Origin of the sequence: Nocardioides sp. GCM10028917, assembly GCF_042666175.1 — a bacterium.
Classification (GTDB): domain Bacteria; phylum Actinomycetota; class Actinomycetes; order Propionibacteriales; family Nocardioidaceae; genus Nocardioides.
In genome coordinates this window covers 1-115,343 of sequence record NZ_JBHTFL010000003.1, presented here as the reverse complement: position 1 = coordinate 115,343, position 115,343 = coordinate 1, and the positions used below count along the sequence as shown (strand labels likewise).

91 protein-coding genes, 2 pseudogenes and 1 other annotated feature (1 of these 94 running past the window's edge) are annotated in these 115,343 nt (G+C 67.8%); of the genes and pseudogenes, 62 read left to right on the top strand and 31 right to left on the bottom strand.

The genetic code is table 11. The features are described from left to right. The 3 genes from ACFQW6_RS03925 to ACFQW6_RS03915 all read right to left on the bottom strand — a co-directional run. On the bottom strand, positions 1–738 hold the 5' portion of the coding sequence (locus tag ACFQW6_RS03925) for an IS30 family transposase (protein ID WP_378541499.1). The gene continues 381 nt to the left of window position 1, outside the view; 738 of the gene's 1,119 nt are visible here — the first part of the coding sequence; its start codon is at positions 736–738; its stop codon lies off the left edge, out of view. A 267-nt stretch (positions 739–1,005) separates the two neighbouring features. Continuing rightward, entirely contained in the window at positions 1,006–2,238 is a 1,233-nt protein-coding gene (locus tag ACFQW6_RS03920) for a hypothetical protein (protein WP_378541497.1), read from the bottom strand. Further along, a complete protein-coding gene (locus tag ACFQW6_RS03915) occupies positions 2,235–2,834 on the bottom strand; it encodes a SigE family RNA polymerase sigma factor (RefSeq protein ID WP_378541495.1) in 600 nt (199 codons plus the stop codon). The genes ACFQW6_RS03920 and ACFQW6_RS03915 overlap by 4 nt, the downstream gene beginning before the upstream one ends. 257 nt (positions 2,835–3,091) lie before the next feature. Between ACFQW6_RS03915 and ACFQW6_RS03910 the strand changes: the two genes are divergently transcribed. Continuing rightward, positions 3,092–3,850, top strand: a complete 759-nt coding sequence (locus ACFQW6_RS03910; RefSeq protein ID WP_378541493.1) for an MBL fold metallo-hydrolase — start codon at positions 3,092–3,094, stop codon at positions 3,848–3,850. Between the two features lie 723 nt (positions 3,851–4,573). Here ACFQW6_RS03910 and ACFQW6_RS03905 read toward each other — a convergent pair. The 3 genes from ACFQW6_RS03905 to ACFQW6_RS03895 form a co-directional block, all read right to left on the bottom strand. Further along, the gene (locus ACFQW6_RS03905) at positions 4,574–5,290 is read right to left on the bottom strand and encodes a M15 family metallopeptidase (RefSeq protein WP_378541491.1); all 717 of its coding nucleotides are present in this window, start codon (positions 5,288–5,290) and stop codon (positions 4,574–4,576) included. Positions 5,291–5,517: 227 nt separating this feature from the next. Next, the gene (locus ACFQW6_RS03900; RefSeq protein WP_378541489.1) at positions 5,518–6,030 is read right to left on the bottom strand and encodes an HD domain-containing protein; all 513 of its coding nucleotides are present in this window, start codon (positions 6,028–6,030) and stop codon (positions 5,518–5,520) included. Positions 6,031–6,461: 431 nt separating this feature from the next. Further along, entirely contained in the window at positions 6,462–7,694 is a 1,233-nt protein-coding gene (locus tag ACFQW6_RS03895) for an alpha/beta hydrolase (RefSeq protein ID WP_378541487.1), read from the bottom strand. A 631-nt stretch (positions 7,695–8,325) separates the two neighbouring features. On the opposite strand from ACFQW6_RS03895, the gene ACFQW6_RS03890 reads away from it, so the two are divergent. The 22 genes from ACFQW6_RS03890 (at position 8,326) to ACFQW6_RS03785 (ending at position 33,429) form a co-directional block, all read left to right on the top strand. Further along, on the top strand, positions 8,326–8,607 hold the full coding sequence (locus ACFQW6_RS03890; RefSeq protein WP_378541486.1) for a cation transporter: 282 nt from the start codon (positions 8,326–8,328) through the stop codon (positions 8,605–8,607). Positions 8,608–8,660: 53 nt separating this feature from the next. After that, complete coding sequence (locus ACFQW6_RS03885; protein WP_378541483.1) at positions 8,661–10,124, top strand: MFS transporter; 1,464 nt, start codon at positions 8,661–8,663, stop codon at positions 10,122–10,124. Between the two features lie 105 nt (positions 10,125–10,229). Continuing rightward, a complete protein-coding gene (locus ACFQW6_RS03880; protein ID WP_378541481.1) occupies positions 10,230–10,436 on the top strand; it encodes a heavy-metal-associated domain-containing protein in 207 nt (68 codons plus the stop codon). Positions 10,437–11,061: 625 nt separating this feature from the next. Then, positions 11,062–14,391 carry a heavy metal translocating P-type ATPase gene (locus ACFQW6_RS03875; RefSeq protein WP_378541479.1) on the top strand — a complete coding sequence of 1,110 codons (3,330 nt, stop codon included), beginning with the start codon at positions 11,062–11,064 and terminating at the stop codon, positions 14,389–14,391. 174 nt (positions 14,392–14,565) lie between these two features. Continuing rightward, entirely contained in the window at positions 14,566–17,874 is a 3,309-nt protein-coding gene (locus ACFQW6_RS03870; protein ID WP_378541477.1) for a BTAD domain-containing putative transcriptional regulator, read from the top strand. 337 nt (positions 17,875–18,211) lie between these two features. After that, positions 18,212–18,376 carry a hypothetical protein gene (locus tag ACFQW6_RS03865; RefSeq protein ID WP_378541475.1) on the top strand — a complete coding sequence of 55 codons (165 nt, stop codon included), beginning with the start codon at positions 18,212–18,214 and terminating at the stop codon, positions 18,374–18,376. Continuing rightward, complete coding sequence (locus tag ACFQW6_RS03860) at positions 18,373–18,807, top strand: VOC family protein (protein WP_378541473.1); 435 nt, start codon at positions 18,373–18,375, stop codon at positions 18,805–18,807. Before ACFQW6_RS03865 ends, ACFQW6_RS03860 begins: the two co-directional genes overlap by 4 nt. Positions 18,808–18,878: 71 nt before the next feature. Further along, entirely contained in the window at positions 18,879–19,151 is a 273-nt protein-coding gene (locus ACFQW6_RS03855) for a heavy-metal-associated domain-containing protein (RefSeq protein WP_378541470.1), read from the top strand. 226 nt (positions 19,152–19,377) lie between these two features. Next, complete coding sequence (locus ACFQW6_RS03850) at positions 19,378–20,391, top strand: zinc-binding dehydrogenase (protein ID WP_378541468.1); 1,014 nt, start codon at positions 19,378–19,380, stop codon at positions 20,389–20,391. A gap of 102 nt (positions 20,392–20,493) precedes the next feature. Further along, on the top strand, positions 20,494–21,414 hold the full coding sequence (locus ACFQW6_RS03845) for an NAD-dependent epimerase/dehydratase family protein (protein ID WP_378541466.1): 921 nt from the start codon (positions 20,494–20,496) through the stop codon (positions 21,412–21,414). A gap of 90 nt (positions 21,415–21,504) precedes the next feature. Further along, positions 21,505–22,158 (top strand): hypothetical protein, encoded by a 654-nt coding sequence (locus ACFQW6_RS03840; protein WP_378541464.1) that lies wholly within the window; start codon positions 21,505–21,507, stop codon positions 22,156–22,158. A gap of 25 nt (positions 22,159–22,183) precedes the next feature. After that, positions 22,184–23,155 carry an EamA family transporter gene (locus ACFQW6_RS03835; protein ID WP_378541462.1) on the top strand — a complete coding sequence of 324 codons (972 nt, stop codon included), beginning with the start codon at positions 22,184–22,186 and terminating at the stop codon, positions 23,153–23,155. A 23-nt stretch (positions 23,156–23,178) separates the two neighbouring features. Then, entirely contained in the window at positions 23,179–24,105 is a 927-nt protein-coding gene (locus ACFQW6_RS03830) for an ABC transporter ATP-binding protein (protein ID WP_378541460.1), read from the top strand. Next, on the top strand, positions 24,102–24,902 hold the full coding sequence (locus ACFQW6_RS03825; protein ID WP_378541458.1) for a hypothetical protein: 801 nt from the start codon (positions 24,102–24,104) through the stop codon (positions 24,900–24,902). Before ACFQW6_RS03830 ends, ACFQW6_RS03825 begins: the two co-directional genes overlap by 4 nt. A 13-nt stretch (positions 24,903–24,915) precedes the next feature. Next, positions 24,916–28,053: an ATP-binding protein gene (locus ACFQW6_RS03820; protein ID WP_378541456.1), complete on the top strand. Its 3,138-nt coding sequence runs from the start codon at positions 24,916–24,918 to the stop codon at positions 28,051–28,053. Between the two features lie 67 nt (positions 28,054–28,120). After that, positions 28,121–28,921, top strand: a complete 801-nt coding sequence (locus ACFQW6_RS03815) for a CPBP family intramembrane glutamic endopeptidase (RefSeq protein WP_378541454.1) — start codon at positions 28,121–28,123, stop codon at positions 28,919–28,921. After that, positions 28,918–29,793 carry a PhzF family phenazine biosynthesis protein gene (locus ACFQW6_RS03810; RefSeq protein ID WP_378541452.1) on the top strand — a complete coding sequence of 292 codons (876 nt, stop codon included), beginning with the start codon at positions 28,918–28,920 and terminating at the stop codon, positions 29,791–29,793. Before ACFQW6_RS03815 ends, ACFQW6_RS03810 begins: the two co-directional genes overlap by 4 nt. Beyond that, positions 29,790–30,239 carry an ester cyclase gene (locus tag ACFQW6_RS03805; protein WP_378541450.1) on the top strand — a complete coding sequence of 150 codons (450 nt, stop codon included), beginning with the start codon at positions 29,790–29,792 and terminating at the stop codon, positions 30,237–30,239. The genes ACFQW6_RS03810 and ACFQW6_RS03805 overlap by 4 nt, the downstream gene beginning before the upstream one ends. Positions 30,240–30,276: 37 nt before the next feature. Further along, the gene (locus ACFQW6_RS03800; protein ID WP_378541448.1) at positions 30,277–30,864 is read left to right on the top strand and encodes a YceI family protein; all 588 of its coding nucleotides are present in this window, start codon (positions 30,277–30,279) and stop codon (positions 30,862–30,864) included. A gap of 73 nt (positions 30,865–30,937) precedes the next feature. Next, on the top strand, positions 30,938–31,867 hold the full coding sequence (locus ACFQW6_RS03795; protein ID WP_378541446.1) for a serine aminopeptidase domain-containing protein: 930 nt from the start codon (positions 30,938–30,940) through the stop codon (positions 31,865–31,867). Between the two features lie 51 nt (positions 31,868–31,918). Continuing rightward, on the top strand, positions 31,919–32,515 hold the full coding sequence (locus ACFQW6_RS03790; protein ID WP_378541444.1) for a GNAT family N-acetyltransferase: 597 nt from the start codon (positions 31,919–31,921) through the stop codon (positions 32,513–32,515). Continuing rightward, positions 32,515–33,429: a CPBP family intramembrane glutamic endopeptidase gene (locus ACFQW6_RS03785; RefSeq protein WP_378541442.1), complete on the top strand. Its 915-nt coding sequence runs from the start codon at positions 32,515–32,517 to the stop codon at positions 33,427–33,429. The genes ACFQW6_RS03790 and ACFQW6_RS03785 overlap by 1 nt, the downstream gene beginning before the upstream one ends. Positions 33,430–34,115: 686 nt before the next feature. Here the strand turns inward: ACFQW6_RS03785 and ACFQW6_RS03780 are convergent. Next, positions 34,116–35,609, bottom strand: coding sequence for a caspase domain-containing protein (locus ACFQW6_RS03780; protein ID WP_378541440.1), 1,494 nt, complete (start codon positions 35,607–35,609; stop codon positions 34,116–34,118). Between the two features lie 139 nt (positions 35,610–35,748). Between ACFQW6_RS03780 and ACFQW6_RS03775 the strand changes: the two genes are divergently transcribed. Next, complete coding sequence (locus ACFQW6_RS03775) at positions 35,749–36,129, top strand: hypothetical protein (protein WP_378541438.1); 381 nt, start codon at positions 35,749–35,751, stop codon at positions 36,127–36,129. A gap of 67 nt (positions 36,130–36,196) precedes the next feature. Here the strand turns inward: ACFQW6_RS03775 and ACFQW6_RS03770 are convergent, their stop codons facing one another. From ACFQW6_RS03770 to ACFQW6_RS03735, 8 genes are all read right to left on the bottom strand, one after another. Continuing rightward, positions 36,197–36,583: a VOC family protein gene (locus ACFQW6_RS03770; RefSeq protein WP_378541436.1), complete on the bottom strand. Its 387-nt coding sequence runs from the start codon at positions 36,581–36,583 to the stop codon at positions 36,197–36,199. A 287-nt stretch (positions 36,584–36,870) separates the two neighbouring features. Then, positions 36,871–38,184: a ComEC/Rec2 family competence protein gene (locus ACFQW6_RS03765; protein ID WP_378541434.1), complete on the bottom strand. Its 1,314-nt coding sequence runs from the start codon at positions 38,182–38,184 to the stop codon at positions 36,871–36,873. After that, complete coding sequence (locus tag ACFQW6_RS03760) at positions 38,181–38,687, bottom strand: hypothetical protein (protein ID WP_378541432.1); 507 nt, start codon at positions 38,685–38,687, stop codon at positions 38,181–38,183. Before ACFQW6_RS03760 ends, ACFQW6_RS03765 begins: the two co-directional genes overlap by 4 nt. A gap of 89 nt (positions 38,688–38,776) precedes the next feature. Then, entirely contained in the window at positions 38,777–39,949 is a 1,173-nt protein-coding gene (locus ACFQW6_RS03755; RefSeq protein WP_378541431.1) for a patatin-like phospholipase family protein, read from the bottom strand. A gap of 87 nt (positions 39,950–40,036) precedes the next feature. Continuing rightward, on the bottom strand, positions 40,037–41,215 hold the full coding sequence (locus tag ACFQW6_RS03750; protein WP_378541429.1) for a hypothetical protein: 1,179 nt from the start codon (positions 41,213–41,215) through the stop codon (positions 40,037–40,039). After that, positions 41,212–42,906, bottom strand: coding sequence for a hypothetical protein (locus tag ACFQW6_RS03745; RefSeq protein ID WP_378541427.1), 1,695 nt, complete (start codon positions 42,904–42,906; stop codon positions 41,212–41,214). The genes ACFQW6_RS03750 and ACFQW6_RS03745 overlap by 4 nt, the downstream gene beginning before the upstream one ends. Continuing rightward, a complete protein-coding gene (locus ACFQW6_RS03740) occupies positions 42,899–43,678 on the bottom strand; it encodes a DUF2182 domain-containing protein (RefSeq protein WP_378541425.1) in 780 nt (259 codons plus the stop codon). The genes ACFQW6_RS03745 and ACFQW6_RS03740 overlap by 8 nt, the downstream gene beginning before the upstream one ends. After that, positions 43,675–45,051, bottom strand: coding sequence for a tyrosinase family protein (locus tag ACFQW6_RS03735; protein ID WP_378541423.1), 1,377 nt, complete (start codon positions 45,049–45,051; stop codon positions 43,675–43,677). The genes ACFQW6_RS03740 and ACFQW6_RS03735 overlap by 4 nt, the downstream gene beginning before the upstream one ends. 298 nt (positions 45,052–45,349) lie before the next feature. Here ACFQW6_RS03735 and ACFQW6_RS03730 point away from each other — a divergent pair, with 298 nt between their 5' ends. From ACFQW6_RS03730 to ACFQW6_RS03715, 4 genes and pseudogenes are all read left to right on the top strand, one after another. After that, positions 45,350–45,754 carry a hypothetical protein gene (locus ACFQW6_RS03730; protein WP_378541421.1) on the top strand — a complete coding sequence of 135 codons (405 nt, stop codon included), beginning with the start codon at positions 45,350–45,352 and terminating at the stop codon, positions 45,752–45,754. Positions 45,755–45,806: 52 nt separating this feature from the next. After that, positions 45,807–47,100, top strand: a pseudogene (locus tag ACFQW6_RS03725) (IS3 family transposase). Further along, positions 46,081–46,230 (top strand) — a sequence feature (AL1L pseudoknot). Its footprint overlaps the pseudogene before it by 150 nt. A 103-nt stretch (positions 47,101–47,203) precedes the next feature. Next, the gene (locus tag ACFQW6_RS03720) at positions 47,204–47,659 is read left to right on the top strand and encodes a hypothetical protein (RefSeq protein WP_378541419.1); all 456 of its coding nucleotides are present in this window, start codon (positions 47,204–47,206) and stop codon (positions 47,657–47,659) included. A 26-nt stretch (positions 47,660–47,685) separates the two neighbouring features. Continuing rightward, positions 47,686–48,240: a hypothetical protein gene (locus ACFQW6_RS03715; RefSeq protein WP_378541417.1), complete on the top strand. Its 555-nt coding sequence runs from the start codon at positions 47,686–47,688 to the stop codon at positions 48,238–48,240. A gap of 751 nt (positions 48,241–48,991) precedes the next feature. Here ACFQW6_RS03715 and ACFQW6_RS03710 read toward each other — a convergent pair. Next, positions 48,992–50,602 carry a DUF4157 domain-containing protein gene (locus tag ACFQW6_RS03710; RefSeq protein ID WP_378541415.1) on the bottom strand — a complete coding sequence of 537 codons (1,611 nt, stop codon included), beginning with the start codon at positions 50,600–50,602 and terminating at the stop codon, positions 48,992–48,994. A gap of 680 nt (positions 50,603–51,282) precedes the next feature. Here ACFQW6_RS03710 and ACFQW6_RS03705 point away from each other — a divergent pair. Further along, positions 51,283–51,573, top strand: a complete 291-nt coding sequence (locus ACFQW6_RS03705; protein WP_378541413.1) for a hypothetical protein — start codon at positions 51,283–51,285, stop codon at positions 51,571–51,573. On the opposite strand, the gene ACFQW6_RS03700 is transcribed toward ACFQW6_RS03705, so the two are convergent. Both ACFQW6_RS03700 and ACFQW6_RS03695 read right to left on the bottom strand, forming a co-directional pair. Continuing rightward, positions 51,570–52,568: an IS481 family transposase gene (locus ACFQW6_RS03700; RefSeq protein WP_378541411.1), complete on the bottom strand. Its 999-nt coding sequence runs from the start codon at positions 52,566–52,568 to the stop codon at positions 51,570–51,572. The genes ACFQW6_RS03705 and ACFQW6_RS03700 overlap by 4 nt on opposite strands. Positions 52,569–52,683: 115 nt before the next feature. Next, on the bottom strand, positions 52,684–53,304 hold the full coding sequence (locus ACFQW6_RS03695) for a response regulator transcription factor (protein ID WP_378541409.1): 621 nt from the start codon (positions 53,302–53,304) through the stop codon (positions 52,684–52,686). Positions 53,305–53,665: 361 nt separating this feature from the next. On the opposite strand from ACFQW6_RS03695, the gene ACFQW6_RS03690 reads away from it, so the two are divergent. From ACFQW6_RS03690 to ACFQW6_RS03590, 21 genes and pseudogenes are all read left to right on the top strand, one after another. Further along, complete coding sequence (locus ACFQW6_RS03690; protein WP_378541407.1) at positions 53,666–56,041, top strand: ATP-binding protein; 2,376 nt, start codon at positions 53,666–53,668, stop codon at positions 56,039–56,041. Further along, a complete protein-coding gene (locus ACFQW6_RS03685; protein WP_378541405.1) occupies positions 56,038–56,898 on the top strand; it encodes a Pvc16 family protein in 861 nt (286 codons plus the stop codon). Before ACFQW6_RS03690 ends, ACFQW6_RS03685 begins: the two co-directional genes overlap by 4 nt. A 17-nt stretch (positions 56,899–56,915) precedes the next feature. Continuing rightward, positions 56,916–59,984 (top strand): putative Ig domain-containing protein, encoded by a 3,069-nt coding sequence (locus tag ACFQW6_RS03680; RefSeq protein WP_378541403.1) that lies wholly within the window; start codon positions 56,916–56,918, stop codon positions 59,982–59,984. Position 59,985: 1 nt separating this feature from the next. Beyond that, positions 59,986–60,417, top strand: a complete 432-nt coding sequence (locus ACFQW6_RS03675; RefSeq protein WP_378541401.1) for a phage tail protein — start codon at positions 59,986–59,988, stop codon at positions 60,415–60,417. Further along, a complete protein-coding gene (locus ACFQW6_RS03670; RefSeq protein ID WP_378541399.1) occupies positions 60,414–60,803 on the top strand; it encodes a hypothetical protein in 390 nt (129 codons plus the stop codon). The genes ACFQW6_RS03675 and ACFQW6_RS03670 overlap by 4 nt, the downstream gene beginning before the upstream one ends. An 8-nt stretch (positions 60,804–60,811) precedes the next feature. Then, entirely contained in the window at positions 60,812–60,937 is a 126-nt protein-coding gene (locus ACFQW6_RS03665; protein ID WP_378541397.1) for a DUF6760 family protein, read from the top strand. Positions 60,938–61,053: 116 nt separating this feature from the next. Beyond that, entirely contained in the window at positions 61,054–61,620 is a 567-nt protein-coding gene (locus ACFQW6_RS03660; protein WP_378541395.1) for a hypothetical protein, read from the top strand. Further along, on the top strand, positions 61,620–62,279 hold the full coding sequence (locus ACFQW6_RS03655; protein WP_378541393.1) for a LysM peptidoglycan-binding domain-containing protein: 660 nt from the start codon (positions 61,620–61,622) through the stop codon (positions 62,277–62,279). The genes ACFQW6_RS03660 and ACFQW6_RS03655 overlap by 1 nt, the downstream gene beginning before the upstream one ends. Next, complete coding sequence (locus tag ACFQW6_RS03650) at positions 62,276–63,529, top strand: phage late control D family protein (protein WP_378541391.1); 1,254 nt, start codon at positions 62,276–62,278, stop codon at positions 63,527–63,529. The genes ACFQW6_RS03655 and ACFQW6_RS03650 overlap by 4 nt, the downstream gene beginning before the upstream one ends. Beyond that, a complete protein-coding gene (locus ACFQW6_RS03645; protein WP_378541389.1) occupies positions 63,526–64,173 on the top strand; it encodes a phage baseplate assembly protein V in 648 nt (215 codons plus the stop codon). Before ACFQW6_RS03650 ends, ACFQW6_RS03645 begins: the two co-directional genes overlap by 4 nt. 1 nt (position 64,174) lies before the next feature. Next, the gene (locus ACFQW6_RS03640; protein WP_378541387.1) at positions 64,175–64,453 is read left to right on the top strand and encodes a PAAR domain-containing protein; all 279 of its coding nucleotides are present in this window, start codon (positions 64,175–64,177) and stop codon (positions 64,451–64,453) included. A 3-nt stretch (positions 64,454–64,456) separates the two neighbouring features. Further along, positions 64,457–64,882 (top strand): GPW/gp25 family protein, encoded by a 426-nt coding sequence (locus tag ACFQW6_RS03635; protein ID WP_378541386.1) that lies wholly within the window; start codon positions 64,457–64,459, stop codon positions 64,880–64,882. Further along, a complete protein-coding gene (locus ACFQW6_RS03630) occupies positions 64,879–68,493 on the top strand; it encodes a putative baseplate assembly protein (protein WP_378541384.1) in 3,615 nt (1,204 codons plus the stop codon). Before ACFQW6_RS03635 ends, ACFQW6_RS03630 begins: the two co-directional genes overlap by 4 nt. Beyond that, complete coding sequence (locus tag ACFQW6_RS03625; protein ID WP_378541382.1) at positions 68,493–70,130, top strand: baseplate J/gp47 family protein; 1,638 nt, start codon at positions 68,493–68,495, stop codon at positions 70,128–70,130. Before ACFQW6_RS03630 ends, ACFQW6_RS03625 begins: the two co-directional genes overlap by 1 nt. Then, positions 70,130–70,939: a hypothetical protein gene (locus tag ACFQW6_RS03620; protein ID WP_378541380.1), complete on the top strand. Its 810-nt coding sequence runs from the start codon at positions 70,130–70,132 to the stop codon at positions 70,937–70,939. Before ACFQW6_RS03625 ends, ACFQW6_RS03620 begins: the two co-directional genes overlap by 1 nt. A 15-nt stretch (positions 70,940–70,954) precedes the next feature. After that, positions 70,955–71,854: a hypothetical protein gene (locus ACFQW6_RS03615; protein WP_378541378.1), complete on the top strand. Its 900-nt coding sequence runs from the start codon at positions 70,955–70,957 to the stop codon at positions 71,852–71,854. Further along, positions 71,851–73,908 (top strand): phage tail protein, encoded by a 2,058-nt coding sequence (locus tag ACFQW6_RS03610; RefSeq protein ID WP_378541376.1) that lies wholly within the window; start codon positions 71,851–71,853, stop codon positions 73,906–73,908. Before ACFQW6_RS03615 ends, ACFQW6_RS03610 begins: the two co-directional genes overlap by 4 nt. A gap of 11 nt (positions 73,909–73,919) precedes the next feature. Further along, on the top strand, positions 73,920–75,728 hold the full coding sequence (locus ACFQW6_RS03605; protein WP_378541374.1) for a hypothetical protein: 1,809 nt from the start codon (positions 73,920–73,922) through the stop codon (positions 75,726–75,728). Further along, entirely contained in the window at positions 75,728–77,173 is a 1,446-nt protein-coding gene (locus ACFQW6_RS03600) for a hypothetical protein (RefSeq protein ID WP_378541372.1), read from the top strand. Before ACFQW6_RS03605 ends, ACFQW6_RS03600 begins: the two co-directional genes overlap by 1 nt. 14 nt (positions 77,174–77,187) lie before the next feature. After that, a complete protein-coding gene (locus ACFQW6_RS03595) occupies positions 77,188–78,918 on the top strand; it encodes a DUF4157 domain-containing protein (RefSeq protein WP_378541370.1) in 1,731 nt (576 codons plus the stop codon). Between the two features lie 171 nt (positions 78,919–79,089). Further along, positions 79,090–79,695 (top strand): annotated as a pseudogene (locus tag ACFQW6_RS03590) (DUF4157 domain-containing protein); the annotation flags it as partial. On the opposite strand, the gene ACFQW6_RS03585 reads toward ACFQW6_RS03590, so the two are convergent. Together ACFQW6_RS03585 and ACFQW6_RS03580 are read right to left on the bottom strand one after the other, a co-directional pair. After that, positions 79,692–81,524 (bottom strand): DUF4157 domain-containing protein, encoded by a 1,833-nt coding sequence (locus tag ACFQW6_RS03585; protein ID WP_378541368.1) that lies wholly within the window; start codon positions 81,522–81,524, stop codon positions 79,692–79,694. The pseudogene ACFQW6_RS03590 and the gene ACFQW6_RS03585 sit on opposite strands and share 4 nt — an antisense overlap. Before the next feature lie 612 nt (positions 81,525–82,136). Continuing rightward, complete coding sequence (locus ACFQW6_RS03580; protein WP_378541366.1) at positions 82,137–82,541, bottom strand: hypothetical protein; 405 nt, start codon at positions 82,539–82,541, stop codon at positions 82,137–82,139. A gap of 299 nt (positions 82,542–82,840) precedes the next feature. On the opposite strand from ACFQW6_RS03580, the gene mobF reads away from it, so the two are divergent. Beyond that, on the top strand, positions 82,841–88,918 hold the full coding sequence (mobF, locus tag ACFQW6_RS03575) for a MobF family relaxase (RefSeq protein WP_378541365.1): 6,078 nt from the start codon (positions 82,841–82,843) through the stop codon (positions 88,916–88,918). Positions 88,919–89,213: 295 nt separating this feature from the next. Here mobF and ACFQW6_RS03570 read toward each other — a convergent pair whose 3' ends face one another. Together ACFQW6_RS03570 and ACFQW6_RS03565 are read right to left on the bottom strand one after the other, a co-directional pair. Further along, positions 89,214–91,964: a hypothetical protein gene (locus ACFQW6_RS03570; protein ID WP_378541363.1), complete on the bottom strand. Its 2,751-nt coding sequence runs from the start codon at positions 91,962–91,964 to the stop codon at positions 89,214–89,216. Positions 91,965–92,178: 214 nt separating this feature from the next. Beyond that, positions 92,179–94,356: a hypothetical protein gene (locus ACFQW6_RS03565; protein WP_378541361.1), complete on the bottom strand. Its 2,178-nt coding sequence runs from the start codon at positions 94,354–94,356 to the stop codon at positions 92,179–92,181. Between the two features lie 1,277 nt (positions 94,357–95,633). Here ACFQW6_RS03565 and ACFQW6_RS03560 point away from each other — a divergent pair. Further along, positions 95,634–95,900 carry a tyrosine-type recombinase/integrase gene (locus ACFQW6_RS03560; protein WP_378542591.1) on the top strand — a complete coding sequence of 89 codons (267 nt, stop codon included), beginning with the start codon at positions 95,634–95,636 and terminating at the stop codon, positions 95,898–95,900. A gap of 246 nt (positions 95,901–96,146) precedes the next feature. On the opposite strand, the gene ACFQW6_RS03555 is transcribed toward ACFQW6_RS03560, so the two are convergent. Then, a complete protein-coding gene (locus ACFQW6_RS03555; protein WP_378541359.1) occupies positions 96,147–97,448 on the bottom strand; it encodes an ATP-binding protein in 1,302 nt (433 codons plus the stop codon). Positions 97,449–97,837: 389 nt separating this feature from the next. Beyond that, on the bottom strand, positions 97,838–98,974 hold the full coding sequence (locus ACFQW6_RS03550; protein ID WP_378541357.1) for an SIR2 family protein: 1,137 nt from the start codon (positions 98,972–98,974) through the stop codon (positions 97,838–97,840). Positions 98,975–99,216: 242 nt separating this feature from the next. Between ACFQW6_RS03550 and ACFQW6_RS03545 the strand changes: the two genes are divergently transcribed. The 4 genes from ACFQW6_RS03545 (at position 99,217) to ACFQW6_RS03530 (ending at position 103,428) form a co-directional block, all read left to right on the top strand. Continuing rightward, on the top strand, positions 99,217–99,432 hold the full coding sequence (locus ACFQW6_RS03545) for a molybdopterin-binding protein (protein WP_378542589.1): 216 nt from the start codon (positions 99,217–99,219) through the stop codon (positions 99,430–99,432). Positions 99,433–99,506: 74 nt separating this feature from the next. Then, positions 99,507–99,932 (top strand): RusA family crossover junction endodeoxyribonuclease, encoded by a 426-nt coding sequence (locus tag ACFQW6_RS03540; RefSeq protein ID WP_378541355.1) that lies wholly within the window; start codon positions 99,507–99,509, stop codon positions 99,930–99,932. Beyond that, the gene (locus tag ACFQW6_RS03535) at positions 99,929–100,906 is read left to right on the top strand and encodes a hypothetical protein (RefSeq protein WP_378541353.1); all 978 of its coding nucleotides are present in this window, start codon (positions 99,929–99,931) and stop codon (positions 100,904–100,906) included. Before ACFQW6_RS03540 ends, ACFQW6_RS03535 begins: the two co-directional genes overlap by 4 nt. Before the next feature lie 1,430 nt (positions 100,907–102,336). Continuing rightward, positions 102,337–103,428, top strand: coding sequence for a hypothetical protein (locus ACFQW6_RS03530; RefSeq protein ID WP_378541351.1), 1,092 nt, complete (start codon positions 102,337–102,339; stop codon positions 103,426–103,428). 566 nt (positions 103,429–103,994) lie between these two features. On the opposite strand, the gene ACFQW6_RS03525 is transcribed toward ACFQW6_RS03530, so the two are convergent. The 4 genes from ACFQW6_RS03525 to ACFQW6_RS03510 all read right to left on the bottom strand — a co-directional run bounded on the left by ACFQW6_RS03525 (position 103,995) and on the right by ACFQW6_RS03510 (position 107,442). After that, positions 103,995–105,224: a caspase domain-containing protein gene (locus tag ACFQW6_RS03525; RefSeq protein WP_378541349.1), complete on the bottom strand. Its 1,230-nt coding sequence runs from the start codon at positions 105,222–105,224 to the stop codon at positions 103,995–103,997. Between the two features lie 10 nt (positions 105,225–105,234). Further along, entirely contained in the window at positions 105,235–105,582 is a 348-nt protein-coding gene (locus tag ACFQW6_RS03520; protein ID WP_378541347.1) for a hypothetical protein, read from the bottom strand. Positions 105,583–105,862: 280 nt separating this feature from the next. After that, entirely contained in the window at positions 105,863–106,975 is a 1,113-nt protein-coding gene (locus ACFQW6_RS03515; protein ID WP_378541345.1) for a DUF2235 domain-containing protein, read from the bottom strand. Between the two features lie 17 nt (positions 106,976–106,992). Next, positions 106,993–107,442, bottom strand: a complete 450-nt coding sequence (locus ACFQW6_RS03510; protein ID WP_378541343.1) for a hypothetical protein — start codon at positions 107,440–107,442, stop codon at positions 106,993–106,995. A gap of 568 nt (positions 107,443–108,010) precedes the next feature. Here ACFQW6_RS03510 and ACFQW6_RS03505 point away from each other — a divergent pair. Further along, the gene (locus ACFQW6_RS03505; RefSeq protein ID WP_378541341.1) at positions 108,011–108,496 is read left to right on the top strand and encodes an Hcp family type VI secretion system effector; all 486 of its coding nucleotides are present in this window, start codon (positions 108,011–108,013) and stop codon (positions 108,494–108,496) included. 706 nt (positions 108,497–109,202) lie between these two features. On the opposite strand, the gene ACFQW6_RS03500 is transcribed toward ACFQW6_RS03505, so the two are convergent. Next, a complete protein-coding gene (locus ACFQW6_RS03500) occupies positions 109,203–109,907 on the bottom strand; it encodes a hypothetical protein (protein ID WP_378541339.1) in 705 nt (234 codons plus the stop codon). Continuing rightward, positions 109,900–110,085 (bottom strand): hypothetical protein, encoded by a 186-nt coding sequence (locus tag ACFQW6_RS03495; RefSeq protein WP_378541337.1) that lies wholly within the window; start codon positions 110,083–110,085, stop codon positions 109,900–109,902. Before ACFQW6_RS03495 ends, ACFQW6_RS03500 begins: the two co-directional genes overlap by 8 nt. Before the next feature lie 1,563 nt (positions 110,086–111,648). Between ACFQW6_RS03495 and ACFQW6_RS03490 the strand changes: the two genes are divergently transcribed. Then, the gene (locus tag ACFQW6_RS03490; RefSeq protein ID WP_378541336.1) at positions 111,649–111,981 is read left to right on the top strand and encodes a DUF6174 domain-containing protein; all 333 of its coding nucleotides are present in this window, start codon (positions 111,649–111,651) and stop codon (positions 111,979–111,981) included. A 74-nt stretch (positions 111,982–112,055) separates the two neighbouring features. Here ACFQW6_RS03490 and ACFQW6_RS03485 read toward each other — a convergent pair whose 3' ends face one another. Beyond that, positions 112,056–112,400 (bottom strand): hypothetical protein, encoded by a 345-nt coding sequence (locus ACFQW6_RS03485; protein WP_378541334.1) that lies wholly within the window; start codon positions 112,398–112,400, stop codon positions 112,056–112,058. A gap of 434 nt (positions 112,401–112,834) precedes the next feature. Here ACFQW6_RS03485 and ACFQW6_RS03480 point away from each other — a divergent pair, with 434 nt between their 5' ends. From ACFQW6_RS03480 to ACFQW6_RS03465, 4 genes are all read left to right on the top strand, one after another. After that, complete coding sequence (locus ACFQW6_RS03480) at positions 112,835–113,284, top strand: hypothetical protein (RefSeq protein WP_378541332.1); 450 nt, start codon at positions 112,835–112,837, stop codon at positions 113,282–113,284. Between the two features lie 230 nt (positions 113,285–113,514). Then, positions 113,515–113,736, top strand: a complete 222-nt coding sequence (locus tag ACFQW6_RS03475) for a hypothetical protein (protein WP_378541330.1) — start codon at positions 113,515–113,517, stop codon at positions 113,734–113,736. Then, on the top strand, positions 113,737–113,898 hold the full coding sequence (locus tag ACFQW6_RS03470; RefSeq protein ID WP_378541328.1) for a hypothetical protein: 162 nt from the start codon (positions 113,737–113,739) through the stop codon (positions 113,896–113,898). Positions 113,899–114,532: 634 nt separating this feature from the next. After that, positions 114,533–115,343 (top strand): FlgD immunoglobulin-like domain containing protein (locus ACFQW6_RS03465; protein ID WP_378541326.1); only part of this gene is annotated, 811 nt, incomplete at its 3' end.

Below are 115,343 nucleotides of genomic sequence, written 5' to 3'. Positions count from 1 at the left end.
CCGGGTCGAGCGCTCCACCAACGTGGCAACGGGGCTCATCCCTTTGCCGAACACCAGGTCGCCTTCCCAGTGGCCGGGCACCGCCCGGTCCTCTACCTCGACCGGTCGCTCGGAGATGTGCAGCGTGTTGGGCCGGCCGCCACGACCGTCGGGCAACCGGACTCCCTTGGGTCGCCGGATCACCCGCCCGGTGCGCAGGTGAGCGGTCAGTTCTTTGCGCAGCGCGCCGCGGGACTGGACGAACAAGGTGCGGTAGATGCTCTCGTGGGACACGTGCATCTCCGGGTCGTCGGGGTAGGTGGACTTGAGCCAACCTGCGATCTGCTGGGGTGACCATCGTCGCTGAAGCTTCTCGGCCACGATGCCAGCCAGCACCGGGTTCATGGCCAGCTTGCACGTCTTGGGACGGGTCGCACGCGACCACGCCTCACGATCGGCTCTGGCTGCTCTGTATCGCCTCAGCCCGCCGTTGGTGTTGATCTCTCGGCTCACCGTCGAGGGCGCTCGACCCAATCGAGTCGCGATGGCTCGGATCGACTCCTTGGCCGCCAAGCCCCGAGAGATCTCTTCACGCTCCGCCATCGACAGGCGACACCGGGACCGACGCCGGGGATCGGGTCTGACCCCGCCACAGCGCAGCAGGTAGGTACGCACCGTGCTCGGTGACAGGCCTAGCTGCCGAGCCGTCGGCTTCGCTGCATGGCCAGGCGTCAGCTTCTCGTAGTCACCGTGTCCCACCGCAACCTCCTCGAGTCAACGAAGTGTTGCGCTGACCCGTTGAGAGCGCCCCGATGAGCGGGCGCTTTACTTCGCCCAGTAGGGGCGGTGACTGGAAGCTTCGAACGGCGACGTCACACAATGCAGACGCCTACCGATGGGGCTCCAGACGGACACTGGTTCGGCAGCACCGTTGCCAGACCGGCGGAGATCTTCAGCGCCTTCGACCGCCCCGGTGAACGCGTGCGGCACCGACCCTTGGGGCGGTGGGCCACGTGAGCCCGTGACTCAGCCCGTCGAGCCGAGGGTCTGCCACTCGCCCCACTCGGATCCGTCGACCAGTCGTCGGAGCTCGGAGCCGTCGGTCTTGATCGTCCAGAGGGACTTCGCACCCGTGGCGTCAATCCTCGTGAAGAGGATCTGGTCACCCTCGGGGGAGAACGTGATCTTGGCGCTGTACTCGTTGAGGCCACCACCCATGTCGGCCAGCGGGACCAGGGTCCCGCTCACCACGTCGACCAGGGTGAGCTCATTTACATGGCTCCCGTCGGACGACTCGCCGCCCGGTTTATTCACGAAGGCGATCTGGTCACCCGCCGGGGACCACTCGATGCCGTACCACCAGTACAGGGTGTCATCGGGGTCTTGGGGGACCAGCTGGCGGGCCTGGGACCCATCAGCCGCCGCGACGTAGAGCCCGTCCGGAGGCACGTACGCGATGTCGTCTCCGTTGGGCGAGTATTCGAACTGGGACTGGGATCGCGGGTCGTCTGGCGACAGCTGCCGCGGCGGGGAGCCGTCCACGGGAATCTCCGCACCGCGGAGCAGGAGGGACGTGCCATCGGGTGACCACACGGGGTCACAGTCGCAGCTCGGCAAGAGCTCTGGCGGCACGGTGAGCAGCGCCTGGCGTACCCCGTCGAGCCCCCAGATCCCCAACGAGCTCTCGAAGTCGACCCAGGCAGCAACCCGGCTGGAGTCGGGCGACCACGCGATGCGCCAGCCGAAGCTGGGGAAGGATGCGATGCGGCGGCCCGACGGATCACTGATGGTGACGGTCGTGCTCGTGGAACAACCGTTGGGTCGCGTGTCACCGCTGTCCTCGTCCCCTCGGTAGGCGAGGTGCCGCCCATCGGGCGACCAGGCGGGTCCGTCGACCCAATAGCCTGCGCACACGTCTTCTGCGCCGGATTGGACGGTATCTGTGATCCGGACCCGGTTCGCGCCGTCCCCGTCGGCCACGTAAATGTCCTCGTCGAGCTCGAACGCGAGGCGGCCCAAGCTTCCCGGTGCCGACGTGGTCGGGAGAGGCGCCGCAGGATCTGGCGCCGTGGGCCGGTTGGCTTGACCCGCCAGGCTCACCCCCAGCACCACGGTCGCTGCGATGGTCGCTGCGACCACGCCGGTGATGCGGCGGCGGTGGTGGTGCCGGGCACGCCGCAGGACGGCGTCAGCGTCCAGGGCTGGGGCGGGCGCATTCCGACCTGCTCGATCGAACAGCTCCTGCACGTCTGCGCTCATGATCGGTCCTCCGTGACGGGACTGAGGGTCGGGGTCGGATCGAGATGTGCCGTTCGCCTGGCTTGGTCACCGGAAGCGTCGAGATGGGCACGCAGGGCCTCTGTGCCACGAGAGAGGCGGCTCTTCACCGTGCCGGCGGGGATCCCCATGACGTCAGCGATCGCCTCGACGGTGAGGTCGTCGGTGAACCTGAGGACCAGGACCGCGCGTTGGCCGGCCGGCAGTGCGGCCAGCGCCGACACCAGGGGCCCGTCCAGTTCGTCGACCGCCGAGATGGCGCGCTCGCTGGTGACGTCGATCGAGTCTGGGACGCTGCTGAAGAACCGTTCCCGCCGCCACGGCCGGCGCCGTGCGTCGACGACCTTTCCAATCAGCACCCGGTTGGCGTACGCATCGACGTGCCCGCCGCGCGCGATCCGCGACCACCGCGGGTACATCGCGACCAGGACGTCCTGTACCAGGTCGTCAGCCGACGACCAGTCCCCACACAGCAGGAACGCCTTGCGTCGCAGCGTCGAGGACCGAACGATCATCCACTCGCGGAAACCGTCATCGTCCGGAGCTGGATCCTCACCGGACCTCGCTGCATCGACCATGACCGTGTCCCGTCACCTTGAGCACTTGTCGCCCTCAACCTCTAATCGTCATCAGAGGGTGGGAACGTTCCATCCTCCCCCCGCGCGAGCCGCCAAGGCGAAGCTCCTGCCTACGACCGTCGAGCGTGCGGCTCTCAAGCAGATCCAGGTCGGAGTCGCCCGACCCGGCCAGGACAGCCAGCTCGCCGCTACGGACGTCCTGGCCGGGTACATCAAGAGCCTTGACCGCCCGTCCGCAGTCGTCGCACGCTCGGGGTATGACAGTGACCGCGACGAGCGTGCGGGGGCGGCGGTGGTTCCTTGTGCAGGCAAGCAGGGGCGTCATCGGGTTTGCGTTGCTGGGGCTTGCGGCGGCTTGCAACGCCGATGGCGACGACGACACGGATGTCCCCAGCGGCCCGGGCCGTAGCGGCTCTGCCGCCGGGTTGGACTGGTGGCGAGTCGACTTCGCCTATGTGTCGGCCTACGTGCTCGTGCGCGGCCGCGAGGCCGCGTTGGTCGATTGCGGCCTCGGTAGTCGCCTGGACGAACTCGAAGCGGTACTTGGAGCCGCAGGTACTGGATGGGGTCACGTGCGGCACGTCCTGATCACCCACGCTCACTGGGACCATCACGATGGCCTTATTGAGGTCAGTTCTCGGGCGCCGGACGCGACCATCTACGCGGGCGCGGCAGATCTGAGACACATCCAGGACTTCTCGGGGCGACAGGTCCGCCCGGTCACCGACGGCGAGGAAGTCTTTGGGTTGCAGTTGGTCGAGACCCCCGGACACACCCCCGGCCACATCGCCGTCTTTGATACAGACTCGCGGGTGCTCATCGCCGGGGACGCTATCTCCAACACAATGAACGGGCTGCAAGGCCCGATGTCGGAGTTCTCCAATAGCCTGCGGACAGCCGAAGAGTCGGTTCGCAAACTTGCCGCTCTGGAGCCCCAGGTCATTCTTGTCGGCCACGGCCCGCCCGTCCAGCGAGACGCCGCAGCCCAGCTGCGACGGCTGGCCAGGTCTCTGTGAACTGACCGCGTCGAGGAAGGCGAGCTCGGCCCCGCTTCTCGACCCGTCCGCTGCCGCCCTGCGACATGCGCCAGTGCACTGTCGAGATGGATGCGTGGAACTAGGCCTGACCTGGTTGCTCGGGCCGGATGAGGCGACAAGAACCGTCACGAGCGACTAGCGCACCCGTTCGTGCTGTGCACGCCGACCGGATCATGTGCGCCGTTTGCGATCTAGCGCACCTCATGGTGATGCACCGTTCAGACTCGGGCTAGGCGACAACTCGGTCGTCCCGCAGGTCGTCCTGGACCCGACGAATCTCGAGTGGGAATGATGCTCGATAAGGCACCACCGAGCGCCCGGTGTTGCCGCTGGAGGCCAAGCTCGACGACGTCTGAGCATCCGCATCTGTCGCGAACCGAGTGTCCGCTCGTGCCGAGATGCGTTCAGAAGTAGCCCACAGCTCGACAGCTCCATACGCAGAAGGTGAATAGGTGCGGCAGGGTTGCGAGGTTGACCAACACCTCATACGGCCTCACGCGCCGGGGAGAGCTGCGGCCGACTCTGGACTACCGGCGGGGCGCCACTCCCCCGCGGGAACCAGCGTCGACCCGCCGGACACGACTGCCCCGTAGGCGCTGCACAGCGTCCAGAATGTCGCGTCGGCACCGCTGATGAGATCCCAGCATCCCCGCCAAACCGGGGCGCGAGGCACGCCTGCGGATCGTTCTTCTTCCGACCAGATCAGTCGGGCAGCACCAACTTCTTGGTCTCGAAGTGCTGGTAGTCCTTGAGCGAGTTGAAGTCACCACCCCAGAAGAACTTCTGCTCCCGGAAGACCTTCTCCACCACGTCGTTCTTCGTGATCATTCCCGGACGCATGTCGGTGCGGTCCAGGTAGTCGACCCCCGCCGGCGGCAGGACGGTGCTGCCCCGGACATACGGATTCTCCACGGGATTGATGTCGATGGCCTGGCCGTAAGAGTGGATCGAGAAACGATCGGTCGTGCCCGTAACAGGCCGGCAGTTGAACGCCGAGGTGTTGTCCGCTGCCATAGAAGCGTCGTCGGATCCGCCGTAGTTCTCGATCAGCTCCATGCGCCGGATCGGGAACCCATTCTCGAATAGCACCCGAAACGCCTCCACCACCTGAGGAGCGACCAGCCGATGCACCATCAGTTGGCCCCCGGAGTGGACGGCACCGTCGAACCCGATGAAGTTCATGTCGATGATGCGCAGATCATCGATTGGCACCGGGCAGCCGGGCTTCCACGACATCCCGATCATCCGCGCCCGCGTCTCCTCATCGACTGTCCGAATGGTCGCCTGGAACGCCGCAGAGGGAGCAGTCGTCGCAGTCGCGCCACGCCAGGTCGCAGGAGAAGCGGCGAGCGGGACCGCCGGCGCCACAGCCAGGGCCCCAGCCAGCACGACGGAGGACAGGAAACCCGAGATCTTCATAGCTCTCCCCGTGTCGACTCTTCAACGAGCAGGTGGTGCGATAGACCCTAGTCCTACCACCGTCCCGCGTCACCTCATAGCATCGTCGTCTACGGCATCTGATTCCGGGATCCAGGAGCGGTCTCGTAGGTCGGTCAGTGGCCGAAGGACACCGCCTCTGACCTGCAGAAGCCACCGTACGACCTGCCGGTTCCGGCGGTTGTATGGTCGCGTCGGCGATGGCGTGGCTACTCAGCAAACGGCGCGAGTCGGACGGCTGCAGCGAAGGCGCCGTAACGGTGCAGGAAACGCGCGCGTCCCTTCGGGACTCGGTCCGCCTCGTCTCGAAACGCTTGTGTGAAGGCGCCCTTGAAACCCTCCCGGGGGTGCAGCATCACGGTGTCGGTCAGCAAGGTGTCAGGAAGCTGCCAGGTGTGCAGCCCGGTGACGTCCGCGGCCGCTCCCGCCGAGAGCAGTCGGGCCACGGCCCCATGCTCTGGTCCGACACCCGGGCTGTGATGCAGAGTGATGGCGTCGAGCACGATGGTGGTGGCCTCCTGTGACAGGCCCACCTCGTCGGCCACCTCACGAGCCACGCGGGTGCTTTCCAGCGTGAAGTCGGCGTCTCCGGACGACGTCAGGAGGCCGGTGTCGTGCAGCATGGCTGCCGCGTACAGGAGCTCCTCGTCGACCTCGATGCCGGTCACGACACCCAGTGCCAACCCGAAGCGGAACGTGCGCCGGCTGTGGTGGAGGAGCACCGGCGGTAGCCGTCGAGCCGCTGCCTCCTCGGCGCGTCGAGCGAGCACGGTGCGCGGGGGCTCGAGGCGCTCCGGCGCCACGTTCTCGTGACGGCCGGGGTGCAGGTGCAGCGCCCGTTGGGTTCGGCCGACGGCGTTTCGCAGGTGCGCTGCCGCCAGGGGGCGCAGCAGTTCGCGTCGTTCGGAGGCGCTGAGCCATCCCCGGGTGTCGTGCGTCCAGGCGACGGTGCCGACCTTGGCGGCGCTCCGGCGGGTGCCTGGCTCGGCATCGTCGTGACAGTTGCGCGTCTGGCTGGCGGTGCGGGGGTTGCTGAATAGGGACATGATGTCTCAGCTCCTGGGTGAGCGCTCAGTCGGGCGCGTTTCGTTCGGGTCTCAAGTGGGAGGTCGGGCTCGACCGGGTGTCCCGACCGGGACTTCCGATGCTGGGCTCACTGCTTGAGCGGCTGCCCGGTTCGTACGGAGGAGACGACGTCGCGGATCGCCTGGCTCGTGGTGGCGGCGGCACGCTCGTCCACGGCAAGGTCGGCGTGGGCGGCGCCCTCGACGACGTGGTGCGCACTGTTGGTGGACAGGGCAGCCAGCTTGTCCTGCTTCGGCATCCATCCCGGGCTGCTGCCTTCGCCGGCAGTCAGCACGAACAGGGGCCGGTCGTCGAAGGTGGTGAGCGCAGAGGCCTCCCTGGCCGAGGAGCCACCTTGGCGGTACTCGTCGATGGTGCTGCGCAGGTGCTCGCTCGTTGCGAGGCTGGCGCGTTCTGCATCTTCTGAGTCGGGCGGCAGCGTGTCGCCGCTGAGGCCGACGATGAGCCGCATGAGACCGAACCGCGCGGTGCTCGACAGGAGCGCTGAGAGGCGGTCCATCGGGTCGTAGGAGCGGTCGGGTCGCCCGGTCGGGGTCGGCGCCGAGACGGGTGCCGTGGAGTCGATCAGCACCATGCCGGCAACCTCGCCGGGGTACTGGGCGGCGAAGGTGAGTGCATAGAGCCCGCCGAAGGAGTGACCGGCCAGCACGTACGGTCCGGGCACGTTCGCGCGCTGGAGCAGGGTGTGCAGATCGGTGGCGATCTGGATGGCGTCCTGGGTGGTGTCGGTGGGGTCGCTCCATCCGCGGCCAGCACGGTCGTAGACGCAGACGCGGGTGTCGCGGGCGACGGCGGGCGCTATCCAGCCCATCGTCGAGGACGACATGCCGGCGCCCGGTTCGAGGACGACGGTCGGCCTGCCGGAGCCGGTGCAGTGCAGGTGCAGGCGGTGTCCTCCCACGTCGACCAGCTGGCCCGGCATCGCGTGGTCCGGTGCCGTCCGGGAGCGCACCGTTTCCGTGCCGGCTCCGACCGAGACGACGGCGAGCAGCACAACTACCGGGTAGAGGAGCCAGCGCGCGAACCGGCTGCCCATGTCGCGTCTGATGCGCGCCACCATCCAGACCGCGAGCGCGAACGTGACCGGCGGCCACACCCAACCGAGCGCGTCGTGCGCGCCTTGACCGACAGCGATGAGGCTCAGCCCGCCAAGGCCCAGGACCGTGGCCGGGGCCCACGCCCATCGCTGGGGTTGGTCGGTGAACCGGACCGAAAGGACACCCAGCATCGCCCAACCCAGGGCGAAGCCGCTGAGCACCGCTCCGGTGAGCTCGCTCGGTTCGGCCGGGATGAACGGCATCGCGACAAGGACCCCCGCGGAAAGGAGTCCGCTCGCCAGCGAGCCCGAGACGATCCGGCCGAGGCGTCCCTTCGGCTGCTGCGGGCTGGATGGCTGGTTCCGGCGGTTTCGTCGCGGTTCGCGCGCGGTCTCGTGCCGAGAAGTAGTTTCGTGGATCACGTCGGGCGAGGCCCGTCGGCCAGCCTCTTCGGTAGGCGGTGAAGCAGCCATCTCGAACGCACTTCCTTCGCTGTCTGGGGCGGGCCTCAGGGGTTACGGGCCGGCGGCTGCGTTCAGGTTCGGCTGGCGGCCTTGCCTGCTTCTGTCCGGGCACTGTCCGCTCCGGCAGTGTCGGGAATGCGGCGCGGCCTCGGCTCCAGGAGGTGCATTCGCCGAACGCCGTGACCGTCATCGAGGGCGGCCCATCGGGCAGGAAGTGGGGACTCAAGCGAGGCGTGCTGTCGCGCTTCTGTTCTCGGCGTGAATCCGAACCGGGTGCTGGGCTCGCGGCCACGCAACACGGGGCCCCGTTCGCCTGTGACACGCGCAGGACAGGCCAGCCGGTGGACTTGGGTGGACAGCGTGCGGACAGCGCGGCAGCGCAGAGTGAGCGGTGTCCAAGCCAAAGGAGTCTCCGGAGGTGAGAGCCGGTATGGGTCAGCTGAACCTGTTCGTCGGCGGCATGAGCTGCCGCCGCTGCGTGCGTGAAGTGACCGCGCTGGTCCGTGACGTCGCCGGGGTGGAGACGGTCAGCGCGAACGCCGGTGACTGCGTCGTCCGTCTGACGGGGTCCATGCAGGCCGCAGACGTGCTCGCCGCGCTCGCCGGCACCAGCTACCGAGCCCGAGTCGACGACACCCGACTCGACGACACCCGATCCGGCCGCATGGGCGGCGACAGCGGTGAGACAGCAGTCGGCAAGCCGTCGCAGTGACCGTGGTGGCCACAGCCGGTCACGGCTGGTCCGTCACCACGAAAGGGCACGTCATGTCTCCTACGTCTTCCACCGCGGAAGCCCGAAGCAGCCGCCGCTGGCTTGCTCTCGGTGTCATCGCCGCGGCCCAGTTCATGGTCATCATGGACACCTCCATCATCGGCGTCGCACTGCCGAAGATGCAGCAAGACCTCGGCTTCTCCTCGCAGGGGCTGAGCTGGGTCTTCAACGCCTACGTCGTCGCGTTCGGTGGCCTGCTCCTGCTCGGCGGTCGGCTCTCGGACCTGTTCGGCGCCCGTCGAATCTTCAGCCTCGGCTGGGCCATCCTCGCCGTCGGCTCCCTGATGGCCGGGTTCGCCGGCAACGTGCCCGTCGAGCTCGCCGGCCGCGCCGTCCAAGGCGCTGGGTCCGCGCTCATCGCACCGGCCGCGCTGACGTTGCTGTTCATGACCTTCGGCTCCTCACCCAAGGAGCTCACCAAGGCACTGGCGCTGTACGGCGCCGCAGCACCCGCCGGAGGCACCGCCGGCGTCTTCCTCGGCGGCGTCCTCACCGAGTACGCCTCCTGGCCGTGGGTGTTCTTCATCAACGTCCCCCTCGCCGTCATCGTCGTCGCGCTCACCCGCTCGGTGATGCCGGCCGGCCCGACCCGCCGGGGCTCTCTGGACATCACCAGCGCCGTCACCGTGACCGCCGGACTCGCGGCGGTCGTGTTCGCCGTCGTTCGTGCCCCTCAGGCGGGATGGACCTCAGCCTCGACCCTGATCGCCGGGCTCGGCGGACTGGCGCTGCTGGGACTGTTCGTCGTCATGCAGGCTCGGCTGCGAGAGCCCCTGATGCGGCTCGGCATCTTCACCGCCCCGAACCTCGCGGCCTCCAATGCCGCCCAGTTCATGCTCGGCGCCGCATGGATTCCGATGTTCTTCTTCCTCAACCTGTACCTGCAGCAGGTCCTCGGACTGGGAGCGTTCGCCAGCGGTGCGGCGCTGCTGCCGCTGACCGTGACCATCATGGTGGGGATGATCGTGGCCGCGCCGCGCCTCATCGCCCGATTCGGCCCGAAGGCGATGACCGTCGCCGGACTGGCGACCCTCGCGGCCGGTCTGGTGTGGCTGTCGTTCATCCGCCCCGCCGGCAGCTTCACCGTCGACGTGCTACCCGCCAGCCTTGTCGCCGCCGCCGGAATGGCGATGGCGTTCATCCCGTCGCTCGGCATGGCGCTGTCCGCCGCGGCTCCCGAGGAGGGTGGCCTGGCTGCCGGCATCGTCAACACGAACTACCAGGTCGGGTCCGCCCTCGGCCTGGCCGCCATGACCGCGGTCGCCACCGTCTTCGGCTCCGACCAGGCCGGGAACGTGAGAGCCCTGACCGACGGATTCTCCGCCGGCCTGCTGGGAGCGGCCGCCATCGCCGCTGTTGGCGCCGTCATCGCCTGGGCGTGGCTGCGGACCCCGCAGGCGGCCCCGGAGAGCGCCGAGCCCACCAGCACCGGTGAGCACGAGCGCGCCGCCGCATGAGCCCGTGAGGGCCGGCGACCTGCCGGCCCTGACACCCGCCGGACACCACCGGCACCCACCCACCCCTCGGGCGACCCAAGGGGCAAACACACAGGAGGAACTGCCATGAGCTTCATCGAGACCCACGACGTCGTCGGGATGACCTGCGACCACTGCGCTCGCTCCGTACGCACCGAGATCAGCGCCATCGACGGCGTCACCGGCGTCGATGTCGACCTGGCCAGCGGCATCGTCCGCGTCACCGCTGAGCAGCCGGTGCCCGCCACGGCGCTCCGCGACGCGGTCGAAGAAGCCGGCTACGCGCTGGCCTGACCCCCCAAGCGCCGCGCCCCGGTGGCGGACCCCCTCTTCACCGGGGCGCGGTTTCCACGCCCGTCCCAGAACTGACCTTCCTCCCGGCGCCGTCCCCGCGGCCCGCACCGGCAGCCCGCGCGCCGGTCCCTCTGACCCTTGGACCTCGCCGATCCGCCGGTACGCCCTTCCGAGCCGTCAGCACGAGATCCGACCCCGGCTCGTCTCCGCACCGGCAACCAGGTCGCGTTCCAGGAAGGCACGGCGGTCCGCGCCTCAGCCGTGGTGTGGGCGACCGGGTTCCGCGCCTACTACTCCTGGGTGGCCGTTCCTGACGCGTTCGACGAGCAGGGCCGCCCACGTCACGAACGCGGCATCACCGCCACCCCCGGCCTCGCCTTCGTCGGGCTGCCGTGGCAACACACCCCGCGGTTCAGGGCTGCTCGGGTTCGTCCAGTCCGACGCCGCGTGGGTTTGCCGGCCAGTTCGAGGCCGACCGCGCCCAGCGAAGCGCCCACCTCGCCGTCCGCTGACTTGGTCGTGCTCGACCGGCGCCGGTAGCGCCGCACACCGGATGGACAGCGGGCGGACAGAGCTCGCGAACAGCCTCGACACATCAGACCTCACTGCACCCAGGGAGCTCGTCATGACCACCACCGCCTCACCGCACGCCACGCCCGGCACCCTGCCCGACCCAGCCGGCAGCACCGTCGACCCGCAGGGCGCCTCGCACAGTGAGATGTGCACCCTCGAGGTCGGTGGCATGACCTGCGCCTCGTGCGTGGGCCGCATCGAGAAGGCGCTCCTCAAGCTCGACGGTGTCGCGGACGCGCGGGTGAACCTGGCCACCGAGGTCGCCTCCGTCACCTACGACCCGGACCTCGTCCGCCTCGACGACCTCACCGGTGCCGTCGTCCGGGCCGGCTACTCCGCGACCCCGCGCCACCAGGCCACGGGGACCACCGGGGGCACCAGCGGCGACCCCGGTGCCGCGGAGTCTGCCTCGACGGGCGACGCGGGTGGGGCGCGCGACCGGGAGCTGTCGCGCTTGAAGCGCAAGTGGCAGACCTCACTCGCGGTCGGCCTGGGCCTGATGGGCCTCATGTACGTCCCGCTGTACATCGACACGATGGACTGGCTGATGCCGGTCATCCTCGTCGTCGCCACCGCCGTCCAGTGGTGGGCCGGCAAGAGCCTCTACGCCTCCGCGTGGGCCGCCGCCAAGCACCGCACGACCAACATGACCACGCTCGTCGCGCTCGGCACCGGAGTGGCGTGGGGCTACAGCACCTTCGTCACCCTGTGGCCCGCCCTCGCCGAACAGGCCGGACTGCCCCTGCACGTCTACTACGAGACATCGCTCATCATCGTCGCCCTGGTCCTGGCCGGGAAGTGGATGGAAGCCCGGGCCAAGAAGGCCACCGCCGCAGCGGTCACCGCCCTGGTCGGGCTGGCACCGAAGACCGCCCGAGTCGTCCGCGACGGCGTCGAGGTCGACGTTCCCGTCGAGGACGTCGTTGTCGGCGACGTCATTCGCATCCGGCCCGGCGAGAAGATCCCCGTCGACGGCGTTGTCGTCTCCGGCACCACCGCGGTGGACGAGTCCATGCTGACCGGCGAGAGCCTCCCGGTCGACAAGACCGCCGGTGACCCCGTCATCGGCGCCACCGTGAACACCACCGGGTCGGTGCAGATCCAGGTCACTGCCGTCGGTGACGACACGGCTCTGGCCCAGATCATCCGCCTCGTCGAGGACGCCCAAGGCTCCAAGGTGCCCATGCAGCGCCTCGCCGACAAGGTCTCGTCGATCTTCGTCCCGGCGGTCATCATCGCGGCGTTCGCGACGTTCGTCCTGTGGGCAGTCTTCGGGCCGGCCACCGAGAACATGACCATGGCCATCACCACCAGCATCGCCGTCCTCATCATCGCCTGCCCCTGCGCCCTGGGGCTGGCAACGCCGACCGCGGTCATGGTCGGCACCGGCCGCGCTGCCGAGCTCGGCATCCTCATCTCCAACGGTGAAGCCCTCGAGCAGGCTCGCCGCCTCACGGCGGTCGTGCTCGACAAGACCGGCACCATCACCGAAGGCAAGCCCGCCCTGACCGCCATCCACACCCCCGACGCGTTCGACGACGACCGCGTCCTGGCGCTGGTCGCGGCGGCCGAGGGCGGCAGCGAGCACCCCATCGCCCAGGCCATCACCGCCCACGCCCGCACCGCCGGCCTCACCGTGCCGCCCCTGGACTCGTTCGACGCCGTCCCGGGACACGGACTGGACGCACGCGCCGACGGGCACCGGATCCGCGTCGGCAACCGCGCGATGATGCAGCGCGCCGGCATCGAAGAGGACCCGGCCATGACCGCCAAGGCGGACGCCGCCGCGGGCCGCGGTGAGACGCCGATGTACGTGGCCGTCGACGACCGACTCGCCGCAGTCGTCACCGTCGCGGACACCGTCAAGGACGAGTCTCACGAGGCCATCGCCCAACTCGAGGCACTGGGGCTCGAGGTGTGGATGATCACCGGCGACAACGGGCCCACCGCACACGCCGTCGCCGCTCAGGTCGGCATCACCCGCGTCCTGGCTGACGTGCTGCCGGCCGACAAGGCCGCCGCCGTGGCCCGGCTCCAGGAGCAGGGGCACGTGGTGGCGATGGCCGGCGACGGCATCAACGACGCCGGCGCCCTCGCCCAGGCCGACCTCGGCATCGCCATCGGCACCGGCGCCGACGTCGCCATCGCCGCCTCCGACATCACCCTCATCGGCGGCGACCTTCGCAGCATCGTCTCCGCGATCGCCCTGTCACGGCGCACGGTGACCACGATGAAGCAAGGATTGGTCTGGGCGTTCCTGTTCAACATCCTGCTCATCCCGGTGGCCGCCGGTGCCCTGTACTGGTGGAACGAGCTGCTGCTCGACCCGGTGCTCGCGTCCGCGGCGATGGCGATGAGCTCCGTCGCCGTCCTGTCGAACGCGCTGCGGCTGCGCCGGTTCCGCCGCCCGGAGACGGTGAAGGAGATCCTGCACCCGCCGGTGAAGGAACGGGTCGGCCAGTACGCCTACCTGGTCGCGGTCGCGGCCGTGGCTCTGACCATCGGTGGGACGCTCACCGCGGTGAGCCGGATGGACTTCGCCGAGCGCGGCATGAACGGCACGCTGGCGTGGATGCAGACCACCGGGATGCCGATGCGGCCGGCGATGTCCACGATGATGACCGCCGAAGTCCCCCCGACCGAGGCCGCCGAGGCCGGGTTCGACGTTCAGCTGCGCGTGCCCGACACGACCCGCCCCGGCGTCCCGACGACGGTCACCGCGACCGTGGTCGACACCGAGACCGGTGAGCCCATCACGGACGTGACCCGCAGCCACGAGGCGTGGATGCACCTCATCGCCACTCGCGCCGACCTCGGCACGTTCGCCCACGTGCACCCCGAACCGACCGGACGCCCGGGTGAGCTGGAGGTCGAGGTGACGTTCCCGACTGCCGGGACGTACGTGGTGAACACCGAGTTCCGTCAGCAGGGCGAGATGGCCGACGTGCACCAGCGTCAGCTGGTCACCATCGCCGGTGACTCGCCGCGGCCGGTCACCTTGTCCGCTGGCCCGCGGACCGTGGTCGTGGACGGCATCGAGGTCGAGCTCGGCGGAGCAGCAGCCGTCGGCGGACCCAGCGACCTGCACTTCGCGTTCAGTGACGCAACCACCGGCGAGCCGGTCGACAACCTGCAGCCGTACCTTGCCGCGGCCGGACATGTCGTGGTGATGAAGTCCGGCGCGCAGACGTTCGCCCACGAGCACGCCGAGGTCGAGGACGCCCAGGGACGCACCGTGTTCGCTCTGCCCGGGCAGACGTTCGGCCCGGAGCTCGACGTGCACGCCGAGTTCGACACCCCCGGTCTCTACCAGCTGTGGGGCCAGTTCCGGCTGGCTGACGGCAATGTCATCACGGTGCCGTTCACCGTCGACGCGTCCTGAACCACCCTTACCGCTGTCGGCCCGCCCCACCCCCGGGCGGGCCGGCGGCATCTTCTGTACAGCTGAACATCGGTGCCCGTTCGTTGCGGAGCAGGGGTGGACGGCCAGAACGTGACCCGTTTGGTTTGTTGCTCGCCGCCGTTTCCGCGGGGCACGATGGAGGTCGACTCGCGGATGGGAACGGCAGTGAACGACGTGCGCTACAGGCTGCTCGGGCCGATGGAGGTCAGTGTCGACGGGACGCCCGCGAAGCTTCCCGGCACCGCCGAACGCGCCCTGCTCGCCCAGCTCCTCCTCGCACCCGGCCGCACCATCCCAGCCACCATGCTGGTCGACCGGCTCTGGTCGGAGTCGAGCCTGCCCGTCGACCCGATGAACGCGCTGCAGATCCGCGTCTCCAAGCTCCGTCGCGCCCTCAAGGCCATCGGCGTCGGCGACGTCGTCACCCGCGAAGGAGTCGGTTATCGCGCCAGCATCGACCCAGGCGCGGTGGACGCGCTCGACTTCGCCGAACGTATCCGCGCCGCGCGCACAGCCGCCGCGAACGCAGCCGACAACGGCGGCATCCAGCCGGCCCACGTGCAGGCTTTCGACGACGCGCTGGCGTTGTGGCGCGGCGACCCGCTCAGCGACTTCGCGGTCGAACGATGGGCCGCGGCCGAGGCCGCCCGCCTCACCGAGCTCCGGCTGACGGCGATGACAGAACGCGCCCAGCTCGCGCTGGCGCTCGGTCGCCACCAGGAAGTCGTCAGCGATCTCGAGCCGCTCGTCGCCCACGACCCGACGTTGGAGTCGCTGGTCGGGTTGTTGATGCTCGCGCTGTACCGCAGCGGCCGCCAAGCCGATGCCCTCGAGGTGTACACCCGCACCCGTGAGGTCCTCGACGAGGACCTCGGCCTCGAACCGTCGGTGTCGCTGCGGTCCCTGCACGAACGCGTACTGCGCCAAGATGCCGCCCTCGGCGCTCAACACGACATGATCCCTGCCTCCGCGACCGCATCAAGCGCCTCGACCGAGGAGCGGCATGTCGAGGCACCTGACGCCCCTAGCGACCTTAGAAGCCAGTCGGCTGCTGCACCGGTCGGGCAACCCACCGTGTCGCTCACGATGCCGGTACACCGCTCGCGGGCGGACGAGGACCGGACGGCGCCGACCAACCTGCCGACCGTCCTGCGTCCACTCATCGGTCGTGACGCCCAGCTCGACTCCATCGCCGAGCTCCTCGGCGGCGTGCGGCTGCTGTCCCTCATCGGCGCCGGTGGCGCCGGCAAGACGTCGCTGGCGCTCGCCACGGTCGCCCGCGCGTCAGCGAACTACCCAGACGGCGCGTTCGGGGTGAGGCTGGCGTCGGTCACCACCCCCGACCAGGTGCCGGTCGCGTTCGCTGACGCCCTCGGGATGCCGCTCGACGGCGCCGCCGCGACCCGCGACCTGCGAGACCGGCTCATCTCGTTCCTCACCCAGCGTCACATGCTGCTGCTCGTCGACAACTGCGAGCACGTCGTGGACGCCGCCGCCGTCCTCGTCAACGACATCCTCAGCCGCTGCCCCCACGTCACCGTCATCACCACGAGCCGTGAAGCGCTTGCCATCCCCGACGAGGTGCAGGTAACCGTGGGCCCGCTGGAAACGCCCCCCGAGGACTCCTCGCCGGGCGAGGTCCTCGGCTACCCAGCGGCGCAGCTGTTCGCCGAACGAGCCCGCGCCGTACGCCCGGGGTTGCTGTTCGACGCCGACAACCTGTCCGCCATCGGCGACATCAGCCGCTCCCTCGACGGCATCCCACTCGCCCTCGAGCTCGCCGCTGCCCGGGTCTCGACCCTCTCGCCCGTCGAGGTGTCCATGCGGCTCGGAAGCCGGTTCACGCTCCTCACCTCAGGCGCCCGCACCGCCGAGGAGCGGCAGCAGACCCTGCGCGCCACCGTCGACTGGAGCTACCAGCTGCTGTCGGAGACCGAACAACGGGTGTTCGACCGGCTCTCGGTCTTCCAGGGCGGCTGGACCCTGACGTCAGCTGAAGAGGTCGTCGCAGACCAAGGTGCGCTACCCGGAGCAGTCCTCGACACCGTCGGCCGGCTCGTCGAACGGTCCATGGTCGTCGTCGAGCCCGGCCCCACCACCCGGTACCGGATGCTGGAGACACTGCGGCAGTACGCCGCCGAACGACTCCAGGCGGCCGGGCAGGCGGTCGAAGTGGCACGTCGCCACGCCGCCTACTTCCAGAGCGTCGTCGAGCACGCCGAAGTCGGGTTGCGGGGTCATGAGCAACGCCAAACCCTGCGGGTGCTGCACGACGAGCAGCCCAACATCCGCGCCGCCCTGACGTTCCTCGAAGGCCCCGACGGAGACCGCGACGCCGCGTTGACGATGGCCGGCTCCCTCGGCATGTTCTGGCACCTCGGCCGTCACCTGGAGGGCCGTCAGGTGCTGTCCCGGCTGGTCGGCAGCCACGACGGGTCACCGGCAGCGCGGGCGCTGGCCCTGCAAGCGGTCTCCATTGTGGAACGGCCGCGCGGCTGCTTGGTTCACCCCAACCCTCGGTGCGCCGAAGCAGCAGAAGAGAGCCTGGGCCTGTTCGAGGAGCTCGGCGACACCTGGCACGCTGCCCTGTCCCGAGTCCTCCTCGCCGTCGAAGGTGTCACCGGCGCGTACCCGGACCGATCGCAGGCGCTGCTGGCAGCCGCAGAAGAGCAGTTCGACGGCGACGGCGACCCGTGGGGACCCGCCGTCATCGGGTTCGTCCGCATGGAGACGGCCATCAAGACCGGCGACGTCGAGACCGCCGTCCGCGTCGGCCGCACCACCGCCGTCGCGTTCCGTCAGCTCGACGACGCCTGGGGTCTCTCCGCCACCCTGTACCACCTCGGATGGGGGCTCCGGCAGTTCGGCCGGTTCTCCGATGCAGCCCCCGCCCTGGAAGAAGCCATCGACGTCGCACGAGGCGCCGGACTGTGGAACACCGCCCAGTGGGCGCTCGCGGATCTCGCCATCGAACAGGTCCACCTCGGAGACCACGACGCGGCACGCCGGCTGTTCGACGAGGCAGCAGCTGCGTCCCGCGAGATCGGTGACGGCGCAGGCGAGGTACTCGCCGGCTACGGGTACGGCCTCCTCGCCCACGTGCAGAAGGACTGGGACCGAGCCACGCGGCACTACGCCGTCGCCAAGGACGCGTTCATCGACCTTGGCACTCCCGTCTACGAAGGAATCACGCTCGCAGCACTGGGGCGCTGCCACGAAGCCCACAGCGACCTCGTCGAAGCCGAGACGCGATACCAGGAAGCGCTGGGAGTGGGTCGCCGGCTCGGCGAGCCGAGTGTCACTGCCTCTGCTCTCGAGGGGCTCGCTCGGCTGGCGTTCGCTACGGGTGACCGGGACACGGCCACCGCGCGATTCAGCGAAGCGGCTGGACTCCGTGAACGGTTCCACCGGCCGGCACCACCGCACGAGCGTGCCGATCTTGAGCACTTCCACGCGTCCTGACGTGCGGAACGTAGCAACGTAACGCGCACCCTCGGGCAGGGGCGCCTGGGAGTTGCTACCGCCACCTCGTTGCCCCCTCCGTGAATGACGCTCCGCGAAGGGCGAGCTCGACCGTCTGGTCGGGCTCGAGCTGGAGGTCGGCTGGACCCCGCCTTGCACGGGTGCCGTTGCTCGCGCAGTGGTGCTGCCGAGCCCAAGCCCCCTTCGCGCGGGTCCGTGCGCGCTGTCGCCTGACCCCAGCGGCGGACAGCGCTCGGACAGAGCGGGGCAAGCCCGCGGTCGCAGGGTCGACCCAGACACCAAGACGTTCTCGGATCACCCGAAGGAAGTGGACGACATGGCTTCGTCAAGGATCATCGAGGAAGAGTCCGGGACCTACTACGCCCGCCCCCGCCACCCTCACAACGGGTACTACGCCGGCGACTTCTCCGGTCAGCCGCTGCGACTGCTGACCTACCGGAACGGCCAGTACCAGACCACCGTCGTGCGGTCGGTGTCATGAGTGCCAACGACCCGAAGACGCCGCGGGTCCTGCAGATGCGCCTGGTCGTCGAGACACCGGACCACGACGCGGCCGTCGCGTTCTACCGCGACGTGCTCGGTGCTCGGGAGGAACTCTTCGTCGACAGCGGCGACGGTGCTCGCGTGACCATCCTGGACGTCGGCCGCGCCACTCTCGAGCTGAGCACGCCCCAGCAGGTCGATCTCATCGACCACGTCGAGGTCGGCCGCCGCGTGAGCCCCCGGCTCCGGGTGGCCTTCGAGGTGGATGACGCCGAGGGTGCGACCAGCCGGCTCACCGATGCGGGCGCCGACCTGATCGCCCCACCGACGCAGACGCCGTGGGACTCGCTGAACTCGCGCCTCAGCGGACCCGCGGGGCTGCAACTCACCCTGTTCGAGGAGCTCGCACCGAGCCACGGGGCTGTCTAGGCGCCCGCTCGCGAGTGCGCGTCCCGGACCGCCCACCACCACCCACCACGACAACCCGAAGGAGCACGGCCATGACCACCTACCACCTCCAGATCAACGGCTCGTCGGACGCGAGCCGCGCCCACCGTCTCGAGTCCCGCCTACGCCGTCTGGCTGGCGTCACCGACGCCACGGCCGCTGGCACGGGGGACATCGTCGTCCGCGGCGGAGCCGGACTCCTGCCGCTCATCACGCGCGCTCTCACCGGAGCCGGTTACGAGATCGCCTCCGACCGCGCCGCGCACCGCAGCCCGTCCGTCACCCGCTGGTACCAGCGGGGCTGGCTGACCGAATCCATGCGCTGAGCCGGATCGAGAGGCGGCGAGACCGATGCACATGACCACCACGACCACGAGACCGCTGGCCGAGGCTCGGAATCCCGGAGGCGCCGGCGCCTGCTGGTGCGGACAGGAGCTCGATGTCGTCCGCCACGGCTACTGCCCACGGTGTGGACGCAGGCGCGCCACCGTCCCGCATTGAAGTCCACCGACCGCTGTTGACGCGCAGGCGCCGACACCCCCGAGGAGAACCATGAGAGCCGCCGTAGTCGGGACCGAGCCGCAGGAACCACCGGTCCGTGTCATGGACGTACCCCGTCCCCGCGCCAGTGGCGACTGGGTCGTCGTACGCCTGGAACGCGCCAGCCTCAACCGCCTCGACGCCATGATGTTGGAGCAGAGGACATCGGAGGCCCCGGGTGCGATCCTCGGCTCCGACGGGGCGGGCGTCGTCCATGAGCTCGGTCCGGACGTCCCCGCGTCCACGGGCTGGGCAGCCGGCGACCACGTCATCGTCTCCCCGTCGCTGCACTGGGGCCTGGACGAGCGCTTCCCATCTCCCGAGTACGAGATCCTCGGCTCCCCCACCCACGGCACGCACGCCGAGTACGTCGCCGTCCCGGCCGCCAACCTGCACGCCAAGCCCCAGCACCTCACGTGGGAGGAGGCCGCATCGCTGCCCATGGCCGGACTCACGGCATGGCGAGCACTGGTCACCCGCGGTCGCCTGGCCGAAGGCGAGACGGTGCTCGTGGGAGCCGCCTCATCCGGAGTCGGCACCGCAGCCATCCAGATCGCCGCGGCGGCCGGCGCGCGGGTCGTGGCCGTCACGGCCTCCGGCGCCAAGGCGGCCGAGGCTCTGCAACTCGGCGCTGCCGCAACGGTCGACCGCAGGACGGCCGACGTCGCCGACCAGCTACGGGCCGCCACGGGCGGCCACGCCGACCTCGCGCTGGACCCGACCGGCACGCTGTGGGGCCCGTTCGTCGCGAACCTCCGCTCCGCTGGCCGGCTCGTGGTCGTGGGCAAGATGGCGGCGGCCGTCGCGACCCTCGACGTCCAGTCGGTCTACTGGAAGCAGGTCGACGTCCTGGGCTCGTCGATGGGGAGCCCTCGCGACTTCGACGCACTCCTCGCCCAGGTGAGGGCCCGTCGCTGGGCCCCGCGGGTGGACAGTGTGTTCCCACTCCGCGAGATCGGGGCCGCCTACGCGCGCCTCGACGCCGCCGAACGCGTCGGCAAGGTCGTCCTCGACGTCCGTGCCTGAGGCGACGGTCCCACCACGACCCGGTCCTGCCGCACGCCGGTCGCAACCACCCCACAACACGCCATCCACGACCACCCAACAACCGGAAGGGAGCCTCGTTCCATGAACACGAACTCTTCGCTCAGGGTCCTGCTGATCGGCGCCACCGGCTACATCGGCGGAGCCGTGGGCCGCGCCCTCGAGGCGGCCGGCCACACCGTCGTACCGCTCGCCCGGGAAGCTCCGGAGGGGGGTCGTACCGAGCCTGCGCGTCGCGACGCCGTCATCGGCGACCTCACCGACACCACGTCCCTCCGCGCTGCCGTGACGCCCGACATCGACGCTGTCGTGCACGCCGGAGCTCCTCTCGGTGACTGGGCAGCGGACACCGACGCCGTGACCGCTCTCCTCGATCGGATGCGCCCCGACGGTGCGTTCGTCTACGTCAGCGGCACCTGGGTCCTCGGTCCGTCGACCGGAGGCGACCTCCTCGACGAGGACTCCCCGGCGCACCCGATCAGCATCGTCGCCGGCCGCGAAGCCGTCGAGCACGCCGTCCTGACCAGTAGCGCTCGAGGGGCCGTCGTGCGCGCCGGTGTCGTGCACGGCCGCGGGGGCGGCATCCCACGCCTCATGGTCGACTGGGCCCGCGAGCACGGCCATGGCCGCTTCGTGGCCGCTTCCGTGGCCCCGTCCTGGGCCGTCGTGCACGTCGAGGACCTGGCAGACCTGGTTGTCCTTGCAGTAGGCCGAGCCCCCGGGGGAACCGTCCTGCACGCCGTTGCCGAGACGTCGGTGCCCGTCGTCCAGATCAGCCGAGCGGCTGACGACGCCGCCGGTGGTGCGGGCCGGGCAGTCCCATGGCGGGTCGGCGACGCATCAGCGGCCCTCGGGCCGGCGTTCGCCGAGGCGCTGGCCCTCAACCAGCACGTGTCAGGGGCTCGGGCCCGTCGTATCGGCTGGCGCCCGACCCGACCGACGCTCCTCGACGACCTGCGCGAGGGCTCCTACGCCGCACGTCCGTCCGTGGCGCGACCGGCCTGACGCGCCGGTCCGACGCACCAGTCCACAACCAAGACCCCGACCGATCCGCGTGAGCCTCGGCCTCTCCCGACTCCCCAGAAGGAACAACTCGTGAAGACCACCCCCGCAGTCCCACTCGTCGGCGCGATCGCGCTCGCCATCCTCGGCATCGCGCCGAACGTCCACGCGGCAGAAGCTCCCGTGTCACACTCGCGGACCGAGTCAGTCACGGCTGCTCAGCTCGGGCGCGCGTCGTTCGCGGACGATTCAGCCGACGTCCGCAAGCCGAAGCTCGACATCCGCGAGGTGCGTGTCGTCAACCGTGCCGACCGGCTGCGGGTGCGGGTCTCCTTCCCCGGCGTCGCTGAGACCTACGCCTTCCCCACCGGCGCGGTCATCGTCCACCTCGACATCGACGAGTCGCGCGACGGCCCGGAGTACGGCCACTTCATGGACTTCTGGAGTGACTACCGGTTCGCCCCCACCACCGACTGGGCCGAGCAGAGGGTCCGGGCATGGAGCCACTCACCCGAGGGACGTTGCGTCGCGGACGCCGGCGTCCGGAGCGACAAGCAGAGCAGGTTGCGCTGGTTCGAGTACGTCGTCGTCAAGCGCGACGGCTGCTTCGAGGCGGACGACGTGCGCGTGGCCGTGTCGACCGTCAACACCGGGGAGCTCCGCCCGTTCCGCGAGTACCGCCGGCCGGTCTGGGACCACCTGACCGCACGGCGGGCGTGGACGCCCTGGGTTCCCCAGACCGACTGACGATCGACGACACAGGAACCGAGCCATGTCCATCTCCCGCAGCCCCAGTTCGTGGGGCGCCGCGATCACCACAGCAGTCGCCCCCGTCGCGTGGGGGACGACGTACGTCGTCACCGCCCACCTCCTCCCCGACGGACGACCGCTCTTCGCCGCCGCCGCGCGCGCCCTGCCTGCAGGCCTCATCCTGCTGGCACTGTCCCGGCAGCTGCCGCGCGGGCGCTGGTGGTGGCGCGCGTTGGTCCTCGGACTCCTGAACTTCGCGGCGTTCTTCCCGCTGCTCTTCCTCTCGGCCTACCGACTCCCGGGCGGAGTAGCATCCACCGTCCAGGCGGTCTCACCGCTCGTGGTCATGACCCTTGCCTGGCTCGTCCTGCGTGAGGTCCCCGGCCGGCGCCGCGTCGTCGGCGGGCTGGTGGGTCTGGTCGGGGTCGCGTTGCTGGTCCTGCGGTCCACGTCCTCGATCGACACCATCGGTCTCCTTGCGGCCGGCGGGTCTGTGCTCAGCGCCGCGCTCGGGTTCGTCCTGGTCCGCCGCTGGCCCGCGCCCGTCGACACGCTGACCCTCGTCAGCTGGCAGCTCGTCGTCGGCGGCGTCGCGCTCGTCCCTCTCACCCTGGTCGTCGAGGGTCCGCCGCCCGCGCTGGACCTGTCCGCGGCCGGTGGGCTCCTGTGGCTCGCGGGGGTCGGCACCGTCCTGGCCTACGCGTGCTGGTTCCGAGGCCTGGCGCACCTCCCGGCGGGAACCGTGTCGCTCATCGGCCTCCTCAATCCCGTCGTCGCCACGTCCCTCGGAATCGTCGTCTCGGGAGAGCCGTTCGGTGCGGCCACCGTGCTGGGCATGACCCTCATCGCCAGCGGCGTGCTGCTCGGCCAGCCGACTCTCGCGAGCCGGCGACGCACGCGGCTCGACCACGTGACGTCACTTCCGTGCCCGGACGAAGCGCACCTCGGCGACACCCGAGCCCCGACCGACACGCCCGCCACCCGCGCTGCGTGACCCACCCAGAATCGAGACCCACCATGATCGAGATCGACCACCTCACCAAGCAGTTCGGCAGCACGCTCGCCGTCGACGACATCAGCTTCACCGTCCGCCCGGGGCTCGTCACTGGCTTCCTCGGGCCCAACGGCGCCGGCAAGTCCACCACGATGCGGATGATCCTCGGCCTCGACCGGCCCACCAGCGGCACCGCGCGTGTCGACGGCCGCTCCTACACCGACCTGCCGTCGCCGATCCGCACGGTCGGCGCCATGCTCGACGCCGGGCAGGTCCATCCCCGACGTACCGCGGATGCCCACCTGACCGCGATCGCGGTGACCACAGGTGAGGGTCGCGCGCGCGTGCGGGAGGTGCTCGACGTGGTGGGCCTCTCGGACAGGGCCCGGAGCCGCGTGGGAACCTTTTCGCTGGGGATGCGCCAACGCCTCGGCATCGCCGCAGCTCTGCTCGGGGACCCCGGGACAGTCGTCCTGGACGAGCCGATGAACGGGCTGGACCCCGACGGGATCATCTGGGTGCGCTCGCTCCTGCGCCGCCTCGCCCAGGAGGGCCGCACCGTCCTCGTCTCCTCACACCTCATGGGTGAGATGGCGCAGACGGCCGACCACCTCGTCGTCGTCGGCAGGGGCCGGCTCGTCGCTGACGTACCGACGGAGCAGCTGCTGCAAGGGCGCACCTCGACCGTGCGCGTCCGCGGACCGGAGCCCGCGCGCCTCGCACGGGTGCTCACCGACGCAGGCGCGACGGTCGAGCCAGCCGACGAGTCGGCGCTCCATGTCTCCGGCCTCGACGCCGCCCAGATCGCCCGGCTCGCTCTCGGCCAGCAGTTCGAGGTGCACGAGCTCGTCACGGAGCGCCGTTCCCTGGAGGACGCCTTCCTGGAGCTCACGCACGACGCCACCGACTACCGCGCAAGCCACACCACCGAGAGGACCGTGACCCGATGAGCAGCTCCGCCACGCCCGCCTCCGGCCCCACCCTGGGCCGGGTCACCCGCAGCGAGACCGTCAAGCTCAAGACCCTCCGGTCCCACGTCGTCCTGGCCGCCACTGCTGCGATGTTCCTCCTCGTCCTCGGACCCGTCCAGGCGCTCGGACAGGTGCTGGCGCCGAAGGAGGCTGAGCCGATCGGCGACCTCGGCGCCGCCACGTCCGTCGCGCTCAACGGGGGCGTCACCGCGGCGCTGCTCCTGGGGATCCTCGGTGTCCTCTCCGTGACCTCGGAGTTCCCCACCGCACTCGTGCGGACCACCTTCTGGGCCGTCCCGAGACGGGGCATGGTGGTCCGCGGGAAGGCCATCGCACTCGCGAGGCTCGTGCTCCCGCTCGTCCTTGTCGGAGCCGCGGTCGCCCTCGAGGCGTCGCGGGTGATCCTCACGCGCATCGACTCACCACTGACGTGGGCCGAGCCGGGCACCTGGTGGGCCGCCGTCGCCATGTCGCTGTACGCCCTCGGCTGGGGCCTGCTCGGCCAGTCGCTGGGATGGATCTTGAGGTCTGCCGTCGGCGCAGCATTCGCCTTGCTGGGGCTGATGTTCGTGCTTCCCATGCTCGTGGCGTTGCTCCCCCGCTCGATCGCCGACACCGTGATGCCGCTGCTGGCCTCCGAAGCCGGCTCCGCGATGATGCGCGTCGACCAGAGCGGCCCCGGGCTGGCGCCACCCGTCGCGGCCCTCGTCTGGGTCGGCTGGTTGCTGGCCGGCGTCGTGGTGGCGAGCGTGATCGTGCGCCGGCGCGATGCCTGAGACGGTCGGTCCCGTGCTCGCCACGCTGACGGATCACAGCCACAGCAGCGCCGTCGACGTCCGGATCCTCGGCCTCCTCGACGTGCGGGTGGACGGGAGGTCGGTCGAGATAGCCACGCGCCGCCAGCGCGCCCTGCTCGTGCTGCTTCTCCTCAACGTCGGTCGGGTGGTCAGTGCCGAGCGCCTGATCGACCAGCTCTGGGACGGTGCACCCCCGCCGCAGGGCGCTGTGACTCTGCGGTCGTACGTCTCGAACCTCCGGCAGGCGCTGAGTGCGACGGGTGCGCTGGCGTCTGCGCTCGTCACCCGCGGCCCCGGCTACCTCATCGACCTGCCGGCCGAGACGGTCGACGCCGTCCGGCTGCGGACCCTCACCCAGACGGGACGCGACCTCCTCCGTCAGGGTGCCGTGGACGAGGCGTTCGCAACGCTGGACGAGGCGGTCGGGCTCTGGACCGGGGATCCGCTGTCCGAGGTGGCCGACCACCAGTTCGCCCAGAGCGTCGTCGCCCAGCTGACGGAGACCTACCTCGCAGCCGTGGAGGGCCGCTTCGAGGCCATGCTCGCCTCCGGACGCCACGCCGATGCCCTGCCAGGACTGGACGGATTCGCCGCCGAACACCCCTTGCGCGAGGACCCCCAAGCACTGCTGATGCTCGCGCTGTACCGCTGCGGACGGGCGCCCGACGCCCTGGAGGTCCACCGCAAATTTCGGGTGCTGCTCGACGACGAGCTCGGCATCCTGCCCTCGAACCGCATGGACTCGCTGCTCCAGCGCATCCTGTCGCAGGATCCCGACCTCGACCCGCCACCCACCACACCTCGTCGTCCTTCCCCGCCCATCGCTGCTGCTCCGAGCCTCTCGGCTACCCCGCCACCGGCCGCCGTCGGCGATGGGGACCGGATGCTCGTCGGACGCGAGCGAGAGCTCGCCGTCCTGCAGACCGCCCTCGACCGACTGACCACGAGCGGCACGGGGTCGTTGGTCCTGCTGGCGGGCGAGCCCGGCATCGGCAAGTCGACCCTGCTCGACTCGCTCGAGGAGATGGCACGTCGCCGGGGTGTCCCGGTGCACTCCGGACGCTCGCCCGCGGCGGCAGGAGCACCCCCGTTCTGGCCGTGGTCGCAAGTCGTGGACAGCGTGGCGGCAACCCTCGACGACGAGGCGCTCCGGTCGCTGGTTGCGGCCCAGGCGCGACCGGTGGCGCAGCTGTCACGTGGCATCGCCGACCGACTGGGGCTCGAGGGTCCGTTGCCCGCGGACAACCTCCAGACCATGCGGTTCCTGCTGTACGAGGCGGTCTCCACCTACCTCGGCCGAGCCGCCAACGGCCCGCTCGTGGTGACGCTCGACGACATCCACTGGGCAGACCTCCCCAGCCTGGAGCTGCTCTCCTACGTCACACCGTCCTTGGCCAACCGGCCGCTGCTGCTCGTCGCGGCCTACCGCGACCTTCCCAGCGACACGAGCGACGGGTTGGACGCCACGCTCGCTACCGTCTCGCGCGAGGACGTGACGTCCGAGGTGCACCTCAGCGGACTCGCCCCAGGGGACGTCGCGGTGCTGGCGGCCGAGATGCTCACGACTGCGGCCCATCCCGAGCGTCACGAGCACTTCGCCGACCTCCTCTACGAGCGCACCGGCGGGAACCCGTTCTTCGTACGCCAGCTGGCGCGCCTCCTCCTGGACGACGAGGCCCCCGCCGCCAGCACCTCGGCCGCTGTTCCGCCGGGCGTCCGCCACGTCATCGCCAGCCGACTCAGGCCGCTCCCCGCCGAGGTCACCTCACTGCTCGCCGCGGCCGCCGTCATCGGCCGCGACTTCGACCTCCGCACGGCGGCCGCCGTGGCCGGGATGGAGCCGGAAGAGGCGCTCGACGCCTACGACGTCGCGGCCCGGCACGGTCTCGTCGAGCCGACCGACGACGGCACCCACCGGTTCGTCCACGCGCTCGTGCAGGAGGTCGTCCTCGCGCGGGTGCCCGCCGGGCGCGCCAGCCGGCTCCACGGAGTGGTCGCCACCCTCTTCGAGCAGGAGGGCACGAGCTCGCCCGCAGCAGTTGCGACGCACGCGTGGGCGGCCCGCGAGGTGATGGGATCCACAGCGGTCGAGTCGCAGCTCGCGGCTGCCGACGCTGCCACGTCGGTGTGCGCGCACGAGCAGGCCGAGGTGCACCTTCGGCGGGCTCTCCACCTCGTGCGCCAGGCGTCACCACCGGACCCCGACACCGAGCTGTCGGTGCTCCTGACCCTGTTCCGGCTGATCGTCACATCTCGCGGCTGGGGGGACGCCGACGCCCGGGAGATCGCGGACCGGGCACTACAACTCGCCGAAGCGGGTGCCTTCGACGACGACAACGCGCGCGTGTGGTGGTCCCTCTTCTTCTTCCTCATCGACAGGGACGACCAAGCGTCGTACGTCGACGTGGCCCGATCGCTCCTCTCCGCGTGTGACGCGCCGGACCCCGACGCTCGGATCGGGAACGCGGCCCGGGCCTCCGTGCACCTCATGGCCGTCTTCGACGCACTGTCCACCGACGACCAGGGGCGGGCCCGCACTCACCTGACCCGAGCCCGCGACCTGATCCTGGACACAGCAGCTGCCGAGACGGCCGCGTACGACGAGAACCTCCACGTCATGTACCACCTCATCGAGGGTGCCTGGTTCGGCATGCACGGGGACGGCGCCGCCCATCAACGATCCGTCGAGGCAGCGGTCGCGCTCGCGGACGCCGACGGTCGTCCGTTCCCCCGTGCCGTGGCGCGCACCCTGGGCGCTGCCCAAGGCCTCTACAGTCCCGGTCAGGACTACTTCAGGCACCTCGCCGCCCCGGCACTCGACCTCGACCTCCGCTTCGGGTTCGGTTGGCTGGCCACCGTCGCCGAGTGCGTCCACGACTGGTCCGAGGCGCTCGCCGGGCACGCGGGCGGCCAGACCGTCGTCACCCTCGATGCTCGCCTCGAGGACATGCTGCGAGCGGGCCGCAAGGGCACGGCCTCCACCATGCTGGCACTCCTCGGCGACGTCCACGCCGCACTCGGCGACGCCGACCTCGCTCGGCAGACCTACCTGCGCGCCCGTCAGGACCCCGGTCCCTACCGCGAGCTGTTCGTCGGCCTCGTCGACCGGAAGCTGGCCGCCCTGCGCTGAGGCGCGCGCCCGAGGTGCACAACAGCGACCCAACGATCCCTCAACGACGTCCGTCCACCGTGGTGGCATGACCTCTACCCACCCACCACTCACGGACCGAAGGACTCAGCGTCCCGGCCAGGTGCTGCTGAAGTTCACCGCCGTCGCACTCCCCGCGGGCTGGGCCTTCCTCAGCCTCCCGCTCTTCACCGGCTGGCCGGTGGAGCCCTTCGTCCTTGCCACCCTGTTCCTCGGCATGGTCCCCGCCGCGCTGCTGCTGACGCGCAACGGGCAACACGTCACCGTCCGCAGCCTCCTGCTCGACTGCGTGCGCTTGCCCCGCCCCGTCGCGTGGCTCGTCCCTGCCGCGTTGCTCATCCCGGTCGCCACCCGTCTGGGCGCATCAGTTGCGGGCGGCGGCGAGCAGCTCACGCCAGACCTCCTGATCGACCTGACGGTCAACGTCGTGTCGAGCGTCCTCATCGTCAACCTCTGGGAGGAGCTGGTGTGGGCCGGTTTCGTCCAGCGCACCGCCGCACGCGCGTACGGCTTCGTGCGCAGCGCCTTGCTCACCGCCGTGTTGTTCGTGGCGATCCACCTGCCGCTCGCGTTCTACGGCATCGACGGCGTCGCCGACCTCGGCTACAACCTCGCGGTCATGGTGGCCGCCGGTGTCGGCATGCGACTTCTCGTCGGGGCCCTCGACGTGTGGGGGCGCGGCAGCATCCTCGCGGTCGCCGTCCTTCACGCGACGTTCAACGCCAGCTCTGACCTGGTCGACCCGAGCCACGACTGGATCAGGTACGCCGTCACCCTCGGCTTCGGCCTCATGGTCCTGCTCGCCCCGGGACTCCGTCGCAGCCACGCCGGGACGGAGGTGCTCCGATGACCGTCGAGGTCCTGCGCTACTCCGCGTTCCCGGAGGACGGTGCGGGGGGCAACCCGGCCGGCGTGGTCCTCGGCGCAGCCTCCCTGAGCGAGCCTCAGATGCTCGCGATCGCGGAGGCCATCGGCTACTCGGAAACCGCCTTCCTCACTCCTGTCTCGGAGTCCGATCAGACGCGACTACGGGTGCGGTACTTCAGCCCGCGCGCCGAGGTCGACTTCTGCGGCCACGCCACGGTGGCGTCCGCCGTGGCCATCGCTGAGAGGTACGGCGCAGGCGTCCTCACACTGGAGACGAACGTCGGCCTTGTGCCGGTCTCGACGCGCCATGACGGCGCGGAAATGACCGCCACGCTCACCTCCCCGGCCACCTGGACCCGGCCCGCCGGAGAGCCGGCGGACGAGACTATGGACGCCCTGCGACTGGCGCCGGCCGACGTGGACCCGACCTACCCGGTGCACGTCGCGTTCGCCGGCAACAAGCACCTGGTCCTCGGCGTCCGGGACCGATCGGTCCTCGATGCCCTCGACTACGACTACGGCGCGCTCGAGGGGCTGATGGCCCGCGAGGGCTGGACGACGGTGCACGTGTTCTGGGCCGAGGGCCGCCACCGGTTCCACGCTCGCAATGCCTTTCCGCCGGGCGGGGTCCGCGAGGACCCCGCGACCGGGGCCGCCGCGGCCGCGTTCGGTGGCTACCTCCGTCGTCTCGAGCTCGTGGACCTCCCGTCGCGGGTCGTCGTGCTGCAGGGACGTCAGATGGGGGCGCCGAGCCGGCTCGTCATCGACCTGAGGCGCGGCACGGACACGGTCGAGGTCACCGGGACCGCCCGGCGTCTCACCCTGACGCCGTACGACGACCTGGAGCTGCCATGAGGGCGTTCACCGTCGTTCCGGGCCGCCCGCACACGTGGCCCGGAATGCCACCTGCCGCCCGGACGGTCGCCGCCTTCCTCTCGATGGTGCGCGTCACCGGTGACGCCGCGGCCGCCGAACGGCTGATGGGCACCTCGGTCCCGGCCCACCAGCACGTGGCCGAGCATGACGAGACGGTGGTGCGATCACCGGGCGAGTACGCCGCCCACGTGCGGGACATGCTCCAGGACCACGGGCCGTTCCGGTTCGACGTCGAGGAGCTGCTGGTCGAGAAGGACCACGTCTTCGTCCGCTGGCTCCAGCACGGTCACCTGCCCACCGCCGGCCCGGACTCGGCCGCGCGCCCGCTGCGTGAGGCGGGCTCCGCCGTCTACCGCGTCGACGAGGGACGCATCCGGGAGTACTGGATCCAGCTCGACCGCCTCGGCGAGCACCTCCAGCGCTGACCCACGACACCCCACCCAACCCTGACAGGAGAACACCATGTCGCACGACCAGATCCAGCAGCCCCCCACCCGCATCCTCGACGGCCACGTGCTGCCCGCCCCCGGCGTCTGGGACATCGACCCCGGCCACACGGACCTGGCTTTCGTAGGCCGCCACTTCATGGTGACCAAGGTGCGCGGCCGCTTCACCGACGTGACGGGCCGCGTCGTCATCGCCCCCCAGATGTCCGACTCCTCCGTGGAGGTCACGATCGGCATGGCGAGCGTCGAATCCGGATCCGCGGAGCGCGACGACCACATCCGATCCGCGGACCTGTTCGACGTCGAGCGCTACCCGACGGCCGCCTTCGTCAGCACGAGCGTCGACTGGAGCGGGACATCCGGCACGGTCCACGGTGACCTGACCATCCACGGCGTCACCCGGCAGGTGCCCCTCATCGTCTCCTTCGAGGGCTACGTCCCCGACCCGTGGGGAGGTCACCGCGCCATGTTCTCCGCCCGCACCGCGGTCAACCGCGAGGAGTTCGGCATCACCTGGAACGTGGCGCTGGAAGCAGGCGGCCTCCTCGTCTCGAAGGACGTCCGGATCGAGATCGAGCTCGAGACAGTCCTCACCTCTCAGTGAGCAACGACGGATGCGAGGCGTCCACCTCGACGCCTCGCACCGTGATCCCCTTCCACCCCACCCGAGGACCGCCATGACTTCCACCTCCGTCAGCATCGCTGGACAACGCGCCGTCCGTGACCCCGTCCAGCGCGAGCACATCACGTTCCGTGCCGACGACGGACGGCTCCTGGAGGGCACGTGGTTCCGTCCGCGCTCGCCGAGCGCAGGACACGTCCTCGTCGCCCCCGCCATGGCCACGCCCGCACGCTTCTACGCGGGATTCGCGACCTGGCTCGCCCGACGCGGGCTGACGGTCCTGACGTTCGACTATCGCGGCACCACCGCCACCCCGTCGGCGCTCCGTCGCGAGACAGCCGACCTCCTCACATGGGCGGGCGACGCAGCGGCCGCGCTGGAGCTCGCCCTCGACGACGCGCCTGCAGGGGCGTACTCCCCCGCGACCTGGATCGGACACAGCTTCGGAGGCCAGATCCTTCCCTTCGTGCGGCACGACCTTCTCGACAGCGCAGTCCTGGTCGCCACGGGGAACGGCCACTATCACCACAACCCGGCCTGGTTGCGGCGGCGGGCACCACTGCTCTGGCGTGGGATCGTCCCGCTCACCACCTCGGTGGCCGGCTACTTCCCCGGCCGGCGACTCGGCATCCTCGGAGACCTTCCGACGCAGGTTGCACGACAGTGGGGCCGCTGGTGCATGCACCCCGACTACTGGGCAGCGGACGTGCGCGACATCGCCGCCCGACACGCACTCATCACCCACCCGGTGACCTTGGTCTCGACGAGCGACGACCCGCTCGTCACCCGCACCGGGCCCGCCGCACTGGCGCGAGCACTCAGCGAAGCGCCCGTGTCCATCGTCGAGCTGTCGCCCGCACAGCTGGGCGTCGATTCGATCGGACACCACGGCCTGTTCCGTCCCGAGCTTGCGCATGCCTGGGAGGCCGTGTTCGCGCCGCACCTGGCCCACACCCTCATGCCCACAACGACTACCCATGCCTGAGCCAACACCGCCAGGGAAGGGTCGCGTCAGCAGACCTACGAAGGAGTAGCCATGACCCTCACGGCGACCCGGCAGCAGCGCCAGCCCGGCATTGACGTACACCTACGCCCGGTGCGCCTGGCCGACTGGCCCACCATCCACGAGTGGGCCCGCCGACCGGACGTCACCCAGTACCAGGCATGGGGTCCCAACCGCGCTGTCGAGACACGTGAGTACGTCGTCGCGGCGATCGAGGCTGCCCGCCACCTGCCGCAGGCTCGCCACGTCCTCAGCGTCGTCCGGTCCGACCGCGTGGTCGGAATGGTCGAGCTCACGGTCATCGACGCCGAGGTCGGGATCGCCGAGATTGGCTACGCGGTCCACCCCGACGTGTGGGGTCGTGGTGTCGGAACCGCCGCAGCGCGTCACGCGGTCCGATTCGCGTTGGACGAGCTCGCGATGAGGGTCGTCAGGGCGACGTGTGACGCGACGAACGTCGCATCCGTGCGCGTCCTCGAGAAGTTGGGGATGCGGTTGGAGCAGACCATCCCGCACGATGTCTGGCTGGGCCGCCGCTGGCGTGACACGCACGTCTTCTCACTTCGTGCAGAGGACGCCACGACCGCTGCACCCGCGAGGCGCCGGACGAGTCCTGAGCTGGACGCCTGATGACCGGCAGCGAGGTGCGCGCCACGCCCTCACCATCGCTGGCACAGCATGCGACCGGCGTCTTCACACTCACAGCCCTGGTGGCCTCCTACACCGCCCTGGGCCTGATGATCTTGGTGGACCGTGCCGTCCTGCCGGGCCGGTCCATCCCCTCGCGGATCGGCTGGGACATGGAGGAGGCATCCAGCCTGTTGCTGGTGCTCGTCCTCCTCGCCACGACCATCTCCATCACCCGCGTCACCGAAGGAACCGCAGGTCTCAGGGCGTTGGCTGGGCGGATGACCCGCTGGCGAGTCGGATGGCGGTGGTGGCTGACAGCTGTGGCGGCCGTGCCAGCAGCCACGGTCGGCTTGGCAGTCGCGCTGGGAGACCATGTGGTCGCGCCGACGCCTAGGACCTTGATCGGCGAGCTCGGCGCCTCAGCCGTGGGACTCCTGTTGATCAACGTCGCAGAGGAGACGACATGGGCGGGGTTCCTCCAGACCCGGCTCGAACGCGCACACAGCCTTCTGGTCGCAGCGGTCCTGACCGCCGTACCGTTCGCGCTGGTGCACATCCCCATCCGGGTGGTCGCGCGTGAGATCGACAGTCCGGCCGAGCTCTTGCCGCAGCTCGCGGTCCTCCTGGTGCTCTGCACCATCATCCGGGTCCTGCTCGGCGGCGTGATGCGCGGCGCCGGCAACAGCATCCTGGTCGTGGCGGCGACCCACACGTCCTTCAACCGCTCCAACAACGTGGACGGAATCGCCGCCGATCTGCTCGTCGGGCAGGCGAGGCCCTTGGCCGCGCTCGCCGCGGCGATCGTGGTCGCGGCACTCATCCTGTTTGCACTCAGAGGACGGTTGGGCAGGGCTGAGCGCCTTCGGCTCGACGCCGCCGAGGTCGCGCGCTCCGCGAGTTCCGCAAGACGGTAGCGCTCGACGCTCATCTCGGAACGGGTCGACACCCGGACCGCCTCGCAGCAGCTCGGCCACTCCTCCCCTGCCATCACGCGCGAGTTCTACATCTCGAAGCCCGCGATCGCGGCCGACGTGGCTCACGTCCTGGACGAGCTGGCCGCCCCAGATCCCGAGCCGGCTCGAATACCTGGTGATCAAGTGGCGAGGAGGGTTTTCGGGTTCACATGACGAACCGGCCCTGACTCAGCCTTTCCGCTGGTCAGAGCCGGTTCTCTCCGTCGGGCTGACAGGATTTGAACCCGCGACCCCTTGGCCCTCAACTTGTGGCACTTTCCCCGCCCCCAAGTTTGACGTTTGGTGCCGCTTTCAGCTGCTGACCTGCGGAAACTCTGACTCCTGAACGTGCTATCGCCCAGCGCTCTTGACCCGTTCCGCTCCGATTTGGCGGCTTGCGCGGGAGTTTTCGGTACATAAACGTGCCACGGTTCAAGTCCGTGGCGCTCTGCTTGAGGGGCCTTTCCCCGACCCGCTTACTGGGTGCACCCAACCTGGTACTTGTGTGCCTACTAGACTCAGCCTCCGCGGCGTGCGGGCGGATCAGGCTGTCGGATCGCTTGCGTGCGTCGACCCGGCCCGGAATGAGCGTAATTACACGCCGACGGGCGCGGCGCTGAGCGCTGCCAGCCAAGAGCCCCGACCGGTCAGCGTCCAGCAGTGATGCGAAACGAGCAGGTCGTATCCGCGACATAGGTGGGCGACGCGCCGTAGGTCTCGAGGACTGTGGGCTCGCCATCGGTCGGAACGGTCGCGAACGAGATCGCGCGGCCGTCCTCGATGGCGTGCAGCTCCAGCTCGCAGCCGTCGGTTCCGTGGAAGTTGAGCACGTCCACCGTGACGGCGTCGCCTGCACTGAAAGCGGGCGTGTCCCCTTGGCTGATCCGCCACACGAAGGGAAGCCGCTGCTCATTCGCGGTCGGCTGTTGCAGCACCTCGCAGTCAGCATGGTTGGCCTCCCACTCGACCGTGCCGCTGCTGTGCATCTGGAAGTACTCGGTGGCGTAGACGCCCTCGACCGTTTGCGACTGGCCTGCCTCGTCAGTGACCGTCACTCTGCAACCCTCATCGGCGACGTCCTGGCCGCGCACCACCAGCCGCCAGGGCGCCTCAACCGTGAGCTGATGGGGCCCAGACACGCCACCATCCTCCGGGCCGCCGCCGGCGTCTCCGTCAAGCAGGCGGACACCCAGTGCACCAGCCAGCACGATCAGTGCGGCCGCCGCCGCGCCCAGCAGCCAAGGACGCCAGCGGGGCGGGACAAGACGTGTCTCGGGCCCCGCGGGGGGCACCGTCGCTGGAGCCGGTTCGATCCGTGCCTCTGGAGACGCCCGTCGCGGCACCGGTTCCGTCCGGGTCGTCTCGCCGATGTCGACCGGCGTCCGCGCGAGCACGATCGAGCCCTCTGCCCCATACAGCCATCGCTGCGGCGTCTGTTGCGCACCAGCCTCCCGGACCTTCTCGAACGCGTAGGCGTAGGCCTCGTCCACCGAGATGTGCCCGTCGTTGTCGGCATCGGCCTCACCGCTCGTGATCCCGCTGACGAGGGCGGTCGTGAACACCGATCCAGCTGGTGGCTGACCCTCAGTGGGTTCCCCCTCGAAGGAGTACTCGGTGCCCCGTGAGGCGGTCAGAACGACTCGCCCGCGGCCCTCCCCCACCAACCGCTCGCCCAGAGCAACATCCGTGTCGCCCTTCGCCCTCTGAGCGAAGGCGCCGCTGAAGCAACAGTCGAGGACCACGACCTGCCGGCGAGCCCGGCAGTCCTCGAGCTGCTCCAGCAACCAATGCGCCTCGACCCCGGACGAGGCGAGCCGGTTCTTAATGGTGTCGCGCGCCGCAAAGTACAGCCGGCGACGCGCATCGACGAGCCCGTGGCACGACAGGTAGACCAGGACGAGGTCGTCGGGACGCCGGTCGGTCAGGAACTCCTCCACGGCCAGACGCATGGCTTGCGCCTTCTCGTCGAACACCGAGGTGACGGCGAAGCCGCCGACCTCGGGATCAGCCAGCAGGTCCCGTAGGGCGACAGCATCCGCCGCCGGAGAGCGCAACCGACTTAACGTCGCGTCCGCGTACTGACTGACGGCAAGTAGCAGGGCGAACCGTCGGTCATCGAGGGATTCTGTCGGAACTGCCATAGCGCCCCCCTCGATCCCGTTATACGCCCGCGACGGCATCGGTCACCAGCCCGACAGGCGCCAGGGCATTGACCGCGGCGCAACTCCGTGGTCGAGTCGGGTCAGGAACGGCACCGATGACAGCCCGGGGGTGACTCACATGGACGCAGTCGTCAGGGTCGAGCTGCTCGACCCAGGCAGCGATCCCGAGACACGTGACGTGCTGATGCTCGACCTCCGAGAGGAGCTCGTCCAGCTCGACGTCGAGTCGGTCTCCACCGTTCCTGGCGGACCGGCTCCACCGGGAAGCAAGGGCCTCGACATGGCTGCCGCGGCCGCCCTCCTCGTCCAGGTGCAAGGTTCCATCACGGCCGTCAGCGTGCTCGTGTCCGCGGTCCGCACGTGGCTCCAACGGGGCAAAGATCCGAGCGCATCCGTGAAGCTCACCATCGGCGAGCAAACGCTGGAGCTCTCGCACGCGACCAGCGAGCAGCAGGAGCGATTGGTGCAGGAGTTCCTGCGCTCATGGCCCGAGAAGTGATCGTGCGATCCAGTCACCCCGCACGTTAGGTGGAGCGCGGACCCGCGATCGCACGATGCAATGGTACTTAGCTGATCGTCGCGTCATCGAGACACATGATGTTGCCCTCGCTGTCCTTGAACCAAGCGGCTCTGCCCATCCCCTCGAACGTGGCGACGTCGCCGTCCCAGCTGACGCCGGGCATGTCGTAGTGCTCGAAGTCGACGCCCTTGGCCTTAAGGTCACGCACCTCGTCAGCGACATCATTGACGTGCCACTGCGCGATGGTGTGGCCGGCCTGACCGGCGTACTCGGTCGGGTAGAGGAAGAAGGAAGTCCCGCCGCCGGTGGTGTAGATGAGCCCGCCGGGGTTCTCATCGACAGGGGTGAGGCCGAGCACGTCTGCGTAGAAGCGTCGCGCTCGCTCCAGGTCTGTGGCTGGGACGTTGGCGGTGACCTTGCTGTCGTTCAGCATGGGTTCTCCTTAGAGTCGGGAAGCGCCCGGATCGCCTCTCTTGCAAAGTAGTCCCGACAAGTCGGCCTGACCACCGCTGCCCTTACTCGCTGCGGTCCAACGCCACTCAGATCGGAATCTCGAGAAGGAACGCCAATATGTGTCTTGCTGAACTGCACCTGGCGCCCATTGCCCTGGTTCGCCACAGGCCGGTGCGCCGGACGTCAGTCGCCCGGTCTCGTGCAGTCAGGGCGTTGGCTCGACGAGGCAAGCACGCGAGATGGGTGATGCTCCACGCGACGAAGTCGTTACAGCACGACCTCGCGAGCCTTCGAGAGGTCGATGAGCTCCTTGGTCTCGTCCATGAGTCGAAAGATGCGAAGCTGCTTGCTTGCTTGGCGCGGTACCAGCATGGCGATCGATCCGAGAGTGGTGTGGGTGGACTCGTCGAGCACGGCGCCGGTGCAGTGGATTCCTAGTACGTGGTCAGTCAGCCGAGCGGCGCCTGAGGTTGTGCTGGCTTGCCGGGCCTCGCGGGCGGCATCCATGGCGAGGGCATGCGGGAAGCCGTAACGTCCGCCGCCGCCGGTCGAGGAGATCAGAACCTGTTTCGCGTTCACGCGCTCCATGAGCTCGAGGTTGATGCCGTGCTTCGACGCGTGGTGCGACATCTTGAAGACGTCGCTCGCGAGATGGTCGCGTCCACGTGCGGCCCGGAGCTCCCGGGCTAGAACCGGGTTCTGCGTGTTGCGCATGTCGGGGAAGTCGACCGCGGCTTGTGCCCACGACGTGAACTGGGCGTCTCCGCCAAGTAGCAATCGCCTGCTCCGTGCTCTTACAGCACGACGATTGAGCCGGTTCTCGTCACTGACGTCGGTCTCGGTGTAGATCCGGGATGCCGGGTACTCAAGCATCAAGGTCAACGACGCGTCGTTGATCTCGACCCCGTAGGTGTCGAAGCGGGAGCGTAGCCCGATACCGGGGCCGATCACCGTTACTTTCACGGAGTCCAGATAGGTCGTCGTTCCACTAGTGGGCTGGAGGCGCCGGATCCACGGGCTGATCTCGAGCTCGGCCATCAACCTGTGAAAGCTCGGACTTGGGAAGAAGTAGCCAGGCTCCCAGAACTGGTCGATGCAGGCGTCCGACGCGTACGGCGTGGTCACGTCCTCGTGGTTCCGGATTGTTCCGCCCTCGGAGTCAGCCTTTGGCGGGGCCGCGCGCCGGCTGTGAAGGCCGTTGTACTTCGACAAGAGCTCGCCCATCCCGCCGATGTGATCGAAGTGCGGGTGCGTGGCCACGACAAGCCGAATCTGTCCGGGCGCGCCGGGCCGCTGGATCAACCGCTTCACGCCGTTTGCGTGTGGCACTTCGACCTCGTGCAGAGCTTCAACGAGGGCAGGCAACTTCTTCGTCGTCGCGACATCGACCACCACCAGCCGGCGTACTCCGTCGTTGCTGTCGGGCGGCAGCAGCAAGAGTTGGGTGTCACCGTCGCCGACGTTGAGCAGGAAGTACACCAGAGCGTCGGGCTCGTCGACGATGGCCTGGATCAGTGCTCCCGCTCCCGCACCTGCAGGAGCCACGACCTTTGGGTCGACTGGTTGCAGGACGGCGCTCATCCCTGGTCGTCCTCGTCGTCGATGACCTCGCCCACCGGAACGACCTTGAGTCGCGTGGCCCGCGGCCTGTCCTCGCGCACCTTGCGGGCATCCTCGAGCAGCTCCGCCGCTACCTTCCCGGCGAACACCGCAGCCGACGCTCCCTGGTAGGCGAGTTTCGCCGCCTCACGGGCGTCTGCAGAAACGTCGTACACCGCTCCAGGAAGGATCGCGGCAAGATCCGCTACTTCAGTCTCCTCGCCCCAGCCTGAGGTGCCGGTGAGCCGCACGGCGAAGGTGTCACCAGCCCGCGGACGGCGTTGCAGATGATTCGGTGCGTACAACTGCAGCCGTACCAGTCGCTGCGGAACAGCGGCGGACATGACCCGATCCTCCGCGTCGTCGTCCCAGCAGAGGCGACCAACCCGATCTGCAGATGGCCACGGCCATCGCATCAGCTCGACAGTGGCGCCGACGACTTCCTCGACCACGACGTACTGCCACTCCTCGCGTAGCTTCTCCACGCGCCTGACCGCTCCCCGCAGGCTGGGCGGGAACCACGGAGGTGCAACGGCTGGCGATTCCTGTGCCTCCAACATCATGGCGTCTGCACCTAGGTGAGCGGATTGTTCGGGTAGGGCAGGCGGCCCGACGGCAGGTCGCGCTCGACATGTGCGCGCAGGCCGGTGTCCGAGATCGCGTACCCCCAGTTGATGAGCTGTTCCTGGAGGTCGGGCTTCAACGCGTCGAGACGCGTCGGTACATCGGCCAGCTTCTTGGTCACGCTCGGGTGCGCCGTGATCTTGGCTGCCGATGGGTAGTCGGACTGGTCGCTACGGATGCCGACGTACACCCCGCTGCGTGTGCCGGCGCGGAACGCCTTGATCACCTGCTGCTTCCGCAGCGAGCGAACCTGGTTGTCGATCACCGAGAGGACACGCAGGAGGTGGCGCAGCCAGTCGGTCGGGGGACTCGGATCGGCGCCCATGTGACCGCCGGCGTCGCTGACGAGGATCCGTTGGCAGGCGTTCCATGTCGACTGGAGGCCGAGATTGTCGTAGACACCGCCATCGCTGAGACTGATCTGCTCGCGGAAGTCCTTGTCAGTCAGGTCGTTGCCGGGGTCTGTCACCCAGTCCTCGTGCTCGAGGTCGACGGTGCATGGGGACAGGAAGGGCGGGAACGCCGATGAGGCGGCGACCGCCACCGCCAGCGGCAGGTCCGGGTTGAACACCCGTCCGACGCGGTAGTCACCTAGGTATGCCTTGCCAAAACGCATGAGCACGCCGGACTCGAGGTTCGTCGCGTTGAAGACGAATCTTGGCTGATCGGGAAGGTCCTGCAGCGTCGCTTTGCCGAAGAGGTTCTTGCGATAGGCCTTCACGACCCGGTCGGATATCGATACGAGAGGCAAGCCGAGGCCGGACAGGACTGCGGTGATGTCCACGTCCACGCTGGCCATCCGACGCACCGGATCGACGACCTGGGTCCCGAACTCCCGACCCACCCCGTTGCTGTCGAAGTCGAGTCGGTTCCAGTTCATCGCCAGGACGCCCGCCGTCACTGAGCCGCCGGAGACGCTCGACACTCGGTCGAGCTGCGGGAGCAGACCTGCCTCGTTGAGTCGCCACAGCACCCCGACGTGAAAGACCATCGCTCGATAGCCGCCGCCGGAGAGGCAGAGGCCCGTACCGCCCGTCGTGGCATCCTCGCCGCCGTCGGCGGCGAGGTTGGTCGACAGAGCGAGGTCAGGTTCAGGAAGCGCCGCGCTCGTGTCGGTCGTCATAGCATCTCCTGGAACGTTAACGGTAATGGGTTTGAGTTGTTCAGAAGCGGAGTCGGCCGATCTCTCCTTCCGATTCGATCTATCGGGTCAACCGGGAAACCTGATCTGGAGGGACGCGCCCGCAGCAACGGTGCGGGTGTCGTGAAGGGTGCAGCGCGGTTGCTGGTAAAGCGTCAGAGTCCCGTCGACGTCCGGCACGCTGTCCCAGTCGCCGTCGTGGGTGGACACGAGGGCATGCCGTTCACGCCCGTCGGAGCTCTGCTGCGGCATCAGCTCCTCGAAGAGGTCGCCGTACGTCCCGTTGTGACTGCCGTGGTGGGAGATCTTGACGAAGTGCACAGGCTTGAGTCCGTTGGCGTGCATCGTCTTCCACGACTTCAGCTCGGCGTCGCCGGCGAACAGCAGCCGCCAGCCGCGCCACTCGAGCTCCAGGACAACACTGGTGTTGTTGTTGGCCTTGTCGATCTCCATGATCTGGCGGCGAGTGTTGCGGCGTCGCGCCGCCAGGAGGTCGAAGAATGCGCCGGGATCCACGCCCACTGGCGGGACGGAGAGCCCCAGAAGTGACGCCGATTCGGCGACATCTGCCCCGGCCGCGGTCCCCGCCGCGGTCAACGTCGGCCCACCGCGCCCGTAGTACGACGACGTGTCCTCCTCGGGGGCCAGGACGCGCACGGTGGCCTCGCTGAACGGGTGCTTCCCGGCGAGATCGGTGGTGCGGTCGACGTAATGGGTCTGGTCCCTCGGGGCGATGCCGCGCAGGTGGTCGACGTAGTCACTGGTCTTCAGGCCCAGCGCGCCTGGTGGCAGCATCGTGGAGTTGTTGCGGATCATCATCTCCAGCCACGGATCAGGGGCTGCCTGCGCGATCCGGTGTGCGTCCTCCAGCGCGAGCTCGAGTGAGCGCTTCTTCACCTTCGCGTTGGGATGACTCGTGTAGTAGTCGGGGTGCGCCGAGCCGGTGAGCCAGGTGCGCCGGGCCGCGAGCTCGACGCCGGCCCGCTTGGCGGCCAGCAGGCCCTGCACATGGTCGAGGTGCTCGTGCGTCATGACGTAGAGGTCAACAGTGCCGCCCGTGCGATCGACGATGTCCTGGACGACGCCCGTGAACACCTTGTCGTCGTTGCCGTCCCCCGCCAGGAGGTTGCCGACGTCGAACAACAGGTGCCGGGTCTCTTCGTCGCCGCCGTTCGTGCGCTCGGGCACCGAGACCAGGATGGCGTCACCGAACCCCACGTTGTAGGCGCGCACGACGAGGTCGCTCATTCGTCCCACCCCGTCAGATGCAGCAGCCGGTGGCTGGCGCGCAGGCCCGAGTCGCCGTTGCCGCGGAGCCCGACACTCGCCCCGACGTCAGCGTCGTCGCCGGTCTCGAGCACTCCGTCCTCCTCGAGCTGCTTGAGGAGCCGGTCCCGGTCCCGCCGGTGCTCGACTTCGCTCACGTCGCTGCGCACCAAAGCCAGGCACTCGCCGGTCCCCCACTTCAGCACGACCGTCGCCCCGGTCGGGACCACGCGGGTCCGGCCGGCATTGCCCGCTGCGTCCTCGGCGTCGTTCCAGGCCACCTTCATGATCAGCTCCCGCTGGACCGGCGCCACACCGTCGGCACCCTTGGCGCCGATCACCTTCGTGCTGTCGACGCGGGGCAGCACGGTGAACGACACGCCGTCCGGGACCCCGAGCGTCGAGCGGTGTCGGGTGGCGTACTGGTATGCCACCCAGTCGCTGGCGTGGAGAGACGCCACCTGGTCCGCGGGCACCGCGAGACTCTGGGGTTGGGGGCTGTCGAGCTGCTCCGCTGTCGTGACCACCAGTCGCTCGACGAACTGGTGGGCGAAGCTCTCGCGCACCTTGCTGGCCGCCGGGCGGGCGGCCCGGTCGGCAGCCAGGGTGGCGCGACCGACGTCTGCGAAGCTGAGCTCACCGGGCGGCAGGTAGTCGATCCCGCGGAGCAGGAACCTGCGGAACACGATCTGGGCGGTGCCGAGCGCCCTGTTGGCGGCCGCCGCCGGCGCTGGTGTGACTCCGTCGGCGTCGGGCCGCTGCGCGTCCTCGAACAGCTTGGCGAAGATGACGCTCAGTGTGTTGTAGAAGATGGCCGACAGCAGGGTGCTGAGGATGTGGGGTCTCGCGCCGGACAGGGTCTCGAGCGTCTCGTCGTTTTCCAGCTCCCGCAGTGCGTGCCGCGCCACGCCGTCCGCTTCCGGCCGAGCCATGCCGAACTCCTCGGCGATCGCGGTGAACGCGTTCTGTCCCGCGAGCGAGTTGTCGCTCCGCGCCAGGACCGCCTCGCGCAGGCGCCTGCTGTCGAGGGCCATGATCACCGCGACCAGGTCCGCGACGGCTTCGTGGATCGCCACTGACTGCGGCGTCGAGCTGTCGTAGAGCGACGGCGCCACCGCGTCAAGCAACGCGTGCCCGCACTCGTGGGCAACGATGTCGCGACTCAGAGCGGTGTGAACCCGCGCACCCGACTCGCCGGCGAATGAGAAGAACTGCAGACTGCGAGTCGCCCGCTCATAGAAGGCATTGGCCCACTCCCCCGCCCGGGGTACGACCAGGAGCTGCTCGCTGCCGAACGCCCAATCGACCTGCCGGCCCAGAGCGTCCGGTCCCTCGAACATGCGCACGGTCTGGAAGACGGTGCCGAAGGCGTTGATCGCGATGGTCGCCGCCGAAGTCTCGTCGCCGTCCGCGACGTACGTCCCGGAGCGCGGGTTTGATTTGAACGGGGTGAACGTGGCCGGAGGAGGAGAGGGCAGGCCGGTGGCGGGGTCGAAGTCGACGATGGCGATCCGGCGGCAGGCCGGCCCGTCCAGGAAGCGGTCGTTGACGTCGCCGGACAGCCGCAGCTCCTTCTTCTCCTTGACTGCGGCTCCGCCCGGCATGGCGGTCTGGGCCAGGGCGAGCGATCCATCCTGGACGAGGAGGTCGACCTCGGCGACGACGTCAGCCATGGCTGACTCCTTGCGCGAACAGGGCGGAGCCCAGCAGCCACAGCCCCCCGGCGGCGACGAGCATCACGGGCACGCGGTCGCGCCATGCCCTGGGGTGCCAGGACTCCCACCAGGCGGCGAGCGAAGCGCACACCATCAGGACCACGCTGTGTCCTACGGTCATCGCGAGCATCACCGGTCCACAGAGGACCACGCATCGTCGCCAGGTCAGCAGTCCCGCGTTGGCAGCAGTGACCAGACCGCGACGACCGCCCGGCGCCAGTGGTGGCAGCCGCAAGCAGGCCTCCAGAACGCGTGTGCGGCGCGCCGATCGGAACGCCGCCAGGGCGAGGCCGACGAACGCGAGCTGCCACCAGACACTGCCAGTTGTCACGCGGAGCGAACCCGCAAGCAGGGCGCCGGCGAGGCCCACGGCGAGCCACAGGGCGGTCACTGTCGCGAGGCAGACAACCGCCAGTCGAGCACGCCAGCCGCGGAAGCTCGAGCGCGACACCGCGCCGACGGTGGGAACGGCCAGCGGCCACATCATGGCAATCACCATCAGCAGCCAGGACGTCATCCAGGTCACGCTCCACGGGTCGACGACGTCGGCGACCGGCGCTACGGCGTGCGCGTGGTGGGCGTGCGTCTGGACGTCAGCTCCACGTCCTGGCCAAGGGATGCTCAGAGCGAGCCAGGCCGTCGCCGCACCACCCAGGATGAGCCGGGCGGCCTTGGTACGAACCGCCTCCGAGAGGCGATCAGCCAGCGGCGCGACCTGGAGCAGGCTCATGGCGTCTGGGCGTAGACCGTGAGCTGCTGGACATGGATGGCCCGCTCGGAGTCGTCGGAGTCGGGCCGTCCCTCCTCGGGCACGACCTTCACCGACAGCTGGCCACCGGTCCAGCCCTCTGCGAGCAGGTCAGACAGGATCGCCGAGGCGTCGACGAGGTAGTTGCGCTCCTCCTCGGGCGCCGTCCCGGCCAACCCGAAGGTCGCGAACCTGCCGGCCCGGTGGGACGGCTGGTCGGGTGCGGAGCGCACCTCCACGACGTACGCCGCGTGCGGCCGCTCGGCGCGAACGCCGGCGAGCTCCAGCACCAGCCGCGATGGCGGTGCGTCGTCCAGCCCCAGCGGGCCGGCCTGGAAGGAGATCTCACGTTCCTCTTCGGAGTCCAGGTCGAAGGTGGCGGCCACCGGTTCCCACCGGGCCTCGGCCTCGTCCAACGGCATGGGGCCTCCTCCGACCGGCGCCGCGCGGCGGGCGGCAGCAACTGCCTGCGCCACGACCTCCGGCAACGCGATCGACTCGTACTCGTAATCCATCTTCGCGCTGGTCAGGTCCTCGACGTCGTCCATCGTGTACGTCGACGGCGACTGCTCGGAGCCGAACCAGAAGATCGCCGACTGCCACTGAGAAACGAGGAACGCCGAAGCACCTCCGGGGTCCGTGAGCCGAAGCGATCCCGGCAGCGCGAGCCACACCTCCCACAGCCGGTCGATGTTGGCATGGTGCAGCCAGAAGATCGGGTCCTGGCCGGCCGTGGACGGGCTCTCCATCAGACCCGCGATGTCGACGTGCACCCAGTTGTGGGGCGTGCTCTCCACGTCCCCGAAGCGGCGATCGCGGTCCGTGCCTCCGAACCCGACGTCCGGGACCCCGCCCACGTAACGGGACTCCCTGAGGGCGGGTACGAGGTCGATGTCGTCGGCCGGGATCGGTCCGTCGTTGCGAGCCGGGTCGAAGAGCGGGTTGTCGACCACCGCGCCGTCGACGGTCCGGGTCGGCGCCCGGAACTCCGCCGGCAGGAAAGCAGCGTGGGGGTTGTCCGCGTCGGAGTAGTCCCAATAGGGCAGGCCCCAGGCGTCGTCGCCGGTGAGGGCGCGGATCGTGCCCTCGAACCATGCCAGGTAGGCGCGGTGCCAGGGCAGGAAGAACAGCGAGGCGTGCGCACACTGTCCCCACGCGGGCCGAGCCGGCGTTCCGGGCGGGATCCCGTGAGTGTTGGCCGCCCACAGCCAGGAGCCCGGGTCGGTGACGGGCAGCTCACGCATGAGCTCGACGCCGTGGGCGTAGGTGTCCAGGACCGGATGCCAGTCCTGTGTCTCCGCGGCGGCGACGTCGCCGAGTGTCAGGCTTGCGATGTTGTGCCGTGTCCGAGTCATGACCCCTCCCGAGGGATGCTCCTGATGCTCCTCGGGTCGGGTGACTGCCTGCATGGCCAAAATTGGTCACATTCCTCTGCCCGGACCCACGCGCTACGCGACACGTGGCAGGTGCACGTGTGGCGATCGCCGGCCTGACTCGTCCGAAACGGCCCGACCCCGTCCACGCGCTCAGGCGGGGACCTGCCCCTAGGCACAGCGTCGGAGCGTCTCCTTTCCTTGACAGGCCACGAACCGACGAGGAGCCTCAATCTGAGGGCCAGCAGTGGTCCACCGTCGTGGACGGGAAGGAAAGCAGATGGCCCTCAAACGTCGCCAATGCGCAGCGATGCAGGAGTACGAGCGCCTGCTGGAAGAGCAGCCGTCATTTCGGACCAATCAACAACGCGCTGAGGTGTTCACGGCCCGTGCCGTCACCTCGGGCGAGGCCGAACGGGTGGCCCGCAGGTTGATCACGATCCCCACCGTGGTGGATGTGGTCTACAAGAAGCCGAGGGAGAACATCAGCAAGGCCCAGGTCCAGAGCCAGATCGCGGCCTTGAATCAGGACTTCCGGTTCACCAACCCTGACTCAGTCAAGGTGCCCGACGCGTGGAAGGGGCTTGCGGCTGACGCGAAGCTCAAGTTCCAGCTCGCGACCAAGGACCCTGCCGGCACGAGGACCGACGGCATCGTCCGCGTCCAGACCGACCGTGCCTTGTGAATCGCCCCGGGTCTGATGGAGGCTCTCAATCCTGGGAAGGATGATGAGAGTCATGGCAGCACCGAGGAAGTACAGCGTTGAGCTCCAGCAGCGGGCCCCGCGGATGGCGTTGGACGCCCGGCAGGACCCAGGGACCGCGCGTGGGGCGATCAAGCGGGTCGCCGACCAGCTCGGGGTCCACCCCGAGGCGCTGAGGAACTGGGTCCGTCAGGCCGAGATCGACGGCGGTGTCCGTGCACCACGACCGATGACGCAACCAGGCTGGCCGAGCTCGAGCGCGAGGTCCGCGAGCTGCGTCGGGCCAACGAGATCTTGAAGACCAGCGCTGCTTTTTTCGCGGCCGCGGAGCTCGACCGCAAGATCAAGTAGCGGTGCCCACCGCGGTGCTCGTCGACTACATCGATCAGCACCGCGACCGGTTCGGGGTCGAGCGGATCTGCGCGGTCCTCAAGGACGCTGGCGTGCAGATCGCCCCGAGCACCTACTACGCCGCCAAGACCAGAGCGCCGTCAGCACGAAGCGTGCGTGATGCCGAGCTGGTCGCCGACATCAAGGTCGCCCACCGGGCCAACCTCGGGGTCTACGGCGCCCGCAAGGTCCACGCCGAGCTCAACCGCGAAGGTGTGAAGGTGGCCCGCTGCACCGTTGAGCGGCTGATGAGGGCCGCGGGGCTGCGTGGGATCCCGCGGGAGAAGACCCGCAAGACCACCATCGGCGACGGCGCGGAGACCGAGCGGCCCGAGGACCTGGTCAATCGCAAGTTCATCGCCACCGCCCCGAACCAGCTCTGGGTGGCCGACCTCACCTACGTCCGCACCCACGCCGGGTGGACCTACGTCGCGTTCGTCCTCGACGTCTTCTCCCGGATGGTCGTGGGCTGGCAGGTGTCGACCTCGCTGCGCACCGACCTGGCCCTGGATGCCCTGGACATGGGTCTGTGGGCCCGCCAGCGCGCCGGCCAGGACGTCACCGGCCTGACCCATCACAGCGACCGCGGAGTCCAGTATCGAGCCATTCGCTACACCGAGCGGCTCGCCGAGGCAGAGGCCGTCGCGTCCGTCGGATCGAAGGGTGACAGCTACGACAACGCGATGGCCGAGGCGCTGAACTCGCTCTTCAAGGCCGAGTGCATCCGCAACCCGGTCATGCGCCCCAAGGGCGGCTGGAAGTCCGTGAGCGACGTCGAGATCGCCGTCGCCGAGTACGTCGACTGGTTCAACCACAGGCGACTGCACGGCGAGATGGGACTCGTCCCACCGGCCGAGTTCGAGGCCAACCATTGGGCGGCCCAAGCCGCCGAGCACTACCGTGGGAACCCGGTCCTCACCGAGGTCGGATCCAACTAACCGAGCCTCCACGAAACCCGGGGCGATTCACAAGTGTCTGGTGTTGCTGGGGCCGAAGGTGGAGTCTTGAGAGACGTCTCGAGATCACTTTGGAGGATCGGCCATGAAGGAGTGGTTCACCGACTATAAGGACGTGATCGCTGGCTTCGCCGGGATCGCCACCGCAATCGGCCTCCTGGCGACGGCCACGGCCATCGCCGTCGCTGCGCTGCAGCTTCGTGATCAACGCCGGCTCAATCGCGCTACGGCCGTGTACCAAGTCCAACAAGACGCTCGCGCGATGGCGGCCGCCCTCCTCGAGTCGCCTGCCCGGGCCAAGGCGGTATTCGGAAGGCAGCCGCCTGCTGGTAAGGCCGCGATCGCCTCGGTGATCAATTTCTACTCAGCCGTCTTCCAACTGCGTCAGTACCAAGTGCTCGACGCAGACACATGGGAGCCGTTCGCCAAGGACTTCCTAGTGATGTTCGAGAGCGAGGGTTCCCGCGCGCAGTGGGACAAGAGCAAGAGCAGCTTTGATCCCACCTTCGTAGCCGACATCGAACGCCGGCTAGGACCTTAATCGCAGGACAGCAAAGGGGTAGGGAAATGCCAGGAGTCTTCAACACCACAGGCCATGAGACCGAGGGAGAAACGAGGGGCGCGGCTCATGACCTGCTCATTGGGTTGGCGTCGGTGTATCAAGCACTTGCGCTAGTCGAAGCCGGTGACGGGCGGGCGGCGCGGAGCATGGCCGCGAATGCCGGTGATTATCTCCGAACCGTCGCGTCCCCCTACGACGAGCTATTCGCCCGCGGCAACGACTCACCAGTCCTGACGACAATGCCGCCCGAGGCAGATCGCGAATTGCCCGGCCTTCAAGAGCAACTCCAGCGCTACGGGTACAGCACCTCCATGCGGAACCGGGATCTGTTCGGAATCGCGGCGCGCGAGATCCGCCAGCTCGCCGACCTGCTCGACCACGTGAACTTCGAGGGACGCCCGTCCGACTGGTACGGAGTCCGTGACGTGATCCGCCAGGTCACCAGGCTCACGGAGGTCGGCGTCACGGTCTCTCGGCTTGCCTCGTTGACCGGGAGCGACCCGGACCTGACCGGCGGCGTCCCCGGCCTGCCTTACGGCGACCCGGGCATGCCGTACTAACGCCAACCCAGGTCGTTGGCCCGGCGGATGCGCAATCTCTCGCCCTTCGCTGACGGCCGAGCCCGATGTGCCCATCGGGCCGAAAGCGGTGGACTAGCCATCCGGGCACCCGCGGGTGGCCCGCAACGGCGTCTGATTCGACTCCCCAGTCTCCGTTGAGGCTCATTGCTGCACACGAGCTAACCCGAGTCCTGGGCGCGACGTGGGGTCGAGCAGCGCCTTCAGGCGAATGACGGAGCAAAGGGTCTCGCTGGGTCCTGGGTCCGCACCTCGACCCTCGTCCGGGCTGGACGTCGGGCCAGGCGCGGTTGAGCCCTTCTTTCTAAGCCCCACTGTGAGCGGAACAACGATCGCCTCGAGCCCGAGCAATGCGTCCCTCCCTTGCAAGAATGCAAAGGAAACCTTGCTGCATGATTGCTTCGCTCTCGATTTCACTGTCACGGCATTGAAGGAGGTCTCGTCCGTCAGGCTCCCCACCACGCCGGGCGCGCCACCGCAGAAGTCGTGCCGGCGGGAAGCATGCCCGGAACCGACATCATGTCGCGACAAGCGGTTGCAGCGGTCGGTCCGCCACGCGGACGGGACGCGGAGAGAGCCTGACCTCGATTGCCATTCGCCTTCCGGGCGGACTCGGGCGGAAGCACGGCGGACGGGGCGGGGCGCCGGGACAACAGATCCTGGTAGCTGACTTCGACGATGCAGGGTGGCCGGGGCGTGGGGCCCGCGCAGGGCGGCACGAGGGTGGCTGCACTCAGGGCGCGTCGATCTGTCGAAGGGCCCGCACCCACCGGTCGCGCGCCTTCTGTGACAGGGACGTCACCGAGGCGCTCGCAGCCGTGCCCTCCTCCACGAGAGCCTGGGCGGCCACGTACTGACGCAGCGGGTTGAGATCCAGACCCTTGAGTTTGGCGAACTCGATGAGTAGCTCGACCGGCATCGGCTCCAGCGGCTCTGAGAACGTCGTGATCTCAACGCTCTCCGTGCCCCCTCGGGCCGCAGACCCGTCACGCTCGGTGCGAGTCCTTGAGACGTCCGCGTGGCTCACCGCGACGTCGTCATCAAGGGTGGTACCCATGTCGATGTCCTCCTCGAACGCGCCGTCGGGGGTGGCGATGAACATCTCGAAGGTGGTTGTGCGGACCGTGTAGTTCACGAACACCGTCTTGGACGGCGCCAACGCCTGCAGCGTCGCCACGCTCTCGCTCAGGGCCGCCAGCTTCGCGGCGACCTGGCGTTCGATGTCGCCGAGCTCGCGGTCACGGCGCACGCTGTCGGTTGCAGCCTGCGCCTTCGAGGCCAGCATGCTGCCGGCGATGCCGATCAGCACGGCTAGCCCGCGGCCTCGGACGCCGCGAGCGAGGCCAGATCCGCGAAGACCCGGCGCTTTGCCAGGCCGACCCCCCCTGGAAGTCGTCGACGCGACCTTCGGCGAGGACAGCGCCGCCGGCCCTTGCCGTCGTGCCGGCCGTGAAGCGGCTGTCGCGGCCGGCGGCGCGGCCACCGCGCTGGCTGAAACTCCTGCGGCCGGTCCCGCCTTGGTTGGAGCTCCCGCGGCCGGTCCCGCCTTGGTTGGAGCTCCTGCCGCAGGTGCCGCCTTGGCTGGAGCTCTCGCCGCAGGTGGGGGTGCCTTCGCGCGCACGGGGGATCTCACGGTGACCTCCTGCGAGAACTGCTGGCCGGGATCCTCCCGGTACCGATCCCGGGCGGTGACCGTGAACTCGTTGTAGGCATCGGGGAGGTTGCGAGCCAGTTGCCGCGCGTCCGACACGGTCTTGTCCAGGTGCGGCTTGTTCTCCGGCATGTCGAGGTCGTTCGGCAACTTGCGCACGTCGCCCGGTTTGAGTTCGGCCGTGCTCCAGGCTCCGGCCGTGATATCGCCCACCAGGATGTGCTTCTGCTTCTCGTTGACGGCGACGAGGTCCGGCCCCTGGTTCTTGTGACGGAAGGCGTTCCTCAAGAACTTGCTCTTCGCGAAGTCCCCCCGTTTGTTGATGTACACGGTGTAACCGCGCTTCTCCAGTGCCTGCCCCCAGTCCTCGGCCTCTCCCTGCTCGAAGACGCGCCCACGCGTCGCCGGATCGTCCAGGTCCAGCGGCTTTTCTTGCTTCCCACGGCGCGGCGCCCTGTGGACCGTCGCGCGACCTCGCGGCGTCTGGTTCCTCCGGTCCTGTACGACGTGTGCCAGCTCGTGCGCCAGAAGCCGGTCCCCGACGACGGTTCCTGGCGCAAACCCTCCTGAGGCGAACACGATGTGCTCGTTGACCGTGTACGCAGCGGCCCCGAGGTCGCGGGCGGATCTCTGCGCGGCCGGACCGGTGTGCACGCGAACGCCCGAGAAGTCCTGGCCGATTCGAGTGGCCACGCGACCGAATCGCCCGTCCACCGCGGAGCCGGGTTCATCGAGAGCTGTGGTGATCTCACGAGCGACCTCGTCACTCAGCGTACGACCCTGAGCGAGCCGCCCGCTCGTGAGGCTCGGCGTCGAGGACGGCGGTCCAGCTCTTCCCGAGACCGCCGCGGCAACCCGATCCGCAGCGCGCTCCACAGGATCGCTCTCGAGGCCGACGTCGAGCCCTCCCTGGAGGGCGGAAGCCGGAGTCGGGCGGACGGCGGCGCGCGAGGACACACTCGCGCGGGGGTTCGTCTGCTCGGTTGCGCCGGGCTCGTGAACGGAGAACAAGTTCCGGGGGGCAGCTCTCGCCGGAGACCGGCCAGACCCGAGGTTCGGGTAGCGCGGACCGCTTTGGGTGATCCCAGCGCTGTCCGCCCGGGACGTGCTGACCACGCTGGAGGAGTGGTCATGCTGATGCGGTCTCTGCGCCTGACGGAGGCGACCGCGACGGAGCTCCACCTGGCAATACTAAGGCGAAGCAAAGGGCTCCGGCGCGGAAAGGAGCACGCTGGATCCGAGAGTGGTCAGCCGGTGAGTATTCTCGGATGTCCCACCTGGTCGAGGGCCCGTGCTGCTCGTCGGCAGGACCTGGGTCGAGGACGGCGGGGTGTCGAGGCTGTTCGGGAAGGCTCGCGACAGACGACCAACGCGTGACCCTGGTCAAGGACACGAAGAAGAACCTCCGCGACGGCAGGCCGGGGCCGATCTCCACCCAGGTCGGCGCGGCGATCGACCTGGACCGCCTGACGGCCGACCCGTTCAGATGCCGGCACGTCGAGGACCGGGACGACGTGGCGCCGATCATGGAGGAATGGGTCGCGCAGGCGGCTCGCGAACGACTGGGCCACTTCCCGCATCGCGTGGGGCTGGAGAAACTCGAGCCCATGACGCCTGGTGGGCCGACCCTGGCCCGAACCGGACGCGGCCCTCGACCGGATTAGCTGTGATGTCCGGGGACGTTGGTCAGCCGGCTGATGGGCGTCTTGGCTCCGATTGCTGAGTGGACGCGGTGGTGATTGTAGAAGTGCAGCCATCCGGGGAGCGCGGCGTTGCGCTGCTCGGTGGAGTTGTAGAACTGGGCGTAGGCCCAGCCATCGCCCAACGTTCGGTGGAAGCGCTCGATCTTGCCGTTAGTTTGTGGCCGGTAGGGCCGGGTGCGTTTCGGAGTGATGCCGAGCTCGGTGCAGGCGTCTCGCCAGGCGTATGAGCGGTAGGCCGAGCCGTTGTCGGACAGCACTCGTTCGATGGTGACGCCGTGGTCGGCGAACCATGCGGTGGCTCGTTGAAGGACCCCGATCGCGGTGGCAGCCTTCTCGTCGGTGTGGATCTCGGCGTACGCGACGCGGGAGTGGTCGTCGAGGACGGTGTGGACGTACGCGGTCCCGATCAGGGGCCGGTAGCGCTTGCCCCGTTCACCGGTGCGCTGGGCGGTGGCTTGGGCGTTGAGCTTGCTCTGCTGACGGGTGAGGAACTTGTGTCCGCCGCCGTCGGGGATGTTGCCGAACTTGGTGACGTCGACGTGGATCAGCGACCCGGCGTGGGGGTGCTCATAGCGTCGTAGCGGTTCACCGGTGACCCGGTCGATGTGGGAGAGCCGGTTGACCCGGCAGCGGACCAGCACTGCATGGACCGTCGACGCCTGCAGGCCGACCCGGCCCCCGATCTGGACCGGGCCGAGCCGGTGGCGCCACCGCAGCCGCACAATCTGCCGCACCACCTCGGGGCGGGTCCTGGCCGGGCTCGTGTGTGGCCGCGAGCTGCGATCAGCCATCCCGGCCGGGCCTTCCTGGCGGTACCTGTCGGCCCACTTCTTCGCGGTGCGGGGCGAGACCATGAACATCTTGGCCGCCGAGGTGTAAGTCCAATTGTCGTTGACGACCAGCTGATCGAGCCGCAAACGGGTGCGTGGAGTCAGGGCAGCGTTAGCGTGGGACACGAAGGCCTCCAGGTTGGGAGCGGTGAACTAGACAGCTCCACTCCACAACCGGAGGCCTTCACCTGTCAGACCGACTCACCGCCGCGAGGCGGGACAACCTGCCTGGACATCACAATTAGCCGAGGCCCACTGCGTTCAGAGTCTCTCGCGTCTGGCTCCGATGGTTGATCTGCAGCTTCTGCATGACGTTGTGAGCGTGGATCTTCACGGTGTGAACCGAGATCCCGAGCTCAGAGGCGATCTCGCTGTTGGAGTTGTGGTTGCCCATCAGTTCCGCGACTTCGAGCTCGCGAGGGGTAAGGCTGTGAAAGGTGTCGGCGTGGATGGCGTCTAGTTCCTGCCGACGTCGGTCCAGAAGGGCATTGACGACCGCCACAGGGACTCGCGCACGCCCTTCGATCACGTCGAGAACCGTTTCGTACAGCTCGTCGCAGGTGCAGTCGTCGCCCACGTAGGCCGCCACTCCCGCCTCCAGCAATGCCAACGCCGCATTCATGTTGTCTGGAACACCGAAGGCGATGATGGGCGGGTGTGTGCCGCGCGACAGGCAGTACTGCTCGAGCACCCGTGGTGGTGTGGCTGAGCAGTCGACGACGAGCGCTGTGGCATCGGTCTCGAGCACGGCGCTGATGCGTGTCGCCGAACCGCATACAACGAACTTTCCATTCGAGGCGAAAAGCGCCGTTATTCCCTCGCGCCAGACCCGCACCCTCGCCACGATGAAGATCGAATACATGACTACCCCGTTTCGCCCGGACTCGCCTCCCGCGAGGTTCGAAGTCGAGGGGCCCGTGGCGTCGCGCGGAAGGAATGCTTGCCGCAGGCGGTCCAAGAGCCACAAGTACGAATACGGCCGCTGTGGCGGGGGGTGGAACTGGGTGGAGTCGCACAACACTAGTGAGCCTTGACATCCGTTGTACTCTCGCGCCCCCGCTCGCGGCAACCCCGTTCCACGACCCATCTCGGGACTCGCCGCCGACGGGGACGCACTAGCTCCACCAGCCTAGATCGCGACGAGGTCAGCCTAGCCCGCACGCACGACGAGCTAGAGCAGTGAGCTGATTTACGAGGTCCGACGCGGTCCACAGACTGTTGGCATGTCAGATGCGCCTCCCGATGCGGCCGCCTGCAGGGTTCTCATCAACGAAGTGCAGCCCAGGCTCCTCGAGAGTCTGGTGAAGCTCCTGATGACGTCCCGGGTGGACGTCGAGCTGGTCACCTCGGACGATCCTGGCCGGACCGACGACGTTGACCTGGTGATCACCGGCTACGAGAGCCCCGAGTCCGAGGTTCCTCGCCTCCTCGTCGCTGTCAACGGCACCGAGACTCGCCTGGAATTGCCCTACGGGGAGCTGTCACGGTCGGTACTGAATTTCGCCGTCGCAGCCGCATTGCGCCGGCAGCCAGCGAGGCGGTGGTACGAGCAGCTCCTGGAAGCCTGTCGCAGGTTCGACGACCTCGTGGCGGAGGCTGTGAACGCGGCCAGTGCTTCGTACTCGGCTGGTGGCGGGATGGAGGAGTGGACCGAGGCATTCCGCTCGGGCAGGACGGACTTCGGCGGCGAACCGATGTCGGGCTCATGGGTCGATGCATCGATCCTGCTTGACGACGACCCCGCGATGGCGCTGCCCGCGGACTCGGCGATCGGTCGGCTCATCGCGGACTACTCGCTGACGCCTCGGCAGGTCGACGTGCTCCTGGCGTGTCTGTTCAACGAGCTGGATGGTCGGTACCGGCAGCGTTACGCGTTCCTGGTCGGCGACTCGTCGACGCCTGGCCCGACGGTCGACGTGCTGGCCGCGTTGCTGTGCGCCAACGCAGGCGAGCGGTTGGACCTGATCCGCGACCTCACGTCCGGCGTCCTGGTTACCTCGGGAATGCTGGTCACCCTCGGCTCCCCGGACGCTCCCGCCCGGAGCCAGGCGCTCGCGCTCGATATCTCAGTCCTGCGCATCTTCCTGGCCGACGACTCGCCCGATCCGGCCGATGTCGTCCTGGATCCGCGGCTGACCGCGCGAACTGCAGCGCCGACCGACCAGCCGGGGCCAGAACCGAACGCAGCCCTAGTCGCTTGGGGGCGTGCCGATCTCGTTCACGTGCACGGGGAGGTCGAGTCGAGTCGTAGGTCGCGCGCCCTGGACATCGCCGACTGGGCCGGGTGCCGCCTGCACGCGGTTCCTTGGGCCGTGTTCTCGGGGTACGACCACGTGGGAGCGCACCGACTTCGGCGGGATTGCCTCCGGCTCGACGTCCGCTGCTTCGTCGAGGGCGTGCCGCGCGCCGTCAGCGCCGAGCAGATGGGCCTGCTGCGGACCGCCCGGGTGGCAATCACCTCGGGCCCGGACCCTCTTCCGCCGCAGAGCGGAGGCTGTGTGTGGAACGACAAGGTGCATCAGCCTTCGATGGCCGAGCGGCGCAACATCTGGAGTCGCGCCGCGAGCTGGACCGGGGCGATGCCGGTCGGTGGCCTCGAACCGCTGATCCGCCGATTCGGTGTGCCGATCGACCGGGCCGCCGACATCCTGGCCGCGACAGCGCGGGCGAACGAGTCGTTCACCTCCATGGACGTCGCGGCGACGGCCGCGCAGTACACGATGGACGACGCCGACGGCCTGCTCCGCGCCGTGCAACCGAGGGCCAGGCTCGACGCCCTCGTGCTCGCCGAGGACACCCGCCGCGCGTTGATCGACGCGAGGAACCGCATCGTCAACCGCGACCTGGTGTTCCAGCAGCTCGGCTGGGACTGGATGACCGACCGGCTGACCGGCACCTACCTCCTGTTCGCGGGCCCTGCGGGGACGGGGAAGACGATCGCGGCTGAGGCGCTCGCGCACGAGCTCGGTCTACCGGTGCAGCTGCTCGAGATCTCTGCCCTGTTCTCGCGATGGGTCGGGGACTTCGAGGAGCACGTTGACAAGGTCTTCGCCGCAGCTCAGGCAAGTGGCGCCCTGCTGGTCGCGAACGAGGCGGACGCGATCCTGGGTCCCCGCACCCAGATCCTGCACGGACAGGACCGCTACGCGAACGCAGGGACGGCGCACATCCTGAGCCGGCTAGAGCAGTTCACCGGGTTCGTCGTCTTCACGACGAACCTGCTCGGGACCAACAACATCGATCCTGCGTTCCATCGGCGGATCAGCGCGCTGGTGCGCTTCCACCAACCTGATGCTGACCAGCGCGAGATGTTGTGGAGGTCAGTGTGGCCGACGACCGCTCGCGACGGCACCGAGGTCGTGCTGCGCTTCGACCTCGGTCCCGCTGGGCGCGACGCGTTCTTCAGACGGTTGGCCCACGAGCACCCGCTCTCGGGTGGCAGCATCTCCAATATCGCTAGGTCGGCCACATTCCTGGCGGCCGCTCGGGATGACGGCGTCCCTACGATCACCGAGGCCGACGTCCATCAGGCCCTGTCGCAGGAGTTGGCCAAGATCGGCGACTTCCGGTCGCTCACGCTCGCGAGGTCGCGGTCATGATCAACCAGCTCGACGAGATGCTCGTCCACCTGCTGTCCACGCGGCTCAACGACGATCCGACCCTACCCACGATCGACGTGCTGGTCCGGCCGCCCGACGACACGTGGCGTGCGTTCGTGTCCAGCAACGCACGACCGGCGGTCAACATCTACATGGCCGAGGTCCGCGAGGATCGGGACCAGCGCTCGAGCGCCGCGAACAACCTCGTCGATCCCGAGCCGTTCCGCGTCGACTGCCACTACCTCGTCTCGGCCTGGGTGCCGTCCAGCGACGCGACCATCGGCACGCCGACCATCGTCGAGGACTGGCTGCTCGGGGAATGCCTGCGCATACTCGCCGACCACGCACCGATCAACGCGTCCCGCATCTACGCTTCCCCGGCACCTCCTGTCGACCCCAGCTTGGTCGACAACTACCTGCGAACTGAGATCGCGCCCCCGGAGGGATACGCGAACCTCGGCGACTTCTGGACCGGTCTCGGCCAGGGCAACATCTGGCACCCTGCGGCCCACCTCACCGTCACCCTCCCGCTCCAACGGACCTCACGTCCGGTCGGACCGCCGGTCACGACGCTGCACACGACGTTCGTCCCTGGCCCCGAGTCCTTCGTGCACATCGGGGGACGATTCAGGAACCTGGCCGGGGTCGGCGTGGCCGGAGCGTGGATCGAGCTCGTGGACAGTGTCACCGCAGCCGCGCTCAAGGCGACCCGCACCGACGAGTCCGGCAGGTTCCAGCTGTACGACGTGGCCGAAGGCGACTACCGCATCCGTGCCCGCACGGAAGACGGCGCCGACCTCGTGGTCCCGGTCACCGTCCCGTCCGCATCCGGTCGCTACGAGCTCGTCATGAACTGACAACCAAGGAGCGCTGCATGAGCATCACTTACGAAACACCCGGCGTCTACATCGAGGAGATCACCGGGCCAGGTGTCATCCAGGGCGTCAGCACCAGCGTCGCGGGATTTGTGGGCCCGACCGCTCGGGGCACGTCGACCGAGGCCGTGCAGGTGACGAGCTTCGACCAGTTCATGGAGCGGTTCACCGCACCCGGTGCCCCACACCTGTACGACGGGTTCGAGGAGCCGGTGTACCTGTCCTTCGCACTCCAGGGCTTCTTCCAGAACGGCGGCCGCCGGGCTCACATCGCGCGGGTGTCGAACGGGGCCGCTGCCAGCGCGGAGCTGCCGAACGCCGCAGGAGGCGTCGAGGCGATCGTCAGGGCCCGCATCGAGGGCCGGGCCGGCAACCAGATCCGCGTGCGGACCCAGCCGAGCACCCGGACGTGGACGCTGGCCGCGCCCACCGCCACGGTCGCCGGAACCGCGCCCACGGCACCTGGCGGCGGTCTTCCTCCGAACGACCCGCAGGTTCTCGATCTCGGCAGCCCGTCCGGTTTCGCCGTCGACGACAACGTGCAGATCATGCTGCCGCCCGCGGCTCCCTTCGCCGACAACCCGGGCGACCAGCGATCGGCGGTCGGCGGCACCGTCGACCTCCCTCTCGTCGTGTCGGCCACGTCCGGGGTGGCCATCACCTTCACTCCGACCAACCTGCCGGCAGGCCTCACGATCGATACCACTGGACGGATCACCGGCACGCCGACCACGGCCGGTGTCTCCAACGTGACAGTCGCGGTCTCCGACGGGACCCAGACCACCAGCGTCGCGTTCGACTGGGACGTCTTCGAGCCGGTGCCCACGGTGACCTCGCCAGGACGACAGTCGACGGCGGTCGGCACCCCGGTGAGCCTGCAGATCCAGGCGCAGTCGCAGTCCGTCCCGCCCGGGGCGCTGGCCTACACCGCAGCCGGCCTTCCGGCCCCCCTCGTCATCGACGCCAACACCGGCCTCATCACGGGGACACCGACCGCCGGCGCCGTCACCGACGTCACCGTCACGGTGACCGAGGGCACCGCGGCCGCGACCGCCAGGTTTGCCTGGGTGGTCGACCCTCCGACGGTGCCCGTCGTGGACAATCCGGGCGACCAGAGCTCGACGACCGGTTCGACGGTCTCGCTGCAGGTGGTCGCGACGCCGGTCACCCCGGGCGACGCGCTCCAGTACGCAGCGGTCGGTCTGCCCGCGGGCCTCAGCCTCGATCCGGGCACCGGCCAGATCACCGGGCAGCCGACCGGCACCGGCACGTCGTCCGTCACCGTGACGGTCACCGACCCGGGCACGAATGCCAGCACGGCGACGTTCGACTGGACGGTCGCCGATCCGACTCCCACGGTGACGAACCCGGGACGCCAGGCAACGAACATCGGCGATGCGGTCACCCTGCAGGTCGTGGCGCAGGCCCCGGCAGGGACGACGGCGGCCTTCGCAGCCACCGGGCTTCCGGCGGGCCTCGCCATCGACCCTGCCACCGGCACCATCTCGGGCGCTCCGACCACCGCCGGGGTGAGCGACGTCGCCGTCACTGTCACCGCGGGTGGAGCAGCGACCGTCCGGTTCACCTGGGTCACCCCCGCCCCCATCTTCGCCACCGTCGAACGGGTCGAGCAGCAATGGATCCGCGTCGTTCCGCCCGGAGGTGCCGATGCGCCTCCGGGCTGGCCGGGGGCGGTCCAGCAAGCGATCGTCAGCCTGGTCGACTACGCGCCCGACCAGGCGCGGGTGCGGCTCGAACTGCCGGCGCCGCCACTCCAGCTGCCCGAGGTGGGCACCTGGGTCGAGGCCGGCTCGGGTGCGGATGTCCAGACCTTCCGGATCGAGCGCGTGGCCTCGACAGGTGTCGTCACGATCGGGCGTCGGCCTCGGGGCGTCGACCTGAGCCTGCGCCTGCACCGCACCTTGACGTCACTCTCGTTCGACCTGCTCGTCACCGCGCCCTCAGGCGCCTCGACCGCGGTGTTCGACGTGTCGCTCGACCCGATCAGCGATCGGTACCTGTTCGCGGAGGGAGTGGTCCCCGACGACCTCGTCGTCGTCGAGGAGCCACCGCTGCCCCTCTTCGCCCTTCCGCGGCGCATGGGCACCTGGTCCGCCGCCCTGGCCGATGGCGCGGAGTTCGACGTGAACGCGCTCGGCAGCGAGGACTTCCGGCGCGCCATCGCCCTTCTCGAACGGGTCGACGAGGTCAGCATGGTGTGCGTGCCGGACGCGGCCCGCTACGACGAGGGGCGCCGCGTCACCCGGCGGACGATCCAGGGGGCCCAGCTGGGCCACTGCCTCCGGATGTCCGATCGCATCGCCGTCTTCGATCCTCCCCAGACCCCACCGGCCGGGGAGCGACCCGAGGACCAGATCGGCAATGTCATCAACGACCTGCGGTCGACGCGCGGGTTCGGAGCCGTCTACTACCCGTGGCTGCGGGTGCTGGATCCGCGCAGCACGGCTCAACGCCCGCTGACGATGCTCATCCCGCCGTCCGGCCACGTCGCCGGCGTCATCGCCCGCACTGACATGACACGCGGAGTGTTCAAGGCGCCGGCGAACGTCACCGTCGACGAGGTGCTCGGCGTGGAGCAGAAGCTGACCGACAGCGAGCAGGCGCCGCTCAACGTCGCCGGTGTCAACGTGCTACGCATCCTTCCGGGCAGCAACCGGGTCACGGTCTGGGGCGCCAGGACGACCGTGGATCCGTTCGTCACGGACTGGTTGTACCTCAACGTCCGGCGCCTGGTCCTCTTCCTCGAGGAGTCGATCCAGGACGGTATCCGATGGGCGGTGTTCGAGCCCAACGACCTGGGTCTGTGGAAGTCGCTGCGTCGGGTGATCACGGCGTTCCTCCGTGAGCAGTGGCGAGCCGGCGCGCTCTTCGGTGCGAAGGAGGAAGAGGCGTTCCGCGTGCGCATCGACGAGGCGCTCAACCCGCCGTCGACTCGCAACAAGGGCTACCTGTACATCGAGATCAAGGTCGCCCCGGTGCGACCGGCCGAGTTCGTCGTCGTCCGCATCAGCCTGTTCGACGGCGGCACCGACGTGGAGGAGGTGTGAGATGGCGCAACGCATCGACCCGATCAACAACTACAACTTCCGGGTGGAGATCGACGGCATCCAGGTCGGCGGCTTCAGCGAGGCATCCGGCCTCGAGTCGACGATCGAGACGATCGAGTACCGGGAGGGCGGCGACAACACGACGGTTCGGAAGCTGCCCGGCAAGACGACGTTCACCGACATCGTCCTGAAGCGCGGCACGACCGACGGAGACAACACGCTGTACGAGTGGCACCGCCAGACCGTCCTCGGGGAGATCGACCGCAAGAGCGGCTCGATCATCGTGTGCGACCGCGCCGGCCAGGAGAAGCTGCGCTACAACTTCGTCAACGCGTGGCCGATGAAGTGGAACCCGGCTGACTACAACGCGACGGGCAAAGAGGTCGCCATCGAGGAGTTCACCCTTGCCCACGAAGGTCTGGAGCTGGCGTGATGCTGCAGACCGAGCACGACTTCACCCTTCCGCTCGGCTATATCGACAAGGAGGGGCGACTTCACAAGTCGGGGATCATGCGCCTGGCCACGGCGGCCGACGAGATCCTGCCGCAGCGCGATGAACGCGTTCGCAACAACCCGGCGTACCTCACGGTCATCGTCTTGTCGCGTGTCGTCGTGCGCCTCGGCGACGTCGAGCACATCAACACCGGCACGATCGAGAACCTCTTCGCAGCCGACCTTGAGCACCTTCAGGAGCTGTACAACACCATCAACCAGGTCGCCGTGGACGCGATGGACATCGTCTGCCCGCGCTGCGCCGAGCGCATGGAGGTCGCGCCCGGACGCCGGGGGGAATCCTTGGCTATCCCCTCGACCGGCTGAACGAGGAGATGGCCTTTCTCGCTTACCACTTCCACTGGCCGCTGGACCAGATCCTCGAGCTCGAGCACTCCGACCGGCGGACGTGGGTCAGCCAGATCTCGGCTATCAACGAGGGCATGAACGGAGAGACATGAGACATCAGCCCGGTGGCCGTCAGCCGGCCCGTCGTCACGGGGGGCTGCGGCGACGCTTCGGCCGGCGATCGGCGCTGGCCGCGCGCACGGTGCCGCGGGTTCTGCGGCGGCCGGCCATGGCCACGCTCCTGCGCCGCGTCGAGTCGCGGACGACGCGCTCGGAGCGGATCGGCGCTCCGCGGATCCACGTCGCCGTCACCGTGTTGAACAACTCTGCGAACCGCCCCGGGCACGAGCACGGCGCGTCGCTCGGCCGGAGGTCGGCTCCCGGCCGCCCGACCGGTGTGCAACGAACGGGCCGCCTCGTCCAGAGGCCGGGTGCAAACGCGAGGGGGCGGCGACGACCGCCGGCTCACCGCCGATCCTCGCTCGACCTGGGGGCCGCTCCTGTCGACCTTAGCGGCTCGGGTGCCGACACGCTGCGCACACGCGGCGAGCACCGCGGCCTGATCGACGCGCCCGCAGCGCGCACGATCGCGTTGTCGGTGCCGGCGGCGCAGGTCGCGAACCGCCGGCTCCGCGTCGCCGACGTCCTACCGGTCCGCAGCGACCAACGACTCGGGGACGCCGACGACACGAGGGCACCTGCAGCGCCCCTCGACCTCGAACGGCTCACCGACAAGGTCGTCGCCGCCATCGACCGGCGTCTGTGGTCGCACCGTGAGCGGATGGGCGGTCGCTGATGGCGCTCGAGAAGGCGACGATCGTCAACCTGGAGACGGGTCGACAGGTCAGGGTGCTCTTCAACCCGGAGGAGTACTCCATCAAGCGCGACAACAACTTCGCCCAAACCGCGATCCCGGGTCTCAGCTCCCCGGTCACGCAGTTCGTCGCAGGCAACATGCGGACGCTCGAGATGGAGCTCTTCATCGATACCTACGTCGACCAGGCGCCCGGTTCGGACGCACGGGAGGTCGCCGACCAGATCATCTCGCTGATGGACATCCTGCCGGAGACTCATGCGCCACCGCGTCTCGAGTTCGGTTGGGGATCGCTGCGCTTCCAATGCGTCCTCGCCAGCGCCTCCTCGACCTTCCAGATGTTCCGCGAGGACGGCACGCCTGTACGCATGCGCGTTCAGGTGACCTTCAACGAGTACCGCGACCCTCGGGTCGAGGCACGCGAGATCAAGCGCGAGACCGCCGACTACTCGAAGCTGCGCGTGGTGACCCAGGGCGACACGATCAGCGGCATCGCTGCGGCCGAGTACCGCGACCCGCAGCAGTGGAGGCCGATCGCCCTCGTGAACGAGATCGCCGACCCGGCAGACCTCACCATCGGCCGGACGCTCCACATTCCAGCGCTCCCGTACCGGGACAGCACAGGACGGGTCTTCTCGTGAGCGACCAGTACGCACCCGACTACCGGCTGCAGCTGGACGGGCGGCCGATCTCGTCCGACCTCCGCGGAGCGATCACCAGCGTCTCCTTCACGTCGGCGCTCGAAGGTGCCGATCGCGTGGAGATCGGCGTAGCGAACCAGTACCTGCGGTGGACCGACGATCCCGCGCTGGAGCCGGGCGTCCAGCTGCGGCTGTCGCTCGGCTACAACCCCCACGAGTTCGAGCAGGTCTTCGTCGGCGAGATCGTGAGCGTCCAGGCGTCATTCCCGGCCGACGGACTGCCGTCGCTGACAATCGCCGCCCAGGATCGCTTCGAGCGGCTGCGCAACTCGCCGAAGTCGCGCTGGTTCGAGTTCCCCATCCCCTTCTTCCGGACCGTTCCCATCCCCGATCCGGCGATCGCCGCCATGGTCAGCGCCGAGAACGGGTTCGTGCCCGTGATCGATCCCGTCGGTGCCGCGCTCTCGATCATCCTGTTCGGCGCGTCGGTCGTCTCGAGCGTGATCGACGACGCGCAGATCGTCGTACGTCGTCAGGAGAAGGAGACCGACCTCGACTTCCTGCAGAGGGTCTCGCGTGAGAACGGCTGGGAGCTGCTCATCGACCACAGCGGACCTCTCGGCGGCCGCAAGCTCCGCTTCATGTCGCCCCTCGACGAGCTCGAGCCCGTCCGCACGTACTCGTACGGGGGGTCCCTGATGGACTGGTCGCCTCGCATCACGACCGTGGGCGTGATCGTCTCGGTGACGGCGTTCGTGAGGGTCTCGGCGATCAAGACCGTGTTCCAGGTGACCGTCGGGTACGACTGGGACCGGGGGTCGCTCGACATCAGCATCCAGCCCGCCGCGCTCGGCGAGATGCCGACTTCCGAGGAGGAGTCCGAGGACGAGGTCGGCAAGCCCAACGACCGATCGCTGATCATCGAGGAGAACCTCAGCCTCGTCAGCGCGCCGAGGCAGATCCTTGCCGAGCTCATCCCCAGCCTGAACGGACGGGTCACCGGGAGTGGATCCGTCGTCGGCGACCACGCCCTGATCGCCGGTCGTGTCGTCCAGCTGGAGGGACTCGGACGAGAGTTCGGCGGGCGCTACCGGGTCACCTCGGCGACGCACACCGTCGACTCGTCGGGCTACCGCACGATGTTTGAGGGCCGCAAGGAGATCTGGTTCGGCTCGATCCCGGCGCTCGACCAGGGCGCCGTCTCGCTGCGGGCGCCGTTCGTCGACGCCGAGGGAGCTGTGGGGCGATGAGCATGTTGCCGGATCTCGGACGACCAGCTGCGTCGCAGGGTCAGCTCTTCACGATCGCCCTCGCGGAGGTGACGAACACGGTCGACGCGACCGGGAACGGCCGCGTGCAGGTGCAGCTGCCGTGGCTGCCGGGTACGCAGCCCTGGGCACGCGTCGCCGTGCCGGCTGCCGGGTCCGACCGCGGGCTCTACCTCCTTCCCCACGAGGGCGACGAGGTCCTGCTCGCGTTCAACCGCAGTGACGTGTCCGACTGCTACGTCATCGGGTCGCTCTGGAACGCGTCTGACTCGCCGCCGCGCAGCGGACCGCTCGACCCGACCACGAAGATCGTACTCAAGACGGAGGTCGGCCACGAGATCGAGCTCGACGACCTCGTGCAGTCGATCTCGATCACGACCTCGACCGGGCACAAGATCGAGCTGGGGCCCAGCGGGATCACGGTCGCCACACAGGGCGATACGGCGTCCATCAAGCTCGGGCAGGCCGGCGACGTGACCATCGAGGCCACCACCTCGCTGACCCTCAAGGCCCAGCGAGTGACGATCGAAGGGAACGGCCAGGTCCAGGTCAAGAGCTCGGGGAACGTGTCCGTCGACGGCGGGGCGACCTGCCAGGTCAAAGCCTCAACGATCCTCCTCAACTGACATGCCAGCCGCCGCTCGCCTCACTGACCAGACCGGACATCCGGGTGTCATCACCGGACCGGGGGCCCCGACGGTCCTGATCGGCCGGATGCCCGCCGCGAGGATCGGCGACGCACACGCCTGCTCGTTCCCGGGCAACCCGCCCCACCCGCCGACGACGATCGTCAAGGGAAGCGGATCGGTCCTGATCGAAGGTCGGCCTGCCGCGCGCGTCGGAGACATGGCGGCGTGCGGGGCGAGCGTCGTCGTCGGTGACTTCACGGTCATGATCGGGGGCTGAGCGATGATCGACACGACGAGCACCCCTGCCGGCCCGAGCTTCCTCGGCACCGGCTGGGCGTTTCCGATCTCCCTCGACGCGAGCGGATCGGTCGCCGTCGCCAGCGCCGAGGACGACGTCCGTCAGTCGATCCGCATCATCCTCGGCACGAACCTCGGGGAGCGTGCCATGCGCCCCGACTTCGGCTCGGGCATCCGGGCGTTCGTCTTCGAGGCGATCTCGACGACCACCTTGACGCTGCTGAGGACGAGGGTCGAGGACGCACTCGTCCGGTGGGAGCCGCGGATCAGGGTCGAGCGCGTCGAGGTCGCGCTTCCGAGCCGTGCGAGCAGCCAGGTGAACATCTCGGTCGACTACCGCGTCCGAGCGACCAACACGTTCTACAACCTCGTCTACCCCTTCTACCTCGAGGAGGGCGACCGGGGATGACGATCAACGCACCCGACTGCCGTCGCGAGGCTCGCGAGGAGCTCGCCGCGTTGCTGCGCAAGCGCGCGGCGTACACCCCGGCCTGGACGGCGGAGGAGGGCGATCCGGGTCGCGCAGTCCTGGCGTCGTACGCCTCGATGCTGTCGCAGCTCCGGGAGCGTCTGAGCCAAGCGCCTGACAAGAACAAGCTGCAGTTCCTCGCCGACATCGGCATCGACTCCCTCCCGCCAGCGGCAGCGCGTGCGCCGGTGGTGCTGGAGCCGCTCGGCGGCAACGCGACGGCCCCCGCCGGGTCGCTCGTCGGCGCGACGGCAGCCGACGGACGCGCGCTGACCTTCCGCACGGAGTTCGGCATCGGCCTGACCGCCAGTCCGTTGACCGATGTCTGGTCCGTTGTGCCGCAACGGGACTCCGTCGGGGCGCATGCCGCGGACGTGGCGGGCGGCCGGGTGGTGGCTCTCTTCGAGGGGCAGACGCCGATCACCCGCCTGCTGTTCATCGGGCATGACGAGCTCCTGGCCATCGAGGGGAGCTCGTCGGTCGAGCTCGAGATCGAGCTTCGCCAGCTGGCCGGCTCGGCGCTGGACATCACCTGGTCCACGTGGGACGGCACGTCGTGGCGAGAGTTTCTCGCGGACGACGTCGACGACAGCACGGACGGCATGAAGCAACGCGGCACCCTTCGCATAGCGACGAAGTGCATCAAGTCCCAGCGGACCGAGGTCAACGGGATCGAGACGCACTGGCTGCGCGGCGAGCTGCGCACGCCCCTGACGCCAGACCCGTTCCGCCGTCTCCCCATCATCGACCAGCTGCGCATCCGGACCGCCGTCGACACCTCGGCTGCCGGTCAGCCGCCGGACGTCATGGTCGCGGCCGGCGTGGAGCGCAGCCCCCAGGAGCCGGTGGAGCCGTTCGGGGCCCAGCCGAACCCGACCTCCATCTTCTACGCGGCCTGGGACACCCTCCTGGCCAGGAGACAGGCGACCGTGCAGCTCACGTTCGACGTCTCGCGTGCCACTCCGAGCAAGCCCGACCCGGTTCCACCGCTGCTTGCCTGGGAGTACTGGGCCGGCAGCAGCTGGGAGCCCCTGGTGATCTTGTCGGCGGACAACCCGAACCTGGTCAGGGCGACGGATCTGAATTTGCTCAGCGCGGCTGCGGGGAGCTTCGAGGCGGGCACCAACGACTGGTCCGTCCACTCCAACTGCACCATCGCGAGATCGACAGCCCAGTCGTCCCACGGGAACGCCAGCATGGCGATGACGTCCGTCGCCGCCATGCAGATGATGGCCGTGGGACCGGTTGCCAGGGTCGAGCCCGGACAGGCATACACCGCCGTGGCGAGCTTCCGCGCCGCCCCGACCGCACGCGAGTGTCGCGCCGGCATCCGATGGATCGACGCCTCGGGCGCGACGATCGCGGCGCTTGGGGGGGCCAGCGTCACCGATAACGCGGCGAGCTTCAAGCAGGCCACGCTCACCGCCACCGCACCTGCGAACGCAGCGGCTGCGCGTGTCATCACGTCGGTCCTCGATCCTGCTGCTGCCGAGGTCCATTTCGTCGACCAGGTCGGTCTCTTCCGGGGCACCGGCACGGTCTGGTCCGCAGGTGGGCCGGCAACGATGACCTTCGAGGTCCCCGACGATCTCGAACCGACCGCGGTCAACGGCCGCACTGCGCGCTGGATCCGCGCCCGGCTCGCCTCCGGCTCGTATGACTCGGTCGTCTCGGTGGCGGTCGGCGGTGGGACGAACCCACCGAGTATCGAGGTGCGTACGGCGTACCCGCCGACGTTGCAGTCGATCGCGCTGTCGATCCAGAGCCAGAGCCGGCTGGAGCGTCCCGAGCACGTGATCGCCAGTAACGGCTTCGCGTACGACGACGGCACCACGGCCCTCCAGTCGCGTGGCGGCCCCGGCTTCGAGCCGTTCCACGACAACCCCGACGAGACCCCGTCGGTGTACCTCGGCTTCGACGGCGAGCTTCCGGCCGCCACGCTCGCGTTGTACGTCGACGTCGAGCCGGTCGCCCGGGAGACGTCGCACGAGTTCCGGTGGGAGCGCTGGGACGGTCGGGCGTGGGTCTCGCTGCCGGTCGAGGACGAGACCGCACACCTCACCAAGGCCGGCATCATCCGCGTCCTCTGGCCGGGGAATCGGCCCCTGCGCCGCGTCGAGCCGGTCGCGGCCTCCGGTGTGACGGCGACCGTGCTCACGGCACGAGATGCGAGTCTGTTCGTCCCCGACGAGCAGGTCTTCCTCAAGGAAAGCGAGTCGGGCGAGCTGGCGCTCGTGGCGGCGATCAGCGGGCGGACGATCAGCTTCGCCAGGCCTCTGGCCAACGCGTTCCAGGCCGCTCAGCTGTCCGAGCCCGACCTGCCGGTGTTCGGCGCACCCCGCACGTGGATCCGGGCGCGGCTGACCGAGGGCGAGCCCCCGACCGTCTCCCTGCGCCGCCTTCTGGTCAACGCGGTCTGGGCCTCAGAGAGCGCGATCATCGAGCGTGAGCTGCTGGGCTCCGGCACCAACCTTCCGGGACAGCAGTTCCAGTCCGCCCGCTCGCCGATCCTCGAAGGCGAGGAGCTGCAGGTGCGCGAGCTCTCCGGAGCCCGCGCGCGCACCGACCTCGCCGTTCTCGAGCGTGAGCTTGCGGCTACGGGCCGCAGCGGCGCCATCGAGACCGATGTCGACGCCGACGGTGAGGTGTCCGGAGTGTGGGTCGCGTGGGAGTCGGTGACGAACCTCCGCTCCTCGGCACCCAGCGATCGTCACTACACCGTCGATCGCGCCCACGGACTGATCCGCTTCGGCGACGGCATCCGTGGCAGAGCAGCGCCGACCGGGCAGCAGAACATCCGCCTGCGCCGCTACGCGACCGGCGGTGGTCGGGGAGGCAACGTCCGCGCAGGCGCGATCACCACACCACTGTCAGGCATCGTCGCCAAGCGCGTGTGGAACCCGATTGCGGCGACGGGCGGCGCCGACCCCGAGCAGGGTGACCGCGCCGCCGTCCGAGCGCCGCGCATCCTGCGCCACCGGTACCAGGCCGTGTCCGCCGCCGACTACCGGGACCTGGCGATCGATGCGTCCCCCGAGGTCTTCGGCGCCGTGGCCGTGCGGGTGCCCGACGACCTCGGCGGAGGACTCGACGTGCTGGTGCTTCCGTGGTCGGACGAGTCGCCGCCGACGCCGAGCGCGCAGCTGCTCGAGACCGTCCGGCGCCATCTCGTCCGGCGGTGTGCCGTTGGCGCGGTGGACCGGCTACGAGTGAAGAGCCCGACCTTCGTCGAGGTCGGCGTCGACGTTGAGGTGGCGCCGGTGAGCCTCGACGTGGCCGGCCAGGTCTTCGACCGCGTTCGCGCGGCGATCATCGACTTCCTCCACCCGGTGCGGGGCGGGCCGCATCGGGGTGGTTGGGGCTTTGGCAGCACCATCCACGTTGCCCGCCTGGCGCCGCCGCTGGAGCAGGTCGACGGCGTCGACTTCGTCTCCAGCCTGGTGGTGACGAGCCGCGGGGCTTTCGTGGGCGACGCGATCACCCTGGCAACCACCGAGCTTCCCTCCCCGGGCGCCATCCGCGTCCGCCTGACCTCGCCAGGGGGTACGTGATGCCGCTGCCCATCCCGACGCTGGACGACCTGACGTGGGTCGAGCTGGTGGAGGACGCGCGCGACCGCATCCCTTCCGTCGCGCCGGTCTGGACCGATCACAACGTCCACGACCCCGGGATCACCCTGCTCGAGCTGCTCGCGGCCGTCACGGAGCAAATCTCGTTCCGGATCGACCAGGTGCCGGCAGCTCACCGCGCCGCGTTCCTGGCCCTGATCGGCGTTCAACCTGCCCCCGCCGAGGCGGCGACAGCTGTGCTCGAGGCGACCTCGCCCACGGCAGGCGTCATCCGGCTCGGCACTCCTGTCGTCGCCGAAGGCGGCGGCGCGAGCAGCTCTTTCGTCGTCTCGCGCCGCTGCTCGCTCAACACGGCGCAGGTCGCAGAGCTGCAGCTAGGCCAGGCATCAACGCTGCCACCGCGAAGCGGGCGGCCCTTCCAGCCGTTCGGCCCTGACGCCGAGGGCGCCCTCACCGTCGAACTGACTCCTCCCGCGTCGCGGGGTACCCTCACGCTCTGGTTCGCCGACGCGTACGACGACGAGCGCAATCGCGGTCCCAGCCCCTGTCTGGACGACACCGACTGGTGCCCGGTGCAGCTCGTCTGGGAGTGCGCGGACGCCTCCGGCTGGAGCACGCTCCCGGCGGGAGCAGTCGATGACGACACCGGATGCCTTCGGCGATCCGGGGCTGTCCAGCTCTCGCTGCCGGAAGACGACGTCACGCTGATCCGATGCCGCCTGGCGAGGGGGCGGTACGACCGCGCTCCCGCGCTCCTCGCCGTCTGGTGCAACCCGGTCGTGGTGAGCGCGTCACGGGCCGGCGCCGCCGGGGACCCGCCTGCGAACGCCGAGTGGCGCCTGGGCACCCGACCCGTCGGACCACCGGTCGTGCTGTCGGCCCCGCTCGGGGCTCGACCCGGTCGCGACGCCGAGACCCTCGATGCAGCGATGGGGCGGGCGGCGGTCAGGTTGTCGGTCCACGAACGCCTCGTCGATCTCGCCGCAGCGCACGGCCACGCAACCCTGGACGGGATCCCCCGATCGGAGATCATCGCGTCGTCGGCGCCACCGCGTGCCGTCAACCTGCTCGACCTCGAGCGGGTTGCGTTCGCGACGCCAGGGGCCTCGCTCGCGAGAGCACGGGCGCTCGGCGGCGTCGACGTCGACGTGGCCTGCGCCGAGGCACCGGGAACGGTGTCGGTCGTCGTCGTGCCGTTCCTCCCGCGCGGACGGCCGGCCCCGACGGCCGACCTCATCGCCCTCGTCGCCCGACACCTCGCCCGGCACAAGACCGTGGGGACCCGGATCCGGGTGGTGGGGCCGACCTACACCGCAGTCGCCATCGCCGCATCGGTAGCCCGCACCGAGGGCGTCGACCGCGTCAGGCTGCGCGCCACGATCGAACGGGAGATCCGCACGTTCCTCGACCCGCTCACCGGCGGGCCCGACGGGCATGGCTGGCCGTTCGGCCGCGACGTCAACCGCACCGAGCTGATGGCCGTCATTGCCGCGGTGCCGGGCGTCGACCTCGTGACCGAAGTCCGGGTCACCGCCGACCCGTGTGACTACTGCCCGAACGCCTGCGTGCCTGACGGCTCGCTGGTGAGCGTCAGCTCGCTGACTGTGGAGGTGACCTGATGGCAGACCCGTTCGACAACCGTCGACTCCTCCGCGACGACGCTCTGACCGCCAGGTACCGGTCGACGTTCGACCTCGACCGGTTACACGTCCGGGCCGTGCACGACACGTGGGGCATCGCCGACGGCCTCGAGGCGACGCTGAGCACGGGCGGCACGGTGGTAGAGATCACGCCGGGTGTCGGGTACGACACCGACGGGTCCCCCATCAGGCTGACGAGGACCGTCACCGTGGCGCCGCACCAGACAGGCAGGTTCGACCTCGTCGCAACGGAAGACGGTGTCACCGCTGTTCGGTCACCACGGAAAACGTGGTGCGCCGGCTCCCTGGTCGTCGCGTCCGCGACGGCCGAGGCCAGGTCGTCGAGCGCGCTAGCGTGGACCGACCTCGAGCTGCCCACGCGGTGGACCCGCCGCCGAGAGAGCGCCTACGTGTTCGCGGGCTCTCAGACCTTCACCAACACGACGTTCTGGGAACGGCTCGTCGTGTCGACGCGTCGCGCGCGGTTCCCGAGCACGCCGTTGTACTTCTGCCGACTCGACGGGCCGAGCCCCGACGTCGCGACGTACACCCCGCTCGGCGTGCGCGGCGTGCCTGCCCGGAACCGCTACATCCCGCGTGCCACCCCGATCCACGGGCCGTTCTTCACCATCTGTGGTGCGACCGCGACCGGCTTCACCGTCCTCTTCACACGGGAGGTGGCGTACGCCTATCCCCTGCTGACCGTGCATTGGGTCGGAGTGATCCCTCGCTCGCAGATTCTCGATGTCGACGATCCGTGCCAGACCTATCCCGTGCGAATCAACTGAGACCTGAGGCCAGCCATGGACAATGACGCACTCCGACTCCGGTCGCACCGGTTCTTCCCCGACGAGCGAGTGACCGCCGAGGTCCTGAACGCCTCGGCCGACGCCGAGCGCGAACGCCGGTGGCTGCACAACAAGCTGCTGCACGGCTACGGCATCAGCTTCGGTCTCGAGGTGGAGCGCGGCGACCGTGACACCTCCGTCCTGATCGGGAGAGGTCACGCGATCGATCTCGACGGACGCGATCTGGTCGTGGACCAGGCGCAGTCCGTGCAGGTTCCGCCCGTACCGAGTGGTGAGTTCGACCTGGTGTGCGAGTGGTCCGACGACACGAGGGAGACGAGCACGAGCTCGTGCGGGGCGAGCGGCGAGACCGTCCGTCGCGAGATCCCGCGCTTGAAGTTCGTCCTGCCCGGAAGCTCCGGAGCCGCCGTCGTCCTCGCGACGATCACGGTCTCAGGCTGCAAGCTCTCCGCACTGGTGTTCGACGCCCGGCGCCCCCTGGTCTCCACGCCGGTGCCGTACGTCGACGGCGGCCGCTTCTTCCCGCGACCAGGCGACTGGTCCGTCCTGACACTGCAGGGCAAGGCGGTCGGGCTTCGGATCGAGATCCCGACTGTGTCGGCGAACTTCTTCGGCACCGTGTCCTACAGCGCACGGGTGATGGGAAACCGCTGGAAGGGCCAAGGCCAGACGCCCGCGTGGAAGCACGTGCTGTGCCTTGACGAGTACGTGATCCGGTCGGGGCCGAAGTCGTTCGAGCTAGGTGTCGTGATCCTCGCCGACGACATGACAAGCCCACCCTTCACGCCGGTCTCGCTCGAGAGCTTCGCCGTGAACGAGAGCGTCGGCGTGGCCGCCATTCCCGACACGCTCGGCTGGACGGTTGCCTGGATGGGGGTGGAGGGCACGCAATGAGCACCACCCCGGCCACCCCCCACTCGATCGCCGCGGCAGGCAGCTACCGCGTCGTCTTCGAGCCCGACGGGGCTGCCCGCCTCGGCAGTCGTCCGGTCCCGCTCACGCTTGACGGCTTGTGGGTCGACGCCCAGCGCCGGCTGACGCTCGCCGAGCTGCCCGTCTGGCCGGGCCTACCTGCCTCGGTCGGGCTGCCCGTGACGCGTGCGGGAGCGATGGCCTTCTGGAGAGGACAGGTCTACTACTCGGCCCGCGACGGCCTGTCCGTCAACGTCCGCGACTGTCACGGCGGAGTGGGCAGGTTCGTGGAGGCACGCCACCACGCGACATCGCAGCCCGGGCCGGATCTCGTGTCGTTGGCGGCGACACCGCGCGACACCCTGCTCGTCGTCGATCGTGGGTCGGCGACCGTCTCCGAGCACGACCTGCTCACCACGCAGAGCGTGTGGTCGTGGGGCGGGCTCGGCGGCGTCGACGACATCACGGTTGCGCCCAGCGGAGAGGCCTACGTGACCTGCGACCGCGGCGTCGTCCGGCTCGACGCCTACGCCGGCACGACGGACATCTACCGCGCCAGGCGGGTCGGCTCGGCTCCGGCATCGCTGGCGTGGGCTCGGGAGGGCGACGCGGAGGTCCTCTTCGTGACCCGGGGCGCCCGGGTACTCGTCATCGGAATCGCGACGGGAGCGGGGCGAAGGCCCGTCGTACGCTTTCCGATACCCGGGAACCTCCTCCTGCCCGTCGCGATCCGCTGGCACGACGGCCGTCTGTACCTCGGTTCGCCCTCCGGCCGAGCCATCGAGGTCGTGCAGACGGCCACCGCGTCCCGGCTCGGGGCCCTGCCGGGATCGGCGCAGGCGTTCGCTGCCTTCGGCCTCGACAGGGAAGGCTCGCTGTGGATCGGCGACGGCGAGTGCCCTGTGCCCGCTGGAGAAGCCCGGCCGGTCGACCGCGGGTCGGCCCGGCTCGGCCCGATGCCGATCGGGCTCGATTACGCGACCGGCCACACCCTGCGCGTCCGCCTGGTCGGGCAGGTCGGTGCCGACGCGACCGTCGCTCCCGAGTTCAGCCCGACCGCCGGCGACGCCCGCGACGGCCCCGCAGACGACGTACTGGCCGACGTTCCTGGCGACGCAACCGAGGTCACCGTCCGCATCGAGGTCGCTGGGCCGGCGTCGACGGCCCCGGGGAACCAGCGGCAGACTGTCTCGGCGGTCGAGCTGCGCGTCGACGAGCCGGCATGGATCGAGCACCTGCCCGCCATCTACCGCGAACCCGACGCACATCCCGAACAGCTGCTCGACCCGTTGCTTCGCCTCCTGCGGACCAGACTCGACGACGTCGTCGACACCCTGCTCGCGCTGCCCTCCGAGATCGACCCGGCCACGGCGATCGACGACCTGGACGGCGACCGCTGGCTCGACTGGCTCTCCGGCTGGGTCGACGTCCAGCTGGACGAGACCATGAAGGCCGACCTCCGCCGCGCGCTGGTCGCCGGCGCATTCGCCCGGCATGGCAAGCGAGGCACTGCAGAGTCGCTGCGCGAGCTGATCGCGCTCGAGCTCGACCTGGAGCACGTCGAGATCGCCCAGCCCGGTGACGTCGCCTCCGTCTGGGTGCTCGGCGCCGACTCGGCGGAGCTCGGGATGCGCACGATGACGGCCGCCGCTCCGCCGACCGGCTCGATCGTCGACTCGACGGCGGTGGCGGGTGCCTCGCACCTCATCGGGCCCTCCGACTACGGCGCGCCGCTGTTCGGCGACCTGGCGCACCGGTTCGACGTGCTCGTCCACGCGGCCTGGGTCCGGTGCGAGGACGAGCGGGATCGTCTCGCGGCGCTGATCGAGCGCGAACGCCCCGCTCATGCCTCAGCGCACCTGTGTGTGATCGAGCCCGGCATCAGCGTGGGGATCCAGGCACGCATCGGCGTGGACACGGTCATCGGCGTCAACGGGCCGCAGGACGCGGTAGGCGGGCTGGACGGATTCCGCTCGTCACGCTCCGACGACCGCCTCGTGCTGGCGGCTGACGGAGAGCCCTTGGTACTGAAATGAGAGGAACGCGCATGACGCTCACATCGAAGCATGACGAGACTCGTCTGCCGCTCGTCCGCAACAACTTCTGGCACGGCAAGCTGATGGGGGTCCAAGAGTTCCAGCGCGACCAGCAGTACCTGCTCTCCCTGCAGCGCACCTTGTCTCGGCTGACGGTCGGGGCCGGCGTGCTCTGCGGGCTGAAGGTCGAAGCTGACGGGACCGGGCTGCGCGTGACCAGCGGCGCAGCCCTCGACGGCCGTGGCCGACTCATCGTCGTGTCCCGCTCCGTCCAGATCGACGACGTCACCTCGTGGGTCTGTCCGACACCTGCGTCGGGCTCGCCCGAGCCCGGCGTCTACGAGCTGTGCGTGCTGCACCACGAGTGCCCGACCGACCCCGCGCCCGCACTCGTCACCGACTGTGACACCCGCGTCGAGTGCCGGCCCGGCGCCATCGAGGAGCGCTTCCGCATCGAGCTGCGGCTGCGCGAACGCGAGAACTGCGACGACGTCTGCGCGCAGTGCTGCAAGGCCCTCGAGCCCGGTCGTGAATGCGCGTGCGGAAGCGACTGCGTCGAGCTGGCGACGGTGGCGTGGGACGGCTCGGCAATCGTCGGCATCTCGATGGGTCAGCGCCCCGAGGTGCCGTCCAACCGCGACCTGCACGACCTTCAGCGCTGCCGCGACGATGGGTGTGACGACTCGTCCCTGCGAGCGCCGCGACTGGTCGAGCTGCGCCCGGCTTCGGGCAGCACGCTGAGTCGTGAGGGATCGCCCTCGGCCTGGGGTCGTTGGCGCCTCTGGCCGCGAATCGAGCTCGACTTCGATCGGGCGATCGACAGGGACAGGATCGACGACCCCCGTGACTGGATCCGCGCCTGGGCGGTGGCGAACGACCCGTCGAACCCGACGGCGGTCGTGTGCGAACGCCTCGAGCTGATCTACGCCAAGGACACCCGGGCCGGGTGCTGCGGTCACGAAAGGGTGGTCCTCGCCATCGAGGACCGCTACTTGGACCGGCTGGCCAAGCTGATCGAGGCCGGGGCCGGCCGGCTCGGTGTCGTCGTGCAGGCGCGGTCGAACGTCGACACCGGGCCGCTGGGCGTCGCACCGATCACCCTGCCGGCCCAGCTGCAGCACGCCGGCACCACGTTGCCGGCCGCCCGGCTCGACGAGCTCTGGGACAAGAACGTCGTCCCCGACATGAGCATCGACGCGCTCAGGCCGCAGACCGTGCCGGGGTGCTACACCGACGGGTTCGACGGTGGACGTCTGCACAGCGTGTTCTACGTCGAAGCGGTGACTCCCGAGTTGAGACTCACCGCCGTCCATCCATACAGCGGTGCTCGTAGCAGCAGCACTGCCCCGACCATCCAAGCAAGCTTCGCCCGCGCCCTCACCCAGCCGGCAGACGACTGGCTCGTCGACGTCGCCAACCCATGGCTGAAGGCGTGGCTCTTCGCCGACGACGGCACGGTCGAGAGTCTCTCCGTCGCCGGTGCGAAGCAGGTGGACCGGCCGGAGATCGCCGACCTGTTCGCTGGCGACTTCGACGCCACGTTGGGGCAGGAGCTGGCGGGAACGGTCGAGCTCGAGCTGAGCGCGCCGGTAGCGACCTCCGGTCGGCTGCTCGTCGCGTCCCGCTCGCCGATCGCGACCCAGAGCATCGGCTCGTTCGCCGGGACCTGTCTCGGACGCAACGAGCTGCTCGATCTCTGGAACGACCAGATCGAGGCGAGCAAGCTGTCCGCCCGGGTGCGCCCGAGCGGACAGCGCCTGCCGAGAGCGTCACAAGCCGACGGCTGGATTCACTGGACCTTCGCATGGGAGAAGAGCTGATGACGACGATAACGACGGCACGATCGACGACGTACGGCTGCGGGTGTGCCGGCGACTGCGGATGCTCGGGCTCGGCTCATTCCGCCGAGCCCTGTGGCTGCGCCACCTGTGCGTGGACGAGCACCCAGGCGCTGGCGGGGTTGGAGCGGACCCGCTTCTACCCGCGCCAGATCGTCACCCCGGACGACCTCACCCAGGACCAGCTGTACTTCAAGGACAAGCTCCGACGGCACAACCGGCTGCTGCACGGCTGGGGGCTCGTCTGCGGGTTAGTGGTGGAGGGATGTGCACGTGCCGACGACGAGGGCGACGATCCGTGCAAGGTTCGGGTCACCAGCGGCTACGCGCTCGACCCGTACGGGAACGAGATCGTCGTGGCGACAAGCGAGCTGCTCGACCTCTGCAAGGAGGACATGCTCGGCATGGTCGCCTGCCTGCCGAACGACGACCCCTGGTGCCGCCCGGTCGAGACGAGCCGGACCGGCACGTTCTACCTCGCGGTGCGGTACCGCGAGCGTGCGGTCAAGCCCGTGCACGCGCCGACGGGATGCTCGTGCAAGGACGCCGCCTGCGAGAACAGCAGGTATCGCGACGAGTACGAGTTCGGTCTCCTGCCGGAGCTTCCCGAGCACTACGACACCCCGTGCGGGGAGCTCACGTCGCCGTGCGACGGCGTGGACGAGTGCCCTCCGTGCCCCGAGACGAGCTGGGTGCTGCTGGCCACGGTCACGATGAAGGGCTCCGAGATCGAGGGGATCGCCACCGACCATCGCAGGCACGTGCTGTCGCTGGCGTACCGATGCCTCGACTGCACGAAGACGACACGCTCGTTCAAGCCGTTCGACAAGCTCGGGCTGCGCGAGCGCCTGATGGGAGTCGGCGCGGCCACGCCGGACGCCGTGGTGAAGGTGTACGCCGTCGTCGACGGGCAGCCGACGGAGATCGAGATCCCGGTCGCGACGGCCGATCTGAAGGGCAAGACCGCTCTCGAGATCGCAACCGCGTGGGCAAGCGTGCCGCTCTTCGACACCGACGAGCCGACCAAGCCGCTGATGAACGCCAACCTCCTGTTCGCCCACAGTCCGATGGAGGGCTCCTGGATCATCGAGTCGGCGGAAGACCTCAGCCGGAGGCTGGGGAGTCCCGTGATCGACACGGTCACCTATCCCGACCGGCTCAAGACCTTCAGGCGCCTGTTCGACACCGCGGGGAGGAAGCGACACCACGAGCTGCTGCTCGACAACGTCGACCGCCTGGACGCCATGCCGCCGTACATGCTCGAGGGCGTCAGCACCAGCGCGGTCGCCACTCTGAAGACGCTCGGGATCCACTCGCTCGCCGACCTGCGGTCTGCCAAGTTCGAGGATCCCGGCATCACGAAGGAGGTCCGAGCCAAGCTCGTGACCGCCCTCGACGCCATCAGCGCTCTGCCGGCGCCCTCGTGAGGAGAGCATCGACCATGAGCGCGCCTCGCGAACGACACAGATGCCCCCAACCGCGGCTCAAGGTGGCTGCCGCCCGAGGACCAGCGGAGACCGAGGCCGACCGTGTCGCTACTGAGATGCTCAGTCCACGCCCCGCGCAAGGCCGCAGGCTCGGTATCGAGCATCGTCTGCCCCGAGGGATCAGTCGCGCCCCGAAGCCCGAGGGAGCGCGACGTGCTTTGGCGCCGCCGCGGGACGACAACAGGGCGATCCTCAGGCTTGGCACGGGCGTTGCGCTCCCTTCGGGTGACCGCGCCTTCTTCGAGCCGCGCTTCGGCGTCAGCTTCGCCCGGGTGCGGATCCACACGGATCCCGGCGCTGCGGCGGCTTCGGACGCGCTCGGGGCGCGGGCGTTCACCACTGGCCGCGACATCGTGTTCGGCGCGGATCAGTACCGGCCGGGGTCAACCGCGGGGAGACATCTGCTCGCCCATGAGCTCGCTCACAGTGTGCAGCAGGCATCCGACGCTGGATCTCACGGGATTCAGCGCGCCATGAAGTTCGAGCTCCAGAACAAGTCGAGCTTCATCCACGCTTGGGACGAGGCGACGGGCGAGGTGCCGCGTCTCCCCCGCAAGTTCGGCTCGCGGGACTACATCTACAAGGGCGCGTCGGGTGCGCGTATGGAAAGCGAGACCAACGGGCAGGTCGAGTTCGAGACCGAGTGGGAGCGCAAGTGGCCGAAGCTCGCGGCCCAGCTCAAGGAGGCCTTTGAGATGACCCAGGCCATCAATGCCGCGCCGACGGTTCGGATCGCCGGCACCACCTACCATCGGCTCCCCGCCGCTACGTTCCCCATCCCGCACCTGCGCCCGCGCGGGTGGCGGCTGACCAGGAAGGAGCGCAAAAAGGGGAAGACGTTCGAGGACAACAGCACGAAGGACCGTGCCGACCGACCCCTCAAGCCGACCGAGCACCTGGTCGTGGATGTCAAGAAGCCGGACTGGCCCGCCTACATCCAGATCTCGGAGTCGATGGAGATGAGCCAGTACCCCTCACTCATGCGGCAGTACGAACTCGACAAGTACGATCCCTCGAGCCGAAAGAGCAAACAGAAGAGGAAGTCACTCGACGTCGAGGGCAAGGTCACTTCGATCGTCGACGGGATCATCGACCACGTGACGAAGGCGCGAAGACCGAGGGGGGACATCAGTGACCTGAGGGGTTTCCTCGAGCTCGTCGTCAACCTGGTGATCCGCGGGCAATACCCTGCCAGCTCCCCGATCGGAAAGGCCGCCAAGTACACGTTCGCCATCATGAGCCGCACGCACCTGGGCTCGGTCCACAAGCACGTGCTCACCGACGAGGAGCGCGCGCTCTTCCGTCGGTTCGTGGCTGACGCTCAGCCCCTCCTGCTGGACAAGCTCGGCCTTACCACGCGGTCGAAGTTCTTCGTCCACGGGCACGGCGGCAGCAACGACGCCAACCCAGAGGTCCTGGCGTGGCTCAAAGGGCTCACGCACAACCGCGACCTCCTGTCAGCCCTCCATCACGGCAGGGGCGAGATCTCCGGCGCGATGGGGAAGTTCCGCGTGGACAAGGAGGAGAAGGAACACAAGGGGATGGTCCGTTTCGAGGTCCGGATCACGGCGGGCAACGTCGCGAAGGCCAGCAAGTGGGAAGAGTTCGGCAAGACACACTTCCTCGCGGCCATGAAGGATCGGCCGCGACCGGCCGGGAAGGGTGAGACCGGCTTGACGCTGTAACCCGATGACACGCGCTGACTCTGAGGGCGGAAGCATGTTCGAGGTATCACGCGCGAAGCGGTGGGGACGGCGTCGTATCGCCGCCAGTCGTGATAGTCGCTCGCCCGCCGGCACGCCGAGTGCCGATCACAACCGGGGTGGCCCACGCGCTGGAGACCGCCCACGCGCACGCGCATGGAAGCCGCGTTCGGACGCGACTTCTCCCAGGTTCGCGTCCACACCGACAGGGCGGCAGATCGCGCCGCTCGCGCGGTCGCCGCCGACGCCTACTCGGTCGGCCCGCACATCGCCTTCGCCGCGGGACGGTACGCGCCGACGACTCCCGAGGCACCGAGGTGTTGGCCCACGAGCTCGCCCATATCGTCACCCGGCTGGCCTTCGATATGTCAGGACCTCCCCGGGAGGGTTCAACCTGGTGAAAGAAGGAACCGGTCCCTGCAAGGGACCCTTCGTCGTCGAGAAGCGCCTACGCTGATGACTCAGCCCCGCCGGTGGTACGACCCGGGCACCGCGGGCGTGGACCTTTTTCGTCACGGGTGTCGTCGGCGAGGTGGAGACTGCGGACTGCTCGCCCGCCGCGTCGTTTGCCACCCCGAATCGCGCCGAGATTCGGCTGGACACTACCGGGATCGAGTCCTTCGACCTGCTGTACCCGCCGACGTACATCAACCCTGTGCCCGGCCAGAGTTGCGCCTTCGCCTTGACCGCGCCAGCAGATCACCGACTACTGCGGCATTCACACCCGCTCGAATGACGGTTTCGGCATCGTTGGCCTAATGGATCTCCGTGATCGTCACGCCTTGTGGCGTTGTCTCGATCATCTGGGTTCGTAGCTTCACCCGACCATCCTTGACCGCCCGCCGGATCTCAGCCTCGAGCTTTGGGTCGCCGAGCTTGAGTCGGTCGGGGGCCACCGCCTCGTCGACTTCGGCCCGCCACTTGCGCGGCAGCGACGACTTCGGCACCTTGGCGCGGTTGATCGTCGCGTCGGTGACGATGACCTCGATCTCACCCTTGGCGTTACGGCGGGCGGTAATGAAGTCCGGACCGCCCTGGGTGACGGCGCCAGGTCGCTGCAGACCGATCTCCTTGCCACGATTCAGCGCCGTGTCGTACGCGTGGAACTCGGCTCGACTCGCCGCGGTCGACGTCCTCTGCGACGCCGGCTTCTTGGAGGTAGCCACCACTTGACCCTTACGGCCGGTGAAGGGGTCCGTCATCTCCATCGTTCCCGGAGGCGCGGCGCCCGCCGACTCGCGGAGCGTAGAAGGGACACCAGGCTTGGGGGTGCTCACCGGGGCAGGGGTACTCGGAGGCTTGGGGCCCGGGGCGCCCGTCGTCGAAGCCTGGCTTGGCTTCGGCATCGGTGCTGATGGCTTCGCAGCTGGACCAGCCTTCTTGGAGGAGGCCTTCGGCACCCGGGGCGCCTTGGGCGTACGTCGTACAGGGCCACGCTTGCCGCCTCCCGTAGGCACGACCTCGAGCAGCGTGCCGATCGGGTCATCGGACCACTTCTCGACGTGCGAGCGGCCGACGTGCTGGAGCGCCTTCTTGATCTCGCCGCTCATGATGGCCATCTGGGCCAGGTGAACCTCTCGCTCCCAGTCCCACAGGCTCTCCGGGTCCTTCGGTGCGGCCATCGTCCGCCTGTGAAAGTCGTCGGCTCTGCTCATGAAGTAGTCGATCGACTCCGGGCCGATGATCCACTGTGGGCCCTTGAAGCCCTCCCACTTGACGGCGGCGGCGTAGTACAGCGTCGTCACCTCGCCGTTCTCGGCGATCCGCAGGGCACGCCCGACGTTGAAGTACTTGTTGCCGGCGTAGTAGTTCCACGTGTCCGCCTCGGGCAGGCTGCTTCCCACCGCGAGCTCGTAGTCAATCCCTGTGAACGCGTCCGCTGCTGCTGGAGCCTTCACGCCCTTCTTGGGCACTCGCGGCTTGGAGCGTTCGGCCACTGGCCCTGGTATGCCGAGCCGTCGCTCGATCGTGACCCGTTCCCTGACCAACTCATCGTGAACTTGCGGCGACAGGACGAGGATCCGTGACTCCTCCTCGTTCGCTTCGCGGCGCTCTTCGAGCTCTTCGCGATCGAGTGCTCCCAACTCGGCATCGGACAGCGGAGCCTTCTGCACGCCGACTGTCGTTCCTCCGCCCATCGTCGGCGAAGTGCCGGCAGCAACTGACTGCGAGGCCCGGTCGGACTCAGCCTCGAGCCGGGAGTGCGATGCCGAGCCGGGCCGGCGCTGTTGGACGACATGCGCGAGCTCGTGCGCGAGCAGCCGGTTGCCCTCAGCCGCGCCCGGCTCGTACCGGTCGGCTCCGAAGACGACGTGCTCGCCGACCGTGTACGCGCGCGAGCGGAGTGCATGCGCCGACGCGGCCGCTTCCGCTCCGGTGTGGATGCGAACCGAGTCGAAGCTCACGCCGAACAGCGCCTCCGTCCGATGCCGAGCCGTCGACTCGATCGGGTCGCCCGTCGATTGGACGGGTTCCCATCGAGGCAAGGTCGTCGTGCGGCCGTCCGCCCGGCTCGCCGACCCTGCTGACCTCGTGCGCTTGTCAGGCGCAACTGCCTCGCTTCTGCGATTCCGTCGAGTGCGACCCACGCGTGGAGGGTTCGACGATTGTCTGCCAAGGACCTTGGACGAAGTCACGGCTGCACGCCTCCAGTTCCGACTCAAACGGTATCGCAGGGCGGCGACGAAAATCCCGACCCCGGACGAAATGATGGGTAGTCACTGCGGAACATGCTGCCCGCCCGCACCCGCGAGCCATTCCGAGGTCGCGAACTTTGTATGACCCGTACAAGCGACGGCTCGTTCTGTCACGCAGCCAACTGTGTCTCCACGAGTGCGGAAATGCCAACAGCCTCCCCCGGACACGAATTCGCGGCCCCACTCGGTCCGGACGGTGGCCAGCGAAGTCCTTCCCGACGGGATCAACCGTCCGAACGCCTCTCCCTTTCTCACGTCGAAGGTCACAGCCGAACATGACCGAGGTGCGATCCGACCCGCACAGGCCAGGCACGTCCATAGACACCCGGCCTCCGCCGGACGCCCTTTCGACTAACGCCACTTTCGCCCTTCCGCACCCCTCACCAAGTACCTCGCACCCCATGCGCTGTCGGGGTCGTTGCCCGACGTTCGAGACGATTGGCTTGCGGCTGCTTCTCGTCTCGCGATGGGTTTGCACAAGCAGCGATTGCCGCGACGCCCGCGTCATCCAGCCGACGAATCGGTACCCACTCCCCCACCCGCCCCCGCGGCCGCCGCGTCGCCCACCTGCGAGCCGTCCCGCTCGCCGCCATGATCGCGGCCCGCGTCGGACTGCGGTTCACGGACGAGCCGCCGCAGCCGCGTCGCCTCACGCACCGTCAACGTGCCGCCGCACCACTCGACCGCATCGCCCAACGACAAGCCCTCACGCTCGGTCAACTCCCGCAGCGCCTCACCGGCTCGCTTCTCGGTCTCGGCCACCGCCGCGTCGCGCTCACCGATCGCGACCATGGCCCGCTCGGCCAGGTCGATCACCCGACGTTCCCGATCCTCGTGCTCGCGCCGCCGCCTCTCGGCCGTCTCCCGCGCCGTACGCCTTGCCTGCTGCTTGATCGTCTGCTGACTCATCCGGTCCTCACTCTGTCGACATGGACTCTGACAGTCACCTACGACATCTCCCGGAGTCCGAGCGATCACCGAACCGCAGAGACCTTCAAACCCCGCTCCCTCGACCCATTCATCCCACCCGATCCGAACCCGACGCCCCGGCCGTCACCCACGCCCCTGAGTGTCCCCCCAGATTTCCGCGACCGACCTAGTGCCACACACCTAGTGCATTCCCGGTTCGCCGAAAAGAAGGGAAAGAGCCGAAAGCCAGCCCAGAGTGATCGCCTGCCTCGCCCGTGCGCACGTAGGTGACCGTGACGATGAGCCTCCACAAGCTGACCGCGGGGTCGGGATACGACTACCTGACCCGCCAGGTCGCAGCGATGGACGGCACCAACAAAGGCCACACCGGCCTGGCGAGCTACTACACCGAGAAGGGCGAGACCCCCGGGGTGTGGGTCGGCTCGGGCATCGGGGCTGGGGGCGAGGGCGTCGCTGGCCTTGAGGCCGGCGACGTGGTCACTGCCGACCACATGCAGAGCCTGTTCGGCTCTGGGCACCACCCGCTGGCCACCCAGCGCACCAAGGTGCTGGACCTACGGATCGGCCGCGACGAGGCGGGGCGGCCGACCGAAGCGGACTACAAGACCGCGGTCCGGCTCGGCACCCCGTACAAGGTCTACAACAACGACATGAGCCCGTTCCGGATCGACGTTGCCAAGCGTTTCAGTGGGTGGAACGAGGCCGCTGGTCACCCCGGCGACTACCCCGTCCCCGCCGCGGAGCGCGCCAGAATCCGCACCGAGGTGGGCCGGGAGTTCTTCCGTGCCGAGCACGGTCGCGAGCCGGCCGACGCCCGCGAGCTGGCAGCCACGATCGCCAAGCACTCCCGGTCCAAGACCAACGCCGTCGCCGGCTACGACCTCACCTTCTCCCCGGTCAAGAGCGTCTCGGTGCTGTGGGCGATCGCCGACCCGAAGACCGCCGCAGTGATCGAGCGGGCCCACCAGGCGGCCCTCAAGGACGCCCTGGACTTCATCGAGAAGAAGGCACTGTTCACCCGCCAGGGCACCAACGGCGTCCGCCAGGTCAACGTCCGCGGCTTGGTCGCCACCGCGTTTACCCACCGCGACTCTCGCGCCGGAGACCCCGACCTCCACACCCACGTCGCCGTGGCGAACAAGGTCCAGACACTCGACGGCAAGTGGCTGGCCATCGACGGCCGGCTGATGTTCAAGGCCAAAGTCTCCGCCTCAGAGACCTACAACACCGCGCTCGAACGACACCTCTCCGAGGCCCTCGGAGTCCAGTTCGATGAGCGCCCGAACACCGACACCCGCACTCGTCCCATCCGCGAGATCGTCGGCGTCGACGCCCAGCTGAACACCCGCTTCTCCAAGCGCCGCGCGAGCGTGGAGGAGCGCCGCAAGCAGCTGGCTGCGGCGTTCCAGGTCGCCCATGGCCGTCCCCCGACGCCCGTGGAGACCATCCAGCTGTCCCAGCAGGCGACCCTCGAGACCCGTGAGACCAAGCACGAACCGCGCACCCTCGCTGAGCAGCGTCGGGCCTGGCGCCGCGAAGCGCTCGACGTCCTCGGCACCCCGCAGCGCGTCGACAAGATGATCGACCAGGCGCTGAACCCGAAGGGCGCCGGCCCACCGCTGGTCGACTCGACCTGGTTCACGAAGACGACCAACCGGATCGTCGCAACGATGGAAGGCGCCCGGTCCACCTGGCAGTACTGGCACGTCTACGCCGAAGCTCAACGGCAGGTCCGGGCCGTGAGCGTGCCGTCCGATCAGGTCGCTCGGCTTGTCACGATGCTCGTGGAAGACGTGCTCGAGGGCCAGTCCGTCCGCATCACTCAGCCGCTCGACTCCATTATCGAGCCGGACGACCTGCGCCGCGTCGACGGCTCTTCGGTGTATACCGTGGGTGGCGTCCACCTGTTCACCTCGAGCAAGGTGCTGGCCGCCGAGCAGCGTCTGGTCGACGCCGCCGGCCGCCACGACGGGTACGCCGTGGAGTCCTCCTCGGTCGACCTGGCGCTGCTGGAGTCAACAGCCAACGGCGTCACCCTCAACGCCGGACAGGCCACGCTGGTGCGGGAGATGGCCACCTCCGGGGCACGGCTGCAGCTGGCGATCGCACCCGCCGGGTCGGGCAAGACCACCGCGATGCGAGCCCTGGCCAGCGCCTGGACCGACGGCGGCGGAACCATCATCGGACTCGCTCCCTCAGCGGCGGCCGCGGACGCCCTCCGGACGTCGATGGGCTCCCACATCGACACCCAGAACCACTGCCAGACAGAGACTTTGGCCAAGCTCACGCATTCCCTTCAGCAGGCCCGCAGGTCCGGTGCCGCCGTGCCGGACTGGGTCGCGGGCATCGACTCCTCGACCCTGGTGGTCATCGACGAGGCCGGCATGGCGGACACCCTGTCCCTGGACGCCGCGGTCACCTACGTCCTCGAGCGCGGCGGCAGCGTCCGCCTGATTGGTGACGACCAGCAGCTCGCCGCGATCGGCGCCGGCGGCGTGCTCCGCGACATCCGCGCAACCCACGGCGCGCTGCAGCTGAGCGAGCTCGTCCGGTTCAAGGACCCCGCCGAAGGCGGTGCCTCGCTTGCGCTGCGTGAGGGCAAGTCCGAGGCGCTCGGCTTCTACCTCGACCGGGGCCGGGCCCACGTCGGTGACCTGGCCACGATGGCCGAGGACGTGTTCGCCGCGTGGCAGACCGACCGCGCCGCGGGTCTCGACTCGATCATGCTCGCCCCGACCCGGGATCTGGTCAGCGAACTGAACCAGCAGGCTCGCGGCCACCGCCTCGCTCAGCAGAGTGAAATCGACCCGGCCGGCTCCCACCATCGGGCCGGCATCGACCGGGTGCGGCGGCTCGCGGATGGCAATGAGGCGTCGATCGGCGAGCTGATCATCACCCGCGAGAACGACCGCGGGCTGCGTACTTCGGCCACAGATTGGGTGAAGAACGGGGACCGCTGGACGGTCCTGGAGATCCACGACGGCGGCGACCTGAGCGTCCAGCACACCCAGCACCGCCGCACCGTGCGACTGCCGGCCGACTATGTCGCCCGCTCCACCGAGCTCGGCTACGCGTGCACCGTGCACACCGCCCAGGGCGTCACCGCCGACACCATGCACGCCCTGGCCACCGGCACCGAGTCGCGTCAGCAGCTCTACACGATGATGACCCGCGGCGCGCACGCGAACCACGTCTACCTCGAGGTCGTCGGCGACGGCGACCCCCATTCGGTGATCCACTCGACTCTGGTCCGGCCGCTCACGCCCACCGACATCCTCGAACAGGTGCTGGCCCGCGACGACGCCCAGCGGTCCGCGACCAGCCTGGTCCGCGATCAGGCCGACCCGGCAATCCGGCTCGGCGAGGCCTCGCAGCGCTACCTCGACAGCCTCCACGTCGCCGCGGAGGACCTGCTGCGCCACGAGACCATCACCGGCGCCGATGCCCATGGCGCCGGCACCACGGTTAACGGCGCCGCCAATCTGGTCGACGCATTGGACTCCGCCGTCGAGACCCTGGCTCCCGGGCTGTCGGATGAGGCCGCCTGGCCCACCCTGCGCGCCCATCTGCTGCTGCTCGGCGCCACCGGCGAGAACCCCGTCGAAGCCCTGCGGGCCGCCGCCAGCGACCGGGAACTGGAGAGCGCTCGTGACCGGGCCGCGGTGCTGGACTGGCGCCTCGACTCCTCCGGATTCCGCAGCACAGGCAACGTGGCCGTTTCTGCTCTGGTGCCCTGGATGCCAGGAATCCCTGCCCGTCTGGTCGAGGACCCGCACTGGGGTGCCTACCTCTCCCAGCGGGCGCTCCTGGTCGAGCAGCTGGCCGAGCAGGTCCACACCCGCGCCGCCGAACAGGCCAGCAAGGGTGGGCTGCCGGTGTGGGCGCAGAACGGCCTCCGCCCCGCATCAGACACAGGCGCCACCGCGGCCCAGCTGGTTGCTGATGTGGAGGTCTGGCGCGCAGCCATGCAGGTCCCCGCCGACGACCGGCGACCGACCGGCGCACCGCAGCTGCAGAAGGCTTCCTCCACCTATCAGCGGCGCCTCAACCGGGCCGTCGCCGGAGACCACACCCCGGCGCTCAAGGAATGGCGGCAGCTGCTCTACACGCTCGCACCGCAGATCCGCGGCGACGAGTTCACCCCCCTCCTGGCCGAGCGACTGGCCGCGATGTCGCGGGCCGGCGTCACCGCTCACCGGCTGCTGCGCACCGCTGCGGCGCCCGATCACCCGGCCGGACCGCTGCCCGACGAGCACGCTGCTGCCGCGCTGTGGTGGCGCATGGCGCACCAGCTCACGCCTGCGGTCGCCGCCCAGGTCAACGACGTCGGCTCCCCCCGGTCGACCCGGGATAGCGTCACCACCGACTGGGCACCGCGGCTCGCTGACCTGTTCGGTCCCGAGCGGGCCGCGAGCATCCAGGCCAGCACCTGGTGGCCGGCGCTGGTCTCCAACATCGACCACGGGGTGCAGCGCGGGTGGCAGGTCGAGGCACTGCTAGGCGCCGCCCGGGCGCTGCCGAGCGACGGCTGGGACGGTGTCGACGAGTGCCAGGCACTGGTCTGGCGGACCTCGATCGCGCTGGAGGCCGCCCTCGACGAGCACGCACACGACTACCACTTCGACCAGCCGCCCGCCGACCTGCGGGAGGGCATCGAGCCCGACCAGACAATGTTCGTCGACCCCCCTGCCGACATCCCGTGGCCGCTTGCTGGGGACCCCGGCACGGACCTCGAGCCCCCCGTCTACCTGGTCGACGAGCGCCAGGTCGACGCACTCGAGCATGACGTGGTCGACGTCGACGAGGGCCAGTACATCGAGCCCGACCTCGGCCGGGCCGCCTACATCCGCGACCTCGGCGGCACCCGACTGGAGCCCACCGACGCCGACATCCGCCTAATGTACCAGCGCGCCGACGCATGGCTCTCCTCTCCCGTAACGCGCGAGCGCATGCTCGAGATCAACGAGCTCACGCAAGCCTTCTTCGAGTCCCGGTTCACCGACTCGTGGGGCCGCGACTACCTCACCGGCCGGTTCGGCGTCGACCTCGCCGGCGACGAGCGGTTCCGCCCCGGTCAGGCTCCGGCCGGCTGGACCAACCTGGTCGACCGCCTGCGCGGCCGTGGCGTCAGCGACGCCGAGATGCTCGCCACCGGAGTCGCCGCCCAAATCAGAACCGGGCCACGCACAGGTCAACTGATCGACCGATTCCGCGACCGCGTGATGTTCCCGGTGATCCACCATGGCGAGGTGCTCGGCTTCGTCGGCCGCCGACGCCCCGACCTCACCGATGACGACCTAACTGATGGCAAGGCCGGACCGAAGTACCTCAACACCGCCGACACCCCGCTGTTCCACAAGGGCGCGCAGCTGTTCGGCGTCGTCGACGAACTGCCCACTGAGGGCGCCGTCCCGGTGATCGTCGAGGGCCCGATGGACGCGGTCGCCGTCACGATCGCCAGCGCCGGCCTCTACGTCGGCGTGGCCCCTCTCGGCACGTCCCTGACCGATGAGCAGGCCGCCCAGCTCGCCGCCATTCATCAAGCAACCGGCCACGACCCGATCGTGGCCACCGACCCCGACCTGGCCGGCCGGGTCGCCGCCGAGCGCGACTTCTGGATGCTCACCCCGCACGGCCTCGACCCCGGCTACGCGCGGTTCCCCGACGGCCTCGACCCCGCCGACCTGCTCGCTCAGCGCGGCCCGGCCGCGCTCACCGCCGCGGTAGCCAGCGGCCAGCCCGCCTTCCGGTCACTAGGCGACCAGCTCCTCACCGAACGCCTCGACAACCTCGGCGCCGACCAGGCACGGGCGGCCGCCATGCGGGTCATCTCGGCCCGTCCCAGCCAGGCCTGGAAGCCGGGCGTCAACCAGGTGAGCGCACGGCTGCAGCTCTCCCAGCTGCAGTCCCGCCGGGACCTGCGCGAAGCGGTCAAGACATGGGACGCCGACCCGCGGGAGGCTGCGCTGGCCGAGCTGCACAAGAGCAGCGACGTCCGAGCCCGACTCTCGGCCGCGGCCGACAAGACGCCCGCCGAGCGGTGGGAGCCGCTTGCCCGCGAGCTCGACCCGCGACTACTCGAACAAGGCGACTGGCCAGCCACCGCGGCGATGCTGCAGCAAGCCCATCAACAAGGCCACGACGTCGTCGCCGCAACCCGCGCGATCGTCGCCGAGACACCCCTAGGAGACAGCCCCGCACGCGACCTCCGCTACCGGATCGTCTCCCGACTGGCGATCCCCATCGACGGGAACTCGCCTCTCGACCCTGCCACGATCCGCCGACCCCATCGAGCGGACAATCCCGCACCAGGTCCTATCCCGGATCGCGGCATGCCACCAACCGGGCGGCGGTAACTCGGGGCTTCGAAGCCGCAGCAAACCGCCCAGAATGACGCTGGCCGAGCGCCCACTTCAAACCCAGGCCTGATCCGCGCCTTGGGCGCTTCCCCCCGCGGCCGTGACGCCTGCCATTGACCAGCCCCCTCGAGGATGAAGCCGCTCAGGCTCCCCCGGATAAAGCTCCCTGATCACGACCCCGTCGGGGGCGAAGGTCGAGCTCCCGCCGATCCCCGATCAGCGAGCCGTTCATCGCCTCGAGAACAGGCCGAGGTTCCTCGCTGGGCATTCAACTAAGAGCCGATTCGTTCGGCTATTCGTCGTCCTTTTGTAGGTCCATTGGCTTGTATTCCACTGCCACGATCTGGTCGGTTGGGATGACCGAGATCCACTGGCTGAACGGTTTGTGTGGCTCGACGGCAGCGTCGAAACTCTCTCCCATTGGGTCGAACCCCTCTGAGAACACCTTGTCTGTGGCGAGCGTTTGATCGATGCTGCCGTTGTCCGCCGTCAGCCGGTTGGCAATGGTCTCCAACACCTTGCCCAACGTCTTGCCGACAAACTCGGGGTCGGTGCCGCTGTACGGGTGGTCCCAGCCATCGTCGGGTTGGTTCTCCACGGCCCTAAGCCAGGTCAGCGCGGCGGTCTCCCGGCCTTTCTGGACTGGGATGACCGCCTTCACCCATGGCGAGTTGAGGAATGCGTTGCGGTGGTTGTCCCCGTCCAACTGAAGGAGCCACCCCAGCGAGCTGCCGAGCTTTGCTGGCTGTGATGCTTCAGTGATTAGGTAGTTGTCCTCCCGGCGCGAGTCTTTGCCCCCGTAGGAAACGGTGTCCGTCTCGTCTAGAGCTGGGGCAGCGGGCGCGGGCTGAGTGTCTGAGGCGGACGTTGCCATGTGGGGTGGAGCCACTTGAGGGTTGAGCTCGAGGCCGGCCGACAGGTTTCGAGGCATCCACCAGTCGGGAGCGACAAAGTAGAGCATCGCGTCGATGTCGAAGATTGACCGGAGGATCTCGGATCGAACGTGAGCCATGCGTCGCTCCCTGCTGTCGGCGAATGGCGCGTCATCGTGGGCGAACATGAGTTGCTTGATTAGTTGCCGGTAGATGACTGTTCGTTCTTCCTCACGCAGGTCCCAACTCGGTCTCGGTCGAATCCCGGCGGCGTCCTTGATGCGGGATCGGACGTTCTCAACCAGCGTGCGACGGATGGCAAGCTTTCGCTCCTCCTCATAGGCGCCGCTGATCGCCGTGTTCGCGTCTTCGACTCGTTGTTTTTCGGTACTGGTCGGGTGGAAGCGTAGTTCTACGGGGAGCTCGATCGCGGTCTGACCACCGTAGTGCACCTGCTGCAGAATGAATTCGAACTTCTGTGATGCACGGTCGAGCCTGAGCGTTCCGCCTCGGAGTAGTGCCAATTGTCCCGCGGGCGCCGGCAGTAGCCGGATGTCGTCGACGCCCTGCAGCTCATACCCGGTCTGGGGTGGCTCGAATTTGTAGCCGTCGAACTTGACGATGCAATTACTGTCGTTGTCGTTTGGATCGCTGGCCTTACCGACCTGCGCACCGTTGTCATCCTTCCACCACTCGTAGCGCACGTCTGGTCTCCAGTATCTGCGCAGTGGGATGTACGGCACCCTGATGGTCAGTTGTTTCGTGATCGGCGCTGGAGGCGGAATCTTTTCTGGTTCCTTGAGATTGGTCAGTTCGGCGGTGTCAGTGAGGTGGACGAGTTCTGACAAGCCAAGGCTGTCGCCCGGATTGTCCACAAAAACTTGCCAGCACATCCGAGTGCCCACGTCCTGCAGTTGGACGCCAACCCGACGCATCTTTCGGCGCAGTTCATAGTTGACGAGCTCGCCCGTGTTGTTTGCTATGACGTGACGGCGACTACTGGTGTCGGTTGTTTCAACCGTGGTCCGGAACGTCGACTTCACCGATTGCTTCAGCTCCGAGGTGACCTTTTCACTGGTTTCCCGGAGCGCTTTCTGCGCCTGCTCCCGGCTGTTAGCCCGGGACGACGCGATGCCGACGTCTGTGTTTAGTGTTCCTTGGTAGACGTGCAGATCGACCGTGTTGCTCTGGGAGATGCCGATGTTCACCGACGATTCGGTCTGATCCTTTACGGCTGTCGACAATTCGTCGGTGGCCTTGCTTCCACGTTCAGAAGTAGTGGAGCGTTCAAGCACCTCCTCGAGGGTTCTCTCGACAATTTCTCGCCGGGTGCTGACCTCGATGAGTTCAGTAGTGGTACCTGGCGCGAGCCAGACGTGCTCGACGGGTTCGCCAAGGAAGGTGCCGAGATCGTGGTAGAGCTGCCGATAAACGTGGACGAGCCCCATTGGAGCCAGCGTGCCGCCGTCCTCGCGGGGGTCGATCGTTGCCAAAGGGTCTGACGGTCTGAACAAATCAGTCAGTGGTGGAGTCGGCTCGACAACGAAAAGTTCCTCCAGCAACTCCGGAGCTAGTCCGGAGCGGCTCTCAATGCACGCTACGAGCAGTTCTGCGATCTGCGACTCGAATTGCATGGCGCCGAGGAAGTCAGCCTTGAACCTCTCGGTCGCCTTCTTACCGGCCGCATCCCAAAAGTGGCCGTGGTGGTAGTCGTTGACTTGGGCAATCAGCGATCTTGAACCGTCGGGCATCGACTCAAGAATGGTCTGATCGGCGTGCAAGACCATCTCCCACTCTTCTTGACTGCGCGGCATCCTGCCGTCGTGCTCCTCGACGAAGACCTGAAGGCGTGCACGGACGAGGTTGATCAGGTGGCTCGGACCGAAATCCTTCCGTACAATCACTACCCACGGCGGCCTAGCCATGCCAAGCAACAGTGGGTCTACTTTGGTCCAATCCGACTCAGCGTCCACTCGCGTTGGGCTGGGGCGAATGTTGGCGTCAAGGATCTTCTTCACCCGAGGATCGACCGTGAGCGACCGGCCCGCTCGGAGCCAATGCGAGGTCAACTTCGACCGCCATCCCAGGAGCGGCTGGTACACGCCATACAACTGGGAGTCGTACGGCGGGATGCCCTTGTAGCGATCGAGGTCCTTGGTCAGGTCGAACATGGCTTCCCTCAGGTGGCGCTTCCGATGCTCAGCGGCTGTTGTGAGGCCGAGTTGAGATTATCGCTGCTCATCGCCGCGGGGTAGCGGACCGATGTACTTCGCCGATCTTGGGGAAAACGCCGCCTCACGTCCAAAGGTCGCCCGGTCAACCACGTCCAGCGCCGTCATCCTGCGGACGCGACGATTTCGAGGCGCGGCACCTCCCAGAAGTTCGTCACGGCTTTTGAGGCGCCCCCAGCGCGATGATCACGACGCCGTCGACCTGTAGCTGGGCCCGACGCCACCCCGGCCAGAGAGCGACCTGGTCTGCGTTCCGGCGTACCCACTCCTCGTAACTGGCTCGGAAGCTGGGGTTTCTCGCCGTCATCCCGAGCGCGGCCTCAGGGTCCTGCAGTTGTACGCCACGGTCGCCCGGCTTCTCGAGCGACGGCCCCTCCCCGCGTCCGATGATATTGCCGGGAGGTATAGGAGGGACCCGGCCGGCTGGGAAGGCGTCGAGGTAAGCGTGCGCGAGCGCCTGCGCTCGGTCGACGGACAACTTTAGGTTGTGAAGTGTCTCCCCTTCAGGCGACGTCCACCCGAGAGCGAAGCGGGTTGCCGAGGGGTTGATGAGCACGGCGAGGTACTCGGCCAATGAGGCTTCGACCACCGCCAACCGGCTATACGTACTGATGTAAGCCTGGTTTGTGGGGATCTCCGACTTGTTTAACTCGAAGAAGTCATCTAGGTCGAGCCCGATGGCGACTTCGGCCGGGCGCGCGGGGGGAGCCGGGGTATCAATTGATGGAGTGATCCTCGTGGACCGGCCACCCGCCACGAAGTAGCCGAGTGCCAGCCCACCACTGAAGAGGTTCCATGACGGCTTGAGCAGGTCCTGATACTTGGCGCGAACCTGACCGGGACTCAGCAGAGGCTTCAAGAAATCACCAGGCTTGTCGGCCTGCAAATTTGTTAGGGAGGGAGGAATGTCGACGAGGGTCGTGAGGTCGAACTTGACGCCGCCGCTGTCCCGCGAAACAGAGAACGCGACCGAGCCGCCGGCCTGGGCACCCGCCTCTAAGGGCCCCGTAGCACCCGGACCTTTGATGGTGCCTATCTGGAATGAGGCACCATCGAAGGAGTTCTTAGTAAGCGTGCCATTGGCGCTGAGGATCTGGACCTCCTTGATGTTGAGGCCGGGCTTCGGAAAGCCGAACCCCACGTCGATGAACACTCCGATGAGCCCACTCAGCGAGTCATGGGCGGTGTCGAAGATTGGCTCGCCCTTCGGCGTGACTCTGATTTTTCCCTTTGCGTCGACCTGAGCCCGCCCCTGGCCGTCTCGTACAGCCTCCACCTTCTGCAGACGGACGTTCGCGTAGAACGGGTTGAACCCGATGGAGAAGCCCGGTACCCGAAAGCGCACGTAGTTCCCTGGCTCAGGGATTTTTCCAGTGACAACCTTGGGCAGGGGGAGCGCGGCACCCGTCTCAAAAGTGAATGTGTACAGGTAATCGCCATCCTCGATTCCCATATTGCCGATCGCCGGCACATAGGGCTGATTTGACGGACGCCCAGCGTTGTTCCAACGATCCACCTCCTCTGCGTAAGCGAGGGTGATCCAGTTGCGGTAGCTGTCGACCCTAGTTGAGCCGTTCTCGTCAACTTTCACCCGATTCACGGAGAGTGCAGCGTTCAAAGCGCTCAGCGTGTGGGCCCGATAAAGTGGAGCCGGTAATGGATTGCTGTCGCCGAGCCACCTGACCAGATGGTCGAAGATTTTGCCGCGATTCTCTCGTCGGAGTGGTTCCTTAGACGCGTGCCACCGCTGGATCGCCTGACCAAGAGGCCCGGTGGTGATGTCGTCTCGAGATCTCGCGTCGGGTGCCAGCGTTCGGGCGGAGTCCTCCAAGTATCCGGGCGGAATTGGCCGACTGTGGTGAAGCAGCCAGCTCCGGAACGGCTCCGAGGCGATGTCTTGGGTGCGGGTCATCGCGCCGTAGAAGCCAGGGATGCGCGGGGTCGTGTGGAGCTGCCTCAACTCTTCGAAACCAGGCGCGTCGTGATGGAACTGGATCTGCATCCGACGCTCGTTGCCAGAACCCAGCCTCAGCGTGCCGATTTCGGTTTCCGCTCTGGACTGCAGCCGACCGAACACCTGAGCAGGGTCGACATCAGGAAACCACCTGTGGTGCGCGTCGTACACATCTGACAAGGGCACCGCCGCACAGTGGAGGGAGATCTCGCGCTCCCTAACATCAACACGCGGGTCATTGAGGTACCCGACGAAGACGATCGCGACGTTCCGGATGGCCCACGCATCAGGGGATAGTTGTGGACTTTTGGGCGAGAAGCACTTCGAGGCCCTGATGGGGATGCGCCGAGGTGGACTTGTCACCCACCCGACGATCATGCTTCCCGCCTGGTTTAGGTGAACCTGGAGCGCCGAGTACGCGCCGTCAGCCCCGGGCGAGACCCAGAGTCCGGTCAGGTCGGGTAACACCCACCGGGCCGGCCCACTGCTTCGCCGGGGGGCCTGACCTGGGAGCGGCCGGGCAGGCACGCTGGGCGCAGATGGGGTTGTCGGTGGCGTGACGTTCATGGGCGTCGCGACTGCTGGCGCTTCCACGTGAAACGGCGTGGACCCTTCCATGACTGGAGTGTAAGTGGCGGATGCTCCGCTGGCCCGGGTCTCGACATCACTCCAATCTCTGGCCGCGTGGGTAATCTTGGCATCCGTGGCCGCGCAGCGGGCCGCTCCCGGGCAGAGGGCCCTAATCAACGAGTGACTGTTTGGCGAAGCCTGCGCACTCCCCCCACGTCGCGCGCGCCTTGCCCTGCCGGGACCAAGGAAGGGTTGCTGACTACCTCACCGAGCAGGCGCGGGAGCAGAATCGCCGTCATGCCCGCCGAGCGCGTGGCGGCGACCTAAACAAACGAATGGATCCGCAGCGCGATGCACGGCTTTCCGCCGCACACGACGTGGCCCCTGCGTGCAATGAATTCGGGCCGCCAAGTGTGTACCGTCCGAGAGCGTGGACAGCGACGATCGGGACCCACTCCACCGTGCGATCGGGAAGATGGTCGTGTCGTCGGGAGGGATTGAGCAGGCGGTGCATGGAGTTACGCATGCGCTCGACCTCGATCCCGCCGAGTTGCAGTTGAAGCAGACCGCGAACGTCATTCGGCGCCGACTGAACGCGGATGGGTTGCCGCCCTACGCCTCGGTCAGCGAGAGCGAGATCGCTCAAATGTTAGATCGGGCCAAACCCGCATGGGGAACGCGACGCACTGGTGCATGCGGCCGTGATCGAGCGGCTAGGTGAAGATGGCCTTGAGACCGTGTCGGTGCACCTGCGGTCGGGCTCAGTTACGGAATCCGTTGCCGAGCGGTCAGACAAGCTCTCCGACCATCTGAAGCAGTTGAGAGACGAGGGCACAGGACTCCACGTCGGTTTGCTGCTCGCGTTGCGACCGAATGTCTACGTGCCATTGTTTGGACCGCCGGACCCTCCTAGTGCACTTGTGACTTACGCGGAAGCGAATCAAGCGTGGCCCGCCCGGCCAACAACTGTCGATGGGGTTGCCGGAGACGGGGCGCAGGATGAGTCGGCCCTCGGTACGGCTGCCAGGCGAGACGCCTACCGAATGGTCGCCCGCATCGCGAAACCAGGAGCCATCCCCTGACACATCAGCCCGCACTCGCTGCGCCACGCAGCCATCACCAACGCCCTCGACGCCGGCGTCCCGCTCCGCGACGCACAGATCCTCGCCAGACACTCCGACCCACGCACCACCGAGCACTACAAACCGTGCCCGCGGAAACCTCGACCGCCACGGAGTCCACTTCCTCACCGCCTACGTCGCCGGGGTCTAGAACGACGGGAAGGCGCGCGGCGAAGAGGACATGCCAACGCCCACTATGACGCGACAAAGATGACCCAGGAACTTGTGTGAGGTGAGGAACGGTTCTGCTGGACGCGAAGGGACATCTTGCCGTGTCCGTCCGAGTGTCGGCCGTCTACCAACTCACCCGCAGCCGCGAACACCGGGAGGGTGAGTCCACGCCTGGAGCGCCCCGTAGAGGTCGCCCGCCAAAGTTGCATGGGGAATGTGCACGCGTCGCCGGTCGCTTCGGTCGCCAGCCGCAGTCCTGGCTGGGTCAGGCTGTCACGGATCGTGCAGCAGACCCGTCGTTGCCCTCTACTCCGTGCGCGCGAATGACGGACCATCTGACTTTGGCGGCCGCTTCGGTCGGTGTATCCGAACGGGGACCGGAACAGCGAACTCGCTGCTAACGATTAGAGCCTCGCCGGGAACCAACGCCGGTAGCAAACGGGTGGCCGCGAGTGTTAGCTCGGACGCTGCTTGCTCCACGCGCTCGCGATCACGACGCTCAGTCAACCGGTGAACCAGGAGCATGCCGGCTTGGCTGAGGACCGCAGCGGGCAGGTCTCCAGGACGCTGCGTCGCCATGCAAATCACCAAACCGTACTTGCGCCCTTCCTTGGCAACGAGGTCGAAGGAATCGAACGAGGCTGCCACGAACTCGTCCGCGACGCCCTGCCCGAAGAACTGGTGTGCCTCGTCGATGGCGACGACCAGGGGTCGGGGCCGGAATGCGCCGTCTCGTGCGCGAGCCAGGAGGTGACGCCCGATCGTGTTCACAACGATCTCACGCATGTTGTGCTCGAAGGTCAGGTCAGCGAGAGAGATGCGCAGAATGTTCTTGGACTCGTCACCAGCGAGCCATTGGTCGATGAGGTCGAGCACGGAGGGCGGCGGTGTTGCGTGACGCGGGTCGAGGATGTCCATGACCTCAGTGGTTGAGGTGAGATCGAGGATGCGAGCGATCATCGTGTTGCAGTAACTGAGTTCGTTCATCGCCCAGCCGCCAAAGTTCGTGCCCTCTCGCTGGTCGTTCTCGTAGACGCACTCGTGGCGGACCTGCTCGCTGAGCTTCCTGATGTCGAAGGGGGCTTGCGGGTCATCGAGAACTGCCGCGTGTTCAAAGCACGCGTCCGAGTATGGCTTGCGCGGCCGGTTCGCCTTCGAGAGCAGCCCGTCATGTATCAGCGAATGACCTTCCCCGAGCGCTTGCGCCAGTCGAAGGGAACGGATCGCCGCACGAAGTTTCGGTAGCTGAGCTCCCGCTGAGGGCCGCAAGAGGGCGCGCCGGTCGGACTCGCTGAGCTGGCGGTGTGGCAAGCAAGCCTGCGATCCATTGGCTGGGGGCGAGATGGCTACTGAGATGTGCTCAGCCAAGTCGTCGAGCGGAGCGAACTCACCGGTGGCGTCCAAGAGGAGGACTCGCACTCCTTCGCGTGCGGATTGCTCAAGGAGGGACCCCAACGTCCAACTCTTGCCACCGCCGGTGGATCCAACGATGGCCAGGTGCCGACCGAACAGCACCTCGGCAGGCACCTCTATAGCCACGTTCTGCCCGCCACGCAGGACGCCGAGCGGCAGCCGCGCGCCGTCAGTGTCGACCTCGGACGACAACACAGCTCTGATCGCGTCAGCGTCAGCGGCGTATGCCAAGTCCCCGACCCGTGGGTGACGTTCCACCCCGCGGGTGAAGTTCCCATCGAGCCGGAGCGTCCCCAAGAGTTGGACGGTGCCGACGACGTCGGTCGCGACCTGGGCGTCAGGTGTCGTGCTGGCCTCGGGGCGCTTAGCCCGCGGTGCCTCGAGGCTGACCAGTCGACCGAAGATAGCGAAGGGTCCGCATGCGAAAAGAAGGAACTCGCCGACCTCGCCTCGAAGGATCGGTTGGCCGAATAGGGACACTGGCGCCAAACCTGCCCATGGCAGGGACACCGTCGCCTCAGATCCTTGGACCGCGATGACAGTGCCGGCGAGTCGCTCAGGAATGAAGGGGTGAAGGAATTGCATCAGATCGACGTGCCTCGCACTCGCTCGTCATGAGCCTCGTGCGCGTCGTGAGGTGCCATGTCGGGAAGGCGAGTGGTGAATTCGGCGAAGGTGCCGGCGAAGAGCAGTATCCGCTCGTCACGTGCATCCGAGAGGCGGGTCAATGTCAGCAGGGACTCGTTCTCGGTGTCGCGGAGCGCTGGGTCGACCACGATGAAGCGCAGCGAGACGTTCGACCGGACTGCCGAGAGCAATGGGCCCACTACATGCGCGTCGTTGAAGCCGAAGCCGGCGACGATCACGGTTGTCTCTGGTTGTCGCAGCGTCATCTGAAAGCGAGCCATCGATTCGAGGTACGGTGGACGGTAGGACTGCTGGTACTTCATGCTCGAGGGGTAGATCAGGACGGGATTCCCGGGGGTCGTGTCCCGACGTACCCCGTCGTTGGTTTCGTCCCAATCCACGGATCCGTGGAGCTTGTAGAGCTGGATGACGTTCGCGGCAAGCTGGAGCGTCCCGTCCGGCGCGCGGCGCACGACGTCGAGATCGAAATTGCCTCCGTCGAAGAGCCCCCCTGCGGTCGGACCGAAACCATCGAGGAGCGTGAAGCGGGTTGCCTCTGCTGCTCGCTCGATGGCGAGGTCGTAGTTCGTGGTGAAGACCTTGGTGCGGGCGAGCCTGGTCGCGCGTCGCCCAACCTTCCGCAGGAAAGCCTCATGTGTGCCTAGGTCGGTCGTGTCGTCCACGAAGCTGCACGCCTGCAGGACTACCGCTTCGGCGGCGCTCAAGAACTGTTTAGTGACTTCGTCGTCTCTCAGTCCCACCTGCATCTGGCAGGCCGAGAGCAGCGCTTCGACGTCACCCGCCTCAACAGCAGTCGGAGCGAGCTCGGCCGCATGGTCGAACCCCTCTAACGTCCTAACGCTCTTGAACAAGTCGGCCATCGTGGGTGCCTTGCCGTCACTGCCCGTCAACCCCAAGGACGTACCCAAGCCCAGGAGGACGACCAGATTTTCGCTGCGGTAGCTAGCCAGACCGAGGGACTCGAACACGCTCCACGCGCGACCATCGGAGTCCTGCAGAGACTGCCACTTCTCCTCCCCCGGCACTCTCACCCAGGGCCCTGCCTTGTCCAGATCCTCCGTGACGCTCGGCACGTTCTCACCGTCTCCCCCGGGTGGCCTACTCATACCGCCGGACGCTACCGGGAAACGCCGACAATCGATGCGAATGTCCCCCGGGTCGATCGACCCGCGTCGCACCGGGCAACAGGCCAGTGGTTGGCGCCTGACCTAGCCCGCCGCGGAGGTCGTGCAACGTTCGGATCTGCCACTGAGCGGACGGCCGCACAACCCCTCGTGAACGGGTAGGTTCCAGGCACCGACTCGCGTTATGGAGAATCGGTACGCGTCTGTCCATCCGTAATCAATTTGCCGGCACCGTTACGGCCATCACTTCGGGCGGGGCGATGTCTGTCGTCAAGGTCGAGCTCTCCGGCGGCCAGTCCGTCACTTCGGCCATCACTCGGGAGTCGATTGAGGGACCTCGGGATCGCGGTGGGCAGCCAGGTGACGGTTCTCATCAACTCGACCGAGTTTCTCTCGGCGTGGAGTGAGCGCGCGCCCGCCGCACGCGCACTCGCGGGCTACGTGAGCAGAGACCCGTGGGTCGGGCCCGTAGGGTTGCCGCGTGGCGGCATTCTCGGGCACCCATCCCATCGTGGAGTTTGTGGTGCCCGGACGTCCCATCAGTGCACAGGCCAAGAACTCCACGCTCAAGAAGGACTGGCAGGATGACGTCGCGGCCGCGGCCAGCGCGGCCTTTGGATCCGCCCCGCCTGAGCCGGGAGCGCTTGCCGTGGTGATCGCCTACTACGAGCCGGGCAAGTGGCAGCTGGACTTGGACAACATGGCGAAGCCGATACTGGACGCCATGACGGGCATCGTCTGGAAGGACGACAAGCAGTTGACTGACGTGTACTGCGCGCGGCGGAACCTCGGCGGTGCGTACATCGTCCAGGGCATGAGCTCCGTGCTTGCGCCTGCCTTTGTGCATGGATCCCAGTTCGTCCACATCCGCGTCGTCACGCCGCCCGACCTCCAGGTGCTGCTATGAGCCAGGCGAGCATTCCTAGCTGGGAGCAGAAGGCACTCGCGTCGGCCCTCGAGTGGTACCTGAGTCAAGGATACGAAGTCCACGCGACGGCCTCGGACGAGGTGCCGCTCGAATTGAAGGGGCTCGGGACCATCGGCCAGCTCGCTGGCCTGGTTGACTTCGTGGCGACCCGGGGACGCGAAACCGTGTTCGTTGAGGTCCGGCGCACAGGCCCCGGCCAGGCTGAGCGTGATCAGAGCCTCGAGTCCTTCGCTCGCCGCGTGGAGGCTCTGCCCAACGCACGCCTGGACGTCATCTCGCTGCCACATCCGTTCGTTGGTCTGCCGACTCGCGCAGGACTGCTACAGGCGCTGACAACCGCCGAAACGCTCGTGTCTGACGGCGAAGAGCAGGCCTTCCTCCAAGGGGCCGTCGCCCTCGGCGGCATTGTTCTGGAAGGTGCGCTGCAGGTCATCGCTGCCCGGAATGCGGTGCATTCGAGTCGCGATGTGGGAATCGGCTCCCTCGCTGTTGAGCTCGAGGTCGAAGGCGTATTGGCTCCTGACGACGCCGCGATAGTCGAAGGCTTCGCCTCCATCAGGAACTCCGTCGTCCACCCACGTCTGGGCGGACGATCCCTCGACAGGGCCGAGGTTGATCGGAACCTCAGGAACGTTCGGCGGTTCGTCGACCTAGCGTTCATGGACACCAGCGAAGTTGTTGCCTCATTCAGCGAAACATTCGGGCCTGCCACGCGGACGGACGAGGGAGAGGCTGAGACCATCCTGACTCCTACCGCAGGGAACGAGACGAGCAGGACTGAAGGGAATGCCCGTTCGGAACTGCCAAGCATCGGGGTTGAGGACGAAGTACTTGATACGCGCACCATCATCGAGCGTTCCTACGCCAGCGTGCCTGAAGCCATCCGCGAGGAAGCCATCGGTGCGCTCAATGGGATCAGCCGGTTCTGGAAACTTTGGCCCCAGGAGTACTAGCTACGGTGGCTGAGACCAGCGTCTCGCATTCCGCGTAACGGGTTGAGTACGAGGCGACGGGAGAGTCGCGTGCTCGGCGCTATCCCGGTGTCGGGGTGAAACTGATTGGCCAGCACTCCAACGAGGTGCAAGAGCGGAACCATCGCTTCTCCGCCGAAGGAGCAGCGATCCTTCCACCGCCTGCCCCGCCATGACTCCCGACCAGCAAGGGAGCCAGGAGATCACCCGAGACCGCGTCGCAGCTTGGCGGCCGCTAACGGCTCTGGATCTGCGGAACGCGAGCGGCGCTCCCATCGTCCTACGCGTAATCACAGACGCTTCACTCATACTGGCCCTTCGGACTGGCGGTGGGGCAGTCCGCGACCTCAAGGGGAGCCGATGGACCAGGTTTTGCAGTACATCCCGGGTGTGGTGGGCTCTCTTGTTGCCCTCTCAATTTTGCCGCATTTCCGTCTGGTCGCGAGCCTTCGTAAGTCACTCAGCGCGGCCGTCGAGGTACTTCCAGCGACTACAACGACTTCAGTCGCTCGCCAAGAGATGCAGGAGTTCGTCGATGACCAAGCACTCCTCCTTGTGGCATACGAGAAGTACCCTGCAGCTACGCGGACTCAGATTCTATGGACGCTTTTCTCGGGTGCAAGTTTAGTTGTTACAGGTGCACTGCTTCTAAGTGATACGGCGACAACTCATAGCGAGATCCGAGCGGTTCTAAGCTGGTGCGGATTTATTACGCTGGCGTTTCTCTTCGCCGTCGTGAAGTCGTTCGATGGTTGGCAGCAGCGCGCAGCGGAACGCGTCGCCTTCCTTCGGTCTACCGCATCGGGCCGAGTCGATCTACGGATCCGCGCACAAGCAGACCATTGGGCATCATTCGGCATCATCGGTGGCGCGCTTATGTTGTCGGCGCCCGTCGTAGCCCTTCTGATCTGGAGCGCCATAGTGACTTGGCTCTACGGTGGAGCGACGGCGTTGCCCGGCATCGCTGATGCGCTTGGTCTAGCCGCAGTGTTCGGTTCCCTACTCACGGCTGTGTTCATCTTGAGCCGATGCCGTCTAACGCGAGCCCTTGCCTCTGAAGACAAAGAATTGAACGCTCTGCGGCCCAACATCCCCAGCGCGCGCCGAAGGCTCGTCGAGAGGAAGGGCGCAGCCGCCTTGAGTCACTCGCGCGGCCGACGGGCCGAGCCGCCTTCCAGCGTATAGGTGTTGAGTCATGGCGCGCGTACGCGCCCGCGCCCTGTCGGTGTGCGCTGACTGTCTTCCTGCAACCACACGCTGGGCGCGCGGCACCGCGCCCAGCAATCCGCAAACGTGAGTCTGTTCGCCGCCTGCCGGCGCAGCCCAAAATGTCCCTCGATGCCGTCAAGCCTGCGTCGACCGGTTCACCGTTGTGGTGTTGTTTGCACATGCAAAGGGGGCGGCGGGCTCGGGTGGGCGTTATCGCCATCCTGCTCGTCACTCTGGGGTGCTCTGACGCCGGAGCGCCCGACGGCCCGGCGCCCCCGTCTCCCGAGGTGGTGGCCGGCTCATCCGACAGCGCCGCCCACGGACGCAGCTCGGTGCCGTGGCCGATTGCCCCTGCTCGGATCGACCGGATCAGCAGCAAGCCTCCGAGGGCGGACTCGAAGCTGCCGAATGCGTTCCCACCTGACGACAGTGTCCTGCCCGATCTGCTCGCTGAGTCTCCCGGTAGAGCTTTGATGGCGTATCACCCGCGCGAGTCGTTCGATGACCGTGGTGCGTGGGAAGCCGAGACGGTGTTCTTCCTCGGGCTCGATGGCGAATGGCGCTCATTGAAGATGCAGAGCCTTGGACTGCCTGCCTCGACGCATCCCGGCGTGGACACCTATGGCGCCGGCGAACTATCACCTGACGGCACCACATGGGCCGCCCCCACCACTGCTGGCATCGTCCTGCTCGATCTGTTGACGGTCCGCCCTCGCGAGGTGGCGTTGCCGGGCGACCACACTCGCTACCTTCGGTGGCGGCCTGACGGCAGCCGCACCAACGTGATGCGGCTGCACGGCGCATCGACGCAAAAGACGTGGGCGCTCGACCCGCAAACGGAGAAGTTTCGACGCGCCTCCTACGTCCTACCTATCGACGGCTTCGCGGCGAACGGATCCGTCGTCACGTTCACGCGCCGCGGAGACAAGACCGTCCGCACCGTTCATCGCGACCAAGCGAAGTTGCGGACAGTAGTTGCACTACCTCACCTCCTGGCCCGGCGCGGAGCAGCAGTGGGGCGAGACCACGCCGTCTTTGGCTACAACCGCGAGCTCGTGGCCGTCGAGATGCGGTCTTGGGCGCCGGTCGCTCGACTGAGACTCGGCCGGGGCGAGGCTGCAGGTTGGCCGCGCGGATGGTTGGACGATGACACCCTCTGGTTCTACGAGTCCACCCGCGGCCTGATCACCTGGAACGTCGATGACGGCCAAACTCGGGCGCTGACCAGAGTGGCGCCTGCGGCTCGGCCAGACACGTATTGGAGCGCCAGCGTCGCCGTTGATCTTCTGCGCTGAACGGATATTACGTCGCTCTGAAGAGTGCGTCTTTGCGCCGCTTGCCAGCGCCATCGGTCCTTGCGACTGATGACGCTGGTCGGGCCACAGTCAGAGTGGAGGCACGCGCCGCCACGTCCTGCAAAACCGTCGCACAGACGGTCATACAGGATTGGGCGAGGCCGACTCTGTCAGGCCTTACGCGCACGACCGGTGCCGCTAAGTGTTCGGGCAGAGTCGGCCGTGCCCACCAGACCACTGGCCGGCGGGCCGCCCAGGACCCCGCCACGATACCGCCGGTAGGCGGTGCTCCAGTCGCACCAGCAACGCGCAGCTCAGCACAGGCGATGCGGGTTGTTACATGGGACTGCGCCTAGGTGGAGTCGTGTCCCCAGCCGGTTCCGACCCCAATCGACGGCAGACATCCGTCCTGCGGGAGCAGGACTGTTGCGCAGCAGGCGAGCGGTCATGGGCGCACGAATTACGAAGTTCGTCGGCAAATCTGTCACGACATCGCTCGGGGAGCGAAATGGATCCCGCAGCAGTTTGTCGTAGCAGATAATTCTGCTTACCGTTGCAGCCCGTCTTTATCCGTAGGGGAACGTCACGTAGGTGATGTATACACCCAAGCCAGCCACTAGTCCACCCCACAGGGCCGCTTGCGGTAATAGCCAAGTCCCGAAGATGCGCTCAAAGGTGCGCGTCTGAGTTGTAACGGCATAAGCGCCGAAAATGCAAGGAACCGCAGCGATTAGCATGAATATGATAAGCAGGGACAGTACATCCGCTCTTGCGTCTGTGAAGTTCCACAATAGGAAGTAGTATCCTGCCACCACGGCCGTCGGAAAGAGCAAGAAAAAGTTCAGCGAGCCGATCTTCGTTCGGGGACTAAGCGGAGGGTCTTGAGCGGGTACCGGCGCCATAGCTGAATGCTCAAGCGCGTCTATCCGCCGCTCGAGAGCTATTGGGTCTGTCTGTGGTGCGGCCTCAACGACTCGCCTGAATTGGGCGACTTCTTCGGTCAAGGCGGTTAGACGCGCCTCGAGTTGTCGGATGGCGGACGAATTGTTTGCATGACGGTACCGGTTCAGCGCAAAACGAAACTTGTCTGCGCCTTGAAAGTTTATTCGTTGTGGTTCGGGTGACCCTTCCCGGTTGAGTCGCGCCTTGAGCTCCTGAAAAAGAGTTTCAATTGTGAGTTCGTCTGCTTCGGCGTCAATTCCCCGCTCCAGAGTCTCCAATAGTGCGCCGGTGAACGCGGTATAGCGAGCGCCAGCAGGTGCTGACGCGGCTTTCGTGGCCGGCGCGGACGCCATCGCATAGGTGCCTGTTACATCGACGCTCGCGCGCACGACGTCCGCCTCGCCGCTCATGATGTCGATGGCTCGGCCACTGAAACAACAATCCAGGATGAGAATCTTTGTCTTTGCGGGCGAACTGCGAATCGCCCGCTTCACTGTATCGATGGGGAGGGACGAGTACTCTCCGCTAACGTGTTTAGTCTTCGGCGTACTCAACAAAAGATTAGCAGTCTCGCCGATGAGGCCGTGGCCGGCATAGTAGACGAGTAGCATGTCCTCGGCGGCGGCCGCGGTCTCCGCAAGCTGCTCCGCGATGGTAGACGGCTCTTCGACATCGAGAAGTTTAACGATGTTGGCTAGAGGGATGCCGACGATGTCTTCCGCCGCGAGCGCCCGCTCAAGGTCCTGGACATTGTTTACGACGGAAGGGAGGTCGGGCAAGTTCTGCTCATCGCGGGGGAATCGGCTTGCGCCTATCAGGACCGCCCTTGCACCAGCGGGATCGAAAGAAGGCATTTGCGAGGCGCTACCTGTCGGTGGTCAATTTGGTTGCCAGACCATCTACGTCGTCAACATTTGAAGCATCCACCTCAAACTCTCTGCCATCTTCAGTTTTGATACGAACCGATACCTTTCCGGTACGGCTCTTGATCCAGGTCCTGATCGTAAGGAGCAGAGCTGTCACCGCCGGGGTTGTCGCCACGACCGCCTCTACGTACTCAGCAACGCCCATCTCCTCTGGTGACGGCGCATGAGACCTTTTCGCTACCTGCGTCTCCGTCGGGCGATCCGCTCGGAGCCAATCGATCAACTCCCCTACGAGGCGGGCGTCGTCGGAAGAATTGGGTGCTTGTGGGGTGAGGTCGAACTTCATTCTACCCAGCCCTTTCTGATCGTTCCGAGCTCATTGAGCCTTGGGACTGTCATCCCGGTTGCACCATCTTGTCATCGTTGATGCGCACCCGCTAGCGCCCGCGGTGGGAGTCACTGGCGGAATCGGCCCCCTCCGCCTGTGCCGCGAAGAACTCGGCCCTCACTCAGGGGACCGCCTCCGCCAATCCGACCTCTTGATCCATGGCCATCCCCCTGTCGATGCGCTTCGTTGGGTAGTAATCGTTCGAGCACGCCCGGCCGTCATGGAAGCTCGTCCAAGCTCACTCAACCGCCGGCTCGTCCTCTGAACGATTGCTCTGAGTGATTGAGCGGTGCCATTCCTCGTCGACGTATTGGATGTTCGGCGGCAACCGTCGGGCATATTCCGGGTCCGCTTTGATGCGGTGTCGGACGCTGGCGTGGACGCGGGGGCGGGTGTGTAGTCGGCGACGGGACCGTCCCATCAATTTCCAAGGTCCACCCATGACATGCAGCGGTGCGGCCGCCAGGTCCCAAGTCAGCAGTTTGCGCAGCTCCGCAGCACGGTGCTCGTCGACGTAGAGGTCGTGCTCGCACGCCTCGTCGATCATCCAAAGGAGCGGTATCAACGAGACCGGCTGTTCGTCTTTGAACATCGCTCCGACGTTCGAATGGACACCTGGGAACCACACTTCTTCGACGTTCCCGCGTGGAGGCGGAGTCGTGTGCGTACGCAAGCGTTCGCGGGATCCGATCCAGTAGGGGCGGTAGGCGCGTCGAACCTCGTCGATGGCAAGAGCATGTCGAATGACAGATACATGCGGCAGGATCGAGGTATACGGCAGGGTGATCTGGCGGCGCAGGGTGCCGATGGCGTTGACCGTGTCCCAGAGACCTAGGAAGTGCACGGCTACGTGGTCGTTGCCCTCAGAGTTTCCCTGTCCGCTCAGTAGGGCGGCGTACTGACGAGCCAGAGCCCAGTCGATCGTTTTGTCGTCGACCCGACGTACGTAGTGGTTCACAGCATGCGGCACGAGGTTTTCGGTGCCTCGCCTGAAGACCCCGAACATGTCGAGCATGCCGACGACGGCGCGCGCGGTATAGGCGCCACGACTGAAACCGAAGAGGTAGATGCGATCCCCAGGCTCGTAGACCGACATCAGGAACCGGTAGGCGTCTCCCAAGTTCTGGCGGAAGCCAAATCCGAAACCCAATCCGAGGAGCCGGGTGAGGCTGCGACCAACAGGCGTCCAAGTCCCCGGAGAGCTGAAGGTGCCCACCCCCGGCTGATAGTAGGACACCTGCTGGTGAGGGAGGTCCTTTCGCAGCACGCCGTAAAGCCTCAGAACGTTGCTCTGCTCGGCTTTGATCGTGTTGTTGGTGCCGTCGAGGCAGAGCACTACGTTCTTGCTCACGACAGATCCTGACTCATTCAGAGCTTGAAGTCCGGAGGAGGGAGTCGCATTTCCACCTGGGTTCCCCGCTCCGCTGGAGCGAGTTGCAGGTCTGCGAGCGCCTGTTCCTGCAGCCAGTAGCCGCGAATCAGAATGATGGAGCCGAGCGCAATCCGGGTGTAGAGCACGCGGCCCAAAGGCACTAGTGCTCCTTGTTGTGAGCGCCAGGATCCCCCGGCAGCCGAGTCGGGTGCATACAGCAGCGGCGACTGGGTGCTTTCGTTGACGCCGTCCCAATGCTGCAACATGAAGGTGGCACGGTGGTCAGCGTCGCCCACCCAATCAACCTCGCGAACAACCAAACAGTGCCCGACTCGCGTCAACACCTCCTCGCCGGCAGCCACCTCGGGGAACCAACGGCTCATGGTCGGCGGCCCGGACGCGTCGCCGCGAAGCTCGATGAATGTCCACTGATGCGGCTCGATCATTCGGCGACCTCACTATCCGAGAGAAGTCCGCGCTGCCATGGCGCCTGCCTACAGCATCGCCGCTCGACAGCACCGTGGCTAGAAGTAATCTCATACGAACTTGGATCCACCTGCTACGCGCGGCACGGTGCGTTTTTCCGCCGCCGAACAGGCGGTGGACGCTTCCCGGTCGATTCTCGGGTAGCTCTCGGCGCCCTGCCCGAGAAGCGCACGCGAGCCGGGATGGCAACCCCGTGCGACCTGGGACGGCATGCGGCAAGTCTGTGGCGTTGGCTCGCGGTGGCGGCCCATCGGCGTGAGAGCAACCGCGCGTGCTCGTGGGCTTTCCATCTAATGCGGCTCAGTTCGGCGCGACATTGTCGATTTTGGGGCCATGCGACTCGCCGCACGCACGACCGCGGGATGCTCCCAACCCTCCTGGCCCGTTGTCTCTACGGACGCAGATCGGCAGGTCGACAGTCTCCCGGGCGGACGTGGTCCTCGCTATCATCGAGGCACGGCACTCCATCCATGAGCCCGAGCGTTTTGACGTCCGACGCTGAACGGGACTAGTGAACCGGGGGAAGATATGGCACTCGACATGTTCTTGGACCTCGGCCCGGTGAAGGGCGAATCGAAGGACAAGGAGCATGCCGGAAAGATCGACATCCTCGCGTGGTCGTGGGGCGTGAGCAATTCAGGTTCGCCTCAAACTGGCCGCGGTGGCGGCTCCACGAAGGCGGACTTCCAAGACATCGCCATCACCAAGCACGTCGACCTGTCGTCGGCGGAGCTGTTGAAGTCGGTGTCACTCGGGACCCACTTCCCTGAGGCGAGGATCATCGTTCGCAAGGCCGGGGCCAACGGCAAGCTCGAGTACTACAGCATCGGCATGAAGGACGTGAGGGTCACCAGCTATCAGACCGGAGGGTCTGGCGGTGAAGACCTACTGACCGAGTCGGTGACGTTGGCCTTCGCTTCAATTGAGGTGAAGTATCACGCGCAGAACCCCAAGGGCCGAAAAGCGGGGGCGAGCACGTTCGACCACAACCTTCAAGACAACACGCCCCCCTGAGACGCCGAGCCGGGTCGATGCTTGCGCCGGCGGCCACACCATCACCGCATCAGCGTCGGGCCGCGAAGCCTGCGTCCTTTTGCCGCCTGTCGGCGCTGCGGGACCCGCACCTGCGGGTCCGACGGGAATGTTCTTCTGCCAAGCACTCTGCTGTCGCTGATGACCGAGTCCCGGCTGCACTATGACGCCGCGGCCGGTCCGATGGGGATAGGACAATTACGCGTGCGTGTGACTGGCGCCAGAGCAGGTCGACCAGCCCGAGGGCCCCAGGCCGCGGTCTCTCAATGGTTGATCTGCGACTTGTCGTGTGCTTCCGGGGGATGCCCTGTATCGACACTCTTGACCTTGCCGCAGTACAAGCACTTGTGGTGGGCCTCGCCAGTCATGTCGCTGACGAGCGGCTCCCAAGAATGCCAACCCACTTTGCACCGAATGCTCTCGAAAATGCTCACTGCCTCACTCCTCACTGCTCATCGTCAGTGTGCGCTTGGTTGCAACGGCCAACAAGACCCACTTCGGCCGGTCACCTGGCCGACGATGCCGCCAGCGTCGTAGGCAACGACGCTTGAAACCGACCCACGGTCAGCCCCAGGACGAGGTCAACGAGGGCGCCGCCATTGAGGGCTGGCCACAGGTGTCTGGACTGGGACGCCGTCGCCCCGCTCCTCGGTGCGGCATTCCGCCGCCTATCGGCAGAGGTTCGGAACTACCAGCCTCCGAGTGCTTTGCGACCGGGAGGCGGATGCCCCTCGTCAGGTGGGGTGACCCTGTAACCCATCGTCTCGAGCTGTGCCGCGGCCTCCTCGGGAAGTGCTCTACAAGCGGTTCGGGTCTGCACACGCCGCCATTCGGCGCGTTCGCGATCAACGGCAGTACGCCACGTGTCGAGCGCATCGAAGCGGCAATCGACGATTAGAAATTGGACAACGTCTTCGAGGTTGGGTCGGAAGCGGGCGCCGCCGGTGGGCAGATGCAATGCAGACATGTTGTGGGGCCGGGGATGGCCGGTCTGCGAGAGCAGATGCGCGAGAGCTCCCCGCTCCCCATGAACCTGGATGTGCGAATGAGGGACCCAGTCGGCGTCGTACAGGTACTCGAACCGAAAGATTGGCGTCGAGTCCACGCCGGCGACCACCCAGATCTTGGACTTGTCGACCGCTAGGTATGTGAGAGTCGCGTCGAGTCGGCAGAGCACATCGATAGGCAGCGAGGCGAGACGTTGACCTCGGGCGAGCAAGGGGATGCCGCCTCGCTTGTCGGTCTGGCCCTCGGGAGCGAGGCTTGCACGCGTTCCCTTGATGACCAGTTCCATCGCAGGCGCATCTTCGAAGCATTCTTGGAGAAGCTGGGTCGTGGCGTCGCCGAAGTTCGCTGCTTGATCGAGGAGCTCTTGAGGCGGTTGGTCAGTCACGGCCGAGGAGATAGTCGATGTCTTCAATCTCGGACCAGGCGGACCACTCGCGGCCCGCAAGTCCACCCTGCTCGACCTTCGCTTCGAGTTCCTCCCTCGTGATCCCGATCTCTTGCAGGATCTCGGCGCGACGTGCGAGGAGGTCGCCCTCGGTAACTCTGCGGATCTTGGTGGTCATGTCTGCAGACTAGCCGCGGCCACTGACAGACCCACGGACATCGCATCACATGTTCTCGACCGTCCGCCGGTGCGCTTTCGACTGGGTCGCTACGCGCAGGCGGCGCCCTTCGCACCCTCCATCTCGGGGTGCTTCTCTCAGCCTTTAAGCCGAGGACTCAATCTCGAAGGACGCCAGGCGGCACCTGCTGCTAACGAGGTCGAGTGCGGTCGCGTCCTTCCCCAAACATGCAGAAACATGTCGTGCTCTACGACGCGCGCAAGGCCGAGTGATGAACTGATAGACGGCTCGCGCGGGGCGGCGCATCTTCGCAGCGCAGTCGGTGGGACAGACCGGGTTGAGCGCACCGCGACGCTCAGGACCACGTGCGGGGCAGTGAGGAGAGCAGTCTCGGCCGAGCGAGTCTCTCTTGACGGACGGTCGTACCTGGCAGTCCAGCGAGTACTCGGCATCGACGTGGCGCCGGAAGGTCGGCTGCTTGTAAGCGCTCATGTGCGCCTCCAGTGGTGGTCATGGTGCGCACGGTGCCCGCGAGGACTGCCGTGATATTGAGTCAGCCCGTTCGTCACTCTCCACAAGCGAGTCGGTCGTACTCCCGAGCACGCGCGAACTGGTCACCGAAGTCTCCCTGCCCGCTCTGCGCCGAAATTTGCGAGCACTGATACGAGCGGTATGCCGACGGACCCCAGAACACTAGAGCGGTTGCGAGCGCCGATGCGAACATGACCACCGCGAAAGTGTCGTTCTTCCACTCAACATTTGCCTCTGAGGCTCTGGAGAACCCCAGCCCCGCAAGGATGAACGGAATGGCTAGGGTGCCGAGGGCGAAGACGGGGCCGAGAGCCGCGATTGCCGCGAACCATCTCGACATTAGGCCGGGTGCCCTTTCGGGCAGCGATCACGTCCCGGTTCGATCTCGCGACTGCACTCAGCGCAGGTCCTGAACTGCCGGTCGCGCCCGCGGGCTGCTCTGAATACGTCTTTCAGGCTCTGGCCTGTGCGGTCTATTCCGTCCTCTAGTTCCCGACGCCGTCGGCGATCACCAAAGAATCCCATGTCGAAACCTCCGCCCGTTTCTCGCCACCGTGCTCCCCGATTGGCCGTCGCGAATCACCAAAGGTGGTGAGGTTTGTCAGTGCGTTATGCGCGGTGCTCGGGCTCGGAGTCCCCGGCACCAGGACGGCAGGTGTTCGCGGTGGCGCGAACAGGCCGAGCGTGGCTTAACAGTCTTCTCAAGCACCGCAACCCCCGCCTCGAACGAAACGATGACAGGGGCGCGTCCGCGCTCCTGTCGACGATCCGCGCGTAGCTGCCCAGCGTCACTCCGCCGCGTGATGGCGTGCCTGAGTTACCGGATCTGCCGAGATCCGGAAACACCGTGGCTCGCGCCCAGCGACTGGCGTTGGTCGGGAACCGATACCCGGCCGGGTGCGTCTACACGTCGTGACCAGACGCCGTGCCGCGACCGCCACATTCTTCGTTGTTGCGTGCGCCTCGCTTGCTGGCTGTGGCGATCAGACGGAATCAGACCCGGCTGAGGATGCCACCTGGTCCGAAACCGGCGTGGAGACGACGCTCCCAAGGTCGTACGCGTTCAAGTTGACATCCTCATGCGGGGAGCGAGGCCTGATCGGGGACTACCGGGTCACCGTGCGCGACGGACAAGTGAGCGACGTCGACAACCTCAACGACGACTATCCATACGAGCCGACGTTCGCTGAGGTGCCAACCCTGCAAGACCTTGCTGACTTGGCTGAGTCCGCACGACCCGACGAGGTCGTCGAATACGTGGTGGACGAGGTGGGTGTCCCTCGGTCGCTCAGCCTGGACCCCACTCCCAATGGCGTCGACGACGAGGAATGCTACGAGGTCGCCGACCTCCTGCCGCTGCCCTGAACAAGGGGTGTGGACCCATGTCGAACGCACTCATCTGCCGCGAACCGTGCATCCGCGGCTTGTGGCGCAAACCTCTAGGTTTGCATCGAGGGATAGGCGTACACAACGTCTCGCGTATTCGTCGCTGCCTGACACTCGGCGATGGAACCCCCGAACTCCGCCCCGAACCACGACGTGAAATCTGTGTCGTCGGAGTAGTAGGCGCCGCCACCTTCGAAGTGGCCGCCAACCCTGGCCGGAGGGGCGTCTGCAAACGGCGGAGCGTCGAAGGTCACCGCCTCCTCCGTGTCGTCCCATGTCGCGCCGTAGGGCCACACCACAAGGTTTGGGCCGACGAAGAGACAGCCGTCACGCAGGCTCAGTTCCCCGGACACCTGTGCTTCGGGGTAAGCATTGGCGCGCTCGGGCTGCGCGATCACCGGTGAGTCAGCGTCCGCACTCGGGTTCGCCCGTGCAGGACTGGTTTCATCGCCGCAGGCGGTAACTCCCAGGACGGCGCACGCAGAAAGAAGTACGCAGGCGATCCCCTTGATTCGAGGTCTCGGCACGGTCACCCCATACTTTGAACAAGTCTTTGCAGCGAGTGTGGCGTAGTAACCGCCCTGCTCGGCGGGGCCGTTATCGGATCGATGCAGACGCGTGCCGGTGCGTGCCAGTGCACGGATCTGCCGCTGATGGTGCGCGTCTCCGGCGATGAGCGCTGCTCTGGAGCCGCATGTGAGGGGATTCAACTCCGTGCTTTCATCAGTTCCGATGCGCCCCCTGCGTCAGTACCGTGCTGCCCCGTACCCCGCTCCGGGTAAGCGGCTGCCACCAGCCTTGGCACGTGGAGCCGGAGCTGCATCCTGGACGTATGCCCGACCTGGACAACCGGATCCGCGAGGCTGCGCTGCCACGCGATCACACTCCGCGATGGTGGGCGCCATGGCTGCTGCTCGCGATCGCGACCTCCCTCCCCGCTTCGTTCGCGGTCTCCATGCTGATGCCCTACTACGTCAACGACCTCGACCGGTTCCCGCTCGACGAGATGCCTTGGGGCATCGACTACATGGAGCTGTGGCCGTACGACACCGCATGGAGCTTCCCGGTCGGGCTGGCCGGGATCTACGCGATTGTGGCCGGGCCGATGGTGGCAATCGGGATCCTGCTGTGGGTCGGTTTCTGGTGGTCCGCGCGGGGCGGTGCAGCGACCTGGACGGCGCGGGTCGTCACGATGCTGGCCGTCGCGATCACGGTTAGCACCATCACGTGGCTGGTCACCTCGTCGCTAGCCTCGACGCTCGTGTCGTGGTTCCTGGACTGAGACCTCCCGACCGAGTACGGATGGGTCTGATCGTGCGAAGGAGGCATCGATCTGCCCGTGGATCGCTCGTGCGTGCAGCAATCGACCTTCGGTGATCCTGCCGCAGCCGGCCCGCCAGGGATACACAGACTGAAGACCGATGCTTCGAGGTCCGAACTGCCCTCTCAGGGGTTGACGATCCTCACAGTCATTCCGCCGCCTTTCGGCGTCACCAGGCGAGGCGTCTAGCTTTGCCGCCGACAACGCGCGAGGCGTCGGAGCTCGAGACCGAAGGGCCGCCAGGGGCGTGTGAGACCAACTGGTCGCCGGACGGCACCCAGATCGCGTTCGTCGCATCTTCCGGCGACCCGGACGCCACGGACCCGGTGCTCTGGAACGAGGACATCTGGGCGATGGAGGCCGACGGAACGCATGCGTGGAAGGTGGTCACCACTGAAGGCAATGACGACTGAATGCCGACCTGGTCGCCGGAAAGCGAACATCTGATGTTCACTGCTGACGCGACCGAGGACGAGGGCGAGATCGCCCGTGTCGACCTGACGAGTGGCGACGTGGTCGCGTTGACCGACGACGAGGCCCACGATGTGATGACGTCCTGGCGCCCCGCCGACTAGGTGTACGCAGCCCGCACCACCTACCCGGTCCGACAAGGTCCCTTGGCTCATCGGAGGCGTACGCGCAGACCGACTCGCGATCTGCGGACTTGCGTGCTTGAACCAAAGGTCAGACCCCCACTACACGGACGCAAGGGGAGGCGCTGATGGCCGAGCCGTCCACAACGCCGTCCTGCCGCTCATCGGCGACCTCGAGTCCCGCGGCCTGCTGCGACCACCACGCGTCCTGCCCCGATACCGCACGACCCGGCCGCGCACGACAACCTCGCCCGCGCGGCCGGCACCGAAGACCTCAGCACACTTCTGGGGTCAGCCGCAACGGCTGTCTGGCCCAATGCCCGACGGAAGTTTCGTCGGTTGCTGCGAGCCCAATGGCGTTTGTTCAACACAGAATGACTTCGAGCAAGAGCCAGACAGTCGGTACGAGCAGAAGCGCCATGTCGTGGCCGGACGTGTTGTTCCCTTTCGGATGCCGATAATGGGTCACTACGCCGCGCTCACCCGCCTCGCGTCGTGCGCTGCACCTCCTTCAGGGTGAAGACCTATCGTGCGTTCAGCGCGGCAGGGTCAAGATTTCGCGCAGGCAACGGCAATTCCGCCCGCTGGGGTCTGCGCATCTTTAGCATCCGACGCCATGGGGGATCGACGACGGACAGTTGTGGCACGCCTACGCAAGGCCGCCGAGGGCGGCAGCATCAGCCTGGCCGTGCTGGTATCGACTCTGGCCCTGTTATCAGGCACGCTGGCGGCCAGCACGGCGGCTGAACCGCCGGTGCAGGTAACCCTCACCGACTCCCCTCGCTACATTTACCCGGTCTTGTCCGACGCCGAGGAGTCTGTGTCTTACAGCTTCTATCTCAACCGACCGGCGAACGTGACGGCGATAGTCCGCGATGCCGACTTGGGCGTCGTCCGGACGCTACTCACCGGGGTGTCGGTGCCGAGCGGGTCTCGCTACTATGCCTGGGACTTCCGCGACGGAACCGGGCAGCCCGTGGAGGACGGCGCCTACACGATCGATATCACTGCGACGGCCAGCGATGGGACAACATCCGACGTCACCCAGTCGACGGGGATCAACCGCCTCGGCAAGCCGGCGATCTCCGGCGTGGGTGACGACGCCGAGGTTTCGGGCACGCTTTCGCTCGCCGTGCAACCTCCCGCATCCCTCCCTGTCACCAGCATGCGGTTCCGCGCCGGCACATCGACAAATAGCAGCTACTGCGTCGATGGCGGAGCCACGGCGGCTGGAGCAGACGGCGCCTTCCGGGACGACCTTTCTGTGGACGAGTGCGGCGCGGGCACCCGGGTCGTGTTCGCGCAGATGTCGTGGAAGGACCCGCTCGGCGCGTCACACTCCGGCACCACCCGCAGCGTCCCGGTCACCGTGGTGGACGCGGTAGCGCCTGTGGTCACCACCCCCGAACCGGCCACGACCTACCGCT

Bases quoted from the DNA above. Each gene is read 5' to 3' on its own strand.
- ACFQW6_RS03750 (WP_378541429.1), bottom strand. From the start codon at position 41,215: ATGAGCGACCTCGTCGTGCGCGCCTACAACGTGGGGTTCGGTGACGCC.
- ACFQW6_RS03805 (WP_378541450.1), top strand. From the start codon at position 29,790: ATGAGGGCGTTCACCGTCGTTCCGGGCCGCCCGCACACGTGGCCCGGA.
- ACFQW6_RS03830 (WP_378541460.1), top strand. From the start codon at position 23,179: ATGATCGAGATCGACCACCTCACCAAGCAGTTCGGCAGCACGCTCGCC.
- ACFQW6_RS03620 (WP_378541380.1), top strand. From the start codon at position 70,130: ATGGCAGACCCGTTCGACAACCGTCGACTCCTCCGCGACGACGCTCTG.
- ACFQW6_RS03850 (WP_378541468.1), top strand. From the start codon at position 19,378: ATGAGAGCCGCCGTAGTCGGGACCGAGCCGCAGGAACCACCGGTCCGT.
- ACFQW6_RS03655 (WP_378541393.1), top strand. From the start codon at position 61,620: ATGGCGCTCGAGAAGGCGACGATCGTCAACCTGGAGACGGGTCGACAG.
- ACFQW6_RS03845 (WP_378541466.1), top strand. From the start codon at position 20,494: ATGAACACGAACTCTTCGCTCAGGGTCCTGCTGATCGGCGCCACCGGC.
- ACFQW6_RS03880 (WP_378541481.1), top strand. From the start codon at position 10,230: ATGAGCTTCATCGAGACCCACGACGTCGTCGGGATGACCTGCGACCAC.
- ACFQW6_RS03660 (WP_378541395.1), top strand. From the start codon at position 61,054: ATGGCCACGCTCCTGCGCCGCGTCGAGTCGCGGACGACGCGCTCGGAG.
- mobF (WP_378541365.1), top strand. From the start codon at position 82,841: ATGAGCCTCCACAAGCTGACCGCGGGGTCGGGATACGACTACCTGACC.
- ACFQW6_RS03855 (WP_378541470.1), top strand. From the start codon at position 18,879: ATGACCACCTACCACCTCCAGATCAACGGCTCGTCGGACGCGAGCCGC.
- ACFQW6_RS03765 (WP_378541434.1), bottom strand. From the start codon at position 38,184: ATGAGCGCCGTCCTGCAACCAGTCGACCCAAAGGTCGTGGCTCCTGCA.
- ACFQW6_RS03715 (WP_378541417.1), top strand. From the start codon at position 47,686: ATGCCAGGAGTCTTCAACACCACAGGCCATGAGACCGAGGGAGAAACG.
- ACFQW6_RS03890 (WP_378541486.1), top strand. From the start codon at position 8,326: ATGGGTCAGCTGAACCTGTTCGTCGGCGGCATGAGCTGCCGCCGCTGC.
- ACFQW6_RS03795 (WP_378541446.1), top strand. From the start codon at position 30,938: ATGACTTCCACCTCCGTCAGCATCGCTGGACAACGCGCCGTCCGTGAC.
- ACFQW6_RS03860 (WP_378541473.1), top strand. From the start codon at position 18,373: ATGAGTGCCAACGACCCGAAGACGCCGCGGGTCCTGCAGATGCGCCTG.
- ACFQW6_RS03600 (WP_378541372.1), top strand. From the start codon at position 75,728: ATGACGACGATAACGACGGCACGATCGACGACGTACGGCTGCGGGTGT.
- ACFQW6_RS03800 (WP_378541448.1), top strand. From the start codon at position 30,277: ATGTCGCACGACCAGATCCAGCAGCCCCCCACCCGCATCCTCGACGGC.
- ACFQW6_RS03680 (WP_378541403.1), top strand. From the start codon at position 56,916: ATGAGCATCACTTACGAAACACCCGGCGTCTACATCGAGGAGATCACC.
- ACFQW6_RS03910 (WP_378541493.1), top strand. From the start codon at position 3,092: ATGACAGTGACCGCGACGAGCGTGCGGGGGCGGCGGTGGTTCCTTGTG.
- ACFQW6_RS03915 (WP_378541495.1), bottom strand. From the start codon at position 2,834: ATGGTCGATGCAGCGAGGTCCGGTGAGGATCCAGCTCCGGACGATGAC.
- ACFQW6_RS03770 (WP_378541436.1), bottom strand. From the start codon at position 36,583: ATGCTGAACGACAGCAAGGTCACCGCCAACGTCCCAGCCACAGACCTG.
- ACFQW6_RS03780 (WP_378541440.1), bottom strand. From the start codon at position 35,609: ATGGCAGTTCCGACAGAATCCCTCGATGACCGACGGTTCGCCCTGCTA.
- ACFQW6_RS03610 (WP_378541376.1), top strand. From the start codon at position 71,851: ATGAGCACCACCCCGGCCACCCCCCACTCGATCGCCGCGGCAGGCAGC.
- ACFQW6_RS03740 (WP_378541425.1), bottom strand. From the start codon at position 43,678: ATGAGCCTGCTCCAGGTCGCGCCGCTGGCTGATCGCCTCTCGGAGGCG.
- ACFQW6_RS03645 (WP_378541389.1), top strand. From the start codon at position 63,526: ATGAGCATGTTGCCGGATCTCGGACGACCAGCTGCGTCGCAGGGTCAG.
- ACFQW6_RS03865 (WP_378541475.1), top strand. From the start codon at position 18,212: ATGGCTTCGTCAAGGATCATCGAGGAAGAGTCCGGGACCTACTACGCC.
- ACFQW6_RS03480 (WP_378541332.1), top strand. From the start codon at position 112,835: ATGCCCGACCTGGACAACCGGATCCGCGAGGCTGCGCTGCCACGCGAT.
- ACFQW6_RS03675 (WP_378541401.1), top strand. From the start codon at position 59,986: ATGGCGCAACGCATCGACCCGATCAACAACTACAACTTCCGGGTGGAG.
- ACFQW6_RS03775 (WP_378541438.1), top strand. From the start codon at position 35,749: ATGGACGCAGTCGTCAGGGTCGAGCTGCTCGACCCAGGCAGCGATCCC.
- ACFQW6_RS03895 (WP_378541487.1), bottom strand. From the start codon at position 7,694: ATGCCGTTCATCCCGGCCGAACCGAGCGAGCTCACCGGAGCGGTGCTC.
- ACFQW6_RS03690 (WP_378541407.1), top strand. From the start codon at position 53,666: ATGTCAGATGCGCCTCCCGATGCGGCCGCCTGCAGGGTTCTCATCAAC.
- ACFQW6_RS03605 (WP_378541374.1), top strand. From the start codon at position 73,920: ATGACGCTCACATCGAAGCATGACGAGACTCGTCTGCCGCTCGTCCGC.
- ACFQW6_RS03815 (WP_378541454.1), top strand. From the start codon at position 28,121: ATGACCTCTACCCACCCACCACTCACGGACCGAAGGACTCAGCGTCCC.
- ACFQW6_RS03885 (WP_378541483.1), top strand. From the start codon at position 8,661: ATGTCTCCTACGTCTTCCACCGCGGAAGCCCGAAGCAGCCGCCGCTGG.
- ACFQW6_RS03785 (WP_378541442.1), top strand. From the start codon at position 32,515: ATGACCGGCAGCGAGGTGCGCGCCACGCCCTCACCATCGCTGGCACAG.
- ACFQW6_RS03535 (WP_378541353.1), top strand. From the start codon at position 99,929: ATGAGCCAGGCGAGCATTCCTAGCTGGGAGCAGAAGGCACTCGCGTCG.
- ACFQW6_RS03640 (WP_378541387.1), top strand. From the start codon at position 64,175: ATGCCAGCCGCCGCTCGCCTCACTGACCAGACCGGACATCCGGGTGTC.
- ACFQW6_RS03625 (WP_378541382.1), top strand. From the start codon at position 68,493: ATGCCGCTGCCCATCCCGACGCTGGACGACCTGACGTGGGTCGAGCTG.
- ACFQW6_RS03920 (WP_378541497.1), bottom strand. From the start codon at position 2,238: ATGAGCGCAGACGTGCAGGAGCTGTTCGATCGAGCAGGTCGGAATGCG.
- ACFQW6_RS03665 (WP_378541397.1), top strand. From the start codon at position 60,812: ATGGCCTTTCTCGCTTACCACTTCCACTGGCCGCTGGACCAGATCCTC.
- ACFQW6_RS03790 (WP_378541444.1), top strand. From the start codon at position 31,919: ATGACCCTCACGGCGACCCGGCAGCAGCGCCAGCCCGGCATTGACGTA.
- ACFQW6_RS03870 (WP_378541477.1), top strand. From the start codon at position 14,566: ATGGGAACGGCAGTGAACGACGTGCGCTACAGGCTGCTCGGGCCGATG.
- ACFQW6_RS03595 (WP_378541370.1), top strand. From the start codon at position 77,188: ATGAGCGCGCCTCGCGAACGACACAGATGCCCCCAACCGCGGCTCAAG.
- ACFQW6_RS03875 (WP_378541479.1), top strand. From the start codon at position 11,062: ATGACCACCACCGCCTCACCGCACGCCACGCCCGGCACCCTGCCCGAC.
- ACFQW6_RS03630 (WP_378541384.1), top strand. From the start codon at position 64,879: ATGACGATCAACGCACCCGACTGCCGTCGCGAGGCTCGCGAGGAGCTC.
- ACFQW6_RS03470 (WP_378541328.1), top strand. From the start codon at position 113,737: ATGCCGACCTGGTCGCCGGAAAGCGAACATCTGATGTTCACTGCTGAC.
- ACFQW6_RS03720 (WP_378541419.1), top strand. From the start codon at position 47,204: ATGAAGGAGTGGTTCACCGACTATAAGGACGTGATCGCTGGCTTCGCC.
- ACFQW6_RS03685 (WP_378541405.1), top strand. From the start codon at position 56,038: ATGATCAACCAGCTCGACGAGATGCTCGTCCACCTGCTGTCCACGCGG.
- ACFQW6_RS03525 (WP_378541349.1), bottom strand. From the start codon at position 105,224: ATGCCTTCTTTCGATCCCGCTGGTGCAAGGGCGGTCCTGATAGGCGCA.
- ACFQW6_RS03695 (WP_378541409.1), bottom strand. From the start codon at position 53,304: ATGTATTCGATCTTCATCGTGGCGAGGGTGCGGGTCTGGCGCGAGGGA.
- ACFQW6_RS03495 (WP_378541337.1), bottom strand. From the start codon at position 110,085: ATGACCACCAAGATCCGCAGAGTTACCGAGGGCGACCTCCTCGCACGT.
- ACFQW6_RS03825 (WP_378541458.1), top strand. From the start codon at position 24,102: ATGAGCAGCTCCGCCACGCCCGCCTCCGGCCCCACCCTGGGCCGGGTC.
- ACFQW6_RS03755 (WP_378541431.1), bottom strand. From the start codon at position 39,949: ATGACGACCGACACGAGCGCGGCGCTTCCTGAACCTGACCTCGCTCTG.
- ACFQW6_RS03745 (WP_378541427.1), bottom strand. From the start codon at position 42,906: ATGGCTGACGTCGTCGCCGAGGTCGACCTCCTCGTCCAGGATGGATCG.
- ACFQW6_RS03565 (WP_378541361.1), bottom strand. From the start codon at position 94,356: ATGATCGTCGGGTGGGTGACAAGTCCACCTCGGCGCATCCCCATCAGG.
- ACFQW6_RS03505 (WP_378541341.1), top strand. From the start codon at position 108,011: ATGGCACTCGACATGTTCTTGGACCTCGGCCCGGTGAAGGGCGAATCG.
- ACFQW6_RS03635 (WP_378541386.1), top strand. From the start codon at position 64,457: ATGATCGACACGACGAGCACCCCTGCCGGCCCGAGCTTCCTCGGCACC.
- ACFQW6_RS03835 (WP_378541462.1), top strand. From the start codon at position 22,184: ATGTCCATCTCCCGCAGCCCCAGTTCGTGGGGCGCCGCGATCACCACA.
- ACFQW6_RS03520 (WP_378541347.1), bottom strand. From the start codon at position 105,582: ATGAAGTTCGACCTCACCCCACAAGCACCCAATTCTTCCGACGACGCC.
- ACFQW6_RS03615 (WP_378541378.1), top strand. From the start codon at position 70,955: ATGGACAATGACGCACTCCGACTCCGGTCGCACCGGTTCTTCCCCGAC.
- ACFQW6_RS03905 (WP_378541491.1), bottom strand. From the start codon at position 5,290: ATGAAGATCTCGGGTTTCCTGTCCTCCGTCGTGCTGGCTGGGGCCCTG.
- ACFQW6_RS03570 (WP_378541363.1), bottom strand. From the start codon at position 91,964: ATGTTCGACCTGACCAAGGACCTCGATCGCTACAAGGGCATCCCGCCG.
- ACFQW6_RS03810 (WP_378541452.1), top strand. From the start codon at position 28,918: ATGACCGTCGAGGTCCTGCGCTACTCCGCGTTCCCGGAGGACGGTGCG.
- ACFQW6_RS03510 (WP_378541343.1), bottom strand. From the start codon at position 107,442: ATGATCGAGCCGCATCAGTGGACATTCATCGAGCTTCGCGGCGACGCG.
- ACFQW6_RS03730 (WP_378541421.1), top strand. From the start codon at position 45,350: ATGGCCCTCAAACGTCGCCAATGCGCAGCGATGCAGGAGTACGAGCGC.
- ACFQW6_RS03580 (WP_378541366.1), bottom strand. From the start codon at position 82,541: ATGAGTCAGCAGACGATCAAGCAGCAGGCAAGGCGTACGGCGCGGGAG.
- ACFQW6_RS03735 (WP_378541423.1), bottom strand. From the start codon at position 45,051: ATGACTCGGACACGGCACAACATCGCAAGCCTGACACTCGGCGACGTC.